84 protein-coding genes and 6 pseudogenes (2 of these 90 cut by a window edge) are annotated in these 115343 nt (G+C 72.8%); 37 read left to right on the top strand and 53 right to left on the bottom strand.

All coding sequences use genetic code 11. The features are described from left to right. Positions 1–578, bottom strand: partial view of a LysR family transcriptional regulator gene (locus LRS07_RS20185; protein ID WP_260499706.1) — the 5' portion only. It extends 388 nt beyond the left edge of the window; only the first 578 of its 966 coding nucleotides appear in the window; its start codon is at positions 576–578; its stop codon lies off the left edge, out of view. Between the two features lie 126 nt (positions 579–704). Between LRS07_RS20185 and LRS07_RS20180 the strand changes: the two genes are divergently transcribed. Genes LRS07_RS20180 through LRS07_RS20170 form a run of 3 tightly spaced genes read left to right on the top strand, consistent with a single transcriptional unit; the run spans position 705 to position 3732 of the window. Continuing rightward, positions 705–1658, top strand: coding sequence for an amidohydrolase family protein (locus LRS07_RS20180; RefSeq protein ID WP_260499705.1), 954 nt, complete (start codon positions 705–707; stop codon positions 1656–1658). A gap of 32 nt (positions 1659–1690) precedes the next feature. Further along, a complete protein-coding gene (locus LRS07_RS20175; protein ID WP_260499704.1) occupies positions 1691–2716 on the top strand; it encodes an aromatic ring-hydroxylating dioxygenase subunit alpha in 1026 nt (341 codons plus the stop codon). A 50-nt stretch (positions 2717–2766) separates the two neighbouring features. Continuing rightward, positions 2767–3732, top strand: a complete 966-nt coding sequence (locus LRS07_RS20170; RefSeq protein WP_260499703.1) for a Bug family tripartite tricarboxylate transporter substrate binding protein — start codon at positions 2767–2769, stop codon at positions 3730–3732. An 11-nt stretch (positions 3733–3743) separates the two neighbouring features. Here the strand turns inward: LRS07_RS20170 and LRS07_RS20165 are convergent, their stop codons facing one another. The 7 genes and pseudogenes from LRS07_RS20165 to prpB form a co-directional block, all read right to left on the bottom strand. Then, a complete protein-coding gene (locus tag LRS07_RS20165) occupies positions 3744–5588 on the bottom strand; it encodes a sensor histidine kinase (RefSeq protein ID WP_260499702.1) in 1845 nt (614 codons plus the stop codon). A gap of 7 nt (positions 5589–5595) precedes the next feature. Further along, positions 5596–6456 (bottom strand): carboxylating nicotinate-nucleotide diphosphorylase, encoded by an 861-nt coding sequence (gene nadC, locus LRS07_RS20160; RefSeq protein WP_260499701.1) that lies wholly within the window; start codon positions 6454–6456, stop codon positions 5596–5598. Between the two features lie 122 nt (positions 6457–6578). After that, positions 6579–7631: a choice-of-anchor A family protein gene (locus tag LRS07_RS20155; RefSeq protein WP_260499700.1), complete on the bottom strand. Its 1053-nt coding sequence runs from the start codon at positions 7629–7631 to the stop codon at positions 6579–6581. 117 nt (positions 7632–7748) lie between these two features. Then, complete coding sequence (prpF, locus tag LRS07_RS20150) at positions 7749–8939, bottom strand: 2-methylaconitate cis-trans isomerase PrpF (protein ID WP_260499699.1); 1191 nt, start codon at positions 8937–8939, stop codon at positions 7749–7751. 1 nt (position 8940) lies between these two features. Then, positions 8941–11563: pseudogene (acnD, locus tag LRS07_RS20145) on the bottom strand (Fe/S-dependent 2-methylisocitrate dehydratase AcnD). Beyond that, positions 11560–12720 carry a bifunctional 2-methylcitrate synthase/citrate synthase gene (gene prpC, locus LRS07_RS20140; RefSeq protein ID WP_260499698.1) on the bottom strand — a complete coding sequence of 387 codons (1161 nt, stop codon included), beginning with the start codon at positions 12718–12720 and terminating at the stop codon, positions 11560–11562. Before prpC ends, acnD begins: the two are co-directional and overlap by 4 nt. A 9-nt stretch (positions 12721–12729) precedes the next feature. Next, positions 12730–13611, bottom strand: a complete 882-nt coding sequence (prpB, locus tag LRS07_RS20135) for a methylisocitrate lyase (RefSeq protein ID WP_260499697.1) — start codon at positions 13609–13611, stop codon at positions 12730–12732. Positions 13612–13748: 137 nt separating this feature from the next. Here prpB and LRS07_RS22115 point away from each other — a divergent pair. Together LRS07_RS22115 and LRS07_RS22110 are read left to right on the top strand one after the other, a co-directional pair. Continuing rightward, a pseudogene (locus LRS07_RS22115) lies at positions 13749–14882 on the top strand (PrpR N-terminal domain-containing protein); the annotation flags it as partial. Further along, positions 14782–15714, top strand: a complete 933-nt coding sequence (locus tag LRS07_RS22110) for a sigma 54-interacting transcriptional regulator (RefSeq protein ID WP_312028331.1) — start codon at positions 14782–14784, stop codon at positions 15712–15714. The pseudogene LRS07_RS22115 and the gene LRS07_RS22110, both read left to right, overlap by 101 nt. A 76-nt stretch (positions 15715–15790) precedes the next feature. Here LRS07_RS22110 and fdhA read toward each other — a convergent pair whose 3' ends face one another. The 3 genes from fdhA to LRS07_RS20115 all read right to left on the bottom strand — a co-directional run bounded on the left by fdhA (position 15791) and on the right by LRS07_RS20115 (position 19393). Next, positions 15791–16999, bottom strand: a complete 1209-nt coding sequence (gene fdhA / locus LRS07_RS20125) for a formaldehyde dehydrogenase, glutathione-independent (protein WP_260499696.1) — start codon at positions 16997–16999, stop codon at positions 15791–15793. Between the two features lie 135 nt (positions 17000–17134). Continuing rightward, complete coding sequence (locus tag LRS07_RS20120) at positions 17135–18139, bottom strand: Rieske 2Fe-2S domain-containing protein (RefSeq protein ID WP_260499695.1); 1005 nt, start codon at positions 18137–18139, stop codon at positions 17135–17137. 84 nt (positions 18140–18223) lie between these two features. Then, positions 18224–19393, bottom strand: coding sequence for an ABC transporter substrate-binding protein (locus LRS07_RS20115; protein WP_260499694.1), 1170 nt, complete (start codon positions 19391–19393; stop codon positions 18224–18226). 186 nt (positions 19394–19579) lie between these two features. On the opposite strand from LRS07_RS20115, the gene LRS07_RS20110 reads away from it, so the two are divergent. Further along, the gene (locus LRS07_RS20110; protein WP_260499693.1) at positions 19580–20155 is read left to right on the top strand and encodes a MarR family winged helix-turn-helix transcriptional regulator; all 576 of its coding nucleotides are present in this window, start codon (positions 19580–19582) and stop codon (positions 20153–20155) included. 44 nt (positions 20156–20199) lie between these two features. Continuing rightward, the gene (locus LRS07_RS20105) at positions 20200–21549 is read left to right on the top strand and encodes a tetratricopeptide repeat protein (RefSeq protein WP_260499692.1); all 1350 of its coding nucleotides are present in this window, start codon (positions 20200–20202) and stop codon (positions 21547–21549) included. A 222-nt stretch (positions 21550–21771) separates the two neighbouring features. Here LRS07_RS20105 and LRS07_RS20100 read toward each other — a convergent pair whose 3' ends face one another. From LRS07_RS20100 to LRS07_RS20085, 4 genes are all read right to left on the bottom strand, one after another. Next, a complete protein-coding gene (locus LRS07_RS20100; RefSeq protein WP_260499691.1) occupies positions 21772–22197 on the bottom strand; it encodes a hypothetical protein in 426 nt (141 codons plus the stop codon). A 129-nt stretch (positions 22198–22326) separates the two neighbouring features. Continuing rightward, positions 22327–22674 carry a DUF3606 domain-containing protein gene (locus LRS07_RS20095; RefSeq protein ID WP_260499690.1) on the bottom strand — a complete coding sequence of 116 codons (348 nt, stop codon included), beginning with the start codon at positions 22672–22674 and terminating at the stop codon, positions 22327–22329. A gap of 54 nt (positions 22675–22728) precedes the next feature. Further along, the gene (locus tag LRS07_RS20090; protein ID WP_260499689.1) at positions 22729–23181 is read right to left on the bottom strand and encodes a MaoC family dehydratase; all 453 of its coding nucleotides are present in this window, start codon (positions 23179–23181) and stop codon (positions 22729–22731) included. Next, on the bottom strand, positions 23178–23810 hold the full coding sequence (locus tag LRS07_RS20085) for a nucleotide-binding protein (protein ID WP_260499688.1): 633 nt from the start codon (positions 23808–23810) through the stop codon (positions 23178–23180). The genes LRS07_RS20090 and LRS07_RS20085 overlap by 4 nt, the downstream gene beginning before the upstream one ends. Positions 23811–23852: 42 nt before the next feature. On the opposite strand from LRS07_RS20085, the gene kefF reads away from it, so the two are divergent. Beyond that, positions 23853–24422 carry a glutathione-regulated potassium-efflux system oxidoreductase KefF gene (gene kefF, locus LRS07_RS20080; RefSeq protein ID WP_260499687.1) on the top strand — a complete coding sequence of 190 codons (570 nt, stop codon included), beginning with the start codon at positions 23853–23855 and terminating at the stop codon, positions 24420–24422. Continuing rightward, a pseudogene (kefC, locus tag LRS07_RS20075) lies at positions 24422–26257 on the top strand (glutathione-regulated potassium-efflux system protein KefC); the annotation flags it as partial. The gene kefF and the pseudogene kefC, both read left to right, overlap by 1 nt. Positions 26258–26378: 121 nt before the next feature. On the opposite strand, the gene LRS07_RS22380 reads toward kefC, so the two are convergent. The 13 genes and pseudogenes from LRS07_RS22380 to LRS07_RS20010 form a co-directional block, all read right to left on the bottom strand. Continuing rightward, the gene (locus LRS07_RS22380; RefSeq protein ID WP_260499686.1) at positions 26379–27929 is read right to left on the bottom strand and encodes a hypothetical protein; all 1551 of its coding nucleotides are present in this window, start codon (positions 27927–27929) and stop codon (positions 26379–26381) included. A gap of 124 nt (positions 27930–28053) precedes the next feature. Next, complete coding sequence (locus tag LRS07_RS20065) at positions 28054–28803, bottom strand: SDR family oxidoreductase (protein ID WP_260499685.1); 750 nt, start codon at positions 28801–28803, stop codon at positions 28054–28056. Between the two features lie 31 nt (positions 28804–28834). Next, a complete protein-coding gene (locus LRS07_RS20060) occupies positions 28835–29182 on the bottom strand; it encodes a hypothetical protein (protein ID WP_260499684.1) in 348 nt (115 codons plus the stop codon). Beyond that, positions 29179–30117, bottom strand: coding sequence for an FAD-binding oxidoreductase (locus LRS07_RS20055; protein ID WP_260499683.1), 939 nt, complete (start codon positions 30115–30117; stop codon positions 29179–29181). Before LRS07_RS20055 ends, LRS07_RS20060 begins: the two co-directional genes overlap by 4 nt. After that, positions 30114–31091 (bottom strand): lysylphosphatidylglycerol synthase transmembrane domain-containing protein, encoded by a 978-nt coding sequence (locus LRS07_RS20050; protein ID WP_260499682.1) that lies wholly within the window; start codon positions 31089–31091, stop codon positions 30114–30116. The genes LRS07_RS20055 and LRS07_RS20050 overlap by 4 nt, the downstream gene beginning before the upstream one ends. A 224-nt stretch (positions 31092–31315) precedes the next feature. Further along, positions 31316–32632, bottom strand: coding sequence for a citrate/2-methylcitrate synthase (locus tag LRS07_RS20045; RefSeq protein WP_260499681.1), 1317 nt, complete (start codon positions 32630–32632; stop codon positions 31316–31318). Positions 32633–32674: 42 nt separating this feature from the next. After that, a complete protein-coding gene (locus LRS07_RS20040; RefSeq protein ID WP_260499680.1) occupies positions 32675–33649 on the bottom strand; it encodes a Bug family tripartite tricarboxylate transporter substrate binding protein in 975 nt (324 codons plus the stop codon). An 11-nt stretch (positions 33650–33660) separates the two neighbouring features. Further along, positions 33661–34644, bottom strand: a complete 984-nt coding sequence (locus LRS07_RS20035; protein WP_260499679.1) for a Bug family tripartite tricarboxylate transporter substrate binding protein — start codon at positions 34642–34644, stop codon at positions 33661–33663. A gap of 53 nt (positions 34645–34697) precedes the next feature. Further along, the gene (locus LRS07_RS20030) at positions 34698–36152 is read right to left on the bottom strand and encodes an aldehyde dehydrogenase family protein (RefSeq protein WP_260499678.1); all 1455 of its coding nucleotides are present in this window, start codon (positions 36150–36152) and stop codon (positions 34698–34700) included. A 43-nt stretch (positions 36153–36195) separates the two neighbouring features. Further along, the gene (locus tag LRS07_RS20025) at positions 36196–37974 is read right to left on the bottom strand and encodes a thiamine pyrophosphate-binding protein (RefSeq protein WP_260499677.1); all 1779 of its coding nucleotides are present in this window, start codon (positions 37972–37974) and stop codon (positions 36196–36198) included. A gap of 64 nt (positions 37975–38038) precedes the next feature. After that, a complete protein-coding gene (locus tag LRS07_RS20020; protein WP_260499676.1) occupies positions 38039–39040 on the bottom strand; it encodes a Bug family tripartite tricarboxylate transporter substrate binding protein in 1002 nt (333 codons plus the stop codon). A gap of 2 nt (positions 39041–39042) precedes the next feature. Next, positions 39043–40173 (bottom strand): porin, encoded by a 1131-nt coding sequence (locus tag LRS07_RS20015; protein WP_260499675.1) that lies wholly within the window; start codon positions 40171–40173, stop codon positions 39043–39045. Positions 40174–40273: 100 nt separating this feature from the next. Then, a pseudogene (locus LRS07_RS20010) lies at positions 40274–41261 on the bottom strand (ABC transporter substrate-binding protein). Between the two features lie 142 nt (positions 41262–41403). Here LRS07_RS20010 and LRS07_RS20005 point away from each other — a divergent pair. The 3 genes from LRS07_RS20005 to LRS07_RS19995 are packed head-to-tail and all read left to right on the top strand — an operon-like array spanning position 41404 to position 43633. Beyond that, on the top strand, positions 41404–42129 hold the full coding sequence (locus LRS07_RS20005) for a class II aldolase/adducin family protein (protein ID WP_260499674.1): 726 nt from the start codon (positions 41404–41406) through the stop codon (positions 42127–42129). Positions 42130–42164: 35 nt separating this feature from the next. Further along, a complete protein-coding gene (locus tag LRS07_RS20000; RefSeq protein ID WP_260499673.1) occupies positions 42165–43160 on the top strand; it encodes a Bug family tripartite tricarboxylate transporter substrate binding protein in 996 nt (331 codons plus the stop codon). A 38-nt stretch (positions 43161–43198) separates the two neighbouring features. Then, the gene (locus LRS07_RS19995; RefSeq protein WP_260499672.1) at positions 43199–43633 is read left to right on the top strand and encodes a DUF1841 family protein; all 435 of its coding nucleotides are present in this window, start codon (positions 43199–43201) and stop codon (positions 43631–43633) included. 4 nt (positions 43634–43637) lie between these two features. Here LRS07_RS19995 and panC read toward each other — a convergent pair whose 3' ends face one another. The 4 genes from panC to LRS07_RS19975 form a co-directional block, all read right to left on the bottom strand. Continuing rightward, positions 43638–44468 (bottom strand): pantoate--beta-alanine ligase, encoded by an 831-nt coding sequence (gene panC, locus LRS07_RS19990; RefSeq protein ID WP_260499671.1) that lies wholly within the window; start codon positions 44466–44468, stop codon positions 43638–43640. A gap of 16 nt (positions 44469–44484) precedes the next feature. Next, positions 44485–45324: a 3-methyl-2-oxobutanoate hydroxymethyltransferase gene (gene panB / locus LRS07_RS19985; RefSeq protein WP_260499670.1), complete on the bottom strand. Its 840-nt coding sequence runs from the start codon at positions 45322–45324 to the stop codon at positions 44485–44487. Positions 45325–45387: 63 nt separating this feature from the next. After that, positions 45388–46224, bottom strand: a complete 837-nt coding sequence (locus LRS07_RS19980) for a segregation and condensation protein A (RefSeq protein ID WP_260499669.1) — start codon at positions 46222–46224, stop codon at positions 45388–45390. After that, positions 46221–46427, bottom strand: coding sequence for a DUF3460 family protein (locus LRS07_RS19975; RefSeq protein ID WP_260499668.1), 207 nt, complete (start codon positions 46425–46427; stop codon positions 46221–46223). The genes LRS07_RS19980 and LRS07_RS19975 overlap by 4 nt, the downstream gene beginning before the upstream one ends. A gap of 158 nt (positions 46428–46585) precedes the next feature. Between LRS07_RS19975 and bamE the strand changes: the two genes are divergently transcribed. Next, a complete protein-coding gene (gene bamE, locus LRS07_RS19970) occupies positions 46586–47092 on the top strand; it encodes an outer membrane protein assembly factor BamE domain-containing protein (RefSeq protein ID WP_260499667.1) in 507 nt (168 codons plus the stop codon). Positions 47093–47108: 16 nt separating this feature from the next. Here bamE and LRS07_RS19965 read toward each other — a convergent pair whose 3' ends face one another. The 5 genes from LRS07_RS19965 to LRS07_RS19945 all read right to left on the bottom strand — a co-directional run bounded on the left by LRS07_RS19965 (position 47109) and on the right by LRS07_RS19945 (position 54168). Beyond that, a complete protein-coding gene (locus LRS07_RS19965; RefSeq protein WP_260499666.1) occupies positions 47109–48779 on the bottom strand; it encodes a SulP family inorganic anion transporter in 1671 nt (556 codons plus the stop codon). A 76-nt stretch (positions 48780–48855) separates the two neighbouring features. Next, positions 48856–49710: a dienelactone hydrolase family protein gene (locus tag LRS07_RS19960; RefSeq protein WP_260499665.1), complete on the bottom strand. Its 855-nt coding sequence runs from the start codon at positions 49708–49710 to the stop codon at positions 48856–48858. A gap of 79 nt (positions 49711–49789) precedes the next feature. Next, entirely contained in the window at positions 49790–51853 is a 2064-nt protein-coding gene (gene metG, locus LRS07_RS19955) for a methionine--tRNA ligase (RefSeq protein WP_260499664.1), read from the bottom strand. A 69-nt stretch (positions 51854–51922) separates the two neighbouring features. Continuing rightward, positions 51923–53509: an OpgD/OpgG family glucan biosynthesis protein gene (locus LRS07_RS19950; RefSeq protein WP_260502184.1), complete on the bottom strand. Its 1587-nt coding sequence runs from the start codon at positions 53507–53509 to the stop codon at positions 51923–51925. A 116-nt stretch (positions 53510–53625) separates the two neighbouring features. Then, the gene (locus tag LRS07_RS19945) at positions 53626–54168 is read right to left on the bottom strand and encodes an Mpo1 family 2-hydroxy fatty acid dioxygenase (protein ID WP_260499663.1); all 543 of its coding nucleotides are present in this window, start codon (positions 54166–54168) and stop codon (positions 53626–53628) included. Positions 54169–54305: 137 nt separating this feature from the next. Here LRS07_RS19945 and dcd point away from each other — a divergent pair, with 137 nt between their 5' ends. From dcd to chrA, 14 genes are all read left to right on the top strand, one after another. After that, on the top strand, positions 54306–54875 hold the full coding sequence (gene dcd / locus LRS07_RS19940) for a dCTP deaminase (protein WP_260499662.1): 570 nt from the start codon (positions 54306–54308) through the stop codon (positions 54873–54875). Positions 54876–55067: 192 nt separating this feature from the next. Then, positions 55068–55652 (top strand): PEP-CTERM sorting domain-containing protein, encoded by a 585-nt coding sequence (locus LRS07_RS19935; RefSeq protein ID WP_260499661.1) that lies wholly within the window; start codon positions 55068–55070, stop codon positions 55650–55652. A gap of 125 nt (positions 55653–55777) precedes the next feature. Beyond that, on the top strand, positions 55778–67771 hold the full coding sequence (locus LRS07_RS19930) for a CARDB domain-containing protein (protein WP_260499660.1): 11994 nt from the start codon (positions 55778–55780) through the stop codon (positions 67769–67771). After that, on the top strand, positions 67695–75152 hold the full coding sequence (locus tag LRS07_RS19925; protein WP_312028384.1) for an SdrD B-like domain-containing protein: 7458 nt from the start codon (positions 67695–67697) through the stop codon (positions 75150–75152). Before LRS07_RS19930 ends, LRS07_RS19925 begins: the two co-directional genes overlap by 77 nt. A gap of 153 nt (positions 75153–75305) precedes the next feature. Further along, positions 75306–77135 carry a GAF domain-containing protein gene (locus tag LRS07_RS19920; RefSeq protein WP_260499659.1) on the top strand — a complete coding sequence of 610 codons (1830 nt, stop codon included), beginning with the start codon at positions 75306–75308 and terminating at the stop codon, positions 77133–77135. A 157-nt stretch (positions 77136–77292) separates the two neighbouring features. Beyond that, a complete protein-coding gene (locus LRS07_RS19915) occupies positions 77293–79440 on the top strand; it encodes a PqqD family peptide modification chaperone (RefSeq protein WP_260499658.1) in 2148 nt (715 codons plus the stop codon). Positions 79441–79460: 20 nt separating this feature from the next. Further along, positions 79461–81485 carry a preprotein translocase subunit SecA gene (locus LRS07_RS19910; protein ID WP_260499657.1) on the top strand — a complete coding sequence of 675 codons (2025 nt, stop codon included), beginning with the start codon at positions 79461–79463 and terminating at the stop codon, positions 81483–81485. Between the two features lie 17 nt (positions 81486–81502). Continuing rightward, positions 81503–82444, top strand: coding sequence for an efflux RND transporter periplasmic adaptor subunit (locus LRS07_RS19905; RefSeq protein ID WP_260499656.1), 942 nt, complete (start codon positions 81503–81505; stop codon positions 82442–82444). Positions 82445–82478: 34 nt separating this feature from the next. After that, the gene (locus LRS07_RS19900) at positions 82479–83204 is read left to right on the top strand and encodes a DUF3592 domain-containing protein (protein ID WP_260499655.1); all 726 of its coding nucleotides are present in this window, start codon (positions 82479–82481) and stop codon (positions 83202–83204) included. Beyond that, positions 83201–83935 (top strand): SapC family protein, encoded by a 735-nt coding sequence (locus LRS07_RS19895; RefSeq protein ID WP_260499654.1) that lies wholly within the window; start codon positions 83201–83203, stop codon positions 83933–83935. The genes LRS07_RS19900 and LRS07_RS19895 overlap by 4 nt, the downstream gene beginning before the upstream one ends. 110 nt (positions 83936–84045) lie before the next feature. Then, entirely contained in the window at positions 84046–84384 is a 339-nt protein-coding gene (locus LRS07_RS19890; protein WP_260499653.1) for a hypothetical protein, read from the top strand. 69 nt (positions 84385–84453) lie between these two features. Continuing rightward, positions 84454–85335: a KPN_02809 family neutral zinc metallopeptidase gene (ypfJ, locus tag LRS07_RS19885; RefSeq protein WP_260499652.1), complete on the top strand. Its 882-nt coding sequence runs from the start codon at positions 84454–84456 to the stop codon at positions 85333–85335. A 61-nt stretch (positions 85336–85396) separates the two neighbouring features. Next, positions 85397–85795, top strand: a complete 399-nt coding sequence (locus LRS07_RS19880) for a DUF1801 domain-containing protein (RefSeq protein ID WP_260499651.1) — start codon at positions 85397–85399, stop codon at positions 85793–85795. Positions 85796–85970: 175 nt separating this feature from the next. Continuing rightward, positions 85971–87335, top strand: a complete 1365-nt coding sequence (gene chrA, locus LRS07_RS19875) for a chromate efflux transporter (RefSeq protein ID WP_409450569.1) — start codon at positions 85971–85973, stop codon at positions 87333–87335. Positions 87336–87339: 4 nt separating this feature from the next. Here the strand turns inward: chrA and LRS07_RS19870 are convergent. Then, positions 87340–88510, bottom strand: a pseudogene (locus tag LRS07_RS19870) (Y-family DNA polymerase). Between the two features lie 105 nt (positions 88511–88615). Here LRS07_RS19870 and LRS07_RS19865 point away from each other — a divergent pair. After that, entirely contained in the window at positions 88616–89455 is an 840-nt protein-coding gene (locus LRS07_RS19865; protein ID WP_260499650.1) for an SAM-dependent methyltransferase, read from the top strand. Between the two features lie 32 nt (positions 89456–89487). On the opposite strand, the gene LRS07_RS19860 is transcribed toward LRS07_RS19865, so the two are convergent. Both LRS07_RS19860 and LRS07_RS19855 read right to left on the bottom strand, forming a co-directional pair. Continuing rightward, on the bottom strand, positions 89488–90111 hold the full coding sequence (locus LRS07_RS19860; protein ID WP_260499649.1) for a 2-hydroxychromene-2-carboxylate isomerase: 624 nt from the start codon (positions 90109–90111) through the stop codon (positions 89488–89490). A 46-nt stretch (positions 90112–90157) separates the two neighbouring features. Beyond that, positions 90158–90886: an SDR family oxidoreductase gene (locus LRS07_RS19855; protein WP_260499648.1), complete on the bottom strand. Its 729-nt coding sequence runs from the start codon at positions 90884–90886 to the stop codon at positions 90158–90160. A gap of 112 nt (positions 90887–90998) precedes the next feature. Between LRS07_RS19855 and LRS07_RS19850 the strand changes: the two genes are divergently transcribed. Continuing rightward, positions 90999–92684: an isovaleryl-CoA dehydrogenase gene (locus LRS07_RS19850; protein WP_260499647.1), complete on the top strand. Its 1686-nt coding sequence runs from the start codon at positions 90999–91001 to the stop codon at positions 92682–92684. Here LRS07_RS19850 and LRS07_RS19845 read toward each other — a convergent pair. The 11 genes from LRS07_RS19845 to LRS07_RS19795 all read right to left on the bottom strand — a co-directional run bounded on the left by LRS07_RS19845 (position 92681) and on the right by LRS07_RS19795 (position 103677). Next, the gene (locus LRS07_RS19845) at positions 92681–93910 is read right to left on the bottom strand and encodes an FAD-dependent oxidoreductase (RefSeq protein WP_260499646.1); all 1230 of its coding nucleotides are present in this window, start codon (positions 93908–93910) and stop codon (positions 92681–92683) included. The two genes, LRS07_RS19850 and LRS07_RS19845, sit on opposite strands and share 4 nt — an antisense overlap. Continuing rightward, positions 93907–94410: an ureidoglycolate lyase gene (locus LRS07_RS19840; protein WP_260499645.1), complete on the bottom strand. Its 504-nt coding sequence runs from the start codon at positions 94408–94410 to the stop codon at positions 93907–93909. Before LRS07_RS19840 ends, LRS07_RS19845 begins: the two co-directional genes overlap by 4 nt. A 40-nt stretch (positions 94411–94450) precedes the next feature. Further along, positions 94451–95497 (bottom strand): ABC transporter substrate-binding protein, encoded by a 1047-nt coding sequence (locus LRS07_RS19835; protein ID WP_260499644.1) that lies wholly within the window; start codon positions 95495–95497, stop codon positions 94451–94453. A 174-nt stretch (positions 95498–95671) separates the two neighbouring features. Beyond that, entirely contained in the window at positions 95672–96568 is an 897-nt protein-coding gene (locus tag LRS07_RS19830; protein ID WP_260499643.1) for a polysaccharide deacetylase family protein, read from the bottom strand. After that, entirely contained in the window at positions 96565–97599 is a 1035-nt protein-coding gene (locus LRS07_RS19825) for a ring-opening amidohydrolase (RefSeq protein WP_260499642.1), read from the bottom strand. Before LRS07_RS19825 ends, LRS07_RS19830 begins: the two co-directional genes overlap by 4 nt. Beyond that, entirely contained in the window at positions 97596–99113 is a 1518-nt protein-coding gene (locus LRS07_RS19820; protein WP_260499641.1) for an FAD/NAD(P)-binding protein, read from the bottom strand. Before LRS07_RS19820 ends, LRS07_RS19825 begins: the two co-directional genes overlap by 4 nt. Further along, complete coding sequence (locus tag LRS07_RS19815) at positions 99103–100008, bottom strand: LysR family transcriptional regulator (protein WP_260499640.1); 906 nt, start codon at positions 100006–100008, stop codon at positions 99103–99105. The genes LRS07_RS19820 and LRS07_RS19815 overlap by 11 nt, the downstream gene beginning before the upstream one ends. A 21-nt stretch (positions 100009–100029) precedes the next feature. Next, a complete protein-coding gene (locus LRS07_RS19810; RefSeq protein WP_260499639.1) occupies positions 100030–100857 on the bottom strand; it encodes an NAD(P)-dependent oxidoreductase in 828 nt (275 codons plus the stop codon). Beyond that, complete coding sequence (locus tag LRS07_RS19805; protein ID WP_260499638.1) at positions 100854–101840, bottom strand: nitrilase-related carbon-nitrogen hydrolase; 987 nt, start codon at positions 101838–101840, stop codon at positions 100854–100856. Before LRS07_RS19805 ends, LRS07_RS19810 begins: the two co-directional genes overlap by 4 nt. Continuing rightward, positions 101837–102526, bottom strand: a complete 690-nt coding sequence (locus LRS07_RS19800) for an isochorismatase family protein (protein WP_260499637.1) — start codon at positions 102524–102526, stop codon at positions 101837–101839. Before LRS07_RS19800 ends, LRS07_RS19805 begins: the two co-directional genes overlap by 4 nt. After that, positions 102523–103677: an aromatic ring-hydroxylating oxygenase subunit alpha gene (locus LRS07_RS19795; RefSeq protein WP_260499636.1), complete on the bottom strand. Its 1155-nt coding sequence runs from the start codon at positions 103675–103677 to the stop codon at positions 102523–102525. The genes LRS07_RS19800 and LRS07_RS19795 overlap by 4 nt, the downstream gene beginning before the upstream one ends. 203 nt (positions 103678–103880) lie before the next feature. Between LRS07_RS19795 and LRS07_RS19790 the strand changes: the two genes are divergently transcribed. From LRS07_RS19790 to LRS07_RS19775, 4 genes and pseudogenes are all read left to right on the top strand, one after another. Beyond that, on the top strand, positions 103881–104789 hold the full coding sequence (locus LRS07_RS19790) for an alpha/beta hydrolase (protein WP_260499635.1): 909 nt from the start codon (positions 103881–103883) through the stop codon (positions 104787–104789). Continuing rightward, on the top strand, positions 104786–106285 hold the full coding sequence (locus tag LRS07_RS19785; protein ID WP_260499634.1) for an FAD/NAD(P)-binding protein: 1500 nt from the start codon (positions 104786–104788) through the stop codon (positions 106283–106285). The genes LRS07_RS19790 and LRS07_RS19785 overlap by 4 nt, the downstream gene beginning before the upstream one ends. A gap of 87 nt (positions 106286–106372) precedes the next feature. Next, positions 106373–106771: pseudogene (locus LRS07_RS19780) on the top strand (NAD(P)-binding domain-containing protein); the annotation flags it as partial. A gap of 51 nt (positions 106772–106822) precedes the next feature. Next, complete coding sequence (locus LRS07_RS19775) at positions 106823–107221, top strand: NAD-binding protein (protein WP_312028383.1); 399 nt, start codon at positions 106823–106825, stop codon at positions 107219–107221. A gap of 85 nt (positions 107222–107306) precedes the next feature. Here LRS07_RS19775 and LRS07_RS19770 read toward each other — a convergent pair whose 3' ends face one another. Then, positions 107307–107537: a hypothetical protein gene (locus LRS07_RS19770; RefSeq protein ID WP_260499633.1), complete on the bottom strand. Its 231-nt coding sequence runs from the start codon at positions 107535–107537 to the stop codon at positions 107307–107309. A 189-nt stretch (positions 107538–107726) separates the two neighbouring features. Between LRS07_RS19770 and LRS07_RS19765 the strand changes: the two genes are divergently transcribed. The 3 genes from LRS07_RS19765 to LRS07_RS19755 all read left to right on the top strand — a co-directional run bounded on the left by LRS07_RS19765 (position 107727) and on the right by LRS07_RS19755 (position 112850). Continuing rightward, entirely contained in the window at positions 107727–111479 is a 3753-nt protein-coding gene (locus tag LRS07_RS19765; RefSeq protein ID WP_260499632.1) for an ATP-binding protein, read from the top strand. A gap of 77 nt (positions 111480–111556) precedes the next feature. Then, complete coding sequence (locus tag LRS07_RS19760; protein ID WP_260499631.1) at positions 111557–111874, top strand: hypothetical protein; 318 nt, start codon at positions 111557–111559, stop codon at positions 111872–111874. A gap of 277 nt (positions 111875–112151) precedes the next feature. After that, the gene (locus LRS07_RS19755; RefSeq protein ID WP_260499630.1) at positions 112152–112850 is read left to right on the top strand and encodes a hypothetical protein; all 699 of its coding nucleotides are present in this window, start codon (positions 112152–112154) and stop codon (positions 112848–112850) included. Positions 112851–112899: 49 nt separating this feature from the next. Here the strand turns inward: LRS07_RS19755 and LRS07_RS19750 are convergent, their stop codons facing one another. After that, positions 112900–114222 (bottom strand): NtaA/DmoA family FMN-dependent monooxygenase, encoded by a 1323-nt coding sequence (locus tag LRS07_RS19750; RefSeq protein WP_260499629.1) that lies wholly within the window; start codon positions 114220–114222, stop codon positions 112900–112902. A 657-nt stretch (positions 114223–114879) separates the two neighbouring features. Here LRS07_RS19750 and radC point away from each other — a divergent pair. Continuing rightward, positions 114880–115343, top strand: the 5' portion of a protein-coding gene (gene radC, locus LRS07_RS19745; protein WP_260499628.1) for a RadC family protein. The gene runs 58 nt beyond the window's last position; the window shows 464 of its 522 coding nt (coding positions 1–464); it begins with the start codon at positions 114880–114882; its stop codon lies beyond the right edge, outside the window.

The raw sequence follows: 115343 nt of genomic DNA, 5'->3' as shown, positions 1-115343 counted from the left end.
TGGGCTTCGGCGCGCAGCTGGTCCAGCGTCGGCGCGCCGCGGACGCGCGGGTGCCCGGTGCGCACCAGGCAGGCGAACCGCTCGTCGAAGAGCGCCTGCTGGAAGAAGCCCGCCGGCAGCTCGGGCAGGAAGCCGATCGCCAGGTCCACCTCGCCGGCTTCCAGCAGGTCTGGGGTCTGCAGCGTCAGGTTGACGATCTCCAGGTCGGCGCTCGGCGCCTGCCGCCCCAGCGCGCCGAGCAGGCGCGGCAGCAGCACGATCTGGCCGACGTCGGTCATCGCCAGGCGGAAGGTGCGCCGGGTGGTCGCCGGCTCGAAGTCCAGCCGGCTGGTGAGCGTGTGCTCGATGGCGCGGATGGCGGCGCGCACGCTGTCGACCATCGCCTCGGCCTGCGGCGTCGGCTTCATGGCATGGCCCACCCGCACGAACAGCGCGTCGTCGAAGCTGCGCCGCAGCTTGGCCAGCGAGATGCTGATGGCCGGCTGGCTGAGGCCCAGCCGTTCCGCCGTGCGCGACAGGCTGCCGGTGCGCACGATCTCGTCGAACACCTTCAGCGTGTGCAGGTCGATGTTCTGCATCCGGCGATGGTGGCATAAGCGCTCCTTAGCCGGCCCATAAGGCGCGCCGTCTCGACGCCGCGGGGGCCGCTGCCTACGCTCGGTGGCGGTGCCGGCCGAGGCCGTCGCCCCGACCGAACCAGACCCATGAAGATCGACGTCCATTTCCACGCGGTGCCGCCGGCGTTCAAGGCGGCGGCGCTGCGCGCCGGCCGCGGCGCCACCATCGCCAGCGGCTTCCCCGACTGGTCGGTGCCGGGCGCGCTGGCGGTGATGGACCGCCACGGCATCGCCACCGCCATCACCTCCATCTCGCAGCCCGGCGTGCACTTCGGCGACGACGCCGCCGCCCGCGCGCTGGCCCGGCGGTGCAACGAGGAGGCGGCCGAGGCCATCGCGCAGCACCCGGCGCGCTTCGGCGCCTTCGCCACGCTGCCGCTGCCCGACGTCGACGGCGCCTGCGCCGAGGTCGCCCATGCGCTGGACGTGCTGAAGCTCGACGGCGTCTGCCTGCTTGCCAGCTACGGCGAACGTTTCCTCGGCGACCCGTCGTTCGACCCGGTGCTGCGCGAGCTGGACGCGCGCGCGGCGGTGGTCTTCGTCCACCCCAACTTCCACCCGTCGAGCCGGGCGCTGGACACGCCGCTGCCGGCCTTCCTCACCGAGTTCCCGTTCGACACCACGCGCGGCGTCACCCGCCTGATCTTCTCCGGCGCCACACGGCGCTTCGCGCGCATCCGCTTCATCCTGGCCCATGCCGGCGGCACCTTGCCCTACCTGGCCTGGCGGCTGTCGCTGGCGCCGGCCATCGACGCCCGCTTCGCCGCCGAGACCGGCGCCGGCATCCTGGAGGAGATCGGCCGCTTCTGGTTCGACACCGCGCAGGCCGCCGGGCCGGCCGTGCTGGCCGCGCTGCGCCAAGTGGCGCCGGCCGACCGGGTGCTGTTCGGCAGCGACTGGCCGTACTGCCCGGAGACCGTGCTGCAGATGACCGGCGAGGCGGTGCAGGCCGCCGCGGCCAGCGATCCCGCCGCCACCGGCATCGCCCGGCGCCATGCGCTGGCGCTGTTCCCCCGGCTGCGCACCCAAGACGACCGCTGACGCCGGTCGGCAGGACCACAGGAGACAACCGCTTGGCCTTCCTTCGCAACGCCTGGTACGCCGCGGCCTGGGCCGACGAGGTCGGCGACGGGCTCTTCACCCGCCGCATCCTCGACGAGCCGGTGCTGCTGTACCGCAACGACGCCGGCACGCCGGTGGCCTTGGCCGACCGCTGCCCGCACCGCTTCGTGCCGCTGCACCGCGGCCGCAAGCTCGGGGACCGCATCGAGTGCGGCTACCACGGCCTGCAGTTCGACCCCGACGGCCGTTGCGTGGCCAACCCCTTCGACGGCCACCTGCCGGCCGCCGCGCGCGTGAAGACCTACCCGGTGGTCGAGCGCCACGGGCTGCTGTGGCTGTGGATGGGCGAGCCCGCCCGGGCCGCGACCACCGCGGTGCCCGACTTCGGCTACCTGGACGAACCGGGCTGGGCCAAGGTGCCGGGCTACAAGCAGGTGCAGGCGCACTACGAGCTGCTGGTCGACAACCTGGCCGACCTCAGCCACACCCATGTCCTGCACCGCAGCAACATGGGCGCCGAGTCGCCGCGCGGCGAGCACGCGGTGCAGCAGGACGGCGACACGGTGCGCAGCCGCTTCTGGTACCCGGCCATCCGCATCCCGCCGATGTACGCCCGCTACTGGGACCGCGGCGGCGACGAGGTGGTCGACCGCTGGACCGAGATCACCTGGAACGCGCCGGGCTGCGTGCGGCTGGACGCCGGCGTCACGCCCGCCGGCCGTCCGCGCGAGGAGGGGCTCGCCGGCATCGGCACCCACCTTTTCACGCCGGAGACCGGCACCTCCACCCACTACTTCTACTGCCAGGTGCGCAACTACAAGGTCGGCGACGCGGCCACCGACGCCGCCGTGCGTCAGTGGCAGCAGACCGCCTTCCACGGCGAGGACGCACCGATGATCGAGGCGCAGCAGCGCAGCATGGGCGCGCAGACCGACCTGCTGGCGATGAAGCCGGTGCTGCTGGCCGCCGATGCCGGCGCCATCCGCATCCGCCGCGTGCTGGCCGCGATGATCGCCCGCGAGGCGGCCGCCGGCTGAGCCCGGCGCCCGCCCGACGCACGACACCGAGAAGACCACCAGGAGACAACGTGAACCTTCGCTCCCTGCTCGCCGGCGTCCTGCTGCTGGCCACCACCGCGTTCGCCCAGGCGGCCGACTGGCCGACCCGGCCGGTGAAGCTGGTGGTGCCCAGCGGCCCCGGCTCGTCGCCGGACATCTTCGCCCGGCTGCTGGCGGCGTCGCTGCAGCAGCGCACCGGGCAGACCTTCGTCGTCGAGAACAGGGGCGGCGCCAGCGGCAACCTGGGCATGGACGCGGTGGCCAAGTCGCCGTCCGACGGCGCCACGCTGGGCATCGCCTTCCCGGCGCCGCTGACCACCAACACGGTGATGATGAAGAAGATGCCCTTCGACGTGCGCCGCGACCTGCAGCTGGTGACCAACGCCGTGCTGCAGCCCACGGTGCTGGTGGTGGGCAAGCACCTGGAGGTGAACAACTTCGCCGAGTTCGCGGCGCTGATGCGCAAGAACCCGGGCAAGTACAACAGCGCCTCCACCGGCGCCGCCTCGCTCGGCCGGCTGCTGGCCGAGGCGCTGGCCAGCGCCGTGGGCACCAAGGTCGAGAACGTGGTCTACAACGGCGCGGCGCCGACCATGGTCGCGCTCACCCGCGGCGACGTCGACTTCGCCTTCCTGCCCGCCGCCGGCTCGATGAGCTTCGCCCAGTCGGGCCGGGTGACGCTGCTGGCCATCGCCGGCGACAAGCGCTCGTCGCTGCTGCCCAACGTGCCGACACTGAAGGAGCTGGGCCATGGCGAGGTCGATGGCTCGAACTGGCTGGGCATCGTCGCGCCGGGCGGGCTGCCGGCCGACGTGGCCGCCCGCGTGCGCCAGGAGGTCCTGGCCGCGCTGAACACCGCCGACACCCGCAAGCTGCTGGCCGAGAGCTACATGGAGGTCATCGGCAGCACCCCCGCCGAGTTCGCCCAGACGGTGGCCGACGACACCCGGCGCTGGAAGCCGCTGATCGAGCGCCTGGCGCTGACGATCGACTGACGGCGTGCCGGTCAGCCCGGCGCACCGTCCAGCGGCAGCCAGACCCTGAACTCGCTGCCCCGGCCCGGCCCGTCGCTGTGGGCGGTGACGCGGCCGCCGTGCATCTGCACCAGGCTGCGCACGATGGCCAGGCCGATGCCCAGGCCGCCCTGCGCGCGCGGCGACTGGCCGTCGACCTGCGAGAACAGCGTGAACACCTGGTCCAGCATGTCCGACGGGATGCCGGTGCCGTTGTCGGCCACGGTGACGAGCACCTGCGCGTCGCCGGTCACCTGCGCGCCGAGCCGCAGCCGGCCGCCGGACGGCGTGTACTTGGCCGCGTTGTTGACGAGGTTGGTGAAGACCTGCTCCAGACGCTGCCGGTCGCCGTCGACCCACAGCGGCTCGCCGGGCAGGGCCAGCGCCAGCTCGTGGCCGGCCGGCTCCCACAGCGGCCGGCTGGTCTCGACCGCCGCCAGCAGCACCACGGTCAGGTCCAGCCGCTCGCGCTTCAGGCCGATCTTGCCGCTCTTGATGCGCGCGCCGTCGAGCAGGTCCTCGACCAGGCGGCCGAGCTGGTCGACCTGGCGGCCCATCAGCGCCAGCGCCTTGGGCAGCAGCTCGGCGTCCTGCCGCCGTTCGAGCAGGGCCAGCATGTTGCGCAGCGGCGCCAGCGGGTTGCGCAGCTCGTGCGCCAGCATGGCCATGAACTCGTCCTTGCTGTGGTCGGCCTGGCGCAGTGCGGCCTCGGTCTCGCGGCCGCGCGTGACGTCGGTGTGGGTGCCGAACCAGCGCACGATGGCGCCGTGCTCGTCGCGGATGGGCAGCGCCCGCGACAGGAACCAGCGGTCCACGCCGTCGGCGCGTCGCATCGGGAAGGTGTGCTCCCACGGCTCGCCGCGCTCGCGGGCCGCCGCCCAGTGCGCCAGCACCGGCGCCAGGTGGTCGGGGTGCACCACGCTGCGCCGCTGCACCGGGTCGAGCAGCGCCTCGGTGTCCAGGCCGGTGAACTGGCTCCAGCGCTGGTTCACCCAGGTCAGCCGGCCGTCGGGCTCCGCCATCCAGGCCAGCTGGTCCATGTTGTCGGCCAGGGTGCGAAAGCGCGCCTCGCTTTCGCGCAGCGCGCGCTCGGCCGCCGCCTGGTCGGTGATGTCGACGGCCACCTCGCCGGCGCCGACGATGCGGCCGTCGGCATCGCGCAGCGGGTAGAAGCGCTGGTCGAAGAGGCGGCGCGCATGGGCGGTGTCGCCGAACTCGCACTGCACGTGCACCGTCTCGCCGGCGAGCGCGCGCGAAAACAGCGCCACCGCCATCGCCTGGTCCTCGGGCAGCGCGGCCAGCGCCTCGACCATGCTGTCGCCGACGTCGATGGTGCGGCCGAACAGGCGCATGAAATTGCGCCGGTAGGCCGCGTTGCAGACGGTGTATCGCAGGTCGGGGTCGAGCGCGGCGATCAGGTCCTCGGTGCCCTCGGTCACCCCTTCGAGCAGCTGCAGCGCCTGGTGCAGCCGCTCGCCCTGTTCACGCACCGCCTGGTCGGCCTTGAGGCGCTCGGTGACGTCGCGGAAGTACAGGGTGATGCCGGGCGCGGCGGGGTAGACGTGCACCTCGTACCAGCGGTCGTGGTCGGGGTAGAAGTCGGTGACGGTCTCGGTGGCGCCGCCCGCCGCCACGCGGCGGTAGACCGACTCGAAGCGGCTGCCGACGAGGCCGGGGTAGGCCTCCCACAGCGACCGTCCGAGCAGCTCGTCGCGCCCGCGGCCGAGCACCACCTCGGCCTGCCGGTTGACGTAGGTGAAGCGCCAGTCGCCGTCGATCGCGAAGAAGGCATCGGTGATGCTTTCCAGCACCGATTGCGCCTGCGGGTCGGCGTGCACCGGCGCCTCAGCCCTGCAGCCGCATCGACAGGTCGACGGCGCGCACGTCCTTGGTCAGCTTGCCGGTGGAGATGCGGTCGACGCCGGTGGCCGCGATGGCGCGGATGCCGTCCAGGTCGACGCCACCGGACACCTCCAGCACCGCACGGCCGGCGGTCAGGCGCCAGGCGGCGTGCATGTCGGCCAGCGAGAAGTCGTCGAGCAGCACGCTGGTGGCGCCGGCGTCCAGCGCCTGGCGCAGCTCGTCCAGGCTCTCGACCTCGATCTGCACCGTCACGCCGGCGTTCAGCGCCTGGGCGGCGGCCAGCGCCGCGGCGATGCCGCCGGCGGTGGCGATGTGGTTCTCCTTGATGAGGATGCCGTCCCACAGCGCCATGCGGTGGTTGTGGCCGCCGCCCACCCGCACCGCGTACTTCTGCGCCTGGCGCAGGCCGGGCAGGGTCTTGCGGGTGTCCAGCACCACGCAGCCCTTGGGGTTGGGCGACACGCCGGCGATGGCATCGGCGAAGCGCCGGGTGCTGGTGGCCACCGCCGACAGCGTCTGCAGGAAGTTGAGCGCGGCCCGCTCGGCGCTGAGCAGTGCGCGGGCGCGGCCCTCGAGATGACAGAGCACCGTGCCCGGCTCGACGGCCTGGCCCTCGGCCACCGCCCAGTCGATGCGCACGTCGGCGTCGAGCACCAGCAGGCAGGCGTCGAACCAGGGACGCCCGGCGATGACGGCGCCTTCCTTGGCCAGCACATGGCCATGGGCGCCCCGGTCGGCGGGCACCAGCTGCGCGGTCCAGTCGCCGCGGCCGATGTCCTCCATCAGCGCGTCGCGCACGTTGCGCGCCAGCGCCTGTTCCAGGGTCTCGTTGTGATCGAACATGGGCAAGCGGCTCCTCGGGTGCGACCGGCGGTCTGGCCGTGTACGGCAACCGGATTGTCGTGCCTCGAGGCCGGCGCCGCGTCGGGCGAGGGCCGCGGCGCCGCGGTCGACGAGGGGCCGGGTCAGCGCCGGCAGCGGCGCCGGGCGTTCAGCCCGACCAGGCCCAGGCCCAGCGCCAGCAGCGCATAGGTCGACGGCTCCGGGATGGCGGCCACCGGCAGGTCGCCGGTGAAGTTGTAGACGTGCAGCTGCCCGCGCTGGGTGAGGCTGGCGGCGACGAGCGTGCCTTCGATGTTGTTGGCGTTGGTCACCGCGGCGAAGGGCGCGAGGATGGAGCCGCCCCATTCGCGGCCCAGCGACAGGGTGGTGGCGTCGGTGAAGTTCCAGATCACCTTGGTGGCGATGCCCTGCGCGCTGCCGCCGAGGAAGTTGACGTTGATGGCGCCGCCGGCGAAGTCGCTGTTGATGAACACCGAGGTGGCGCTGCCGAGGTTGAACTCGAACTCGTTGATGGACGCGAAGAAGGCGGCGTCGTCGCCGATCTCGAACACCGCGCGGCCGCTGGCGTCGGGCGCGGCGGTGAAGACGGCCTTGCTGCCGAGGGTGACGATGCTGCTGTTCGCGCCGAGGGCGCCGAGGGTGGCCGAGGCGGCCGTCATCACCGCCTGCAGGTCGGTGCCGTTCATCGCGTCGACGTACTGCTGCACCTTGGCGTTGCCGGCGCCGACCAGGCCGCCGTTGGCCTGGCCGCCGGTGCGGGTCCCGGCCACGTAGGACGGCACGTTGAAGTTGGTGTTCGTGCTGTTGCCCAGCACCGCGCCGACCGCGCCGTCGTTGTTGTTGTTGTTGGCCTGGCCGCCGCTGGTGTTGCCCTTGACCATCAGGCCGCTGCCCAGCACGCTGGCCTGGGTGGCGTTGCCCAGCACCGTCAGCCCGGCGTACTGCGAGGCCGGCAGGGCCCGGTGCACGTAGTCGCCGCCGGTCACGTTGCCGCCGACGAAGCTGCGGCCATGGGTGTTGCTGGACGATTGCACGTCGCCGAACACCACCAGGTTGAACTGCTCGAACACCTGCTCCGCGGTGAGCGGCACCGCGCCGGCCTGGGCGGACAGGGCCAGCAGGCCGAGGGCGGCGAGGCGCCGGAGCGGGCGCGGGAAGCAGGCGGTGCGGGTCATGGGCTGAGCTGGGGCGCTGTACGTGTGCTCATTTAATGTAACGAATGGCTGCACCCGCCGGCCCCCGTGAACGCGGGTGCGCGGTCGCCGACCGCGACATCGTTCACCGCCGGTGCCTCAGACGCTGTCGCCCGGCACCCGCACCACGCCTTCCATCAGCACCCGCGCGCTGCGGCTCATCAGGGCCTTGGTCACGGTCCACTCGCCGTTCACCTGCCGGGCTTCCGCGCCGACGCGCAGGGTGCCGGACGGGTGGCCGAAGCGCACCACCGTGCGCTCGCCGCCGCCGGCCGCGCGGTTGACCAGCGTGCCGGGCACCGCCGCCGCCGCGGCGATGGCCACCGCGGCGGTGCCCATCATCGCGTGGTGCAGCTTGCCCATGGACAGGGCGCGAACGAGCAGGTCGACGTCCCCGGCGGCGATGCGCTTGCCGCTGGAGGCCACGTAGTCGGCGGGCGGGGCGACGAAGGCGATCTTCGGCGTGTGCTGGCGCTTCAGCGCTTCGTCGAGCTGGCGGATCAGGCCCATGCGGATGGCGCCCTGGGCCCGGATGGTCTCCAGCCTGGCGAGCGCCTTCGCATCGCCGTTGAGGGCGTCCTGCAGCTCGCGCCCGGTGTACCCCAGGTCGCCGGCGTTGAGGAAGATCGTCGGGATGCCGGCGTTGATCATCGTCGCGGCGAAGGTACCGACGCCGGGCACCGCCAGGTCGTCGACCAGGTTCCCGGTGGGGAACATCGCACCGCCGGCGCCGTCTTCCTCGGCCGCCGGGTCCATGAACTCGAGCTGCACCTCGGCGGCCGGGAAGGTCACGCCGTCGAGCTCGAAGTCGCCGGTCTCCTGCACCTCGCCGTTGCGCATGGGCACATGGGCGACGATGGTCTTGCCGATGTTGGCCTGCCAGACGCGCACGGTGCACAGGCCGTCGCGCGGGATGCGCTCGGCCGGCACGAATCCGCCGGCGATGGCGAACGGCCCGATGGCCGCCGACAGGTTGCCGCAGTTGCCGCTCCAGTCGACGAACGGCTGGTCGATGGAGACCTGACCGAACAGGTAGTCCACGTCGTGGCCGGGCTGCGTGCTCGGGCTGGCGATGACCGCCTTGCTGGTGCTGGAGGTGGCGCCGCCCATGCCGTCGATCTGCTTGCCGTAGGGGTCGGGGCTGCCGATCACCCGCATGAGGAAGGCGTCGCGCGCGGGGCCCGGCTCGCGGCAGCGTTCGGGCAGGTCCTGCAGGCGGAAGAACACGCCCTTGCTGGTGCCGCCGCGCATGTAGACGGCGGGGACTTTGACTTGGGGTGCGTGGGGCATGTCAGGCCGCCTGGGCAGTGGGGTTGTGTTCGGCCAGGAAGTCCTGTGCGAAGCGCTGCAGCACGCCGCCGGCGTCGTAGATGGCCACTTCTTCAGCGGTGTCGAGCCGGCAGGTCACCGGCACCTCGACGCGTTCGCCGTTGCGGCGGTGGACCACCAGCGTCAGCGTCGTCCGTGGCGTGCGCTCGCCGACCACGTCGTAGGTCTCGCTGCCGTCGAGTGCGAGCGTCAGCCGCGTCGTGCCGGGCTGGAACTCCAGCGGCAGCACGCCCATGCCGATCAGGTTGGTGCGGTGGATGCGCTCGAAGCCCTCGGCCACGATGGCCTCCACCCCCCGCCAGCCGCACGCCCTTGGCCGCCCAGTCGCGCGAACTGCCCTGGCCGTAGTCGGCGCCGGCGATGACGATCAGCGGCTGGCGGCGCGCCATGTAGGCCTCGATCGCCTCCCACATGCGCACCACCTGCCCTTCGGGTTCCAGGCGCGTCAGCGAGCCCCGCTTCACCTGTCCCCCCACCACCGCCATCTCGTTGAACAGCGTCGGGTTGGCGAAGGTGGCGCGCTGCGCGGTGAGGTGGTCGCCGCGGTGGGTGGCGTAGGAGTTGAAGTCCTCCTCCGGCAGGCCCATCCGGGCCAGGTACTCGCCGGCCGCGCTGTCCGGCAGGATGGCGTTGGAGGGCGACAGGTGGTCGGTGGTGATGTTGTCGCCCAGCACCGCCAGCGGCCGCATGCCGGTGAGCGTGCGCGGGTTGGCGGCCAGCGCGCCCTGGCCTTCGCGGTCCCAGTACGGCGGGCGGCGGATGTAGGTGCTCTGCGGCCGCCAGTCGTACAGGGGCTTCACCGCCTCCACCGCGCCGGCCTTCTTCTCGAACATCGGGATGTAGACGCGGCGGAACTGCTCGGGCTTCACGCTGGCGGCGACGATGGCGTCGATCTCCTCGTCGCTGGGCCACAGGTCCTTCAGCGTGATGGGGTGGCCCTGGGCGTCGGTGCCGAAGGCGTCGCGCTCGATGTCGAAGCGGATGGTGCCGGCGATGGCGTAGGCGACCACCAGCGGCGGCGAGGCCAGGAAGGCCTGCTGGGCGTACGGGTGGATGCGGCCGTCGAAGTTGCGGTTGCCGGACAGCACCGCGGTGGCGTAGAGGTCGCGGTCCACGATCTCCTGCTGGATGGCGGGGTCCAGCGCGCCGCTCATGCCGTTGCAGGTGGTGCAGGCGAAGGCGACGATGCCGAAGCCGAGCCGCTCCAGCTCGGTCTTCAGGCCCGCCTCGTCCAGGTACAGCTCGACCGCCTTCGAACCCGGCGCCAGCGAGGTCTTGACCCACGGCTTGCGCTGCAGGCCGCGCCGGTTGGCGTTGCGCGCCAGCAGGCCGGCGGCGATGACGTTGCGCGGGTTGCTGGTGTTGGTGCAGCTGGTGATGGCGGCGATGATCACCGCGCCGTCGGGCATGCGGCCCGGGGTCTCCTGCCAGGGCTTGGCGATGCCCTTGGCCGCGAGGTCGGTCGTCGAGACCCGGGCATGCGGGTTCGACGGGCCGGCCATGGTGCGCACCACGCTCGACAGGTCGAAGCGCAGCGTGCGGTCGTACTGCGCCTGCTTCAGGCTGTCCGACCACAGGCCGGTGTGCCTGGCATAGGCCTCGACCAACCGGACGTTCTCCTCCGGCCGGCCGGTGAGCTGGAGGTAGTCGATCGTCTGCTGGTCGATGCTGAACATCGCCGCGGTGGCGCCGTACTCCGGCGCCATGTTGGAGATGGTGGCGCGGTCGCCCAGCGTGAGCTTGGCGGCGCCGTCGCCGAAGAACTCGAGGTAGGCGCCCACCACCTTCTGCTTGCGCAGGAACTCGGTCAGCGCCAGCACCAGGTCGGTGGCGGTGATGCCCGGCTGGCGCTGGCCGGTCAGCTCGACGCCGACGATCTCCGGCAGCCGCATCCACGAGGCGCGGCCCAGCATCACGCTCTCGGCCTCCAGCCCGCCGACGCCCACGGCGACGACGCCGAGCGCATCGACGTGCGGCGTGTGGCTGTCGGTGCCCACCAGCGTGTCGGGGAAGGCGACGCCGTCGAGCGCGTGCACGACCGGCGACATCTTCTCCAGGTTGATCTGGTGCATGATCCCGTTGCCCGCGGGGATCACGTCGACGTTCTTGAACGCGAGCTTGGTCCACTCGATGAAGTGGAAGCGGTCCTCGTTGCGGCGGTCCTCGATGGCGCGGTTCTTCGCGAACGCGTCGGGGTCGAAGCCGCCGCACTCCACCGCCAGCGAGTGGTCGACGATCAGCTGCACCGGCACCACCGGGTTCACCTGCGCCGGGTCGCCGCCTTCCTTCGCGATCGCGTCGCGCAGGCCGGCCAGGTCCACCAGCGCCGTCTGGCCCAGGATGTCGTGGCAGACCACGCGGGCCGGGAACCAGGGGAAGTCGCGGTCGCGCCGGCGCTCGATGAGCTGCTTCAGCGACTCGGTGAGGATGGCCGGGTCGCAGCGGCGGACCAGGTTCTCGGCCAGCACGCGCGAGGTGTAGGGCAGGGTGTGGTAGGCGCCGGGCCGGATCGCCTCGACGGCGGCGCGCGCGTCGAAGTGGTCGAGCTCGGTGCCCGGCAGGCGCTTTCGGAAGGCCGAATTCACGCCCGTTCCTTCAGCGGCACGAAGGCCAGGTCCTCGGGCCCGACGTAGTTCGCGCTCGGCCGGATGATCTTGCCGTCCTGCCGCTGCTCGATGATGTGCGCCGCCCAGCCGCTGGTGCGGCTGATGACGAACAGCGGCGTGAACATCGCCGTCGGCACGCCCATCATGTGGTAGCTGACGGCCGAGAACCAGTCGAGGTTGGGAAACATCTTCTTGATGTCCCACATGACGCTTTCCAGCCGCTCGGCGATGTCGAACATCTTCAGGCTGCCGGCGGCGGTGGACAGCTCGCGGGCCACTTCCTTGATCACCTGGTTGCGCGGGTCGCTCACGGTGTAGACCGGGTGGCCGAAGCCGATGACCACTTCCTTGCGCTCGACGCGGGCGCGGATGTCGGCCTCGGCTTCGTCGGGCGTGTCGTAGCGCTTCTGCACCTCGAAGGCCACCTCGTTGGCGCCGCCGTGCTTGGGCCCGCGCAAGGCGCCGATGGCGCCGGCGATGGCCGAGTGCATGTCGCTGCCGGTGCCGGCGATCACCCGGCCGGCGAAGGTGGAGGCGTTGAACTCATGCTCGGCGTAGAGGATGAGCGAGGTGTGCATGCTGCGCACCCACAGCTCGGCGGGCGGCTTGCCGTGCAGCAGGTGCAGGAAGTGGCCGCCGATCGAGTCGTCGTCGGTCTCCACCTCGATGCGTCGGCCGTTGTGGCTGAAGTGGTACCAGTACAGCAGCATCGAACCGAGGCTGGCCATCAGCTTGTCGGCGATGTCGCGCGCGCCGGGGGTGTTGTGGTCGTCCTTCTCGGGGGCCAGGCAGCCGAGCGCGGAGACGGCGGTGCGCATCACGTCCATCGGGTGGGCCGACGGCGGCAGTTGCTCCAGCACGGCCTTCACGCCGGCCGGCACGCCGCGCAGCATCTTCAGCTTGGCCTTGTAGCCGCGCAGTTCGGCCTCGGTGGGCAGCTTGCCGTGCACCAGCAGGTGGGCGATCTCCTCGAACTCGCAGGCGGTGGCCACGTCCAGGATGTCGTAGCCGCGGTAGTGCAGGTCGTTGCCGGTGCGGCCGACCGTGCACAGCGCGGTGTTGCCGGCGGCGGTGCCGGACAGGGCGACCGACTTCTTCGGCTTGAAGCCCGGCGCTTGGGAGGTGGTCTCGCTCATCGTGTCTCCTCAGGACTTCTTGGCCGCGAACAGCGCGTCCAGGTGTTGCTCGAAGGCGTGGTAGCCGATGCGGTCGTACAGCTCGGCGCGGGTCTGCATGCTGTCCAGCACGTGCTTCTGCGTGCCGTCGCGGCGGATGGCCTCGTAGACGTTCTCGGCCGCCTTGTTGGCCGCGCGGAAGGCCGACAGCGGGTACAGCACCATGCCGACGCCGGCCGATTTCAGCTCCTGCACCGTGAACAGCGGCGTCTGGCCGAACTCGGTGATGTTGGCCAGCACCGGCACCGGCACCGCGTCGACGAAGCGGCGGTAGGTCGGGAGGTCGTAGGCGGCCTCGGCGAAGATGCCGTCGGCGCCGGCCTCGACACAGGCCACCGCGCGTTCGATGGCGGCGTCCACGCCGTGCGAGGCGATGGCGTCGGTGCGGGCGATGAGGAAGAAGTCCTTGTCGGTCTTCGCGTCCGCCGCGGCCTTGACCCGGTCCACCATCTCGTCGGTGGGCACGATCTCCTTGCCCGGCCGGTGGCCGCAGCGCTTGGCGCCGACCTGGTCCTCGATGTGGCAGGCGGCGGCGCCGAACCTGATCAGGCTCTTCACCGTGCGGGCGATGTTGAAGGCACTGGGGCCGAAGCCGGTGTCGATGTCCACCATCAGCGGCAGCGGACAGACGTCGGTGATGCGGCGCACGTCGGTCAGCACGTCGTCCATGGTGTTGATGCCCAAGTCGGGCAGCCCCAGCGAGCCGGCGGCCACGCCGCCGCCGGAGAGGTAGACGCAGCGGTAGCCGGCCCGCTGCGCCAGCAGCGCATGGTGGGCGGTGGTCGCGCCGACGATCTGCAGCGGGGATTCGGCGGCAAGGGCCGCGCGGAACGCGGCGCCGGGTGAAGTCATGGCGGCTCCTTGGAGGCTCGGGAAGGCGGTCGGGGCGCAAGGGGTGTGCCACGGCGCTCGCCAGCCGCCGCCCACGGCAGTTTCCCTCGTGGCGCGGGCTCGCGGCACACCGGCACGGTGGAAGCCACGTTTCAAGCATGGAACGATCGTGTTTCAATGATGTTCCATGTCGTTCCCCCGACCGCCGTCCTCGCATCCTCACCGTCGGCTTCCATCGGCTGAAGGGCCTGCTGCGCGAACTGGCCCCGGAGTATGGCGACCGCGCCGAGGTGGAGGTGCTGGAAAGCGGCTACGACCAGGCGGTGGCGGAGATCGCCCAGCGCCGGCGCGAGCATCGCATCGACGTGCTGGTGGCGGCCGGCTCCAACGGCGCCTACCTGCGGCAGCGGGTCGACCTGCCGGTGGTGCAGGTGCGCGTCGGCGGGCTGGACGTGCTGCGGGCGCTCACCCGCGCCCGCGGCCTGTCCGACCGCATCGGGCTGGTCACCCATGCCGATGTGCCGCCGGAGCTGGCGCAGTTCGAGTCGCTGTTCGGCCTCGGCGTGGCGTTGCGGCGCTACCGCACCGAGGCCGAGGCGGCGGACGTGGTGCGCGAGCTCAAGGGCCTGGGCGTGCAGGTGGTGGTGGCACCGGGCCTGGTCACCGACCTGGCGGAGGCCGCCGGCCTGCACGGGGTCTTCCTCTACTCGCACGACGCGGTGCGCGAGGCGCTGGACGATGCGGTGGAGGTCGCGCGCGCGGCCCGGCTGGAGGCGGCCAAGCGCGATCGGCTGAACACCATCCTCGCCCAGCTGCGGGACGGCGTGGTGGCGGTCGACCTGCAGGAGCGCATCGAGACGCTGAACCCCGCCATGGCGCAGCTGCTGGGCCGCCAGGCGTCCGAGCTGGTCGGCCGCCGGCTCGGCGAGGTGGCTCAGGACCTGAGCCTGGCGCGCACGTTGCGAGAGGCGCGGCCACAGCTGGACGAGATCCAGCGCTTCGGCGGTGCCACGCTGGTGGCCAGCCGGCTGCCCATCGTGGAGCAGGGTGTCATGACCGGCGCCGTGCTGACCTGCCAGGACACCGACGCCATCCGCCGCGTCGAGCGATCGCTGCGCGGCCGTCGGCCACAGGCGGGCACGGCCCGCCACACGCTGGCCGCGCTGGTCGGCGACGGCGAGGCGATGCGCCGTGCCATCGAACGGGCGGAGCAGTTCGCCCGCAGCGACGCCACCGTGCTCATCGTCGGCGAGAGCGGCACCGGCAAGGAGCTGGTCGCCCAGGGACTGCACGCGGCCAGCCGGCGGGCGAGGCGCCCGTTCGTCGCGGTCAACTGCGCCGCGCTGCCCGAACCCCCTGCTGGAGAGCGAGCTCTTCGGCTACGAGGACGGCGCCTTCACCGGCGCGCGCAAGGGCGGCAAGCCGGGGCTGTTCGAGGCGGCGCACGGCGGCACGCTGTTCCTCGACGAGGTCGGCGAGATGCCGGTGCCGCTGCAGACCCGGCTGCTGCGCGTGCTGCAGGAGCGCGAGGTGCTGCGCCTGGGCGCCACCGAGGCGACGCCGGTGGACGTGCGCGTCGTCGCCGCCACCCACCGCGACCTGGCCGGGCGCATCGACGCCGGCGCCTTCCGCCGTGACCTGTACTACCGGCTCAACATCCTGCGGCTGCCGTTGCCGGCGCTGCGCGAACGGCCGCAGGACCTGCCCGCGCTGGCCGAGCACCTGCTGCAGCGCGTGGCCGCGCGGCTGCGCCTGGACCCCGGGCCGGCGCGGTCCCTGGTGCAGGCGTTGGCACGCCATGGCGCGGGCTACACCTGGCCGGGCAACGTGCGCGAGCTGGAGAACCTGGTCGAGCGCCTGGTGAGCTGCGCCCCGGGCGAGCCGGTCGACCCCTCGACGGCGGGGTCGCTGCTGCGCTCGCTGGCACCGGAGGTCTTCGGCACCGAGGAAGCCGAGTCGACGCCGGTCTCCCACGGTCACCGCATCGCCGGCATCGGCCGCGATGCCGAACGGCGTCGCATCGAGCAGGTGCTGGCCGACTGCGGCGGCAACCGCCAACGGGCCTGTGAACGCCTCGGCATCGGGCGGACGACCTTGTGGCGCCGGCTCAAGGCCGGGGCTTGACGCCGCCGACCGCCGACCTGAGGCCGCCAAGAAAAACGCCGCCCCGAGGGGCGGCGTTCGCTGGCCGGCGGACCGCTCAGGCCGCCTTCTTCATCACCAGCTGGTGCGGGTCGATGACGTACTTCTTCGGCGCGCCCTGGTCGAAGGCTTCATAGCCCTTGGGCGCGTCGTCGAGGGTGATGACCTCGACGCCCACCGTGTCGGCGATCTGGATGCGGTCCCACAGGATGGCCTGCATCAGCGCGCGGTTGTACTTCAGCACCGGCGTCTGGCCGGTGAAGAAGCTGTGCGACTTGGCCCAGCCGAGGCCGAAGCGGATGCTCAAGGAACCCTTCTTGGCCGCGTTGTCCACCGCGCCCGGGTCCTCGGTGACGTACAGGCCGGGGATGCCGATCTTGCCGGCCTCGCGCGTGACTTCCATCAGCGAGTTCAGCACCGTGGCCGGCGCCTCGTGCTGGGCCCCGGTGTGGCCGTGGCCGCGGGCCTCGAAGCCGACCGCATCCACCGCGCAGTCGACCTCCGGCACGCCGAGGATCTGGGCGATCTGCTCGCCCAGCGTGGCGTCCTTCGACAGGTCCACCACCTGGTAGCCCAGCGCCTTCGGATGCTCCAGGCGCACCGGGTTGACGTCGCCGATGATGACCACCGCCGCGCCCAGCAGCTTGGCCGAGGCGGCGGCCGCCAGGCCCACCGGGCCGGCACCGGCCACGTACACCGTGCTGCCCGGCCCCACGCCCGCCGTGACCGCGCCGTGGAAGCCGGTGGGCAGGATGTCGGACAGGCAGGTCAGGTCGCGGATCTTCTCCATCGCCTGGGCGCGGTCGGGGAACTTCAGCAGGTTGAAGTCGGCGTACGGCACCATGACGTACTCGGCCTGGCCGCCGATCCAGCCGCCCATGTCGACGTAGCCGTAGGCGCCGCCGGCACGCGCCGGGTTCACCGTCAGGCACACGCCGGTGTTCTGCTCCTTGCAGGTGCGGCAGCGGCCGCAGGCCACGTTGAAGGGCACGCTGACGATGTCGCCGACCTTCAGCGTCTCGACGTCGCGGCCGGCCTCGATCACCTCGCCGGTGATCTCGTGACCCAGCACCAGGCCCGCCGGGGCGGTGGTGCGGCCGCGCACCATGTGCTGGTCGCTGCCGCAGATGTTGGTCGACACCACCCGCAGGATGACGCCGTGCTCGGCCTTGCGGCCGCGCGGGTCCACCAGCTTCGGGTAGTCGATGGACTGGACCTCCACCTTGCCGGGGCCGACGTAGACGACGCCGCGGTTGCCTGCACTCATGATCGATGTCTCCTGGTTGAGTCGGGATGGATCCCTCGGAAGGGGAAACTACGGGTTAACCACAGACCTTTGACATTTCGGGATCCCGTTAAAGGTCATTCTGGCGCAAGACGCGCCGGCGTGCGATGCGTTTTTCTAAGCCTTCAGCAACCCGGCGATGACGCGCCGCGCCCGGTTCGGGCCGATGTCGACGTGGATGTCGATCTGCTCGCGCACCGGGAAGCGCTGCTGGTTGCGCCACTGCGCCTCGATCACGTCCTTGTCTTCGTAGAAGGTGGCCGCGGTCTGGTCGACCACCAGCTGCGTCACGTTGTCCTTGTCGGGGTGCGGGTTGGTGGCGATGGTCCAGAAGTAGTGCGCGCTGCCCTCGGTCTCCGGCGTCACGCCGTGGAAGCCGCGCATGTGGAAGCCCTCGCGCTCGGGATCGTCGAAGCGGCCGGTGCCCACGTCCATCGCGCCGGTCCAGATGAGCAGGTGCGAGACGCGGAACTCCACCTCCTGCCAGCGGTCGATGCGGCCCGTGAAGGGCCAGGCCGCGCTGTAGGTGGGCGGCGGTTCCGAGTTGGGCATCAGCCGCACCACCCGCACCACCTCGCCCTGGCCGTCGACGGTGAGCTTGGCGTTCATGTGCACGGTCGGGTTGCCGCCGATGGTCTTGGTGTGCACGTAGCCCAGGTGGCTCAGGTCGAGCAGGTTGTCGTGGATGAGCTGCCACGGCGCGTCGTAGTGGAAGCTGTCGCCGCCGTACTGGTAGCGCGGGTCGCTGTGCACCGGGTAGGCGGGCGGCTGGTCGGCCGGCTGCGCGTCCGGTGTGTCGCCGATCCAGACCCAGAGGATCTTGTCGCGCTCCACCAGCGGGTAGGACCGCACCTTGGCCTTCGCGGGGATGCGGTCCTGGCCCGGGATCTCGATGCAGCGGCCGCCGGTGTCGAACAGCAGGCCGTGGTAGCCGCATCGCAGGCCCGCGTCCTCGACCGCGCCGCAGGACAGCGGCAGCTCCTTGTGGCAGCAGCGGTCCTCCAGCGCGCCGACGCGGCCGTCCGGCGTGCGGAACAGCACCATCGCGCGGCCGAGGAAGGTGCGGGCCAGCGGCTTGTCCTTGAGCTCCCAGGAGAAGCCGGCCACCCACCAGCGGTTCATCGGGAAGGGCTGGCGCGCGGTCGCGGCGGGGGGGCGACGGACTGCAGTACGGCGTTCATGGTGACGGCTCCTGGCTCACACGGCTCACTTGGCCCGTGGGTCCTTGACGTTGGGAAAGGTCTCGATCTCGGTGTTCCACAGCTGGCCGCCCTTGCGTTCGACGCGGCGGATGTAGACGTTCTGCACGATGTCGCGCGTCTGCGCGTCGACCGTGATCGGGCCGCGGGGGCTCTCGAAGGTCTGGCCCTTCATGGCGGCGATCAGCGCGTCGCCGTCGGTCTTGCCCTTGGTCGACTCCAGCGCCTTGTAGATGACGCGCATGCCGTCGTAGCCGCCCACCGCCATGAAGTTGGGCCGGAACTTGGCCTGGGCCTGGAAGGCCTCGACGAACTTCTTGTTCAACGGGCTGTCGTGGGCGGCGGAGTAGTGGAAGGAGGTGACGGTGCCGAGGGCCGCGTCGCCCATCTCGCCCAGCGTGTCGTCGTCGGTCACGCCGCCGTCGCCGATGAGCTTGATGTTGGCCTTGTCCAGCCCGCGCTCCGAGAACTGCTTCATCAGGCTGGCCGCGGGGCCGGAGGGGATGAAGACGAACACCGCGTCCGGCTGCAGGTCGCGCACCCGCTGCAGGAAGGGGGCGAAGTCGGGGTTGCGCATCGGGATGCGGATCTCGCCGATCACCTGCCCGCCGTTGAGCAGCACGCGCTCCTTGAAGCTCTTCTCGGCGTCGATGCCGGGGCCGTAGTCGGAGACCATGGTCACCAGCTTCTTCATGTTGTTCTTGTTCGCCCACTCGGCCATGGTCACCGAGGTCTGCGGCAGCGTGTAGCTGGTGCGCACGAAGTAGGGCGAGCCGGCGACGATGCCGGAGGTGGCCGCCGCCATGATCACCGCCGGCACCTTGGCCTGCGTGGCCACCGGCCCCACCGCCAGGGCGGCCGGCGTGATGCCGAAGCCGGCCAGCACCGCCACCTTGTCGTTGACCACCAGCTCCTGCGCCAGGCGGCGCGTCTGGTCGGGGGTGCCCGCATCGTCCTTCAGGATCACCTCGACCTTGCGGCCGGCGACGGTGGTGCCGTTCTGCGCCATGTACAGCTTGACCGCGGCCTCGATCTGCCGCCCGGTGGAGGCGAACGGGCCGGTCATCGGCAGGATGAGGCCGATCTTGACCGGCTCGCCCTGGGCCAGGGCCGCAGGCGCGAGCAGCGGCAGGGCGAGGGCGGTGACAAGGGTGAGGACGTGGCGCTTGCTCGGCATGGGCGGCTCGTGGGAGTGGCTGGAAATTCTTCAGTTTGCTGAAGAATCACAATGGTAGGCCGCTCGCCGGTCCACCGCAACGCCACCCATCCCGGTGCAAACCCGGTGTCCCGCGCGACCGGCGGCGTCCGGGCCGCCCCGGGCGCCGTGACAATCCCGGCCGCACAGCGCCCCGCCACCGTCCGCATGAACGCCCCCTCCCCGCCGGCCACGCCGCGACGAAAGCCGTCGTCCCGCAGCAAGACGGTCCACGAGGACCTGTACGACCAGCCGGGGCACCTCATCCGCCGGGCGCACCAGATCGCGGTCGGGCTGTTCGCCGAGCTGGTGGGGCCGGACATCACGCCCATCCAGTACGCCATCCTGCGCATGGTCCACGAGAGCCCGGGCATCGACCAGGTCAGCCTGGCGCGCTGCATCGCGCTGGACACCTCCACCACCGCGCTCACCGCCGCCCGGCTGCAGGGCAAGGGGCTGCTCGACCGCGCGGTGAGCACCGTCGACCGTCGCCAGCTCGCCCTCACGCTGACCCCCGACGGCGAGGCGCTGATCCGCCGCCTGGTCGACCGGGTGCACACCATGCGCGAGCGCCTGCTCAGCCCGCTGGACGGCCACGAGCAGGACCTGCTGATGGGCCTGCTGGCCAAGTTCGTGCGGCTGAACAACGAGCAGAGCCGGGCGCCGCTGCGGGAGCAGGAGCACCGCTCCGCCGACGGCACGCCCGCCCCGCGCCGGCGCAAGCCGAGGACCGCCGCCGACTGAGCGTCGCAACGCGACGGAGCGTTCTTGCGGCAAGGAGTGCCAACATGGGCCATCCACGCAACCCCGACCCGCCCGTGTCCCACGCCGACGAAGACGACTTCAGCGCCGCCCGCCGGCACTTCCTGGACGGGGTCGGCCATTTCGAGGCCGGCCGCCTGGACGAGGCGCACGCCGCGTTCCAGGCCTCGCTGCAGCGGCTGCCGGGCCGGCCGTCCACGCTGGTCAACTTGGCGGCGACGCGGCTTCGGCTGGGGGAGCCGCAGGCGGCCCTGGCGCCGCTGGACGAGGCGCTGGCCGCCTCGCCGCACGACGCCGACGCCTGGGCCCACCGCGCGCGGGCGCTGGGCCGGCTCGGCCGGCACGGGGAGGCCGTGGACAGCGCCGACCGCGCGCTGGGCATCGAGCCGTCGCACGCCGCCGCCGGCTACGAGCGGGCGATGAACCTGATGGCGCTGCAGCGGCACGACCAGGCGCTGCCGGCACTGGAGGCCCTGCTGGCGCGCGAGCCCGACCTGGCGGAGGCCTGGATGCGCCGCGGCCAGGCGCTGCAGGCGTTGAACCGCCACGACGAGGCGCTGCCCTGCTACGACCGCGCGGTGGCCGCCGACCCGCAGCTCTCCCAGGCGTGGACGCTGCGCGGCGGCCTGCTCAAGGACATGGGCCGCACCGACGAGGCGGTCGACGCGTTCCGCCGGGCGCTGGCCCTCGGCGGCGATCCGGGCATCAACGGCTACTTCCTGGCCGGCCTGACCGGCGAGGACGTGCCGCGGCAGGCGCCGGTGGCCTACGTGGAGCAGCTCTTCGACGGCTACGCCGGCGACTTCGACCACCACCTGGTGGAAGTGCTGCGCTACGGCGGCCCGCGCATTCTGGTCGACGGGCTGCTGGCGCTGCAGCCCGGTGGCGCCGAGGCCGCGCTGGACCTGGGCTGCGGCACCGGGCTGTGCGGGCCGCTGCTGCGGCCGCACGTGCGCCGGCTCGCCGGGGTGGACCTGTCGGCCGCCATGCTCGACAAGGCGCGTGCCAGCGGTGCCTACGACGCGCTGGCCAAGGGCGAGCTGGTGGCGCACCTGCGCGGCGTCGGCTCACCGCAGCAGTGGCTGCTGGCGGCGGACGTCTTCGTCTACGTCGGCGCGCTGGAGGCGGTGTTCGAGGCCGCCGCCGCGGTGCTGGCGCCGGGCGGGCTGTTCGCCTTCTCGGTGGAGGAGGCACAGCCCGGCGAGCCGCCGCTGGCCCTGCGGCCCAGCCTGCGTTATGCGCATTCGCAGGCGTACCTGGAGGGCCTGGCGCAGGCGCACGGCCTGTCGGTGCTGCGCTGGCAACGGGCGCCGCTTCGGGAGGACCAGCGGCGGGCGATTCCGGGGCTCTTCGGCTGGCTGCAGCGGCCGGCCTAGCCGGGCCGAGCGCCGGGCCGCTCCCAAGCCGGCCCGCATCCCCTCGGGGAACGCCCGGCGCACCCGCCGGGCGAGGGACTCCATTGAACCCGGCCAGAGCGCACGCGACACGGGCAGTCAGGCGTGCGGTCAGGCGTGCGGGCCGAGCGCCGGGCCGCTCCCAAGCCGGCCCGCATCCCCTCGGGGGATCGCCCGGAGTACCCGCCGGGCGAGGGGCTCCATTCAACCCGGCCAGAGCGCCCGCGCGACGCGGGCGGTGTCGCCCTCGGGGTCGGTGCGCACGGCCTGCTCGGCGACGTCGCACATGTCGGGCGCCACCTTCGGGCACTTCTGGCGGGCGGCCAGGCAGGACGGGCCGGACGGGTTCTGCGCGCACACCGGCCTGGCGGCGGCGCACAGCTCGCGCCCGTCACCCACGTCGCGCAGCGCGCTGTAGGCGCTCAGCGGCACCGGCCCATAGCCGGCGATGAAGATCTTCTCGTGCTTCTTCGGCGCCTTGGCGGTGGTGCCGGCAGCCGCGGGGGCGCCGCTCATCTGGAGACCGCAACGGCCGGCGGCCATGTCGCGGCGGCAGAGCTCGAGGTTCTGGGCGGCGCTGGCCGCGGCGGCCGTCAACAGGCCGAGGGTGAACAACAGGGTCAGGCGCATGGGGGTACTGCGGGGGGCGCGTCGGAACGACATGGCCCCAGTGTGGGAAGCGGCACGGGGCGGGTCAATGGCCTTCACCCGCGGTCGCCCCCCGGCTGGAGGGGGCGCGCGGCGTGCATCCTTGGCAGGTCAGGCGTTGCCCTTCCCGCCGCCGGTGGCGGTGCTGCCGGTGCGTTCGCTGTTGGTGGTGCTGCGGCTGCCCTTGAGGTCGAGTTCCACCTCGTCGGCGCGCGGCCCGACCCGGCCCACCGCCTCGCGGATCTGCTCCGGCGTCGCGTCGAGTTTCTTCGCCCAGGTCGTCACGCTGCCCTCGTCCTCGGGGTCGATGCGCGGCGCGCCGGCGGCTTGCACATGCCCTTCGGCGCCGGCCAGCCCTTGCGAGCCGGCGAGGCCACCGCGCGCTTCGGGGTCGGGGCGGTGGCGGCCGGCGTCGGCGGCTTCCTGGTTGGCGTGCGGCGTCGTGCGTTGTTCGGGCATGGGTGGGCGGAGGGAGTGGCACGCCGTTTTCGGCAAGCCCGGTGCCCGCCACGGTCAGGCGTAGCGCCGGCCAATCCACTCCGCCACGCACACCGGCTTGTCGGCACCTTCGCGCTCGATCGTCACCTCGGTGGTCACCTGCTGCCCGCCGGCGATGGGCTCCACCGCCAGCAGCCTGAAGTGCGCCCGCACCCGGCTGCCCACCGGCACCGGCGCGGTGAAGCGCACGCGGTTGAAGCCGTAGTTCACGCCCATGCGGGTGCCGGCGACCTGGTAGGCCTGCGCCACCATGGCCGACAGCAGCGACAGCGTGAGGAAACCGTGCGCGATGGTGGTCCCGAAGGGGCTGGCCCTGGCGCGCTCGGGGTCGACGTGGATCCACTGCCGGTCCTCGGTGCACTCCGCGAAGGCGTCGATGCGCGCCTGGTCGACGGTGAACCAGTCGCTGCTGCCGATGGGCTGGCCGACGCGGGCCTGCAGGTCGTCCAGGGAATCGAAGCGGTTCATCGGGACGGGGCTTCCAGCCAGTCGATCAGGGGCTGCCATTGCAGCAGGTCGCGTTCCACGCGGTGCGGCGCCACGTCCCACAGGGTCAGGCCGCGGGCGGCCAGCTGCACGTAGTTCTGCGTGTCGCGCAGGTGGGTGACCACCGGCAGCCCGAGCGTGTCGAGGAAGCGGTCGAGCTGCTCGCGCGCCAGCGTGTGCTCGCGCACCCGCATGCCCACCACGCCCAGGCGCAGGCGCTCGCGCCGCGGCGGCTTCAGCGCCTTCAGCTCGGCGACGAAGGCGTGCGTGGCCTGCATGTCGAACAGGCTGGGCTGCAGCGGCAGCAGCACCGTGTCGGCGATCTTCAGCGCCGCCTCCAGCCGCTTGCCGTGCAGGCCCGCGGGCGTGTCCAGCACGACGTGGGTGGTGCCCTTCGGCGGCTTGACCACCTCGCGCTGCACGAGCTCCCAGCCGCGGATGGCGGGCAGGCCTTCCGGCCGCAGCGCCAGCCACTGGCGCGAGGACTGCTGGCGGTCGATGTCGCCCAGCATCACCGCATGCCCGGCGTGCGCGAAGGCGCCGGCGAGGTTGGTGGCCAGGGTGCTCTTGCCGACCCCGCCCTTGGGGTTGGCGATCACGGTGACGGGCATGGCGCGAGGCTCCGGGGCGAACCGGGTTATGGTAACGACGCGATGCACGACGTCCTGGTCCTCGCCGCCCACCCCGCCATCCACCAGTCGCGCGCCGGCCGGCGGCTGCGCCGCGCCCTGCGCGAGGCGGCGGTGCCCGGGGTGCTGGTGCGCGACCTGTACGAGGCCTGGCCCGATTTCTTCATCGACGTGGCCACCGAGCAGGCGCTGCTGGCGCCCGCCCGGCTGGTGGTCTGGCTGCACCCCATCCAGTGGTACTCGATGCCGGCGCTGATGAAGCTTTGGGTCGACGAGGTGCTGCAGGCCGGCTGGGCCCACGGCCCGGGCGGCCGGGCCCTGCAGGGCAAGGCCCTGTGGCTGGTCGCCACCACCGGCGCCAGCGAGGGCGCCTACACGCCCGAAGGCCACCACGGCCACGCCTTCGACGCCTTCCTGCCGCCCTACCGGCAGACGGCGGCGCTGTGCGGCATGCAGTTCCTGCGGCCGCTGCTGCTGCACGACGCCCACCGGCTGAGCGACGAGGCGCTGGACGTCAGGGCCGCGCAGTTCGTCGCCACGCTGCAGCGCCACCGCCAGGCGATGGCCGCCGATACCGTCACGGGCGCCGCCTGATGGACGGCTGGCTGCACGGGCTGCTGGTCTACCTGGCCGCCGCGGTGCTGGCGGTGCCGCTGGCGCGCCTGCTCGGGCTGGGTTCGATCATCGGCTACCTCGCGGCCGGCATCGTCATCGGGCCCTTCGGCCTCGGCCTCGTCAAGGAGCCCGAGGCGATCCTGCACTTCGCCGAGTTCGGCGTCGTGCTGATGCTGTTCCTCGTCGGCCTGGAGCTGCAGCCGCAGCGGCTGTGGGCCATGCGCATCCCGATCTTCGGCTGGGGCAGCATGCAGTTGGTCGGCTGCGCGGTGCTGATCGCCGGCGCGGCCTGGCTGGCCGGCCTGCCGCCGGCCTGGGCGGTGGTGGTCGGCGCCGGGCTGGCGATGTCGTCCACCGCCATCGGGCTGGGCGTGCTCGGCGAGCGGCGGCTGATGGGCTCGCGCGCCGGCCAGGGCGTGCTGGGCGTGGCGCTGCTGCAGGACGTGGCGGCCATCCCCATCCTGGCGCTGCTGCCGCTGCTGGCGCTGCAGGCCGACACCGGCGACGGCGGCTCGCGCTGGCTTAACGGCCTGTTCGCCGTCGGCGTGGTGCTCGCCATCGTGCTGGGCGGGCGGCTGCTGCTGCGCCCGGCGCTGCGCTGGATCGCGAGCAGCCGCACGCCCGAGGTCTTCACCGCCGCCGCGTTGCTGCTGGTGGTGGCCACCGCCGCGGCGATGCAGGCCATCGGGCTGTCGATGGCGCTGGGCGCCTTCCTCGCCGGCGTGCTGCTGGCCGAGAGCGAGTACCGCCGCGAGCTGGAGACCGACCTCGAGCCCTTCGAGGGCCTGCTGCTCGGCCTGTTCTTCATCGCGGTGGGCATGAGCATCGACTTCGACGTCGTGCTCGGCCAGCCGGGGGTGATCGCCGCCGCGGTGGTGGGCCTGCTGCTGCTCAAGGCGGCGGTGCTGGTGCCGATGGCGCGCGCGATGAAGCTGCCGGCCGGCGAGCGCCATGTCTTCGTGCTGCTGCTGGCACAGGGCGGCGAGTTCGGCTTCGTCGTCTTCCAGACGGCACTGCAGGCGGGGGCCATCCCGAGCGCGCTGGCGTCGCAGGGCGTGGCGGCGGTGGCCATCTCGATGCTGCTGACGCCGCTGCTGCTGGTCGTCGCCGACCGCTGGCCGCGCTCCGGCAAGGCTGCGGCACCGCTGGCGGTGCCCGCCGACCTGCCCGAGCCCGGCCAGTCGCCGGTGATCATCGCCGGCTTCGGCCGCTACGGCCAGATCGTCGGCCGGCTGCTCAACGCCAACGGGCTGCAGGCCACCGTGCTGGAGCACGACGCCGAACAGGTGGAAGCGGTGCGCCGCTTCGGCTGGCGGGTGTTCTACGGCGACGCGACGCGGCTCGACCTGCTGCGCAACGCCGGCGCGGCCGACGCCCGGGTGCTGGTGGTGGCGGTGGACGACATGGACGCCAGCGTGTCGCTGGTGAAGCTGGCGCGCGAGCATTTCCCGCAGCTCGCCCTGGTGGCGCGAGCGCGCAACGTGAGGCACTACTACCAGCTGCGCGAGCTGGGCGTCACCCTGCTCGAACGCGAGACGCTGGACGCCGCGCTGATGAGCGGCCGCAGCGTGCTGCAGGCCCTCGGCTGGCCGGCGGCGAAGGCGCGCCAGCAGGCGCTGCGCTTCCGCCGCCACTCGGTCGACCAGCTGGAGCAGATGGCGCCGCACTTCCGCGACGAACAGCGCCTCATCGCCATGAGCAAGCAGGCCCGTGCGCAGCTGGAGACGCTGTGGGCGCAGGAACGCGAAGAGGCCCGCCAGCGCGGCCGCGGCGAGGGCTGGATGTCGTCGGACGACGACAGCGACGCCTCGGCCACCGCGTCCCCGGGGGCCAGGTCGCCGAAGGCGACGAGGGGCAGCGATCATCGCGGCGGCCGAGCCCGACCGCATCCGGGTCCCCCGGACCGGTCGGGTAGCCCCCCGCGCGGGGCGCCGCCTACGGCCGGGGGCCCCCAGCACACGCGCTGCGGTAGACGAACCAGGGCGGCTGCACCGCCACCGGCTGCAGCGGGCAGCGGCGGCCGGCCAGCATGTCGGCGGTCGGGGCCTCGCGGCTGCGCAGCACCAGGTAGTCGTGGCCGCCGGCCTCGTGGTCCGCCCAACGGAAGTCCTTCTCGGCGAACCAGCCGAACATCGGGTCGACATGGCCCTGCAGCTCGCGGAAGCGCACCACCTGCGGCAGCAGCGTGGCGAAATTGAATTCGACCAGCCCGCCGTGCTGCGCCTGGTACCACAGCGGGTAGTGCAGGAAGGCGTCGCGCAGCGGCGTGCGCTCGCTGCGGCGGTCCACCGGCGCGTACAGCACCCGTCGCTGCGGCGGCACGGCCGACAGCGCCTGGTCGGCGGCGCGCGACTCGGGCGTGAAGGCCAGCTGCTGCCAGGTCTCGCGGGCGAAGATGACGGCGGCCGCGAGGGCCAGGCACACCAGCCCCGCCTGCGCGCGCCACGCCGGCGCCGCGGGCCTCACCGCGGCCGGCGCGGCGCCGAACATCAGCGCGTAGGTCACCGGCAGCAGCATGGCGAAGCGCTCGTAGAAGTGCGTCGCGCCGAAGAGGAAGGTGGGCAGCACCAGCATCATCGCCGCGGTGCAGAGGAAGGGCAGCTTGCGCGCGAGGCCCGGCTGCGGCCTCAGGCCGAGCAGCCAGGGTGCGGCCCAGCCGGCGATCGCCACCAGCGGGGCGATCGGGAACTCGCGCGGCTGCGCCGAGTTGGGGTAGACGAGGAAGGCGTACAGCCGCTCGCGCAGGCCGCCGAAGTACCAGATGTCGCTGCCGATCGCGCTCTGCATCTCGCGGTCGATGACCAGCTTCTTGTAGAGCACGAAGGCCAGCAGCAGCAGCAGCGCCGGCGCCGCCGCGCGCAGCCGCTGGCCCCAGGACTGGCCGCTGGCGGTCATCGCGATGAGCAGCGCCAGCCCGACGGCATAGAGGAACACCAGCCCGTGCGCGAAGAGCAGCGCCGCGCCCAGCAGCAGCACCGCCACCGCGTCGCGCAGCCGCCGTCCTTCGCTCAGGCGGTAGGCCTCGCGGATCAGCCACAGCCCGATCGGCATCGCCACCAGGAAGGTGAGGAAGCCCCAGCGCCAGGGCAGGGCGAAGAAGGCCGGCAGGAACAGCCAGTCCAGCCGCGGGTCGCCGCCCGCCTGCCGGCGCAGGCTGATGCAGGCGCCGACGAAGGCGAGGAAGGCCACCGAGTAGAGCAGCGCGATGGCGGTCTCGATCGGCATGGCCAGCGACAGGCCGTACAGCGACAGGTAGCCGATGAGGTAGGGCGTGAGCAGGTTGACGCGCAGCACCTCCGCCCAGGGGCTGGTGCCCGCCAGCAGGTCGCGCAGCAGCGCCACCTGGCCGGCGTGCTGCGGCAGGTCGACCTGCGGCAGGTGCGGGGTCAGCCAGATGGTGCCGACCGCCCAGGCGCAGGCCAGCCAGAAGGCGAGCCGGGCGAGCGAGACGCGGCTGGCCGGCAAGGCGGTGGAGACGGTGTTCACGTGAGCCCCTCGGCCGTCGGGTACGCCGGCCGATCCCCCGAGGGGATGGCGGGCCGGCTTGGGAGCGGCCCGGCGCTCGGCCCGCGGAAGTCGGTTGACACAGGGTTTCTCATGTTGGGAGGCCCTACAGCTTCAGCCGCTTGAACACCGGCTCGGGGATGAGCCGGATGATGGTCATGATCAGCCGCCAGAAGCCGGGCAGGTAGACCACGTCCTTCTTGCGGTCGACGGCCTTGACGATGCCGGCGGCGATCTGCTGCGGGCTGGCCCACAGCGGGCCGCCTTTTTTGATGTGCGCGGTCATCGGCGTGTCGACGAAGCCGGGCTTGATCGTCAGCACCTGGATGCCCTTCGGCTGCAGACGGTTGCGCAGGCCCTGCAGGAACAGGCTGACCATGCCCTTGGCCGCGCCGTAGGTGTGGTTCGACTGCCGCCCGCGGTCGCCGGCCACCGAGGTGATGACGGCCAGGCTGCCGTGGCCCTGCGCCTCGAAGCGCTGCGCGGCCAGGGTCGACAGCGACACCGCCGACAGGCCGTTGGTCACCATCTCCCGCAGCGTCAGGTTCACGTCCTGCGCGCAGCGTTCGTTGTCGGGCAGCGTGCCGTGGGCGATCAGCACCAGGTCGAGCCCGCCGAGCGCCTGCACGGCGGCGTCCATCAAGGCCGGGTGCGCGGCCACGTCGTCCAGGTCGGCGCGGATGGCCACCACCCGGCCCGCGCTGCCGGCGCGCACCTGCAGGTCGGCAAGCACGCCGTCCAGCTTGTCCTGGCTGCGGCCGACCAGGCACAGCGCGTGGCCGCGTTCGGCCCACAGGCGGGCGGTGGCATGGGCGATGGCGGAGGTCGCTCCGAAGACGAGGGTTCGACTGGACATGCAAAGGCCTCGGTGGTCGTTGTGCGTCGCTTCATGGCATCACCCGGCGCCAGAAGCTGGAAGAGAAATGCGGGTCGAGGAAGGCGGTGAAGCGCTGCAGCGCCGGGAAGCCGCGCTCGAACATCTGCGGCGACATGCGCGCGTCCTTGGCCGGGTAGAGCGCGCCGCCGGCCTCGGCCACCACGGCGTCGAGTTCGCGGAACAGCTTGAGCGTGTCCTCGCCGCGGTTGGGGAAGTCCAGCGCCAGCGTCGCCCCCGGCCGCGGGAAGGACAGCAGCCCGCGCGAAGGCTGCGCGCCGAAGGTCTTGAACACCGCCAGGAAGGAGCCCTGGCCGCCCTTCTTCAGCCGGTCGAAGAGCGCCTGCGCGGCCTCCTTCATCGTCTGGGGGGCAGCACGCACTGGTACTGGAAGAAGCCGCGCCGGCCGTACATGCGGTTCCACTGCAGCAGCCCGTCGAGCGGGTAGAAGAAGGGCAGCAGGTGCGACAGCCCCTGCGCCGCGACCGGCCGCCGGTAGTACAGCTGGTTGAAGGCGCGCAGCGTCAGGCCGTTGACCAGCGAGAACGGCGGGTCGGTGCGGAACTGCCGCGCGGACGGCGGCGGCGGCGGCATCTTCTTCATCGGCGCGGCATGGTCGGCCGCGGTGTAGATGCCGCGGCCGCCGCCCAGGCAGTCGACCCAGGCGACGGCGTACTCGTGGCGCGCGCCGAGCTCGGCATCGATCTGCCAGTACTCCTCCAGGTTGCGGAAGCGCCGGTTCACCGTCCACAGCGCCGGCGTGCGCACCCGCACCAGCTGCAGCTCGACCCAGGTGATGAGGCCGGTCAGGCCCAGGCCGCCCAGCGTGGCGGCCAGCCAGTCGGGGTGGTCGGTCGCGCTGCAGTGCAGGCGCTGGCCGTCGGAGCGCAGCAGCTCCAGCGCGCGCACGTGGTGGCCGAAGGTGCCGGCGCGGTGGTGGTTCTTGCCGTGCACGTCGTTGGCCACCGCGCCGCCGAGCGTGACGAAGCGGGTGCCCGGCGTCACCGGCAGGAACCAGCCCTGCGGCAGGGCCAGGGCGATGATGTCGTCCAGGCTGACGCCGGCCTCGGCGCGCAGCACGCCGGTGCCCGGGTCGAAGGCGATGAAACGGTCGAGGTGCCGGGTGCGCAGCAGCAGGCCGCCCTCGTTGAGCGCCACGTCGCCGTAGCTGCGGCCCAGGCCGTGCGCCAGCAGCGGCTCGTTGGCCGGCGGCAGCGGCTGGAAGCGGTCGGCCACCCAGCATTCGCGGGCCGACTCGACCCGCGGCGTGCGGCCCCAGGACAGAGCACTGGTCATGCCGCCGGCACTCCGGGACTTCGACGCTGGGCCTGCGGCCGCCGCAGCATCGGCAGCAGCGCCAGCAGGCCGAGCACGACGGCGAACCACAGCGTGGTGATGCGGATGACCACCGTGGCGGCCACCGCCTGCGCCCGCGGGTGGCCGGCGGCCATCATCAGGGCCAGCATGGCGGCCTCGGTGCCGCCCAGCCCGCCGGGCAGGAAGCTCAACGCGCCGGCCAGCATGCCCACCGCGTAGACGAGGAAGGAGAAGCCGAACGTGGTCGGCAGCTCCAGCCACTGCAGCAGCAGGTGCAGCGCATAGGCCTCGGCGGTCCAGGCGACGACGCTCAAGCCCATCGCCTGCAGCAGCACCGGGCCGCGGTGGCAGGCCGCCGCGCCCTGCAGCAGTTCCAGCGTGCGGCGGGTGACGCGCGCCAGCCGTGCGTCGCCCAGCCCCGACTGCCAGCGCTGCAGCAGCGGCGCACTGCGCACCAGCGCCAGCACCAGGACGCAGAGCACCGCCGCGCCGACCAGCAGCGGCCACACCTCGGGATGCCCGGACAGGCCGATGCAGGTCAGCAGCAGCACCGCCACCAGGTCGGCCAGCCGCTCGCTGACGAAGGCCGCCACGGTGTGCACGCCGGGCACGCCGCGCTGGCGCAGGAACACCCCGCGGATCAGTTCGCCGGCCTTGCCAGGGGTGGTGGTCAGTGCGAAGCCGGCCAGGTAGATGCGCAGGCTGGGCCGCCAGGGCTGCGGTGAACCCAGGCAGCGCAGGTAGATCTGCCAGCGCCAGAAACGCAGGCCGTAATTGACCAGCGATAGCCCCAGCAGCGCCAGCCAGCCGAGCGCGCCGACGTGCACCACCGCCGCCGACACCTCGTGCCAGCCCCCCCACAGCGCGAACGCCAGGTAGCCGACGCTGGCCAGCACCACGGACACGATCAGTCCGCGCCAGCGCCGCTGCAGGCTCTCCTCGTGGTGGGGCAAGTGGTGACTCCGAAACTGAATGGCCACGGGCGATGGGCCCGCCGCCCGGCCGCCGTCCCTCGTGGCAGCGGACGGGTGGGGGCAAGCCACGCGCCCAGCCAAGGGATCACCCTAGGATGAGGGGGAAACCCGAAGGGCGCCCTCAGCGGCCGCGCACCGGTCGTTCTTGCGGCAAAGGTGGCAGGGGCGGCCGCCGCGCGGCCGCGTGGCAAAGGTGGCGGCCCTCAGCCGGCCAGGCCGACGAACATCGCGCGGGCGCGCAGCACCTGCGGGGAGAGCCGCTGCTCCTGCACGTGCGCGACCCAGCCGGCGATGCGCGCGATGGCGAACAGCGCACCGGGCGCCTGCGCCGGCAGGCCCATGGCGCGGGTGAGCGCGACCATCGGCAGCTCGTGGCGCGGCCGCAGGCCGCTGTCCTGCTGCAGCGCCTCGGCGAAGCGGCGCACCGCGTCGAGCTCGCGCGAGGCGGGTCGCCGCCCGATCAGCTCGAACAGCAGGTGCGCGCGCGGGTCGCCGCGGGGGTAGAGCGGGTGCATGAAGCCCGGCACGCTCTGCCCGCGTGCCTGCAAGGCCTGGGCGCGCCGCAGCAGCGCGGGCGCGGTCTGCGCCGACTGCAGGAAGTCGTGCACCCGGTCGAACACCCGCGCCACCTGCAGCCCGGCGCTGGAGCACAGGCCGGCGGCGATGCAGCTGTGCAGCGTGCTGCCGGTGGAGGCGGCCACGCGCACCGACAGCGTGCCGGGCGACAGCTCGTGGTCGGCCAGCAGCACCAGCATGGCCTCGATGGCCTCCAGGTTCTCGTCCCGCGCCGGAACGCCGAAGGCATGCAGCAGGCCCTCGGCCACGCCACTGCCGCGCGGCGGCGTCACCACCCGGCCCTGTGGCGAGGCCAGGCCACAGCAGCCGACCAGCGTCGTGATCACCTGGCGCGCGGCCGGCAGCGTCTGGCCGCCGTGCACCCGGTCGGCCACGGTGCCGCGTGCCAGGCCGAGGTGCAGCGAGACCAGGGCGAAGGTCTCCAGCAGGTTGTGGCCCAGCGTGGGCGCGGACAGCGCGGCCAGCAGGCGGCGCAGCGCCGCCGCGGGCGCCGCCGTCGGCCACGGCCGGTGCTCGTCGCGCCACAGGCCCGTCCACAGCAGCTCGGCCACCGATTCGAAGGGCGCGCGCTGGCGGGCCAGGTCGAGCGCCAGGCGGCCGCGGTAGCGCGGACCCTGCGGGGTGATCTCGGTGACCGAGGTGGTGACGACCGGCTCGCCGTGGTTCAGCGCCGAGGCGGCCACGGCCGCGTGGCCGGCCCGCGCGCGCGAGCGGCTGCGCATGCGCTCGATGTCCTCGCGCAGGTAGAGCCGGTCCTTGCGCCCGGGCTGACGGATGCTGCGGATCCAGCCGCGGCTGACGTAGGCGTACAGCGTCTGCGCTCGCACGCCCAGCAGCTGCATGGCCTGGCGGGCACCGACGCAGTCGGCCGCGTCGGCGGCGGCCAGCGCCGGGGGCGCCGCCGACGCCCCGACGTCGGGGGTGGGTGCCGGTCGTTCGGGCATGGCGGCATCATGCCGGGCGTCGGGGCCGGCGCCGGCCATCGATCACTCGCCCTTGATGCCGAACTGCTTGACCACCCGGCCGTAGCGCGCGTACTCCTCTCGCACCTCGCGCTCAGCCTCGGCGCTGCTGCCGCCCAGCGGTTCGACCCCCATCGCCAGCAGCCGCTCGCGCACCTCCGGCAGCTGCAGGATGGCGTTGACCTCGCGGTTGAGGCGGGCGATCACGGCCGGCGGCGTGCCCGCCGGGGCCAGCAGCGGGAACCACGGGCCCTTCAGGTCGATGCCGGTGATGCCCTGCTCGGCCAGCGTCTTCACGTCCGGCAGCAGGGCGCTGCGCGCGCCGACGATGCCCAGCGGCACCACCTTGCCGGACTGGATGAACGGCGTGACCCCGCCCAGCGCGCTGATGGCCAGCTTGACCTGGCCGGCGACGGTGTCCTGCACCGCCGGCATCACGCCCTTGTAGGGCACGTGGTTCAGCTCGATGCCGGTGCTGTGCTGGAGCACCTCGCCGGCGATGTGCATCGGCGAGCCGTTGCCGGAGGTGGCGTAGGCCAGGCCCGGCGCCCGCTTCACCGCGGCCACCAGTTCGGGGACCGTCTTCACGCCCAGCGAGGGATGGGCGAGCAGCAGCATCGGGCTGGAAGCCGTCTTGACGATGGGCGCGAAGTCCGTCACCACGTCCAGCCCGCCCGGTGCGCCGCGCGGCAGCACGTGCGGCGCGATGAACAGCGTGCTGGGCACCAGCGCCAGGGTGTGGCCGTCCGGCGCCGCCCGCGCCACCTGGCCGGCGCCCACCAGCCCGCTGGCGCCCGGCCGGTTCTCGACGATGGCGGTCTGGCCCAGGCGCGGCCCGAGGCGCTCGGCGATCAGCCGGGCCAGGATGTCGGTGCTCGAGCCCGGCGCCACCGGCACGACGATGGTGAGCGTGCGGCTCGGAAAGCCCTCCTGCGCGCGGGCGGGGCCGGCGGCGGCGAGCGCCGCCGCCAGGGCGAGCAGGGCGTGGCGTCGTTGCATGGTCGGTCTCCTCATTCGGACTTCAGGTCCGCGCGCTGGGCGACCCGCTGCATGCGGGCGATCTCGGCGTCCAGCGCTTGCGCCAGCTCGGCCGGGCCGCCACCCACCATCTCGATGCCGGCCCCCTGCGCCTGCTCGCCCGCGTCGGGGCGGCGCGCGATGCGGGCGATGGCCTCGCTCATGCGCTGCATCGCCTCGGGCGGCGTGCCGTGCTGCGCCATCAGGATGACGATGGGCGCGAAGTCGAAGCCGGGCCGCTTCTCGGCGATGGCGGGCACCTGCGGCGCCAGCGGCGAGCGATGCGAGGCGTTGGTGGCCAGCAGCCGCACCTGGCCGCTGCGCACGAAGCCGGCGAGCGACGGATAGGCCGAGAACACCATGTCGACCTGGCCGCCGAGCAGCGCCGGCACCGAGGCGGCGCTGCCGCGGAAGGGGATGTGGGTGATGAACAGGCCGTACTCCGCCTTCAGCGCCTCCATCGTCAGGTGGTGGGTGCTGCCGATGCCCGACGAGCCGTAGTTCAGGCGCCCCGGCTGGGCCTTGGCCAGCGCCACCAGCTCCTCCAGCGTCTGCGCCTTGACGTTGGCGTTGACCGCGAGGAACAGCGGGGCCCGCGCCACCAGCGACACCGGGACCAGGTCCTTCTTCGGGTCGTAGGCCAGCTTGCGGGACGTCAGCGGGTTGACGCTGAGCAGCGAGCCGTCGGCCAGCAGGAAGCTGGTGCCGTCGGCCGGCGAGGCGGCCAGGCTGGCCGCGCCCACGCCGCCGTTGGCCCCCGGCTTGTTGTCGATGACGATGGTGGTGCCCAAGGCCTCCTGCAGGCGCGGCGCGAGCAGCCGGGCGACGGTGTCGGTGAGGCCGCCCGGCGGGTTGACGACGACCAGGCGGATGGGGCGGGCGGTGCCGCCGGCCTGCGCGAGGGCGGCGGCCGGCAGGGCCGCGGCGGCCAGGACCGCCGCGGCGGCCAGGGCGCGGCGGCGCTTCGGTGCGTGCATGAGGGACGTCTCCTTGTCGTTGTGGGGGCCGGTGTCGCGTTGGACCGGTGGGGCTACAGCACGATGTGCACGTTCTTGCCCTGGGTGAAGCTGTAGAGCTCGTCGAGGCCTTCCTCGCGGCCGATGCCCGACTGCTTGACGCCGCCGAACGAGGCGCCGAGGAAGTGCGAGCTGACGTGGTTGACCCAGACGAAGCCGGCCTGCATGCGCGCGGACGCGCGGTGGGCGGCGGCCAGGCTCGTGGTCCAGATCGAGCCGGTGAGGCCGTACTCGACGCGGTTGACCGCGTCCCACAGCGCGTCCTCGTCGTGCCAGCGCAGCACCGACAGCACCGGGCCGAACACCTCCTCGTTGGCGATGCGCATCTGCGGCGTCACGTCGGTGAAGATGGTCGGCTCGACGAAGAAGCCGCGGGCCAGCCGCGGGTCGTCGGGGCGCTTGCCGCCCCACGCCAGCGTCGCGCCCTCGTTCTTCGCGATCTCGATGTAGCCGAGGATCTTGTCGAGCTGTTCGCGCGAGACGATGGCGCCCATCGTGGTGTCCGGCTCGGTGGGCAGGCCGGGGCGGTAGTGCTTCACCCGCTCGAGCACCCGCGCCAGGACCTGGTCGTAGACCGCCTCGTGCACGAACAGCCGCGAGGTCGAGCCGCAGCTCTGGCCGCACCAGGTGAAGTTCATGCCGTCGACCGCGGCCTTGGCGGCCTTCTCGAGGTCGGCGTCGGGGTAGATCACGCAGGCGTTCTTGCCGCCGAGCTCCAGCGTGACGTGCTTCAGCCGCTCGGCCGCGGCGCGCGCGATCGCCCGGCCGGTGGGCACGCTGCCGATCAGCGACAGCCGCGGCACGTCGGGGTGGTGGACCAGCGCCTCGCTGCCGGCACGGCCGCAGCTCAGCACGTTGACCACGCCCGGCGGCAGGAGGCCGTCGATCAGCTCCATGAAGCGGTAGGCCGACAGCGGCGCCTGGTGCGGCGGCTTCATGATCACGCTGTTGCCCACCGCGATCGCCGGCGCGATCTTGCCGGCGACGAACATCAGCGGGTGGTTGTAGGCCACGATGCGGCCGACCACGCCGTAGGGCTCGCGCAGCGACAGGTTGAGCACGCCCTCGCCCATCGGGATGGTCTCGCCCTTGACCTCGGTGACGAGGCCGGCGCAGTAGTCGAAGGCGGCGGCGGCGACCACCGCGTCGCTGCGCATCTCCTTGACCGGGTTGCCGCAGTTCAGCGCGTCGATCATCGCCAGCTCGTCGGCGTGCCGGCGCAGCACGGCGCCGACCTCGCGCATCAGCCGCGCACGCTCCAGCGGCTTGGTGCGGCGCCAGGTCTCGAAGCCGGCCCGGGCCGCCTGCACCGCCGCGTCGACGTCGGTGGCATCGGCGTCGGCACAGCGCCCCAGGCTCTCGCCGGTGGCGGGGTTAATCGTCTCGGCGTGGCCGCCGTGCGGGCGGTGCCAGCCGCCGCCGTAGTAGAGGTCGCGCTGCCGGGGCAGCACGGATTCGGGTGTCGTCATCGCAAGCCTTCGGGTGATCGGGGGAGAGGGCCGGCGCAGCTCGCTAGCGCTTCTGCGAAGCCGGGCCGCTGGGGTTGGCGTCGTAGCCCGGCTGCACGCGCACGTCGACCACCACCACGCGGCCGTCGCGCACCGCCTGCAGGCCTTCGGCCACCGCCTGGCGCAGCTGCGCCACGTCGGTGACCGGGCCGATGCCGTGGGCGCCCTGGGCGCGCGCCATGGCGGCCAGGTCGATGTCGGGCTCGTCGATGCGCTGGCCGATCCACTTGTTCTCCACCGGGCGGCCGCGTTCCTTGGCGACGCGTTCCTGGTGCATCTCGTCGTTGAAGAACGAGCGGTTGTTGGCCACCAGCATCAGGCAGGGGATGCCGTAGTGGCAGGCGGTCCACAACGCGGTGACACCCATGAGGAAGTCGCCGTCGCCCATGATGGCCACCGGCAGCCGGCCGCTGTCGCGCAGCGCGAGCGCCGCACCGATCGTCAGCCCCGGGCCGGCGCCGACGCCGCCCCCGCCTTCGAGGCCGAGGTAGTCCAGCGGGTCGCGGAAGTGGCGGTAGCTGCCGTGCCAGCCCAGCGGGACGCGGGTCAGGCACACCGGCTGGCCGGCTGCGGCCTCGTTGAAGGCCACCGCCAGCGCGCGCAGGGACACCACGTCGCCGAGCGCCTGCGGCTCCTGGTAAGGCGCCCGGTGCGGCGGCGGCCGGGTCGGGGCGGGCAGCCGCGGCAGCAGCAGCGGCACCACCGCATCGGGCTCGCACAGCAGGTAGACGTCGGCCGGCGGCAGCGCCTGGTAGTCGTGGCTCCAGCCGCGGTGCAGGTGCGCGTCGGGCGAGACGTGGATCACCTTCGCGTCGACCGGCGCGTCGCCCCAGGCCTGACGCAGCGTGCCCGCGGTGTCGGTCCAGTCGAGCGCCAGCACGACGTCGGCCTCGCGCAGCGCGGCGGTGCTCTCGGGCGACAGGAAGTTGCCCGGCGGGCCGGCGTGCAGCGGGTGGTCGGTCGGGAAGGCGGCGGCCATCTTCTGGTCCGTCAGCACGCGCGCGTTCAGCGCCTCCGCCAGGGCGACGCGCTCACGCCAGCCCTGTGCACTGCGCGAGCAGCGCCCGGCGAGCAGCACCGGCCGTTGCGCACCGCGCAGCAGCGCGAGCGCGGCCTCCAGCGCCTCGGCCGCCGGTGCGACCGCGGGCGGCGGCGCGTGGCGGGCCGGGTCCGGCAGGGCCGGCACCGCGTCGAGGCGTGCCTCCTGCAGCGCGGCGTCGAGGTTGACGTAGGTGGGCGCGCGCGGCGCGGTCTGCGTCAGCTGCATCGCGCGCATCAGCGCCTCGCAGGCCGCGGGCACCGAAGCCGGCTGGTTGTCCCACTTGGTGTAGTCGCGCACCAGCGCGCCCTGGTCGGAGCAGGTGTGGATCCAGTCGATCCAGGGCCGCCGCTTGGCGGCGTCCCACGGCCCCGTCGCACCGAGCAGCAGCATCGGCACGCGGTCGCACCAGGCGTTGAACACCGACATGCTGGCGTGCATCAGCCCGACGTTGGAATGCAGCACCGCGCCCATCGGCCGGTCGCTGGCCTTGGCGTAGCCGTGCGCCAGCGCCACCGCGCTTTCCTCGTGCAGGCACAGCAGCATCTGCGGCGCCGCGTTGCCCAGGTGGTTGACCAGGCTGTCGTGCAGGCCGCGGTAGCTGGCCCCGGGGTTGAGCGCGAGGTAGGGCAGGCCGAGGCGGCGCAGCATCTCGGCCAGCACGTCGCTGCCCCAGCCGGCACCGGCGGAGGCCGGTCCGGTCGGTTCGTCGCGCCGCAGGGGCGCGCGCTCATCGGTGCTCAAGCAGTCTCCTTCATGGGCCGGCGGCCCGCGTCGATGGGGTGAGGGGTGCACCGCCGCCGCGCCGTCAGTCCGCTTTCATGCGGGCGTCGCGGGCGATGCGCGTGAACTTGTCGAGGTCGGCCTGCATGGCCGCGGCCAGCCGCTCGGGGCCGCCGGTCCAGGGGTCGAGGCCGGCCGCGCGCAGCCGCTCGGCCGCCGGCTCGCCCTCGCGCAGCAGTTGCGCGACCTCGGTGGACAGGCGCTCCACCACCGGGCGCGGCAGGCCGGCGGGGCCGACCAGGCCGACCCACACGTCCATGGCGTAGCCGGGCAGCGGGCCGGCTTCGGCCAGCGTCGGCACCTCCGGCAGCGCGGCGGTGCGGGCGCTGCCCGCCACGGCCAGCGCCTTCAGGCGGCCGCCCGCCAGGTGCGGCAGCAGCGAGTTGACGCCGCCGACGACGAAGGCGATCTCGCCGGACAGCAGCGCCGGCACCATGGCCGCCGAGCCCTTGTAGGGCACGTGCACGACGTCGATGCCGGTCAGGCTGCGCAGCATCTCGACGGCGAAATGGTGGGGCGCGCCGGTGCCCGAGCTGCCGTAGTTGAGCTGCCCCGGCCGCGCGCGCGCCAACGCGATCAGCTCGGCCACGCTGTTCACGCCCAATGCCGGCGTCACCGCCAGCACGAAGGGCGTGCGCGCCACCGGCGCGATCGGCGTGAAGTCCCGGATCGCGTCGTACGACAGCCGGCTGAACGAGGCCGTCATGACATGCGCGCTCTCGGTCATCAGCAGCGTGTGGCCGTCGGCCGGCTGGCGGGCGACGAACTCGCGCGCGATGCCGCCGTTGGCGCCCACCCGGTTCTCGACCACGATCGGCTGGCCGAGCAGCGGCTGCAGGCGTTCGCCGAGCACGCGGGCGCACAGGTCCGGCGAGCCGCCGGGCGGCAGCGGCACCACCAGCCGCACCGCGCGCGAGGGCCAGGCCGTCTGGGCCCCGCCGGGCGCCGCGGCCGCACCGACCAGCGGCCCGGCCAGGGCCGCGATCGCCCGCCGGCGGGTGATCGGGGGCAGCGGTCGGGCGCGCATGGTCAGAACACGTGGCGCACGCCGACCTGCGCGGTGGTGGCGCGCGGGTTGTTGGGGCCGATCGCGCCGACCGGCTGCTGCGCGGTGCCGCTGCCCAGCACGTAGTTCGAGCCGTTGCGGTTGTCGACGGTGCCCATCGAGCCGTACACCATGGTGCGGCGAGACAGCGTGTACTCGGCACCGAGCGCGAACCAGTTGGCGTCGCGGCTGGGCGTGGCCGCGGTGTAGCGCGAGCGGTCGTCGATGCGGGTGTACTGCGCCATGGCCGTCAGGCCCGCCATCACCGGCACCCGCACGCCCAGGTTCATCAAGCGGAACTGGGTGGCGGCGGCCCCCGGCACTTGGTTGAAGCCGCAGGCCGGGATGCAGTCGATGCGCTCGTCGGTGACACCGGCGAACAGCCGGGCCACCCGCAGGTCGACGCTGCCGCCGGCCACCCACGCCCGTGCGTCGCCGCTGGCCGAGGCGTTGTTCACGCCCTGGGTGCGCACGTAGCCCAGCACGCCGGTGACCGGCCCGCTGGCATAGCGGCCGGAGGCACCGTAGGTGCGGCCCTGGCTTGCCGATCCCTCGCCGGCGGCGAGCAGCGCGCGGGCCTCGAAGCCGCCGAACGAGGGCGACAGGTAGCTCACCGCGTTGTCGGCCCGTGCCGCCACCTGCACCGGCAGGAGGGTGCGGTGGACGGTGCCGCTGCGGCCGATGGCCGGCAGGCCGCCCGACCCCATCCAGCCGAAGGCGTCGACCGCGTTGTGCACCAGGTAGTACGGCGTGGGCAGGCGGCCGAGCAGCACGGTGCCGGCCTGCCGCGACTGCAGTCCCACCGAGGCCTCGCGTCCCCAGGCGCGGCCGCCCTGGCCGAGGGTGCCGTCGTCGGCGTTGATCCCCTGCTCGATGCGGAACAGGGCGGTGAGGCCGCCGCCGAGCTCTTCCTGGCCGCGGAAGCCGAGCCGGCTGCCGAGGTTGCCGCCGCTGATGACGCGGTAGGCGCCGCCGCGGCCCTGGCTGCTCCATTCGGTGGCCAGGTCGAGCACGCCGTAGACGGTCACCGACGACGGGGCCGGGGCGCCGCCCTGACCGAAGGCCGGCAGGCAGGCGCAGGCGGCGAGGGCGATGACGGTGCGGGCGGTCTTCATGTCTCCATCCATCGGGTCGTTCTGAGGGAGCCGCAATCTACGAGTGGATCGCAGGCTGTTCAAGATTGATTGAACGATGCATGGACGGCACGCCACGCCGTCAGATCTTGGCCAGCTCGTAGGTCGAGGGATGGAAGAGCTCGTCCACGGCCACCCGGCGCGCCGACAGGCCCTGCGCGTGGTGGTGGGCGACGAAGGTCTCCAGCGTGCGGCGGTTGGCCTGCACGCCGTAGGGCCAGGGGTCGGTGCCGAGCAGGTCCACCGACTCGCGGACCTGCTCCTCCAGGAAGGGCAGGGTGACCTTGGGCGCCGACGGGTCGGCCAGCCGCTGCTGCGCCAGCCGCTTGGCCGCATCGAAGGCCTTGTACGCGGCCACCGGCAGCCAGGGGGTGGCGCTCGACCAGCGGCTTGCGGATGCCCAGCAGGTGCATGATGGGGAAGACGCCGGTGCGGCGGTGGTAGTCGCGTGCCGCGGCCGTGGTGTCAGGGTACAGCCAGCCCACCTGCGGGTGGACACCGAAGCCGCTGGGCGGACGCGGCGCGATCACCGCGTCGATCTCGCCCTCGTCGAGCATCGAGGAGATGGTGCGGCCCTCGGGCGCCGACTCGATGGTCACGCCGGGCGGCAGGTCGAAGCCGATCTTCTCCGGGCGGCCCGGGTCCTCCAGGCCGCCGCGCACCCAGCGCACCTCCGACGGGTCGATGCCGTGCTCGTCCTTGAGCAGCGCGCGCGCCCAGACGTTCGCGGTGAGCTGGTACTCGGGCACGCCGATGCGCTTGCCGCGCAGGTCCTCGGGCCGCTGGATGCGGTCCTTGCGAACGTAGATGGCGGTGTGGCGGAAGGCGCGCGACAGGAACACCGGCACCGCCACGAACGGGCTCTCGCCGCGCGAGTGCTTGACCAGGAAGCTGGAGAACGAGATCTCGCAGAGGTCGAACTCCAGGTTGCGGAAGGCGCGGAAGAAGATCTCTTCCGGTTCGAGCAGCATGAACACCGGGTCGACGCCGTCGATCTGCACCTGGCCGTCCTGCAGCGCACGGGTGCGGTCGTAGTCGCCCATGGCGACGGAGAGTTGAAGCTTGGACAAGAAGGTTCTCCGAAAGGGGGGTGCGATTCTTCGTCCTCGGCCGCGGCATGGTCAAGATTGCGCGTTGATGGAACGAGCAATCAATGTTGAGGATCGGCGCCGCGGTGCTTATGCTGCGGCGCTTCGCCACGGCACGAACTCGATGTCCCCGCTGTCCTCCGCCGACCCGGCGCTGATCGACGACCTCGTCGACGCCAACCACATCCTGGGCATGCAGGGCGTGCTCGACGCCTTCGGCCACGTCAGCGTGCGCCACGACCGCAGCCCCGCGCACTTCCTGCTGGCGCGCAACATGGCCCCGGCCCAGGTGTGCCGCGAGGACATCGTGAGCTTCGAGCTCGACGGCACGCCGGTGGACGCCGGCGACCGCCGCGTCTACCTCGAACGCTTCATCCACGGTGCGATCTACCGCGCCCGCCCGGACGTGATGGCGGTGGTGCACAGCCATTCGCCGGCGGTGGTGCCCTTCACGGTGTCGCGGCGCGAGCGGCTGCGCCCGGTCTGCCACATGAGCGGCTTCCTCGGCGGCGGCGCGCCGGTGTTCGAGATCCGCGACGTGGCCGGCGACGGGACCGACCTGCTGGTGCGCGACGACCGGCTCGGCCGGGCGCTGGCGCAGGTGCTCGGCCCCAGCCACTGCGTGCTGATGCGCGGGCACGGCTCGACGACGGTGGGACCGTCGTTGAAGCTGGCCGTCTACCGGGCGGTCTACGCCGAGGTGAACGCGCGCATCCAGTCGCAGGCCCTCCAGCTCGGCGACCCGCAGTACCTGAGCGCCGAGGAGGCGCAGGCCGCCATGGCCAGCACCGAGGGCCAGGTCGACCGGCCCTGGGCGCTGTGGAAGGCCGCCGCGCGCGCCATCCGCTGACCCGTTGTGCTCCTTTCCTTCGAGACCCCCAGACGATGACCACCTGCGCATCCCCGGCCCGCCGCCGCCTGTCGTTCGCCGCGCTCGCGGCCCTGGGCCTGCCGGCCCCTTCGGTGTTCGCCCAGCAGGCCGCCTGGCCGAGCAAGCCGGTGCGCATCGTCGTGCCGTCGTCGCCCGGCGGCGGCACCGATGTCTTCGGCCGCATCCTGGCCCAGGCGCTGACCGAACAGCTCAAGCAGACCTTCCTGGTGGAGAACAAGCCGGGCGCCAGCGGCAACATCGGCGCCGACCTGGTGGCCAAGGCGGAGCCCGACGGCTACACGCTGCTGGTGGCGTCCAACTCGTCGCTGGGCATCAACCCGTCGCTGTACCGCACGCTGCCGTTCGACCCCGAGAAGGACCTGGCGGCGGTCAGCCGCGGCGTCATGGCACCGATGGTGGTGGTGGCCAACCCGGCCACCGGCTTCAAGACCTTCAAGGACCTGCTGGAGTTCGGCAAGAAGCGTCCGGGCGAAGGCTTCTACGGGTCGGCCGGCGTGGGCAGCCCGCCCTACATCGGCGTGCGCATGATCGAGGAGTCCACCGGCACGCGCTTCATGCACGTGCCCTACAAGGGCGTGGCCCCGGCCTACCAGGACCTGCTCAGCGGACGCCTGCAGTTCATGTTCACCGACCTGGCGACCATCGAGCAGCACATCCGCGCGGGCAAGGTGACCGCGCTGGCGGTCAACCAGAAGACGCCGCTGCTGCCGGGCGTGCCGACGCTGGCCGAGGCCGGCCATGGCGACATCCACGCCTGGACCTCCTTCAGCGTGATGGCGCCGGGCCGCACGCCGCCCGCGCTGGTCGGCCGCATCGCCGGCGAGATCGGCCGCGCCATGCGCACGCCGGCGGTGGCGCAGCGGCTGGAGCAGCAGGCGCTGATCCCGGTGTTCGACACGCCGAAGGATTTCGCCGCCGAGCTGCAGAAGGAGCGCGAGCACTGGGGCAGCTTCATCCGCCGCCACGACATCCGGCCCGAGCAGTCCTGAGGCCGGCAGGGGCGGGCGCGGCGGCGACAATCGGCGCGATGTTCGCTCCCTCCCAGCACGACGTCCGCCGCTTCTTCTGCGACACCTGGCGCAAGCGCCACGAGGGCCTGCCGCTGACGCCGATGGAGGCCATCGCCGCCGACTGGATCGCCGAGCACCCCGAATACGACGCCGACCTGGCGGACCTGCAGGCGGCGCTGGACCGCGGCTACGCGGTGGAGGACGGCCGCACCAACCCCTTCCTGCACCTGGCCATGCACCTGTCGATCACCGAGCAGCTGGCCATCGACCAGCCGCGCGGCATCAAGCAGGCGGTGGACCTGCTGGCCGTCCGCCTGGGCTCGCTGCACGAGGCGCAGCACCAGGCGATGGAATGCCTGGGCGAGATGGTGTGGGCCTCGCAGCGCAGCGGCCTGCCGCCGGACGGCGAGGCCTACCTGGAATGCGTGCGGCGGCGGGCCACCGCGGGTTGAGGCGTCAGAACTCGAGGTTGTCGATCAGCCGCGTGCGGCCCAGCCGCGCGGCGCCCAGCGCCACCAGCGGCTCGGCCGGCGAGGTGGGCGGCTGCAGGTCGGCGCGGCGGCGCACGGTCAGGTAGTCGGGCTGCCAGCCGCGGGCGGTGAGCGACTGCTGGGCCTCGGCCTCGAGCGCGCTCAGGTCCTGCAGGCCACCGGCGCGCACGGCGGCGGCCAGCCCCTGCAGCGCACGGGCCAGGGCCGGCGCCTCGGCGCGTTCGTCGGCCGAGAGGTAGCCGTTGCGCGACGACAGGGCCAGGCCGTCGTCGGCGCGGGCGGTCGGGCCGGCCTCGATGCGGATGGGCAGCGCCAGCTGCGCCGTCATCTGCCGGATCACCATCAGCTGCTGGTAGTCCTTCTGGCCGAACACCGCCACCGCCGGCTGCACGATGGCGAACAGCTTGGCCACCACCGTGCACACGCCGGTGAAGAAGCCGGGGCGGAAGGCCCCTTCCAGGATGTCGGCCAGCTCGGGCGGGGGCACCACCTTCACGCCCTGCGGCTGGGGGTACAGCTCGCGCTCGCTGGGCGCGAAGACGAGGTCGCAGCCGGCCGGTGCCAGCCGCGCGCAGTCCTGGGCCAGCGTGCGCGGGTAGGTGTCGAAGTCCTCGTGCGGCGCGAACTGCAGGCGGTTGACGAAGATGCTGGCGACCACCGGGCCGCTGAAGCCCTTGGCCTGCCGCACCAGCGACAGGTGGCCGTCGTGCAGGTTGCCCATCGTGGGCACGAAGGTGGTGGTGCGCTCGCCCTGCAGGGCCTGGCGCAGCTCGGCGACGGTGTGGATGACGCGCATGGCGAGGCAGACGGGGTCAGTAGCCGTGGATGGCGTTGTCCGGGAAGCTGCGGTCCTTCACCGCGGCGACGTAGGCCTTGAGCGCGGCGTCCAGGCTGCCGGCGCCTTCCATGAAGTTGCGCACGAAGCGCGGCAGCCGGCCGCGCGTCAGGCCGAGCAGGTCCTGCAGCACCAGCACCTGGCCGGCGGTGACGTTGCCGGCGCCGATGCCGATGGTGATGACCTCCGGCACCGCCGCCTGCACCTGCTGCGCCACCGCGGTGGGCATCAGCTCCAGCACCACCATGGCGGCGCCGGCGTCGCGCAGCTCGCGGGCGTGGCGCACCAGCGTGGCGGCGCCGTCCTCGGTCCTGCCCTGGATGCGGTAGCCGCCCAGCGCGTGCACGCTCTGCGGCGTCAGGCCCAGGTGGCCGCAGACGGGGATGCCGCGCTCGACCAGCGCGCGCACCAGCTCGGGCGTCCAGCCGCCGCCTTCCAGCTTGACCATCTGCGCGCCGGCCTGCATCAGCGCCACGCTGGAGCGCACCGCCTGGGCGGTGCCCTCCTGGTAGCTGCCGAAGGGCAGGTCGGCGATCAGCCAGGCGGCGGGCTTGACCCGGGCCACGCAGGCGGTGTGGTAGGCCACCTGCTCCAGCGTCACCGGCAGCGTGCTGGCGTGGCCCTGCACCACCATGCCCAGTGAATCGCCGACCAGCAGGCTGTCGGCGCCCGCCTCGTCGCAGGCCACGGCGAAGCTGGCGTCGTAGCAGGTGACCATGGCCACCGGCTCGCCGCGGGCGTGCAGCTCGCGCAGGGCGTTCAGGGTCACGGGCTTGCGCCCGGTGCCGCCGGTGCCGGGGGAGGTGTGTGAACTCATGACGGGGACCTCGGGGCGCGGGAGCGCGATTGTGGGGCGCCGCCCGATCGACGTCTCGAAGCGTCAGGCCGCCGGCGTGTAGGCCAGCCGGACGTAGATCGGAGCGAACGCTTCGGCCTGGGTGATTTCCAGCAGCCGCTCGCGCGCCAGCTCCAGCAGCGCGATGAAGGTGACCACCATCACCTGCGGGCCGCGCTGCACGTCGAACAGCTCGTCGAACTCGACGTAGCGCCGGCCCTGCAGCCGCTTGAGCACCAGGCTCATGTGCTCGCGCACCGACAGCTGCTCGCGGCTGATGCGGTGGTGCTGGTGCAGCCGGGCGCGCTTGAGCACGTCGGCCCAAGCCCCGCGCAGGTCGTCCACCGTGACGTCGGGAAAACGGGGCTGCAGCGCCTGCTCGATGGTGACCTGCGCACGCAGAAAGTCGCGGCCCAGCAGCGGCAGCGCGTCCAGCCGGGCGGCGGCCAGCTTCATCTGCTCGTACTCCAGCAGCCGCCGCACCAGCTCGGCCCGCGGGTCCTCGGGTTCGGCGCCGTCGTCGGCCTTGCGCTGCGGCAGCAGCATGCGGCTCTTGATCTCGATCAGCATGGCCGCCATCAGCAGGTACTCGCTGGCCAGCTCGAGGTTGTGTTGGCGGATCTGGTCGACGTAGTCCAGGTACTGGCGGGTGACGCTGGCCAGCGGGATGTCGAGGATGTTGAAGTTCTGCCGCCGGATCAGGTAGAGCAGCAGGTCCAGCGGGCCCTCGAAGGCCTCGAGGAAGACCTCCAGTGCGTCCGGCGGGATGTACAGGTCCTGCGGCAGCGCGAACAGCGGCTCGCCGTAGAGGCGGGCGACGGCAACCTGGTCCACGACTTCCGGAATACCGTGGTCGTCCGCGGCCACGGCGGTGGCGGTCACTTGCTCGGACGGGGCTGGTAGACGTAAGGCGCCTGCGACACCTTGCCGGCCTTGAACTGGGCCTGCCACTCGGGGTCGAGTTCCTTGTCCCAGAGCAGCGCGCGGCCGGCCTGCTGCTCGCGCTCCAGCGTGGGCTTGGCCGACTTCAGCTCGTCGAGGAACTGGGTGATCTCGCTCTTGTACGGCTTCCAGAACAGCGGCATGGCGATGGCTAATGCAGACAAGAGGCCGGTGCACCACCGGCGGGACAATGACCGGGATTCTACTGAGGGGCCCCCAGGGCCGGGCTGAAGCCCAGCCCGCCCCCCACGGGGGCAAGGAAACTTGGGGCGGCCCGGCCTTTCCTTGAGAGGAGCCCTGCATGCCATCTGCCACCGTCACCGCCTGGCTCGCCGCCGGCCTCGGCGCATTGCTCGCCCTCGTCGGCTGCGACCAGAAGCGCATCGACCGGCTGGAGGAGGGCCTGTCCACCGAGGCCGACGTGCGGCGCGAGTTCGGCGAGCCCGCCGCGGTGTTCGCCGAGCCGGACGGCTCGCGCACGCTCGAATACCCGCGCCAGCCCGAAGGCCAGGTCAACTACCTGATCACCATCGCGCCCGACGGCAAGATGAGCGCGCTGCGCCAGGTGCTGCAGCCGGCCACCTTCGCCCAGGTGCGGCCCGGCCTGGACAAGGCGCAGGTGCGGCGGCTGCTCGGCCGGCCGGCGCGCACCACGGCCTACCCGCTGAAGCGGGAGGAGGAGTGGGACTGGCGCTGGCGCGACGGCATGGCGTCGCGCTGGTTCACCGTGGTCTTCGACGCCGACGGCCGGGTGGTGCGCAGCGCCGAGTCGGACGACCGCAGCCGCGAGGGCGACGGCCAGCGGTAGCGCAGGCCGCGGCGGCTCAGGCCGCCAGCGCCGCCAGCGCGCTGCCGACGTCCGGCGCCAGCCGGGCGCCGCCCAGCCCCTCGGTCAGCCCCGCGCGCTGCACCTTGTCGGCCGGCTGGCCGCGCAGGCCGGTCAGCCACAGTTCGCGTCCCTGTCGCTGGAGGTCGCGCTGCAGCTGGACGAGGGCGTCCAGGCCCGAGGCGTCCATCCAGAACAGCCGGTCGGCGTCGAGCACCAGCGCCCGCGTGCCGGCGGGGGCGCCCGGTGCGGCGGACGGGTCGGCCAGCGCCTCGATGCGGCCGACGGCGCCGAAGAACAGGGCGCCCTCCAGCCGCACCACGCCCACGCCGTCCGGTGCCCGGTCGGGCCACGGCGTGGCGGTGAACAGCGTGGCCATGCGCCAGAGGAAGAAGGCGCAGGCGGCCACCAGTCCGGCCTGCACCGCCACCGTCAGGTCGAACACCACCGTCAGCACGAAGGTGCCCAGCAGCACCCAGCGGTAGTCGGCGCCGTGGCGGCGCAGGTGGCGGCGCGAGAGCGTCCGCCACTCGCCCATGTTCCAGGCCACGTGCAGGAGGATGGCCGCCAGCGCCGGCAGCGGCACCCGGTCGGCCAGCGGCGCGGCCAGCAGCACCACGGCCAGCAGCGTCAGCGCGTGCACCATGCCGGCGATGGGGCTGGTGGCGCCCGCCCGGGCGTTGGTCAGCGTGCGCGCGATGGTGCCGGTGGCCGGGATGCCGCCGAACAGCGGTGCCGCGACGTTGGCGATGCCCTGCGCCATCAGCTCCTGGTTGGGGTCGTGGCGCGGCAGGCCGCTGGCCTGGTCGGCCACCCGGGCGCACAGCAGCGACTCGACCGCCCCCAGCAGCGCGAGCGTGACCGTCGGCACGACGAGCGCCTGCGCCGAGGCCCAGCTGAACGCCGGCAGTTCCAGCGCCGGCAGGGCGCGCGGGATGCCGCCGAAGCGCGAGCCGATGGTGTCCACCGGCAGGCCGAGCAGCGCCACCGCGGCACCGCCGAGGACCAGCACCACCAGCGGCGCCGGCAGCCGGGCGGCCCAGGCCGCGGCGGCGCGGGTCGACGCGGCGTCACCGACGCGGCCGAGCCGCGACCAGCCGAGCAGCACCGCCAGGCTGGCCAGGGTCACCGCCAGCGCCCAGGGGTTGAAGGTGTGCAGGTGGGCGCCGAGCGCGGCCAGCTGCGAGAACGCGTCGGCCGGCACCTTGGGCACTTGCAGGCCCAGCCCGTCCTTCAACTGCGACAAGGCGATCAGCACCGCGATGCCGTTGGTGAAGCCGACGATGATGGGCACCGGCACGTAGCGCACCAGCGTGCCCAGCCTGAGCAGCCCGAGCAGGAACAGCAGCACGCCGGCCAGCGCGGTCGAGATGAGCAGGTTGGTCAGGCCGTAGCGTTCGACGATGCCGTAGACGATCACGATGAAGGCGCCGGCCGGCCCGCCGATCTGCACGTTCGAGCCGCCGAACGCCGAGATGAGGAAGCCGGCGACGATGGCGGTGACCAGGCCCTGCTCGGGCTTGACGCCGGATGCGATGGCGAAGGCCATGGCCAGCGGCAGCGCCACCACGCCGACGGTGACGCCGGCGCCGATGTCGGCGGCGAGGCGCCGACGGTCGTAGCCGCGCAGCGCGTCGAGCAGGCGGGGCCGGAAGCGGTGAACGGTCATGGCACCCTTTTGCTTCGCTCTGTCCCTCCAAGAGGGAGGCAGCGCTCCCTTCGGAGCGGCCGTGCGGGAGCGCGGCTCAAGGTTTCAGCACCGCCTCGACGAAGGCCGCCACCCGCTCGCGCGCCTTGTCGCGCGAGGCGGCGTGCTCGCCGACGTAGTACTTGCGCAGCGCCAGCGCGTAGGGCACCGGGTTGTCGAAAGAGTGACGGGCGCCGGGGTAGACGATGAGGTCCAGGTGCTCGGGCTGCTTCTGCGCCGCGTGCAGCGTCTGGCAGGCGGCGGCGGGGGTCCAGTTGTCCTCGTCGCCGACCATGATCACCGTCGGCTTGCCGAACTGCAGCCGGCCGGCGCCGACCTGGCAGGCGGGGTACAGCGCCACGCCGCCGACGAACAGCGGCGAGGTGCGCACGCCGGCCATGGCCAGCAGGGTCACGGCGCCGCCATGCGACTGGCCCATCAGCGCGATGCGGTCGGTGCGCACGAAGGGCTGCTGCACCAGCCAGGCATGCGCCGCCCGCACGTCGTCGACCCGGCGGCCGAACCAGGGGCCGCCTTCGCCGCACACGTCGGAGATGCCGCGCGCGGTGAAGCTGTCGACCATCAGCACACCGACGCCCTGGCGGTTGAGCCGGCTGCTCCAGTGCTCGACCAGCTGCGGCCTCAGCCCGCTGCAGCCGTGCAGGAAGACGATGAAGGGCAGCGGCCCGCTGGCGCCGTCGGGCAGGTGGAGCCGGGCGGTCAGGTCGCCGGTGGGCGCGGCGTCGGAGAAGCGGTCGTGCACGCCCGGCTGCCAGGGGAAGCTGACCTCGCGCGTCTCGGCCTGGCCGGCGCCGGCCCCCAGCAGCAGCGCGGCCGGGACCAGCGCACGCGCCAGCCAGCGGCGGACGACGGCGTCGGCCTGCCGGGCCGGCCGGATGGGCATCGCGTTCATGGCGGCTCCTGTCCTCCTGTCCTCCTGTGGACGGGCCGAAGCCTAGCCGAGCGCCGCCCGGCTTCCAATCACCGCCGGCTCAGCGCACCCGCAACCCGGGCGTCGCGCCCTCGTGCGGCTCGAGCAGGTACAGGCCCGGGTGGGCCTTCTCGTCGCCGTGGCTGGCGGCCAGCACCATGCCCTGGCTGAGCCCGAACTTCATCTTGCGGGTGGCCAGGTTGGCCACCATGACGGTGAGCCTGCCGACCAGGTCCTCCGGTGCATAGGCCGACTGGATGCCGCTGAACACCTGCCGCGGCTGCGCCTCGCCGACGTCGAGCATGAGCTTCAGCAGCTTGGTCGAGCCTTCGACCCGTTCGGCGGAGACGATCCGGGCGATGCGCAGGTCGAGCTTGGCGAAGTCGTCGAGGCCGATGGTCTCGGCGATGGCCTCGCCGCCGGGCGGCGGCAGCTCGATCGGCGCGGCCTCGGCCGGGGCGAGCAGGGCGTCCAGCCGTTTTTCGTCCACCCGCTGCAGCAGGTGCTGGTAGCGGCCGATGGTGTGCGCGCCGAGGTCGCGGTCCAGATCGTCCAGCCGCAGCGGCGGCACCTGGAGGAAGGCCTCGACCTTGGCGGCCAGCGCCGGCAGCACCGGTTTCAGGTAGACCGTCAGCAGCCGGAAGGCCTCGATGCAGGTGCTGCAGACGTCGTGCAGCACGGCGGACTGCTCGGCGTGCTTGGCCAGTTCCCACGGCTTGTGGCGGTCGACGAACTCGTTGACGCGGTCGGCCAGCAGCATCACCTCGCGCAGGGCGCGGCCGTACTCGCGGTCCTCGTAGGCCTGCACGATGCCGTCGCGGCCGGCGCGCAGGTGGTCCAGCAGCGTGCGGCCCTCGACGCCCAGGTCGCCGGACAACCGGCCGTCGAAGCGCTTGGCGATGAAACCGGCCGCGCGGCTGGCGATGTTGATGTACTTCCCGACCAGGTCCGCGTTGACGCGGGCGACGAAGTCGTCGGGGTTGAAGTCGATGTCCTCCACCCGGCCGTTGAGCTTGGCCGCCAGGTAGTAGCGCAGCCACTCCGGGTCGAGCCCCAGCTCCAGGTACTTCAGCGGCGAGATGCCGGTGCCTCGGCTCTTGCTCATCTTCTCGCCGCTGACGGTGATGAAGCCGTGGACGAAGATGTGGTCCGGCGTCTTGCGGCCGGAGAAGTGCAGCATCGCCGGCCAGAACAGCGTGTGGAAGTACGTGATGTCCTTGCCGATGAAGTGCACCTGCTCGGTCGGGCCGTCGGGGTCGAGCAGCCGGTCGAAGTCGACGCCGGCCTTGTCGCAGTGGGCCTTGAGCGCCGCCAGGTAACCGATCGGGGCGTCCAGCCAGACGTAGAAGTACTTGCCCGGTGCATCGGGGATCTGGATGCCGAAGTAGGGCGCGTCGCGGCTGATGTCCCAGTCGGCCAGGCGGGTGCCCTCGGCCTCGGAGCCCTCGGGCGCGAACCACTCGCGGATCTTGTTCAGCACCTCCGGCTGCAGCCGGCCGGGGGTGGTCGTCCACGCCTGCAGGAAGTCGATGCAGCGCTGCGAGGAGAGCTGGAAGAAGTGGTGCTCGCTGCTCTTCAGCACCGGGGTGGCCCCGGTCAGCGTCGAGTACGGGTTCTTCAGCTCGGTGGGCGCGTACACCGCGCCGCAGACCTCGCAGGAATCGCCGTACTGGTCCTTGGCCCCACAGCGCGGGCACTCGCCCTTGATGTAGCGGTCGGGCAGGAACATGCCCTTGACCGGGTCGAAGAACTGCTCGATCTCGCGGGTGAAGATCAGGCCGTTGCGGCGCAGCGCCAGGTACACGTCCTTCGCCAGGGCATGGTTCTCCGGCGCGTCGGTGGAGTGCCAGTGGTCGAAGGCGATGTGGAAGCCGTCGAGGTACTGCTTCCGCCCGGCGGCGATCTCGGCGACGAAGGCCTGCGGCGTCTTCCCCGCCTTCTCGGCCGCGATCATGATCGGCGCGCCGTGCGCGTCGTCGGCGCCGACGAAGTGCACCGTGTGGCCCTGCATCCGCTGGAACCGCACCCAGATGTCGGCCTGGATGTACTCCATCATGTGGCCGATGTGGAAGGGCGCGTTGGCGTAGGGCAGCGCGGTGGTGACGAAGAGCTGGCGGGTGGTCATGGATCACGGTCCAAAGCAGCCGGCCATTGTAGGAACGGCCCGTCGAGCGGGCCGTTCGGCATGCGAGGCTCAGGGCCGCAGCTGGTAGAGCCAGGTCTCGCTCAGCGTCTGGTCGCCGTTTTTCAGGTACAGCCGCAGGTCCACCGGCTCGTTGTCCTGGGGCGTGAAGTCGAACTGCGCGCGCCAGTGGCCGGGCACGTTGTTCGGCACCGCCTCGGTGAAGACGTAGGAGAAGCTGCCCCGCGCGGCCGACAGCACCGCCTCCGGCTTGACGCCGAAGGGCAGCTTGTCGAGCGGACCGCCGAGGAACTCGACCATGAACTTGCGCACGCCCGCCGGCCGCGGCTGGCCGGGCACGCCGCCGCGGCCCAGCCGGGTGGCCACGCACTGCGCCAGCGGGGTGGGGTAGGGCTCGCGGTCGGTCCAGTGCAGCCGGTAGCGCAGGTCGACGCGGCTGCCGGCGGTGGCGGGCGCCTTCGGCACCCAGGCGGCGACGGTGTTGTCGTGGATCTCGTCGTCGGTGGGGATCTCGATCAGCTGCACGCTGCCCTCGCCCCAGTCGCCCAGCGGCTCGACCCAGAGGCTGGGCCGGCGGTCGTAGGCCACGCCGTCCTGGTAGTGGTCGAAGTTGCGGTCGCGCTGCAGCAGGCCGAAGCCGCGCGGGGTCTTGTCGACGAAGGCCGACGCCACCGTGGCCGCCGGGTTCAGCAGCGGCCGCCACAGCCGCTCGCCGGCGCCGGTCCAGATCGCCAGGCCGTCGGAGTCGTGCACTTCGGGGCGCCAGTCGATGGCGGTGGGCTTGGTGGTCTCGGAGTACCAGTACATCGATGTCAGGGGCGCCAGGCCGAGGCGCGCCACGTCCTTGCGCAGGAAGAGGTGCGCCTCAATGTCCATCACCACCGCCCTGTCGCGCTTCATCACGAAGCGGTAGGCGCCGGTGAGGCTGGGGCCGTCGAGCAGCGCGTGCACGACGACGGTGTCGTTGCCGGTGGGCGGCTCGAACCAGAAGCGGGTGAAGGCGGGAAATTCCTCGTCGCGGCCCGGCACCGCGGCATCGACCAGCACGCCGCGCGCCGACAGGCCGTACTGGTACAGCTCGCCGATGGCGCGGAAGTACGACGCGCCGAGGAAGGCCACCCAGTCGTTGCGCTGCCAGGGCAGCTTGGCCGGGTCGCCGAGCCGGCTTTCCTGGAAGCGGAAGCCGGCGAAGCCGGCGCCCTGCGGCAGCTGCCGGGCCGGACTGTCGGCCGGCATGTCGAAGTAGCTCGGCGAGTAGAGGATCTCGCGGGCGTCGAAGCCGCTGGCGGCCTTCTCCAGCACATGCATCTGCACCGGCGTCTGGAAGAAGCGGCCGAGGTGGAAGAAGGTCACCGGGAAGGCGCCGGGACCGTCCTTGAACAGCGCCACCTCCGGGTTGAAGCGGATCTTGCCGTGGGCGTCGTAGTCGATGCGCTCCAGCACGTCCTTCGGCAGGTTGGCCGCCGCGGCAAAGGGGCGCGACGCCAGGCTGCGCGCCTGTTCCACCAGCGCCGCGGCGCTGAAGGGTCGTGCGGGACCCAGCCGCAATCCGGCCTGGGCGAGGGCCTGTTCCGACAGGCCGAGCGACGTGAGCGCCGCGGACGCGCTGCCCGCGGCGATGAAGGTGCGGCGTTGAATGGCGGTTCCTCCTGAGGTCTGGACGGGGTCGTCGGCCCGTTGGCGAAGTTTGTGCCAGCCACCGTGACCAAATGAAAAGGGCCTGCGATGCAGGCCCTGCGGTGGGTGGCGCCCGGTCAGCGCCCGACCGCCGCCGCGTAGTGCAGGTCGCGGTAGCCGGTGGGGCCGGCCCGGCGCTCGATCTCCTGCGCCAGGGGCCGGTTCCAGCCGAGGGCGAACAGCGCCTCGGCGGTGACGAACATCGGGCCGACCAGCAGGCCGACGAGGTCGTCGACGAAGGCGGGCTTGCGACCTTCATAGTAATGGCCGACGAACTGGATCAGCCAGCCGACGACAAAACCGCCGACGCCCCAGGCCAGCCAGCCGGCGGTGCCGTGGTGAGCGCTGACCCAGTGGCCGAGCAGCACCAGCAGCGCCGTGGCGGCGGTGGTCGCGACGCCCAGGCTGGCGAGGCCGCGCGTCAGGTACCAGGCCGCCGCCAGCCCGAGCGCCAGCCCGGCAGGCGTGACCGGCCAGGCGCCCAGCGGCGACACCGGCCGCGCCAGCAGCACCCCCACCGCGAAGACGATCAGCGGCACGCCGATGAAATGGGTGGCGATGTTGCGCCGGTCGCGGTGGTACGTGGCGTACTGGACGAGCAACTCGGTGGCGTTGCGCATGCGGGGTGTCTCCTCGGAGGCGGCGGCGTTCGGCGGCGGCGGGGTCGATGCTAGTGCGTGCGCAAAGCCCGTGCCAGGCGCTTTCCTACAATCGATGCGACTTCTGACCCGGTCCCCCGGGACGCCGAAAGCAGCCGATGAGCATCAAGAGCGACAAGTGGATCCGCCGCATGGCCGAGGCGCACGGGATGATCGAGCCCTTCGAGCCGGGGCAGGTCCGCCATGCGGCCGACGGTCACCGCATCGTCAGCTACGGCACCAGCAGCTACGGCTACGACATCCGCTGCGCGCCGGAATTCAAGATCTTCACCAACATCCACTCGACGGTGGTGGACCCGAAGAACTTCGACGAGAAGAGCTTCGTCGACTTCCAGGGCGACGTCTGCATCATCCCGCCCAACAGCTTCGCGCTGGCGCGCACGGTCGAGTACTTCCGCATCCCGCGCAACGTGCTGACCATCTGCCTGGGCAAGAGCACCTACGCCCGCTGCGGGATCATCGTCAACGTCACGCCCTTCGAGCCCGAGTGGGAGGGTTTCGTGACGCTGGAGTTCAGCAACACCACCCCGCTGCCGGCCAAGATCTACGCCGGAGAAGGCTGCGCCCAGGTGCTGTTCTTCGAGAGCGACGAGGTCTGCGAGACCTCCTACAAGGACCGCGGCGGCAAGTACCAGGGCCAGCGCGGCGTCACCCTGCCGAAGACCTGAATCACCCACCATCTCCCTAGTTCTAGGGAGGCGACGCCCGGCGGGGGCTCGCTTTCTCTACCCCGTGAAGCAGGGGGCCCCCGGGGCCACGGGCACCGCCTGCCGCCCGTCGTCTTGTGACCGCCATGCCCGTGTGCCAGCATGCTTGCAAACGGATACGTCTTGAGACGGTGGAGGGGTGAAATGAATTGGATGTCCTGGGTTCAGGCACGCCTGCTGGCGGCCGTGGCGGCCACCGTGCTGGCATTGCCGGCGCATGCGGCGCTGCAGGTCTTCACGTCGGCCAACCCGGTGTCGCCGGGTGACACCTTCCTGCTGCAATGGGAGGAGTCGGCGGCGGACTCGGCGGGCTACACCGATGCCGACTTCTTCTTCAACTGGGACCCGGCGGTCCTCGACCTGACCGGCGCCGGCGCCGGCACGGCGTTCGGCACCTCGACCCTGACCCAGTACGACCCGGGTTTCGGCGCCGGCTGGACCTGGTTCAACATCCTGCGCGACACCAGCGTCAACGTGCCCACCGACGGCGTGCTGATCACGCTGCAGTTCCAGGTGCTGGCCGGCGCGACGCTGGGCCCGACGTTCGTCGACATCCATACCGACCCCTTTGGCCTCGGCACCGCGCCGTCGGGGTACTACATCGGAAGCCCGTCGTCGCTGCGTGCCGAACTGGACGTCACCGCCGCCGTGACGCCCATACCCGAGCCGGCCACCGTCGCCCTGACCCTCGCCGGTCTGGGTCTGGTCGGTCTCACCGCCCGCCGCCGTCGCGGTTGAGGCGCTGCGCCCTTCTTTCCGCCCGCGCCCCTTCTGCGGCGCCGCACCATCGCCGACCCTGACCCGGTCGGCGTTTTCACGTCCAACACCAAGTAACGCGCGGTTACGCGCTTCGGAGACTGACCATGGACCAGGTTGTCGCGCTGTCGAAGGGCCTCGGCAAGGCGGTGTCGTCGCTGCTCCATCCCGCGCGGCTGAAGCGGGTGAAGCGCGCCGAACCGGCGTCCCCGACGCCGGCCGGGACGGTGAAGCGCCGCAGCGCCGAGCAGCCGCCCTTCCGCCGCACCGTGCTCTTCGAGGCGCTGGAGCCGAGGCTGCTGCTGTCGGCCGACCTGCTGCCCACCGCCGCGCCGGCGGTGGTGCAGACCCAGGCGGAGGACAAGGGTCCGACGGTCGACCTCAGCCTGCAGCCTCAGTCGGTGTCGCAGGTGCTCGCGCTCAGCGCCGTCGGCCCGGCCGAAGCCGGCGTGCGCACCGGCAGCGCCAACGTGCTCTTCGACGTCTCGACCGGTGAGGAACACGATTTCCTGGTCGACCTGGCGCCTGGGCAACTGCTCAGCGTGTCGGCGGTCTCGCAGAGCGGCGACGGCTTCGATGTCGAGGTGTTCGACGCTGACGGCGACCTGGTGTGGGACGCCTATGGCAACGCCGACGTTCAGCTGCAGGGTTTCGTCGCCGAAGAGGCCGGGCAGCACACCGTGCGGCTCATTCCGCAGGGCGCGGAGGCCGACTACCAGGTCACGCTCGACGTGGCGGTCGACGCCCTCATCGAGGCGGAGCGCCTGGAATCCGACGGCACGAACGATGGCACCTGGGGCGCCGAGGGCCTGGGCGACCACTGGCGCCAGCTGCCGCTGTCCGACACCGCGCGGACGGCCGTCGTCGGGCGCTTGCAGCACGAGCAGTACGGCAGCCGCGACACCTACCGGGTGGACCTGCTGCAGGGCGAGTCGCTCGCCGTCGAGTGGTCGTTGAGCAGCAACGACGGCAGCCTGCGCCTGATGGACCAGTACGGCAACCTGGTCACGGCCGGCGAGCCGCTGGGCAGTGGCCTGCCGTGGGAGGGGCCGCAGGGGCTGCGTCACTTCGTGGCCGACGACGACGGCACCTACTACCTGGAGGTGCAGCTGTACGGCCGGTCGGACCTGGCCGGCCAGCAGGTCGACTACACGCTCGTCGCGGCCCGCAACGCCAGCCTCGACCCGGACCTGACCGAGGCCCTGGGCCTGGGCCTGTCGCAACTCGGCTTCGCCCCCGCCCAGCCGGTGGAAGTGGCGGGCCTGCAGACGCTGAACAGCGGCACCAGCGGCAGCGTGTTCACGGCGGTGGCCAGCGGCGGCACGGTGACGATCGACCTCTACCTGGTGGCCGACCGCTCGCTGTCCGATGAGCAGCCCACCTTGCTGCCCAGCGTCTTCGACGACGACGGCCTGCCGTTGGCGCTGACCGAACAGGCGCCGCCCGGCGGCCCGGGCAGCCGCCGCTTCACCACCACCGCGGTGGCTGGCGCCGAGCTGAGCATCAGCGTGGCAGCCACTGCCAATGCGCAGTACCTGCTGCAGGTCACCGGCGCGGCGTCCGCCGACAGCGCCCCGCAGCTGGTGAGCAGCGGCTTCGACGATGGCCTCGTCGGTGCGTTCTCGGGGTGGCAGTACGTGCAGTTCAACGAGCCGATCCGGCAGGACCAGCTCGGCTACCTCGAACTGCGCAGGGAGAACGGCGACTATGTCGACACCGTCTACCCGATCGCCAACTACGGCGACGGACGCGGGTTCTGGGTCCAATTGCCGAGCGGCCTGAATGGCGGCCTGTACACGCTGCAGAGCCCGGACCCGTCCGTGCGCGACCTCACCGGTCAGTTCGCCGATCCGTTGCAGTTCAGCTTCCTGGTCGACGACGACCGGCCGACGCTCGAATCCTCCCAGCCGCAGGACGGCGGTGAGCTGGGCGCGGGCCAGACCTTCACGCTGAACTTCAGCGAGGCGATGAACACCGCCTACTGGCCCGACCCGAGCTTCTACGACGACGAGGACCAGCAGGTCTTTCCGCAGTGGTCGCACCAGTGGAGCGCCGATGGGCGGTCGCTGACCATCACCCTGGAGAGCGCACTGGCCGAAGGCCAGTACGAGATGCGTCTGCCGCCATGGGCGCTGCAGGACGAGGCCGGCAACGAAGTGGACACGAACGCCGGCACACCGGAGGTCGACCCCCTGGTGCTGAGCTTCACGACCGACCTGACCGAGTACGCGCTGCCGGCGTTCATCGCGCGCGAACCCTTCGGCTCGCTGGTGTACAGCACGGGCCGCGATGCGACGCTCGGCGCGCCGGACGACCAGGACGAGCTGACCTTCGAACTGACGGCGGGCACCGTGTTCTCCGCGGTGGTCTCCAGCCAGCTGGGGCAGCCGGCAAGCGCCCTGCCGCAGCTGCGCCTGGCCGTGGTCGATCCCAATGGCGACGAGGTCGCCGTGGTCGAGGCCCAGCAGGCGGGCCGGGTGCTGCTGATCCCGGACCTCGAAGCCACCCTGGACGGCACCTGGCGGCTGCGCATCAGCTCGCTCGACGGCGGCACCGGGCTGTACAACGCGTCGGTGATTCGCGGCGCGATGGTGCAGCGCGAAGGTGTGCAGGTTGCCGACGTCGTCCAGCCCAGCAACCACACGCGTGCGAACGCGGAGGATCTGGAGTTGGGCCGCCTTCAGCTGGCCCCCGGCATCGACCGGCTGGCCAGCGTGGGGCGCTTCGTGCCGGGCTTCGACAGCGGCACCGGCACGGTCACGCCGGACTTCGACTTCTTCCGCTTCACGCTCGAGGCCGGCCAGAGCGCCAGCATCGTGCTGGCGGTGCAAGGCGAGCAGGCCGTCAACAACCTTCGCATCGGCCTGTACGACGACAGTGGCAACTTGGCGGCCGGCACGGGCCAGTTGCTGGCGGCGTCCATCGCATCGCCGAACGCCGACCGAGTGATCCTCGACTTCACCAACACCACCGGCCAGGTGATGACGTTGTATGCGCGGGCGCGAGGGGAAACCGGCGCCCGCTACACGATGCTCGTCACCCGCGGTGCCACCTTCGACGTCGGCCCGCTGGACAACCAGGCGCAGCCGCTCGGGCCCAGCGGCGCTGTGCTGGGCGGGCTGGCGGGGCAGCCCAGCGGCAGCATCGGCACCGACCTGCCGACGACCACGTCCGTCAGCTTCACCCAGTACCTGTACGACGGCGACGGTTTCCAGTGGGACATCGGGGAAGACGGCTCCATCAGCGACGGCACCGACGACGCCTACGACGGCGGCCTCTACCTGTACGTGGACGACACCGCGGACGGCCAGGGCGCCCAGTACTTCTACCGCGATGGCGATGCGCTGGAGCTGAACGGCCGCCAGGTGGTGGTGGCCGACACCCCGCTGACCGACATCCGGGTGGGCCGCAAGATCTTCGTGCCCACCGACGCCGGCTTTGCCCGCTTCCTCGAGACCTTCACCAACAACAGCGACCAGGTCCGCGAGATCTCCGTCGAGCTGCGGACCAACCTGGGGTCGGACAGCGGCACCCAGCTCATCGCCACCTTCTCCGGCGACCAGTTCTACGACGCCGGCGACCAATGGCTGGTCACCGACGACGGCTCCAACGGTGGCGGCGATCCGTCGATGGCCCACGTGCTGTGGGGCGCCGGGGGCGAGCCGCCCAGCCTGGCCTCGCGCTCGGGCGACAACCTGACCCAGCGGTGGACGCTCACCCTGCAGCCGGGCGAAACCAAGGCGCTGCTGCACTTCGCGGTGCAGGCGATCAACCGGGCCGATGCGCAGGCGACGGCCGTCCAGCTGGCCGGAGCGCCGGAGGACGCGCTGGAAGGCCTCAGCTCCGCCGAGCGCCGCGCCGTCGTCAACTTCTCCGGCATCGCGCCGGAGGGCTTCTCCTTCTACGCCACCGCCGGTGACACCGTCGACTTCAGCGTGCAGGCGCTGAACGACGGCGGGTTGCCGCTGCGGCTGATCGTGCTCGACCCCAACGGCCAGCAGGTGTTCGACACCGGCGCCGCGCCCTTCCCGTTCGGCGGCCTGTCCACCGGCGCCACGCTCGGCCTGACCGGCGCCTACACCGTCGAGGTCGACGGTGGCGGCGCGGTGGGCGAGTACCTGCTGCAGGTGAACGGCAACACCGGCACGCCGTCGGCGCCGCAGATCGTGCTCAGCACGCCGGAAGACGGCGACACCACCCCTGGCCTGCCGGGCTACATCGACCTGCAGTTCGACACCTTCCTGCGCCAGGACTCGGTGCAGGCAAGCGACCTGCAGCTCGATGCCACCACGCTGGCCGCGGGCGGCGGCGTGACGTCGGTGGAGATCGTCAACGGCCGCCGCCTGCGCTTTCACCTGGCGCCGCTGACCGGTGACCGCACGGTGAACTGGAACGTCGCGGCCGGGGCCTTCACCGGCTTGGACGGCCAGCTCAGCCAGGCGGGCAGCGGCGGTTTCGACGTCGACGGTTCGGCGCCCTTCGTGGCGGCGCAGTTGCCCAACACCAGCGTGCCGGCGCCGCTCTCCCGCGCCGAGTTCATCTTCTCCGAGCCGCTGGACAGCACCACCGTCTCGATCGACGACGTCATCGCCTTCACCGGCCCGGACGGGACGGACCTGCGCAACCAGGTCTACCAGGTCAGCCTGATCAACGGCGACACGGTGCGGGTGGACTTCTATTCGCAGTACGCCGCCGGCGACTACACGCTGGTGCTGGGTCCGCAGATCCGCGACCTGGCCGGCAACCTGATGGACGAGGACCTCGACGGCATCGCCGGCGAGGCCAACGACGCCTACTTCGCCACCATCACGCTGCGGCACTTCGACCTGGTGCCGCAGACGGTGGGCACGCCCACCTCGGTGCTGCTCGGTCAGTACATCGAAACGACCTTCCAGGTGGTGAACGGCGGCGACGAGGCCCTGCCGGCCGGCCGCTGGTGGTACGACCGCGTCCAGCTCGTGCGCGAAAGCGACAACGTGGTGGTGCGCACGCAGGACTACTACCGCTACCAGAACGAGGCACTGCAGCCGCAGCAGAACTACACCGTCAACACCTCGTTCTACGTCCCCATCGACGCCAACATCACCGAGGGTGGCTACCGGCTGCGCCTGGTGACGGACGCCTACGGCTACCAGGCCGAAGGCAACGAGGCCAACAACACGCTGTCGTCGGACGTGTTCCAGGTCACCGCACCCGACCTGCCCGACCTGGTGCCGAGCAACGTGCACGCCCCCGCCAGCGCCGCCGGGAACACCCGCATCACCATCCACTGGACGTCGACCAACAGCGGCGAGGCAGCAACGCCGTCGGGCTTCTACGACCGCATCGAGCTGGTCAACAGCTTCGGCAACGTCCAGCAGAGCGTGGACGTGTGGTACCCCAACACGCTGGCCGTGGGCGAGTCCGTCTCGCGCAGCCATGAGTGGGTGCTGAGCCCCGACCTGCCGGCGGGCAACTACACCGTGCGCGTGCGCGCCGACGTCTACAACTACCTGCAGGAGCACGTCGGCGAGAACAACAACACCGCCACGTCGCCGACGACGCTGGTGCTCGGGGCGCCGCAATTGTCCGACCTGGCCAACGTGCGCCTGGACAACGCCCTGCCCGCCAACATCACCCTGGGCGACACGCTGACCCTCAACTACCGGGTGGACAACGTCGGCACCGGCCGCACGCAGAACGTCGGCTGGTACGACCGCATCTACCTGGTGCGGGCCGACCAGCCCAACACCATCCTGCGTTCCCAGGACGTGTTCGCCGGCGACGGCGAGTTCGGCGTGGCCGCCGGCGGCGAGTACTTCCGCAGCGTCAGCTTCCCGCTGCCCATCGACGGCTCGCTGCCGGCCGGCAACTACCTGATCCGCATCGACGCGGACTACTACAACTACCTCACCGAGGCGAGCAACACGAACAACCGCCTCGAGATCCCGATCACGGTGACCGTGCCGCCGCTGGGCAACATCACCGTCACCGAGGTCAGCGGGCCGGCGACGGCCTTCGCCGGCACCGAGGTCGACGTCACCTGGCGCCTGAACAACACCGGCAACGGCGACCTGCTGTACCGCTACGGCAGTTCCTACCACTACCTGCACGACCGGCTGTACCTGGCCAACGGCGCGGGCAGCCTGCTGTACTACCTGGGCGACTTCCAGTTCTCCAGCCAGATCGCCGCGGGCGGCGACGTGCTGCGCACGCAGCGGGTGACGCTGCCGGAGAACGTCACCGCCGGCAGCTACTACCTGGTGGTGCTGAGCGACATCTTCGACTACGTCAACGAGCACACCGGCGAGAGCGACAACCGCGGCACGGCCGTCGCGTCGATCGCCATCAGCCAGCCGCCGCGGGTGGACCTGCAGGTGCCCAGCGTCACCGTGCCGGCCACCGGCACCACGGGTGGCCCGATCACCGTGCAGTGGCAGACGCGCAACGCCGGCCAGGCCGCCTTCAGCGGCGCCTTCAACGAGCGCATCGAGTTCTCCACCTCGTCGAACTTCAGCAGCAATGTCCGCCATGTCGGCACCAGCCGCTTCACCGGCGACATCGCCACCGGCCAGACCGTCGACCGCTCGGCCCAGGTCGACCTGCCGATCGACATGCCCGGCACCTGGTACGTGCGGGTGACCTCGGACATCAACAACGAGGTCTACGAGTACCAGCTGGAGAACAACAACAGCGCGGTGGCGCCGACCACCGTCGTGCTGTCGCTGCCGGCGCTGCCGGACCTGCAGGTCACCGACATCTCGGCGCCGGCCACCGCCACCGCCGGCGGCACGGTGACCGTCACCTACACGGTGACGAACAACGGCACCGCCCCGTCCGGTCCGCGGCGCGACTACGTGCAGCTGCAAAGCCTCGCCGGCAGCCTGTGGACCCTGGGCCTCATCGTCGAGGCCAGCGACCCGATCGCCGCCGGCGCCAGCCAGGTGCGCCAGGCCATCTTCAACCTGCCGCTCAACTCCGGCAACACCGAGTACACCGGCACGCTGCGCGCCCGGGTGGACAGCGACTACTACGGCGAGGTCGCCGAGTACCCGAACGAGAACAACAACGGCGCCAACGACAACGCCGTCATCACCGTCGGCCTGCCGCCGCTGCCCGACCTGCGGGTGACCGACATCGTGGCGCCGGCCTCGGCCTTCACCGGCGCGGAAGTCCCGTTGCGCTGGACGGTGACGAACGAAGGCACCGCCGCGCTCACGGGCAGCTGGACCGATTCGATCTACCTGTCCGCCGACGGCACCATCGACGGCAGCGACCGCTTCCTCGGCAGCTTCTCCATCGAGGCGTCGCTGGCCGCGGGCGGCTCGCTGGAGCGGGTGCAGAACCTCGTCCTGCCGATCGACCTCACCGGACCCTACCGCCTGCTGATCCGCACCGACGCCAGCGGCCAGACCTTCGAAGGCACGGCCGGCGAAGCGGACAACGACGCCGCCGACGGGCAGACGCTGATCCTGCTGCAGAGCCCCATCCCGAACCTGGTGGTGACGGCGGTCAACCCGCCGCAGGACGCGTTCTCCGGCCAGCCCGCCACCATCGGCTGGACGGTGCGCAACACCGGCACGGGCTCGACCAGCGCGCCCTACTGGTACGACCGCGTCTACCTGTCGCTGGACGACACGCTGAGCGCCAACGACACCTTCCTGGGCGATGTCGTCAACCCCAGCTACCTGGACGTCAACGGCGAGTACAGCAGCCAGCTCACGGTCACCCTGCCGCAGGGCATCGACGCCAACTACCGCTTCATCGTCGTCACCGACGTCTACAACCAGGTCTTCGAAGGCACGCTCGCCACGCCGGCCGAGCAGGACAACAGCCGCGTCTCGGCGGCGACGCGCGTGCGGCTGACGCCTCCGCCCGACCTGCGGGTCGAGCAGATCAGTGCCCCTCCGCAGGCCTTCTCCGGCCAGCCGGTCAACATCCAGTGGACGGTGCGCAACGACGTGCTGGCGCCGGACGGCGGGCCGACCCGAACCGCCGCCTGGTGGGACCGCGTGTGGATGTCCACGGACGCCACGCTGGACGGCGGCGACCGCCACCTCGGCGACTTCTTCCGCAGCGGCGCGCTCAACCCGCAGGAGACCTACACCGGCTCGCTGAACGTGCAGCTGCCGATCGGCGTGTCCGGCCCGTTCTACTTCATCGTCGCCAGCGACATCCACAACAACGTCTACGAGCACGTCGCCGAAGGCAACAACACCACGGTGGACAACGTGCCCACCGAGATCCTGCTGACGCCGCCGCCCGACCTCGAGATCGTCGACACCGACTTCGCGGCCAGCGTGCGCGCGGGCACCACCTTCAGCGTGCAGTACCGGGTGGAGAACCTCGGCGCCACCGCCACCCCGTCCGCGCAGAGCTGGTGGTACGACCAGGCCTGGCTGTCGCTGGACGGCGTGATCGACGGCTCCGACATCGCGCTCGGCGCGTTCTACCGCTACGGCGGGCTGGCCGTCGAAGGCGGCTACGACGCCGTCATGAGCGTGGTGCTGCCCAACACCGCGCTCGGCACCTACCGGCTGCTGATGCGGACCGACGGCGGCGACGCGGTGTTCGAGACCGACAACGCCAACAACGTCATCGACGCCGGCCAGGTCACGGTCTTCCAGCAGCGGCCCGACCTGGTGGTCAGCGCCTTCACCGCGCCGTCGCAGGCCGAGGCCGGCCGCAGCGCCAGCTTCTCCTGGACGGTGGCCAACAACGGCACCGGCGACACCATCGCCCAGGGCTGGACCGACAGCCTGTGGGGCAGCGTCGACGCCATCATCGGCAACAACGACGACTTCCTCATCGGCAACGTGGCGCATGCCGGCGTGCTGGCACCGGGCGGCAGCTACGACGTCGCCATCGCGCCGGTGCTGCCGTTCTCGATCAAGGGACCGGTCAACTTCTACCTGCGCACCGACGGCGGCGGCCAGGTCTTCGAGTCCGACGAGGCCAACAACGTCAGCAGCCTGCTGACGACGCAGGTGCTGCGGGTCGAGCCCGACCTGCAGGTGATCGAAGCGACGGCCACGCCGGTGGACGGCAACCCGCGTGCGTTCGACGTGCGCTACGTGGTGCGCAACAACGGCGCCAACGCCACCAACGTCAACTACTGGTACGACGGCATCTGGCTGTCCACCGATGCGACGCTCGGCGCCGGTGACACCCGGCTGTCCGCACCGCGGCGCGGCAACCCGTTGCCGGCGGGCGGCCAGTACACCGTCGAGACCCGCGTCGTGATTCCGCCCTCGGTGCCGGCCGGCAACTACCAGCTGCTGGTGCGCGCCGACGAGGACAACGTCGTCATCGAAGGGGCCGGCGAGTCCGACAACGTGGCGGTCGTGCAACTGCAGCTGCCCGACGGCAGCACCGCGGTGCAGCTGCCGCTGGTGCAGGCCCCGGTGCTGCGGCCCGACCTCACGGTGACCTCGGTGTCGGCGCCGGACGCGGCCTTCAGCGGCCAGCAGGTGACGATCAACTGGACGGTGCTCAACCAGCGCGACGCCTCCGGCGGCGGCTACGACCAGGTCTACCTGTCCAAGGACCTGTTCCTCGACAACGGCGACCTCTCGCTCGGCTACGTCGGCTTCGGCGCCATGGCCGCCGGCGCCGAGCGCCAGTCCAGCCTGCTGGCCAACCTGCCGGTGGGCCGCAGCGGGCCCTACTACGTCCTGGTCAAGACCGACGCCGGCAACTACATCGCCGAGCCGGACGCGGAGCTGAACAACATCGGCTACGACCCCGACCTGCTCAACATCACGCTGGCGCCGCCGGCCGACCTGGTGGCCGGCGAGATCACCCCTGCCGGCCAACGCCACGCCGGGCCAGGCGATGTCGGTCACCTACACCGTCCACAACGCCAGCAGCAACCCGGCGGTGGGCGGCTGGCGCGACACGCTGTACCTGTCGCTGGACGACACGCTGGACGCCGGCGACGTGGTCTTCGGCGGCCTCGACGTCTGGGGGCCGGTGGCCGCCAACGGCAGCTACACCCGCACGCTCAACGCCACCGTGCCCGGCATCACGCCGGGCACCTAAAGCATCATCGTGCGCAGCGACGTGCGCAACGTGCTGCCCGAGGCCAACGAGGCCAACAACCTCTCCGCCTCGCTGAACAACGTCGTCATGGACGTGCCGGCGCTGCAGATCGGCGTGCCGCTCGCCGGCACGCTGCAGGCCGGTCAGGCGCTGTTCTTCAAGGTGCAGGTGGGCTCCGGCGAGGCGCTGCGCTTCATCCTCGACGGCCCCGGCGACGACGTCGGCCACGAGCTGTTCGCCCGCTTCGGCGCCATGCCGACGCGGTCGATCAACGACGCCAACACCGGCGAGCAGTTCTCGCCCGACCCGGCCATCACCGTGGCCGAAACGCAGGCCGGCACGTACTACGTGCGCCTCGACGCCTCGCCCTTCCAGGGCGGCAACTACTCGATCCGCGCGGTGCTGGTGCCGTTCTCGATCGAGAACGTCGGCGCCCGCACGGTGGGCAATTCGGGCGAGGCCACGCTGCGCATCGACGGCGCCCGCTTCACCCCGACCACCCGCTTCGAGATGGTCGGCCCCGACGGCGAACGCCACGTCGCGCACCAGGTGGTGCTGGCCGACGCCGGCCGCGCCTACGTCACCTTCGACCTGTTCGGCGCGGTGGCCGGCGACTACGACCTCTACGCCACCCGCACGCTGGCCGACGGCAGCACGCTGGAGGCCGAGCTGGCCGACAGCGTCAAGGTGGTCACCGGCGTCGGCGCCGACGCCTTCCTGACCATCACCGGCCCGACGGCGGTGCAGGTCAACCGCGACGCCAGCTTCTACCTCAACTACAGCAACGACGGCGACGCCGACACGATGGCGCCGCTGATGATCGTGACGCCCTCGGCCGGCACCACGGTGGGCATCAACTCCGCGTCGCTGTCGTCGACGCCGCTGTTCCTGCTCGGCGCCAGCCTGGACGGCCCGATGGACCTGCTGCGCCCGGGCGCCAAGTACACCATCCCGGTGGCGTACAAGGCGCCGGGCCAGTCGGGCTTCCTCAGCATCGAGGCCCGGCCGGTGCAGGCCGACAGCACCGAGCTGGTCGGCGACTGGTCGGTGATCGAGGCGTCGCTGCGTCCGGTGGGCGTGGACGCCAACGACTGGCAGTACTTCTGGGGCCGGGTGCAGCCGGCCATCGGCAACACGCTGGGCAACCTGGTGCAGGTGCTCAACGACATGGTCAAGCGCCTGTCGCCCGCGGGCGACCCGATCCGCGACGTGCGGTCGTTGTTCGCCGCGCAGATGGCGGCCGACCTCGACTGGATGCCGGCGCAGCAGGTCACCGGCCAGTTGCTGGCCGCCGGCGACGGCGCCGCGCAGGCCGGTGTGCAGGTGCAGCTGATCCAGCAGCGCGGCGAAGGCTGGCGCATCGTCGGCTCGGCGGTCACCAACGCCGACGGCAGCTTCGCCTTCAGCGGCGTCAAGGCCGGCAGCTACTACTTCACCGTCGCATCCGGCCAGCTCGACATGGACCGCGACGGCACCGCCGACAGCGCGCTGCCGCAGCTCGTGGTGCCGGCCAACGCCGCGCCGGGCGCCACCACGCTCTACGCCATCGCGCCGGCGCCGGAAGCGCCGGTGGTGCGGCAGGACAGCGACCCCGAGCTGGTGGTCGACAGCCAGGGCGTGGTGCACATGTTCTGGCGCCGCGGCGACCACTTCTTCCACGCCTTCCAGCAGGACGGGCAGTGGGTGGAAGCGCGGCCGATCTCCGAGGAGACCAGCGCCGCCAACCTGGCGGTGGTGGCGGGCGCCACCGTCATCGGCGGCCAGCCGGGCCTGGTGGCCGTCTGGGAGCAGGGCAACGGCAACGACACCGAGCTGTGGGCGGCGGCGGGCATGAAGGACCCGTCGGGCAGCGGCTACATCTGGTCCCGGCCGGTGCAGATCACCAACGGGTCGGTGGCCAGCTACTCGCCGGACATCGAGATCGACGAGAACGGCAACGCGCTGCTGGTCTTCCAGCGCCGCGACTTCGCGGTGCAGGACGACGCCGACCTCTACGCCTTCACCATGATGGTGGACCCGGTGGCGCTGCAGTGGAGCGAGGTGGCCGCGGCCACCGACGCCACCACCGCCGCCGCCGGTGAGCTGGAGCCGCAGGCCACCCAGCAGGTGAGCGTGGGCTACGGCAAGGAGTTCGGCCCCTACGAGTTCGCCGGTTTCAGCTTCAAGACCGGCATCGAGGGCACGGCGGTGGCCACCCTCGACGACGCCGCCTGCCAGACCACGGTGGGCCTCAATGCCAAGGGCTCGATCGCGGTGCGCGTGCCCGGCTGGGGCCGCGCGGTGGGCGAGGGCCAGGCCCGCGGCAGCGGTGTCTGGAACGTCGACCCGGCCACGCAGGACTGGAAGTGGGCCGGCGGCCAGATCGACATCAACGCGTCGATCAAGTTCGAGATCAAGGACGGCCTCTTCCGCCTGCTGCAGGCGGTGCCGCCGGTGGCCCCGCTGGCCACCGCGCTGCGCTCGGCGATGAACTTCGTCTCCAGCAAGACCGGCGGCGCCATCCGGCTGGAGAACGGCATCATCGCCGGCCCGATCAGCTTCGAGGCCAAGGACCTGCGCTGGAGCACCCAGTCGCCGTTCCCCAACTTCGTGTGGCCCGATTCGGTGGGCGAGATGTCCATCGGCGGCGAGGTCGGCCTGTACGGCAAGGCCCTCGTCAAGGCCTGGGACGCCGAGCTGAGCCTGGAGGGCCGCGTCGGCCTCAAGGCTAAGGTCTACCCGAGCTTCCAGCTCGACGCCGGCTACACCGCCAGCATCACCGGCAAGGTGATGGGCTGGACGCTGATCAACGGCGAGTGGAGCGACTCCACCACCCTGATCCAGGGCCTGGGCACCGCGGCCGACGGCCCGCAGGGCCCGATCGACGCCAGCGAGCTGATCTTCGTCTGGGACCCGGCGGCGACGCTGGGCACCACCAACGTTTACGGCAGCGGCGCCATCGACGACGACGTGGCCACCAACCGCGTCAGCGACTCGCCGATGCGGCTGGCCCGCGCCAGCGACGGCAGCGTGGTCGGTGTCTTCGCCCGCGACGGCGACGCGGTGGCCGGCGAGATCGGCAACCGGGTGATGGTCAGCACCCACACGGCGTCGGGCTGGAGCGACGAAGTCGCGATCGCCGACACCCTCGGCTTCAACGGCGAGGGCGTGGTCACCGTGCTGTCCAACGGCGACCGGCTGGTGGTGTGGTCCCACGCCTCGGCCGCGGGCCTGACCACCGCGTCGGACATCGACGACGTGATGGAGGCGCGCCGCCACTCCGACATCTACTACGCGCTGGACACCGGCAGCGGCTTCGGCAGCCCGGTGCGGCTGGCCAGCCTGGCCGGCAGCGACACCGACCTGTCGATCGCGCGCGGCGCCGACGGCAGCGTCGCCATCGCCTGGGTCAACGACAGCGGCACCGAGCAGGTGCTGTACGCCGCCCAGTGGACCGGCAGCGGCTTCGCCGCGCCGACCGAGGTCACCCGCAGCACCGGCGTGCTGTCCGACGTCAGCCTGGTCATCACCAACGGCGACCTGCTGCTGGCGTGGAACCTCGACACCGACAAGGCGGACGACACCAACGACCTGGCGCTGCACACCGCGCTGGTGGACGGGCTGGCCATCACCACCGGCGAGTTCGAGACCAGCGCGCTGGCGGAGGAGTACGAGAAGGTGCTCGCGCCGCCGCCGGCGGACCCGGTGGGCCTGGGCGACGCCGGCTTCTTCGGCACGCTGTCCGGCTGGCCGCCGTTCGCCGTGCCGGAGGAGTGCAAGACCTGCACGCCCGAGAAGCTGAAGAAGATCACCGAGGCGGCGCCCGACTGCCGGCCCGGTGGCGGCTCGGAGACCACCCTCGACAGCAAGAAGTGCGAGGAGAAGACGATCACCTACGCACCCTGCGTGGTGCAGCCGCGCGACCCCAACGACATCATCGGCCCCGACGGGTTCGGCGAGGAACGCTGGGTGGCGGCGTCGGACACGCTGTCCTACATGATCCGCTTCGAGAACGCGGCGGACGCGACGGCACCGGCCCAGGTGGTCACCGTGACCCAGGTGCTCGACGAGGACCTGGACCCGCGCACCTTCCGCGTCGACGACTTCGGCTTCGCCGACTTCCGCAGCGAGCAGCCGGCCAACGCCTCCTTCTTCCAGACCCGCATCGACCGCACCGAGGAGCAGGGCATCTTCATCGACGTGTCGGCCCGCATCGACACGACGACGCGCACCATCACCTGGGTCTTCACCTCCATCGACCCGGAGACCGGCGAGGTGCCGGTGGACGCCACCAAGGGCTTCCTGCAGCCCAACGACGAGACCGGCCGCGGCGACGGTTTCATCTCCTACACCATCAAGGCCAGGCGCACGGTGGAGACGGGCACCGTCATCGACGCCGAGGCGCGCATCGTCTTCGACACCCAGGGCCCGATCGACACCCCGCCGATCTTCAACACCCTGGACGCCGGCAAGCCCAGCAGCGCCGTGCAGGCGCTGCCCGCGACCAGCGAGAGCACCCAGTTCACCGTGAGCTGGTCGGGCACCGACGACGAGGGCGGCTCGTCGATCCGCGACTACGACGTCTACGTCAAGACCAACGACGGCGCCTGGACGCTGTGGCTGTTCAACACCACCGACACCGAAGGCGTGTTCGAGGGCGAGGGCGGCAACAGCTACGCCTTCTACAGCGTGGCGCGCGACAACGCCGGCAACGTCGAGGCCGCGCCCGCGGTGGCCGACGCCAGCACCCTGGTGCTGGGGCAGACGGGCAGCATCTCGGGCATCGTCTTCAACGACATCGACGCCGACGGCACGCGCGATGCCGACGAAGCCGGCCTGGCGGGCTGGACGGTGTTCCTCGACGGCGACGCCGACGGCGTGCTCGACAACACCGAGAGCAGCACCGTCACCGACGCGCTGGGCAACTGGCGCTTCGACGGCCTGCAGCCGGGCAGCTACCCGGTCACGCTGGTGAAACAGGCCGACTTCGACGTCACGGCGCCGGCCACCGGCGTGCACAGCGTGACGCTGGTCGGCGGCGACACCGCCGACGACCGAGCCTTCGGCGTGCTGCCGCTGGGCAGCATCTCCGGCACGCAGTTCGAGGACACCGACGGCGACGGTGTGTTCGACGCCGGCGAACAGGGCGTGGCCGGCTGGACCATGTTCCTCGACGATGACGGCGACGGCCAGCTCGACGCCGGCGAACGCAGCACCGTCACCGCGGCCGACGGCACCTACACCTTCACCGGCCTGCGTGCCGGCAGCTACCGGGTGGCGCAGGTCATCCCCGAGGGGTGGATCCAGACGCTGCCGGGCACCGCGTCGGCCAACACCAGCGTGGTCACGCTGTCCGGCTCGCTGGCGTCCATCAGCCTGCCGGCCTGCGCCTGCGGCGGCACCATCACCACGGTGGCGGCGCAGCAGGCCGGCTGGGACGAGCAGCTCACCGAGCTGGACAGCCTGCGCGCCGACCCGGTGTTCGCCGACCTCGACGGCCGCGGCGTGCGCGTGGTCGTCATCGACACCGGCATCGACCGCAGCCACGAGTTCTTCGACGGCCGCATCGTCTACCAGTACGACTTCGCCGACAACGACGCCGATGCGACCGACGTCAACGGCCACGGCACCCACGTCGCCGGCGTCATCGGCGGCGAGGACGCGCTGTTCGGCGGCGTGGCCCCGGGGGTCGAGCTGATCGTGCTGAAGGTCTTCGGCGACGACGGCAGCGGCTCCTTCCGCCACCTCGAGCGCGCGCTGCAGTGGGTGGTGGCCAATGCCGACGCCTACAACATCGGCGTGGTCAACCTGTCGCTGGGCGACGGCGGCAACTGGGGCGATGCGGTGTCGCGCTACGGCCTCGGCGACGAGTTCGCCGCGCTGCAGGCGCAGAGCATCATCTCGGTGGCGGCGGCGGGCAACAACTACGCGCAGGTCAACGCGCTCGGCGTGGCCTACCCGGCCGCCGACCCGGCGGTGCTGGCGGTGGGCGCGGTGTGGAGCGGCGACTTCGGCGGCCCCTGGCGCTTCGGCAACGGCGGCGTGGACGAGGCCACCGGCGCCGACCACATTGCGAGCTTCAGCCAGCGCGACGACGAACTGCTCGACGCCTTCGCCCCCGGCGCCCGCCTCACGTCGGCCGCCATCGGCGGCGGCGTGCGCAGCATGCAGGGCACCAGCCAGTCGGCGGCCTACGTGTCCGGCGTGGCGGCGCTGGCCCAGCAAGCGGCGCGCGAGCACCTCGGCCGCAGCCTGACGGTGGAGGAGTTCCGCACGCTGCTGGTGTCCACCGCCACCTGGATCCACGACGGCGACGACGAGCGCGACAACGTGGTCAACAGCGAACTGGACTTCCCGCGGCTGGATGCCAAGGGCCTGATCCAGGCGCTGATGGCGCTGGCCCCGGCCAACGGCGGCGGCACCGGCGGCGATGGCGGCGGCGGCACCGGCGACGACGGCGAGCCGCCGGCGCTGCCCAGCACCGACGGCGGCGCCATCGACGTGGTGCTGGCCGTGGACGAGGACCGCGGCGACGTCAACTTCGGCGCCTTCGAGCTGGCCAGCCTCGGCGGCACGGTGTTCGACGACCTGGACGGCGACGGCGTGCAGGACGCCGGCGAGGCCGGCATCGTCGGCGCCACCGTCTTCGTCGACCTGGACGGCGACGGCGTGCTCGACGCCGGCGAAGCCGGCACGACCACCGGCGCCGGCGGCGCCTGGTCGCTGACCAACCTCGGGCCGGGCACCCTGACGGTGGCGGAGACCCTGCCCGCCGGCTGGGCGCGCACGACGGTGGCCTCGCATGCGGTGGCCATCACCAGCGGCCTGGTCGCGACCGGCCTCGACTTCGGCCGCCGCGACATCGCCCCGGTGGCGGTGGACGACACCGCCAACGTGGTCGAGGGCCAGACGGTCACCGGCAACGTGCTGGACAACGACAGCGACCCGGGCCGGGTGGACAACGCGCTGCTCAGCGTGTCGCTGATCGAAGGCCCGGCCATGGGCAGCCTCATCCTCAACGCCGACGGCAGCTTCAGCTACACGGCGGCCAAGCCGTTCACCGGCGTGGTCAGCTTCCGCTACCTGGTCAGCGACGGTGTGAGCACCGATGAAGGCCGTGCCGACATCACCGTGCTGCCCGATGGCAGCTTCGTGCCGGGCACGGTCAGCGGCAAGGTGTTCGACGACCTCGACGGCGACGGCGTGCAGGACGCCGGCGAGGCCGGCATCGCGGGGGCCACCGTGTTCCTCGACGCCGACACCGACGGCGTGCTGGACGCGGGCGAGACCAGCACCACCACCAGCACCGGCGGCGCCTGGAGCTTCGGCGGCCTGGCGGCCGGCACGGTCACCGTCGCCGACGTGCTGCCGGCCGGCTGGCAGCGCACGACGGTGGCCTCGCACGCGGTGGTCATCACCAGCGGCGTCGTCGCCACCGGCCTCGACTTCGGCCGCCGCGACATTGCCCCGGTGGCGGTGGACGACGGCGCCAGCGTGGTGGAAGGCCAGACGGTCACCGGCAACGTGCTGGACAACGACAGCGACCCGGGCCGTGCCGACAACGGCCTGCTGAGCGTCTCGCTGCTCGAAGGCCCGGCCACCGGCAGCCTGACGCTGAACGCCGACGGCAGCTTCAGCTACACGGCGGCCAAGCCGTTCACCGGCGTGGTCAGCTTCCGCTACCTGGTCAGCGACGGCGTCAGCACCGACGAAGGCCAGGCCGACATCACCGTGCTGCCGGACGACAGCTTCGTCCCCGGCACGGTGAGCGGCGCGGTGTTCGACGACCTCGACGGCGACGGCGTGCAGGACGCCGGCGAGGCCGGCATCGCCGGGGCCACCGTGTTCCTCGACGCCGACACGGACGGCGTGCTCGACGCGGGCGAGACCAGCACCACCACCGGTGCCGGCGGCACGTGGACCTTCGGCGGCCTGGCCGCCGGCACGGTCACCGTGGCCGACGTGCTGCCGGCCGGCTGGCAGCGCACGACGGTGGCCTCGCACGCGGTCGTCATCACCAGCGGCGTCGTCGCCACCGGCCTCGACTTCGGCCGCCGCGACATCGCCCCGGTGGCGGTGGACGACGGCGCCAGCGTGGTCGAGGGCCAGACGGTCACCGGCAACGTGCTGGACAACGACAGCGACCCCGGCCGCGCCGACAAGGCGCTGCTCACCGTGTCGCTGATCGAAGGCCCGGCGACCGGCAGCCTGACCCTCAACGCCGATGGCAGCTTTAGCTACACCGCGGCCGCCGGCTTCGTCGGCAACGCCAGCTTCCGCTACGCGGTGAGCGACGGCGTGAGCAGCGACGAAGGGCTGGTCCAGATCACGGTGCTGCACGACATGCTGCGCGTGCAGCAGTTCAGCGGCCGCCACGACGGCTTCGAGGTGGTGTTCTCGCGGCCCTTCGCCAGCGCCGGCCTCGACGTCGGCGGCCTGAGCGGCGACGTGGTGGTGACCAACGAAGGCGGCCAGGTCGTGCCCGGTTCGCTGTTCCTGGCGGCCGATGGCCTGAGCGCACGCTTCCTGGCCACCGGGGCCGGCCTGGCCGACGGCGTCTACCAGGTCAAGCTGGTGTCCGGCGCGCAGGCCTGGCGCGACCTCACCGGCAGCACGCTGGACGGCAACGCCGACGGCACGCCGGGCGACCACTGGCTGGGCAGCTTCACCGTCGCCAAGGGCGGCGCGGTCACCGTCGGCCTGGCCGACGTGGCGCGCGGCCCGGGCCAGGCCCTCGGCCTGGCGCCGGCCGACACCGGCCTGCAGCTGCGCCTGAGCAACGGCAGCGGCGTCACCGCGGTCAGCTTCGTGCTGGCCTACGACCCGGCGCTGCTGGGCGTGGCCACCCTGCAGCGCGGCAGCGGCCTGCCGGCCGGCGCCACCTTCAGCGCGACGGAGCTGACGGCCGGCCGCATCTCGGTGCAGATCGCCAGCGCCACCGCGCTGGCGGCCGGCAGCGTCAACCTGGCGATGCTGGTGGCCACCGTGCCGGCCGGTGCGGCCTACGGTGCGGCGCAGGTGCTGGACGTGCAGAACCTGCAGGTCAACGCGGGGGCCATCGCCGCGCTGGACAACGACGCCACGCACGTGGCGGCGTTCCCCGGCGACCTGAACGGCGACCGCGCGCACACCAACGCCGACCTGGTGCTGATGGACGCGCTGCTGGCCGGCAGCCTGTCGCGGCTGGACGCCTACCCGCGCATCGACGCCGCCCTGCTGGGCGACGCCAACGGCAGCGGCAGCTTCGACGGCATCGACTCGCTGCGCTTCGGCCAGGCGCTGGCCGGCACCGGCTCCGCCATCGTGCGGCTGCCGGGCAGCCCGCCGCCGCCGCCGCCGGTGGTCACGCCGCCGGCACCGCCGGTGGTCAAGGTGCCGCCGGTGGTCAAGCCGATCACGCCGCCGTCGTCGTCCTGGGTCACGCCGCTGGTGTCGCTGTCGGCCACCGTCAGCGCCAACACCAGCATCCGCGTGACCGTCTGAACGCGGGCTTGAGGCCCGGAGGGATCGCTGACAAGCTGCGCGCAGGAGACGTCGAGAGCGCCGGCGGGCGGGGTTTCTTCAGGCCCCGCCCGCCCCCTTCGAGGGGCCGCAACAAGCGGCGCGCCAGGCGTTTGCGCCGAGGAGGAGGATGTCGTGATCAGCCATGGCGGCGAGGCCCGGCCGGACGCCTGGGCGGCCTTCACCCAGGCGCGCTCGGTCGGTGAGTTCTGCCAGTCGTGGCTGGCCATCCTGGTCGAGTCCGTGGGCCAGGTGCACCGCGGCCTGGTGCTGCTGCAGGCCGAGGACGGAAGCTACGGCCCGGCCGGCTTCTGGCCGGACGTGCGCACCGACCTCACCGACCTGGCCGACCCCGCCAAGCGGGCCCTGGCCGCACGCGAAGCGGTGATCGAACCCGCCGACGACGGCCGCCGGCTGACGCTGGCCTACCCGGTGGAACTGCGCGGCGCGCTGGTCGCCGCGGTGGTGCTGGACCTCGCGCCGCGCACCGACGCGCCGCTGCAGCAGGCCTTCCGCGCGCTGCACTGGGGCGTGGGCTGGCTCGACGCCATGCTGCGCGGCCAGGAGGTCGAGCGCCTCGGCGACGAGCGCCGGCGCGCGCAGCAGGTGGTCGACGCGCTGCTGCGCGTCGGCGAGGCCACCGACCTCGACGAGGCCGCCCACCGCGCGGTCGACCTGCTGGCCGAGCGCCTGGGCCTGGAGCGGGTGTCGCTGGGCCTGCTGTCGCCGGGCCGCGCCGGCCGGCTGCGGCTGCAGGCCCTGTCGTCCACCGCCTGGTTCGACCGCCGCAGCGCGCTGGTGCGCCGCATCGAGAACGCGATGGAAGAGGCGTGGGACCAGCGCGCCAGCCAGGCCGTGCCGCCGGTGCCCGGCTGGCCGGTGGGCGTGGCCGTCGCCCATGCCGACCTGGCGGGCGAGGGACCGTCGGCCAGCGCGGTGCTGTCGGTGCTGGTCACGCTGCGCGGGGAGGCGATCGGCGTCGTCACCGTCGAACGCGGCATCGCCCGGCCCTTCGACGCGGCCGAGGCCGGCTGGATCGAGGCCTGGGCGCGCTCGCTGGGCCCGGCGCTCGCGCTGCACCGCGACGCTGACCGCTGGATCGCCGGCCGCCTGCGCCGCAAGACCGCGGCGGTGGGCGAGGCGCTGGTCGACCCCCGCCGGCCCGCCTGGCGCATCGGCCTCGTCGCCGCGGTGCTGCTGGTCGGTGCGCTGGTCTTCGTCGAGGCCGACCACCGGGTCACCGCCACCGCCGCGCTGGAAGGCGTGGTGCAGCGGGCGCAGGTGGCGCCCTTCGACGGCTACGTGCGCGAGGCGCGGGTCAAGGCCGGCCAGTCGGTGAAGGCCGGCGACGTGCTGGCGGTGCTCGACGACCGCGACCTCAAGCTGGAGCAGGAACGCTGGCGCAGCGCGGCCCAGCAGCACGAGCGCCGCTACCGCGACGCGCTGTCGCGCCATGAACGCGCGGCCGCCCGCATCGCCGCCGCCGAACGTGCCGAGGCCGAGGCCCAGCTCGCGCTGGCCGAGGAGAAGCTGGCGCGCACCGAGGTGACGGCGCCCTTCGACGGCGTGGTCGTTTCCGGCGACCTGTCGCAGCGCCTGGGCAGTCCGGTGGAAAAGGGGGAGACGCTGTTCGAGGTGGCGCCGCTCGACGGCTTCCGCGTCGTGCTGAAGGTCGACGACGTCGACATCCGCAGCGTGCAGGTGGGTCAGCGCGGCCGGCTGGTGCTGGCCGGCCTGCCCGGCGAGCCGATCGGCTTTGCCGTGCGCAACATCGCCGCCGCCGGCCCGCACGAGGGCCGCAACGCCTTCGACGTCGAGGCGGTGCTCGACCGCAGCCTGCCGACACTGCGCCCCGGCATGGAAGGCGTCGGCAAGATCGAGGCGGGCGAGCGCAACCTGCTCTGGATCTGGACCCACCACGGCCTCGACTGGCTGCGCCTCAAATGGTGGCAGTGGACACCTTGAGCTTGCTGCGCTGGTCCGTGAACCCGTCCCCGTGGGGACCGGTCGCCGCAGGCGACCAGGGGCAGCGGTGTCGGCTGATGAGCCCAAGCCGATCCGGGTCTCCCGGTCGGCTTGGGGGCCCCCGTGGGGGGCGGCCGTCCGACGGCCGGGGGCTCACGTGACCACTGCGTTCTACAGCGACGCCTGGTTCCGCGTCGAGAAGCTGAAGCCGCGGCTGCAGCCGCAGGCCCGCATCCACCGCCAGCGCTACCGCGGCCGGGCCTGGTACGTGGTGCACGACCCGGCCAGCGGCCGGCTGCACCGCTTCACGCCGGCGGCCTACCTGGTGCTGGGGCTGATGGACGGCCAGCGCAGCGTCGACCAGGTGTGGAAGCTGGCGGTGCAGCGCCTGGGCGACGACGCGCCCTCGCAGGACGAGGTGCTGCAGCTGCTCAGCCAGCTGCACGAGGCCGACCTGCTGCTGGCCGACGTGTCGCCCGACGTCGAGCACGTGCTGGCACGCGAGCGCAAGCAGCGGCGCTCGGTCTGGGTGCGCAACCTCGTCAGCCCGACCTCGCTGCGCCTGCCGCTGTGGGACCCCGATGCCTTCCTCACCCGCACGCTGCCGCTGCTGCGGCCGCTGTTCGGCCCCATGGGGGCGGTGCTGTGGCTGGCGCTGGTGCTGCCGGCGCTGGCGCTGGCCGGCCTGCACTGGCGCGAGTTGACCGGCAACCTGAGCGACCGGGTGCTGGCCTTCGACAACCTGCTGCTGCTGCTCTTCGTCTTCCCGCTGGTCAAGGCGGTGCACGAGATGGCGCACGGCTGGGCGGTCAAGGCCGGCGGCGGCGAGGTGCACGAGATGGGGCTGATGTTCCTCGTCTTCGCGCCGGTGCCGTACGTCGACGCCTCGGCCTCCACCGCCTTCCGCAGCAAGGCGGCGCGGGCCGGCGTGGCGGCGGCCGGCATGGCCGCCGAGCTGGTGCTGGCGGCGCTGGCGATGTTCGTCTGGCAGGCGGTGGAGCCGGGGCTGGTGCGCAGCCTGGCCTTCAACGTGATGCTGGTGGCCGGCGTCTCCACGCTGGTCTTCAACGCCAACCCGCTGCTGCGCTACGACGGCTACTTCATCCTCTGCGACCTGGCCGAGCTGCCCAACCTGGCGCAGCGGTCCACCCGCTGGTGGGGCTGGTGGGTGCAGCACCACCTGTTCGGCGCGCACGAGATGGAGCCGCCCGAGGCCACGCCCGGCGAGCGGCGCTGGTTCGTCTTCTACGGCGCGGCGTCGTGGGTCTACCGCATGGCGGTGGCGCTCGGCATCGCGCTCTTCATCGCCGAGCAGTTCTTCTTCGTCGGCGTGGTGCTGGGCCTGTGGAGCGTGGCCAGCGGCGTGGTCTGGCCGCTGCTGAAGGCGCTGCGCCACGTGGCGGTGGCGCCGGCGCTGGCGCGGCATCGGCGGCGCGCGGTGGGGCTCACCGGCGGGGTGCTGGCGGCCACGCTGCTGTTCGCGGTGGCGGTGCCGCTGCCGGTGTCGACGCTGGCCGAGGGCGTGGTCTGGGCGCCGGAGCAGGCCGAGCTGCGGGCCGGTGCCGACGGCGTGGTGCGCCGCCTGCTGCGCCAGCCCGGCGACGCGGTGGTCCGCGGCGACCTGCTGGCCGAGCTGGACGATCCCTCGCTGTGGGCCGAGCACGACGTGCAGGTGGCCCGCGTCGAGCGCATGCAGGCCCAGCTGGCCGCCCACCTGGCCGAGGACCGCGCCCAGGCCGCCGCCACCTGGGAGGCGCTGGCCAAGGAGGAGGCCGGGCTGCGCCGCCTGCAGGAGCGCATCGACCACCTCGCGGTGGTGGCGCGCACCAACGGCCGCCTGGTGATGCCGCGCGCCGCCGACCTGCCCGGCCGCCACCTGCGCCAGGGCGAGGCCTTCGGCCATGTGCTCGACGGCGAGCTGCGCACCGTGCGCGTCGTCGTCGCCCAGGACGACGTCGGCCTGCTGCGCCGGGGCGTCGAGCGCATCGAGGTGCGGGTGGCCGACCGGCTGGGCCAGGTGCTGCCCGCCCGCCTGGTGCGCGAGGTGCCCGGCGGCCAGCAGCGGCTGCCCAGCAAGGCGCTGACGATGGACGGCGGCGGCCCGCACGCGGTGGACCCGCGCGACGAGCAGGGCACGCTGGCGCTGAACCGGGTCTTCCAGTTCGACCTGCAGCTGCCCGACGAGGTGACCGGCCTGCGCATGGGCGGCCGGGTGTACGTCCGTTTCGAACACGCGGCCGAGCCGCTGGCCGCGCAGGTCTGGCGCCGCCTGCGCCAGCTGCTGCTGTCGCGCTTCGACGTCTAGCACCATGTCCAGGGTGCCGCATGTCTAGGGTGCTGTTGCAGCAATGGCGTGTCGCCCACCTGGCCGGCGAGGGCGTGGTCGAGCGCGAGGATGGGCGCGAGACCGCCGTCGACCGCTGGCTGGCCGCGCTGCCCGGGCGCTTCGCCCGCTGGCGCTCGCGCTGGACGGTGCGGCGGCTCAAGCGCGAGGCCGCCGCCATCGTGCGCGCCGGCCAGGCGCTGCAGGCGCTGGACGAGGCCGCGCTGCAGGCGGTGGTGGCCGAGGCCCGCGACCGCCTGCGCCGCGAGGGGCTGACCCCCGCGGCGGTGCGCCAGGCCTTCGCCCTCGTGCGCGAGGCGTCGCGCCGCACGCTGGGCAAGGCCCACCACCCGTCGCAGCTCATGGGCGGGCTGACGCTGCTGGCCGGCCGGCTGGCCGAGATGCAGACCGGCGAGGGCAAGACGCTGACCGCGCTGCTGCCGGTGGTCACGGTGGCGCTGGCCGGCGCGCCGGCCCATGTGGTCACGGTCAACGACTACCTGGCCGCCCGCGACGCCGAGACGCTGGGCCCGGTCTACCGCTTCTTCGGGCTCGACGTCGGCGTGGTGGTGCAGGACCAGCCGCAGCCCGAGCGGCTGGCCGCCTGGTGCTGCCCGGTGGTCTACACCACCAACAAGGACCTGGTGTTCGACTACCTGCGCGACCGCCTGCCCGCCCCCGGCGGCGGCCCGGCGCTGCACACCGCCGCGCGCACGCTGCTCGACGGCCGCGCCGGCGCCGCGCCGCGCCGCGTGCGCGCGCTGTATTTCGCGCTGGTCGACGAGGCCGACAGCGTGCTCGTCGACGAGGCCCGCACGCCGCTCATCCTCTCCGCCCAGCGCGACGACGTGGAGGAGGTGCGCACCTACGCCCGCGCGCTGGCCGTGGCCGCCGAGCTGCAGGCCGACACCCACTACCGGGTGCGCGCCCGCGAACGCGCCATCCAGCTGCTGCCCGCCGCCGAGGCCCGCATCACCGAGCTGTGCGCCGGCGACCAGGGCCTGCTCACCGCCCGCCGCGCCCGGCTCGCGCTGGTGCAGCAGGCGCTGTCGGCGCTGCACCTGTACCGGCGCGACGAGCACTACATCGTGCGCGCGGGCGACGACGGGCAGGACAAGGTGGAGATCGTCGACGAGAACACCGGCCGCGTCATGCCCGACCGCGCCTGGGAGGCCGGCCTGCACCAGATGATCGAGCTGAAGGAAGGCGTGCCCACCACCGCCCGCCGCGAGACGCTGTCGCGCATCACCTACCAGCGCTTCTTCCGCCGCTACCTGCGGCTGGCCGGCATGAGCGGCACGGTGATGGAGGTGGCGCCCGAGCTGCGTGCGGTCTACGGGCTGGAGGTGGTGCGCATCCCCACCCACCGCACGGTGCTGCGACGGGACCTCGGCGTGCGGCTGCTGGCCGATGCGGACGCGCGCTGGGCCGCGGTGGCCGCGCGGGCGCGTGAACTGGCCGACGCCGGCCGGCCGGTGCTGATCGGCACGCGCTCGGTGGCGGCGTCGGAGGCGGCGGGCCGGGCGCTGGCGGCGCTGGGCCTGCCGCACACCGTGCTCAACGCCCGCCACGACGCCGAGGAGGCGGCCATCGTGGCCGACGCCGGCCAGACCGGCCGCATCACCGTGGCCACCAACATGGCCGGCCGCGGCACCGACATCCACCTCGACGACACGGTGCGCGCGGCCGGCGGGCTGCACGTCATCCTCACCGAGTTCCACGACTCCGGCCGCGTCGACCGGCAGCTCTTCGGCCGCGCCGGCCGGCAGGGCGACCCGGGCAGCTTCGAGGCCATCGTCAGCCTCGACGACGAGCTCTTCCGCGCCCATGGCGGCCTGCTGTGGCGCTGGCTGCGGCGACGGGCCGCGACATCCGCCACGGCCGAGCGGCCGTCCTGGCAGGGATGGCTGTTGCGCCGGGTGGCGCAATCGCGCGCGGCAGGTCACGATTCGGCCGTTCGCCGGCAGACGCTGGCCAACGACCGGCAACAGGACCGGCGCCTGGCCTTCTCCGGCCGGGCCACATGAGACCAGAGAAGGACCCCATGAGCAGAGCAGGGCAGGGACACCGGGCCATCGCCGCCGCCGCGTTGGCCGCATGGGCCGGGCTGAGCGGCACGGCGTCGGCCGGCGAGTTCGACTGCGTCATCGAGCCGCGCATGACGGTGGACGTGCGACCGGCCAGCGAAGGCCTGGTCGAGCAGGTGCTGGTCGACCGCGGCGACCGCATCCGCGCCGGGCAGGTGCTGGTGGTGCTCGATTCCGGCGTCGAGCGCGCGACGCTGGAGCAGTCGCGCTACCGGGCGTCGATGGTCGGTGCCGTGCGCTCCGGCGAGAGCCGGGTCGAATACGCGGCGCTCAAGCTGGGCCGGCGCGAGACGCTGGCCAAGGACGACTTCGTCTCGCCGCAGGACCGCGACGAGGCCGCCGCCGAGAAGCGGCTGGCCGAGGCCGAGCTGCTGCAGGCGCGCGAGAACAAGCGCGCCGCCGAGCTGGAGCAGCAGCGCAACGCCGAACAGCTGCGCCTGCGCACGCTGAAGAGCCCGTTCAACGGCGTGGTCGTCGAGCGCCAGGTCCACCCCGGCGACTTCGCCGACAGCCGCGACACCAAGAAGCCGCTGCTGCGCATCGCCGACATCTCGCTGCTGCACGTCGAGGTGCTGCTGCCCGTCGCCGCCTACGGCAAGGTGCAGCCCGGCGCCACCATCGCGGTGATGCCGGAAGCGCCCATCGGCGGCCGCCACACCGCCCGGGTGAAGACGCTGGACCCGGTGGCCGACGTGGCCAGCGGCACGGTGCGCGCCCGGCTCGAACTGCCCAACCCCGACCTGAAGCTGCCGGCCGGCATCACCTGCAAGGCCGACTTCCCGGGGCTGGAGCGCGGCGCGGCCGGCCTGGCCGCGCGACGCAGCGGCCCGGCAGCGGCCCCGTCCTCTGCCGCACGGCCCGAGGCGGCACCCGCCGTGCAAGGTGCCGCGGCCCGCTGACCGCCGGCCGCCTCGGCGCACCGCCTGGGTCGTCGTGTCCGTGCTGGTGCTCGTGCCGCTGTGCGTGGCCTTCGGCGTCGTCGGCCGCGACCTGGTGCTGCTGCTGGCCGGCACCGCCGACGCCCGCGCCTGGGTGCCCGTGAGCGCCCGCCTGCTGCACTGGGAGCGGCGCAGCGGCACGCACCAGACGGTGCGCGGCTTCGCCATCCGCACCCCGACGCACGAGCTGGTGGCCCGCTACGACTACACCTTCGACGGCAGCCGCCACACCGGCGAGCAGGTGAGCCTGCGGCCGGTGCGCGACAACTTCTCGAATGGCTGGCGCAACCGCGTGGCCCAGCGGCTGGCCGCCGCCGAACGTGGCGCGACGCTCACCGTCTGGGTCGACCCGCGGCGGCCCGACCGGTCGGTGATCGAACGCCGGCTGCCGCTGGCCAGCGCCGTCTTCGCCGCGGTCTTCCTGCTCTTTCCCTGCGGCGTGGCCAGCGCGCTGGTGCTGGGCGCGCTGCTGCGCTGGACGGGCCCCGGCGGCGCCGCCGCCCGGCACTCGCGGCAGCGGCGCTGGCTGCTGCCGCTGTGGGCGCTGCTGCACGGCCTGCCGGTGCCCTTCATCGTCGCCCTGGCCGAGCCGGGGGACGTCGGCTGGCGCAGCGGCGCGCTGCTCTGCGGCCTGACCGCCATCGGCCTGTCCGGCCTGCTCGGCGTGGCCCGCGCGCTGTCCACCCCTTCCACCCCTTCCCCACGAGCCACCCGACCATGAGCCCTCTGCAACTGGTTTACGAATCCGCCATTCCGCTGAGCAACGAGCGCCACCGCGACTGCTTCGTCGAGGCCCAGGGCCACTACGGCTTCAGCCGCAAGGTGAACTCGGTGCCGCTGACCGCAGTGGAATTCCGCGAAGCCGCCAGCGAGTACCCCATCGTCTTCGCCAAGACCGGCGACGGCGTGCTGCCGGTGGTGGTGCTGGGCGTGCGCGCGCAGGAGAACCTCTACCTCAAGCCCGACGACGCCTGGGACGCGCAGTACGTGCCGGCCTTCCTGCGCCGCTATCCCTTCATCTTCGGCACGCCGGACGAGGGCAAGTCGTTCACGCTGTGCGTCGACGAGTCCTTCCCCGGCCTCAACCGCGAGGGCCGCGGCCAGCGCCTGTTCACCGAGGACGGCGACCACAAGGCCACGCCCTATGTCGAGGGCGTGCTCAAGTTCCTGCAGGAGTACCGCGCCCACTTCCTGCGCACCGAGGCCTTCTGCAAGCGGCTGATCGAGCTGGGGTTGCTCGAATCGATGCTGGCGCAGTTCCAGTTCGGCGAGGAGAAGACCTCGCTGGGCGGCTTCATGGTGGTCGACCGCAAGAAGCTCAAGGCGCTGGACGGCGCGACGCTGGCGCAGCTGATGCAGAACGACGAGCTGGAACTGTTGTTCCTGCACCAGCAGTCGCTGCGCAATTTCGGCCGGTTGAAGGACCGCCTGGCCGCCCGCCCCGCGGGCTGAGGGGAAAAGGGCGGCTGTAACAGAAATGTGACAGAAGCCGGGGCCTCATCCGGCGATCGATGCTGCACCGGGCGTCCGAAGATGCCCGGATCCCATTCGTCGCCGATGCCATGACGCCCCTGCCCCAGGTGATCGAACTGACCGACCTGCCGCCCGAGTTCGTCCTCGCCACCTGGGGCGACGGACCGGTGCCCGGTCCGCGGCTGCGTGCGCTGCCCACCGCCGCGCACGTCGACTTCCCGCTGCTGGTGACGTTCAAGCAGCAGATGGAGGCCGAGGGCTGGCCGGTGTCGCTGGCGCGCATGTGCTACGACCGGCTCTACGCCTACGAGCGCATCGCGCAGGCGCACGCCAGCGCCGCCGACGACCTGCGTCGCAGCGCGCTGCAGCTGTTCCAGCTCATCCACCGGCTGGAGCAGGCCGGCCGTCCGCCGGCGCCGCACGACTGAACGGCCCACCCGCCGGCCTGCGCCGCCCGCCCAAAGGGGGCCACGCACGCCGGTTGCCCCCAAACGCCCATGCGCTGGGAAGGGGAACGTCAGAGCGACAACGTCGAGGACCGCCGAGGCGGTGGTGGCGGCGGCATGCTGCCCATCGGCATCGGCCGTGGCGGCGGCGTCGGCCTGGGCGGGGTGGTGCTGGCGCTGGTGCTCGGCTGGGTCTTCGGCATCAACCCGCTGGCGCTGCTCGGCCTGATGGAGGGCAGCGGCGGCGCCCCGGTGGCGGTCACCGCGCCGGCGACCGCGCCGCCGGCCGGCGACAAGCGCGCGGCGTTCGTCTCCACGGTGCTCGCCAATACCGAGGACGTCTGGCGTTCGCTGCTGAGCCAGGAGCGGGTGACCTACCCTGCGCCGCGGCTGGTGCTGTTCCGCGGCGCCACGCCCACCGCCTGCGGCCGCGGCCAGTCGGCGATGGGCCCGTTCTACTGCCCGGCCGACCAGCGCGTCTACATCGACCTCGACTTCTTCGACCTGCTGGCCCGCCGCATGGGCGCGCCGGGCGACTTCGCCCAGGCCTACGTCATCGCCCACGAGGTGGGCCACCACGTGCAGCAGGTGCTCGGCGTGCACGAGCAGGCCGCACGCGCCGCCCAGGGCCGGTCGCAGGCCGATGCCAACGCCATCTCGGTGCGGGTGGAACTGCAGGCCGACTGCCTGGCGGGCGTGTGGGCGCACCACTCGCAGGCCACCAAGGGCTGGCTGGAGCCGGGCGACGTGGAGGAGGCGCTGAACGCCGCCTCGCGCATCGGCGACGACGTGCTGGCCCGCCAGCAGGGCGGGGCCATCGTCCCCGAAAGCTTCACCCACGGCAGCAGCGCGCAGCGGGTGCGCTGGTTCCGCCGTGGCTTCGACGCCGGCCAATGGCGCCAGTGCGACACCCTGACCGCGAGGGCGCCATGACCGGTGCCCCGGTCGCCTCACGCTCGGTCCCCTCACGTTTGTTTGGAACTGCGCCAGCATCATGCGAACCCTCATCCGCCCCGGCGCCCTGGTCGAAAGCTGGTTCGACCTGCTGCAGGAGGAGCCGCGCGAGATCGCGCGCTCGCTGCACCGCGCCGTCCAGCGCAGCGGCCTGCCGCTGCAACCCACGGTCCGCTGGGGCAACCTGGTCTTCACCCACAACGGCCTGAACACCGTGGCGCTGGTGCCGCACCGGCACCACGTCGACCTGCAGGTCTTCGCCGGCGCCGAACTGGCCGCCGCCTTCCCTGAACTGGAGGGCGGCAGCAAGGGCACGCGCAGCCTGCGCTGCCGGCACCCGGTCGACGAGCACGACCCGCTGCTGCCGCAACTGCTGCAGGCGGCGGTGGCCGCGCTGCCCGCGGTTGCCGGCCGGCGGGCCGAGGGCGCGGCTGGCTGAGCCCGCGGCGCTCTGCCGGCCGCGCCTTCGGCGTCACCACCGCTCCCCCGAGCCCCCTCCGGGAGGGGGCTCCAGCGTGTTTGACGGCACCCTCCAACCTCTCTCCAGGAGGGAGGCTCGAGTCGGTGTCGGCTCGCCGCGCTGCAGCGTCGTCGTGCCTCGGCGATCATGCGCCATGACCGCCGAAGCCACCCTGCCGCCCGCCGTGAGAGAGGCTCCGCCGCCCCTGTCCTGCGCCGCCGCGTTTGCCTTCTGGCTCAAGCTCGGCTTCGTCAGCTTCGGTGGTCCGGCCGGACAGATCGCCCTCATGCACGAGGAACTGGTCGAGCGGCGGCGCTGGATCTCCGAGCGTCGGTTCCTGCACGCGCTGAACTACTGCATGCTGCTGCCCGGGCCGGAGGCCCAGCAGCTGGCCACCTACATCGGCTGGCTGATGCACCGCGCCTGGGGCGGCATCGTCGCCGGGGTGCTGTTCGTGCTGCCGTCGCTGGCGCTGCTGATCGGGCTGTCCTGGCTGTACATGGCGCATGGCAACGTGCCGGTCGTCGCCGGCCTCTTCTACGGCATCAAGCCCGCGGTGACGGCGCTGGTCGCGCAGGCGGCGTGGCGCATCGGCGGCCGGACGCTGAAGAACGGCTGGCTGTGGGGCATCGCGATCGCGGCCTTCGTCGCCACCTTCGCGCTCGGTGCGCCGTTTCCCCTCATCGTGCTCGCCGCCGCGTGCATCGGCGCCGTCGGCGGCCGCTGGGCGCCCGACCGCTTCCAGGCCGGCGGCGGCCACGGGTCGGCGCGCGCCGGCGCCGGCCCCGCGCTGATCGACGACCGGACGCCACCGCCGCCGCATGCGCGCTTCTCCTGGCGCCGTGCGGGCGGGGTGCTGGCGGTGTGCCTCGGCCTGTGGGCGCTGGCCCTCGGCGCGCTGGCGGCCCGCTTCGGCTGGGACGCCGTGCTGACGCAGATGGCCTGGTTCTTCACCAAGGCGGCCCTGCTGACCTTCGGCGGTGCCTATGCCGTGCTGCCCTATGTCTACCAGGGCGCGGTGGACCAGCACCAGTGGCTGACCGGCCCGCAGATGATCGACGGCCTGGCACTCGGCGAGACCACGCCCGGCCCGCTGATCATGGTGGTGGCCTTCGTCGCCTTCGTCGGCGGCTGGAGCCATGCGCTGTTCGGGCCCGACGCGCTGTTCCTGGCCGGCGCGACGGCCGCCGTGGTGGTGACCTTCTTCACCTTCCTGCCGTCGTTCTTCTTCATCCTGGTCGGCGGCCCGTTCATCGAGAGCACGCACGGCCAGCTGCGCTTCACCGCGCCGCTGACCGGCATCACCGCCGCGGTGGTGGGCGTCATCGTCAACCTGGCGGTGTTCTTCGCCGTCCACGTGCTGTGGCCCGAGGGCCTCGGCGGTCGCTTCGAATGGCCGGCCGCGGTCATCGGCGTGGCGGCGGCGGTGGCGCTGTTCCGGTTCCGGCTCGGCGTCATCCCGGTGATCGCGGGCAGCGCCGTCGCCGGCCTGGCCTGGCGGCTGGCGACCGGGACGTGAACCGTCAGAACAGCGTCGGATCGGGCAGCGGCGTCGGCGAGGGCTGCGGCGTGGGGGCCACCGCCTGCGCCGGCCGCGGCCGAGCGAGCGTGCCCACCCGCACGCCGAGCAGGCGCAGCCGGCGGCGCAGGTCGACCCGCTTCAGGCACTGGCCGACCGCGGCGCGGATGGCCTGCGCCTGGTCCACCGGCTGCGGCAGGGTGAGGTCGCGGGTCACGGTCTTGAAGTCCTCGAAGCGCAGCTTCAGCCCGACCGTGCGGCCGGCGTAGCCCTTGCGCTGCAGGTCGGCGGCCAGGCGCTCGCACAGCCGGGTCAGCGCCGCGCCCAGTTCGGCGCGGTCGTGCACCGCGTGCAGGTCGCGCTCGAAGGTGGTCTCGCGGCTCATCGACACCGGCTCGTGCGACACCACCACCGGCCGGTCGTCGCGGCCGTGCGCGACCTCGTGCAGCCAGCGCGCGGTGCGCTGGCCGAAGCGCTCGGCCAGCGCGGCCAGCGGCTGGGCGGCGAGGTCGCCCACCCGCTGCACCCCCATCTCGCGCAGCCGTGCCTGCGCCTTCGGACCGATGCCGTTGACCACCCCCCACCGGCAGCGGCCACAGCCGCCGCGGCACGTCCTCCAGCGTCAGCAGGGTCAGGCCGTCCGGCTTGTCCAGGTCGCTGGCGATCTTCGACAGCAGCTTGTTCGGCGTCACGCCGATCGAGCAGCTCAGCCGCGTGGCGCGGCGCACGTTGTTCTTGATCTCCTGCGCCACCGCCCGCACGCCGCCGAAGCGGTCGTGGCCGACCGCCTCGTGCACGCCCGGCACCTCGGTCAGGTCGATGTAGATCTCGTCGATGCCGCGGTCCTCGATCACCGGCGCCACCTCGGCCACCGCGGCCTTGAAGGCGCGCGACAGCCGGCGGTATTCGTCGAAGTCGGTGGGCAGCAGGATCGCGTCGGGCGCGCGCAGCGCCGCCTTCATCAGCCCCATGCCCGAATGCACGCCATGGTCGCGCGCGGCGTAGGTGGCGGTGGTGACGACGCCGCGGCCGGCGTAGTCGCGCAGGCGGGCCACCTTGAGGCTGCCGTCGGACAGGCGCTCGGGCTGGTGGCGCCGCCCGCCGCCGATGACCACCGCCTGCCCCTGCAGTTCCGGGTAGCGCAGCAGCTCCACCGACGCGTAGAAGGCGTCCATGTCGAGGTGGGCGATCCAGCGCGGGACGGGCACCCGCGCATGATGCCGCCACCGTCGCCGCCGGGCGCGACGGGCCGCGGGCGGTGCCTTCGATAGCATGCCGGCATGCCGATCCTTCGACCCTTTCGCGCCCCGGCCATCGGTGCGCTGCTCGCCTGCGGCCCGGTCGCCGCCCAGCTGCTGACCCAGCTGCCCGCCCCGGACCTGGACACCCCCTTCGTCATCTCGCCCGACCGGGTGACCCAGGTCATGCTGTCGATGGCCGAACTGCGCCCCGGCGACCGCATGGTCGACCTCGGGTCCGGCGACGGCCGGCTCGTCATCGGCGCGGCGCGCCGTGGCGTCCAGGCCTTCGGCCTGGAGATCGACCCGGTGCTGATCGAGCGCAGCCAGGCCAACGCCCAGCGCGCCGGCGTCGCCGACCGCGCGACCTTCCAGGCCCAGGACATCTTCACCGCCGACCTGGGCGGCTACAGCGTGATCACGATGTACCTGCTGCCCGACGTCAACCTGAAGCTGCGGCCCTCGCTGCTGGCGCTGAAGCCCGGCACCCGCATCGTCAGCCACGACTGGGGCATGGGCGACTGGGCGCCCGACTGGAGCGTGACCGTGCCGGTGCCCGACAAGCCGGTGGGCCGCGAGCGGTCCAGCCGCATCATGCGCTGGACGGTGCCGGCCCCGGTGCAGGGCGACTGGTGCGGGGAGGGTGCGGCCGCCGGCACGCGGCTCAGCCTGCAGCAGCAGTACCAGCAGGTGCAGGCGCGGCTGACGATGGGCGAGGCGGTGCATGCCTTCGACGGCCGGCTCGACGGCGACCGGCTGGCGTCGCCGGTGCTGCAGGCGCAGTGGGCGCCGGGGCGGCTGCAGGTCGAGCAGGCCCGCGGCCCGCTGGCCAACGCGGTGGTCGGCCGGTTCGTGCCGGCACCGGCCAGCGGCTGCCGGTAGCGCCGCTCGGCGGGGCTCGGCCCCTCCGGCGTTCACCTGGCGATGCCGGCCCCGTGCTGGAGGTCCTCCTCCACGTCGCGCAGGCGGTCCTTGCCGAAGTAGATCCGGTCGCCGACGAAGAAGGTCGGCGAGCCGAAGGCGCCGCGGTCGTGGGCCGACTGGGTGTTGGCCATCAGCCGGGCCTTGACCTCGGCGTCCTGCGCGGTGGCCATCAGCCGGGCCGCGTCCAGCCCCGCCGCGCCGAGCACGGCCTCGATCTGCGCCGGGTCGTCCATGTCTAGCCCCTGCTCCCACATCGCGGCGAACACCGCCGCCACATAGGGCTCGAAGCAGCCCAGCCCCTGGGCCGCCACCGCGCCGCGCATGACCTTCAGCGTGTTGACCGGGAAGTGGGGGTTGAACCGGAAACGGGTCAGGCCATGGCGGGCGACGAAGCGCTCGATCTCCAGCCGGTCGTACGCCAGCTTGTTCGGGATGTCGCGGAAGGCCTCGATCGGTGACCGGTTGTTGGCCAGCTTGAACAGGCCGCCGAGCAGGATGGGCAGGTACTCGAACGTGGCGCCGGTGCGGGCCTCGATCGACGGGATGACCTTGTGCACGAGGTAGGCGTTGGGGCTGCCGAAGTCGAAGAGGAACTGGACGGGAACCTGGCTCACGGGGGCATCTCCTGGTCGTGGTGGGGTCGGCGGCGGGCGCGGCGGTTCACCAGGTCTCCCGCCACGGCCGGATCTCCAGCTCGTGCGTCCAGGCGTCTCGCGGCTGTTGGTGCAGCAGCCAGTAGGTCTCGGCGATGTGCTCGGGGTCGACGATGCCGCCCTGCGCCTTGGTGGCGTAGCGGTCGGGGAAGGTGCTGCGGATGAACTCGGTGTCGATGGCGCCGTCGACCACCGGGTGCGCGACGTGGATGCCCTTGGGCCACAGCTCGCGGGCCATGCTCTGCGCCAGCGCGCGCAGCGCCGCCTTGGCGCCGGCGAAGGCGGCGTAGCCGTCGCGCCCGCGCAGGCTGGCGGTGGCGCCGGTGAAGAGGATGGTGCCGCGGCCGCGCGGCACCATGCGCTTGGCGACCTCGCGCCCCATGAGGAAGCCGCCGAAGCAGGCCATCTCCCAGACCTTGAAGTAGACGCGGGCGGTGGTCTCGGTGATCGGAAAGCGCACGTTGGCGCCGATGTTGAAGACCGCCACCTCGATCGGGGCGATCTCCGACTCGACGGTCTCCACCAGCGCGACCATCGCCTCTTCCTTCCGGGCGTCGCTGGCGAAGCCGTGCGCCTCGCCGCCGGCGGCCTGGATCTGGGCGACCAGCGGCGCCAGCTTGTCGGCGTTGCGCCGCGTCATGCAGGCGGTGTAGCCCTCCCGTGCGAAGCGCCTGGCGATGGCGCCGCCGGTGGCGTCGCCGGCGCCGATGACGAGGATGGCCTTCTTGTCCGTCATGTCGGGTCCTTGCGCTCGGGGGTCGTGCCCCGGTGGTGTGCGCCGATGCTAGTGCGCCGGCCGTCGCGGGGTCCAGAATGCAACGTCCGCCACGCCGTGGAAGGGGATGCACATGAACGCCGCGGAGCGATGGCCCGCCGGCCAGGGGGCCCTGGCCGACACCCACGAGGTCTTCAACGTCGGCACCGAGCTGGCCGACCTGGACCTGTACCGGCAGGACGCCGCGCTGGTCGAGGGCGTGCAGCGCGAGGGCGCGGCCTGGGCCGACGAGGCGCTGTCGGCCTTCGGCCGCCGTGCCGGCTCGGCCGAAACGCTGGAGCTCGGCGCGCTGGCCAACCAGCACCCGCCGCAGCTGGAGACGCACGACCGCTTCGGCCGCCGCATCGACCTGGTCAAGTTCCACCCCGCCTACCACCAGCTGATGACGACGGCGATCGGGCAGGGCCTGCACGCCTCGCCCTGGTCCGAGCCGAAGCCGGGCGCGCACGTCGCCCGCGCCGCGCACTTCTACCTGCAGACCCAGGTGGAGGCCGGCCACCTCTGCCCGGTGACGATGACCTTCGCCTCGGTGCCCGCGCTGATGACGACGCCGTCGCTGGCGTCGACCTGGGTGCCGAAAATCCTGTCCCGGCGCTACGACCCGCGCAACGTGGGCGACGGACAGAAGGACGGGCTCACCATCGGCATGGCGATGACCGAGAAGCAGGGCGGCTCCGACGTGCGCGCCAACACCACCCGCGCCCATCCCACGGGCGCCGCCACCGGGCCCGGCGCCGCCTACGAGCTGGTGGGCCACAAGTACTTCGTCTCGGCGCCGATGTGCGACGCCTTCCTGGTGCTGGCCCAGGCCCCCGGCGGCTTGAGCTGCTTCCTGCTGCCGCGCTGGCGGCCCGACGGCACGAAGAACCCGCTGCAGCTGGTGCGGCTGAAGAAGAAGATGGGCAACGCCTCCAACGCCAGCAGCGAGACCGAACTGCGCGGCGCCCTGGCGTGGATGGTGGGCGAGGAGGGCCGCGGCGTGCGCACCATCATCGAGATGGTGTCGATGACCCGCTTCGACTGCATGATCGGCTCCTCCGGCGGCCAGCGCGCCGCCGCCGCGCTGGCGCTGCACCACGGCCGCCACCGCTCGGCCTTCGGCCGGCTGCTGCACGAGCAGCCGCTGATGCGCAACGTGCTGGCCGACCTGGCGATCGAGGGCGAGGCGTCGCTGGCGCTCACCCTGCGCATCGCCCGCGCGCTGGACCAGCGCAGCGACCCGCACGAGGACGCGCTGGTGCGCCTGGTCACCGCGGTCGGCAAGTACTGGATCTGCAAGCGCACGGCGGCGCATGCGGCGGAGGCGATGGAGTGCATCGGCGGCAGCGGCGTGATGGAGGACAGCCCCTTCCCGCGCCTGTACCGCGAGGCGCCGGTGAACGCCATCTGGGAGGGCAGCGGCAACGTGCAGTGCCTGGACGTGCTGCGCGCGCTGCAGAAGTCGCCCGAGGTGCTGGACGTGTTCTTCGCCGAACTGGCGAAGGGCCGCGGCGCCGACAACCGGCTCGACCGCTGGGTGGTCGAGCTGCAGCGCGACCTGCGCGACGGCGACGAGGTGGAGTTCCGCGCCCGGGGCCTGGTCGACCGCATGGCGCTGGCGCTGCAGGCGTCGCTGCTGCGGCAGCACGCCCCGGCCGCGGTGGCCGATGCTTTCAGCGCCTCGCGGCTGGACGGTGGCGGCCACCGCCAGTACGGCACCCTGCCGCGCGGCGTCGACAGCGCCGCCATCGTGCGGCGGGCGACGCCGGTGGTCGACTAAGCGGCCGCGTCCGCGGGCGTCAGCGCCTCGCCGTAGAGCCGCCGCAGCTGGTCGCGGTAGGCGGCGCCGCCCTTGTCGCGCACCCGCTGCAGCGAGAAGCCGTCGGCGGTGATGACGTCGCTGGCCTGCCAGGAGAAGCGGCGGATGAAGTCGATGCGCGATTGGCGCCGCGCGACGTAGCGCTGCACCACCGCGCCGAGATCTTCGGTACCGGTGGCCAGCGCCTGGCGCAGCATGGGCACCAGCACGCCGGCGTCTTCGAGCGCGGAGGTGGCGCCCTGCCCGAGCGTGGGCACCATGGCATGCGCGGCGTCGCCGAGGAAGAGCACGCGGCCGTCCAGCCCGGCGCCGGCCGGTGCCTGCCAGTGCACGTCCTGCTCCTGCAGCCGCGACCAGTGCAGCGCGCCGCGTTCGCCGGCCTCGGCCGCGGCGTCGAGCAGGGCGCGCACCTCGGGCAGCACCGGCCGGTCCGCCGGCAGGTAGACGCGGCGCAGGTGCTCGGCCGAGCGGTCGTCGTCGCCCAGCGGCGCACCCGGGTCCATCGGCAGGTTGCCCGACAGGTAGACCAGGCCGTCGCGCAGCCGGAAGGCGATCAGCCGCGCGGCGCCGTGGTGCCACTGCGCCATGTCGTCGATGGGCAGCCGGCCGCCGTCGTCGAGCAGCAGGCGGAAGTTGGCCACGCCGAGGTGGCGCACCGCCGGCGTGCCGCAGAGCCGGTCGCGCAGGCCGCTGTAGCGGCCGTCGGCGACGAGCAGCAGGTCGACGTCGGGCACCTCGTGCACGGCGCCGCCGTCGCTGGCCTGCACCGTCAGCCGCAGCCGGCCGTCGGCCTGGCGCGCGGCGGCGGTCACCGCGGTGTCGAAGCGGATGCGGCCCTCGGCGCCCTGGCGGCACAGCCGGTACAGCGTGGCCCAGCGCAGGCGCAGGCCGTCCTCGGCAGCCACGTCGCGCAGCGGCACCTCGTACAGCCGTTCGCCGTCGACCGTGCTGGCCCGCCAGCGGCGCCACGGCAGCCCGTGGTCGGTCAGCGCCGCGGCCAGTTCGGGCAGGCCGTCGCGCAGCGCCAGCAGCGCGTTGGGACCGATGTTGAGGCCGGTGCCGGCCAGCGCCTGGTCCTCCGGCTGGGCGCGGTCCCAGGCCAGCAGTTCCACGCCGGGACAGGCGGCCAGGCCGCTGGCCACCACGCCGCCGGCCACGCCGCAGCCGGCGATGGCGATGCGGATCACCAGCCGCCGTCCGACACCGCGAAGCGCACCCGCACGCCGAAGCGGCGGTCGAGCTCGCAGTTGTGGTGGTCGACCTGGTTGGTGTCCGCCAGCTCGAGGTTGAAGAAGCCCTGCGTCGGCTGCTGGAAGAAGGGCCCGGCGTGCCAGACGCTGCGGCCCAGCATCACCGCCTGCGTGCCCTCGATGCGGAAGGCGCGCAGGCGCTGCAGGTCGGGCACGGCGGCCGGGTCGTCCGGCGCGTCCGGCGGGGCCACGGCCAGCAGCCAGGGCGCGCCGCCCACCGAGGCCAGGCACTGCGTCACCGCCAGGTGCCGGGTGATGTGGCGAAAGCCCAGCTCGCGGCGCTTCAGCGTCATGACGTAGAAGCGCGGCGTGCCGCGGTCGAGCACCAGCTGGGCTTCGTCGGGGCCGAACAGCTTGCCGTCGTCCGCCGCGTCGATCAGCGTGCCGTAGGGCGCGAAGGCGGCGGCGGTGACGGGCTCGACCGGCAGGTCGAGCACGCGCACCTCGGTGGCCGGCGGGGGGTCTGCAGGGTGTCCATCAGACCATCATGCGCGTGGTCTTGGCCGGCAGGAAGGCGGGGTTGAACACCGCCTCCGGCTTCGGCGCCGCGGGCAGGTTGAAGGCCTGGGCCACGTCGGTGATCTGCTTGGCCAGCCGGGCGCCGTTGACCTCGCCCAGGCCCTGCGCCTTGGTGGTCGGGGTGAGCACGCACTGCTCGATCAGGCCGCGCAGGCGGCGCATCTCCACCGTGGTGTCGATGATGGGCTCGCGCGCCTTGAGCACCTTGATGGCCTCGTCGTAATTGGCCATCGATTCCTTCAGCCCGCGGTTGTAGGCGCGCAGGAAGCCGGCCACCGCGGCCGGCTGCTCGGCCTGGAAGCGGCTGCCGGTGAGGATGGCGTTGCCGTAGACGTTCACCCCGAAGTCCTTGTAGTGGAAGATGCGCAGCTCCTCCTCCTTGGCGCCGGCGGCGATGGCCGAGATCAGGCCCGAAGGCTGGAAGCCGGTGACCGCGTCGACCTGGCCCTTGACCAGCATCACCTCGCGCAGCGCCGGGTCGATGTTGGTCCACTTCACCGCGTCGGGCGCCAGGCCCTGCAGCTTGGCGAACAGCGGCCACAGCTTGCGGCCGGCGTCGAACGGCGGCGCGCCCAGGGTCTTGCCGGCCAGGTCGGCGGGCTTGTTGATGTTGCTGCGGGTCAGCGACATCACCGCCGCCGGCGTCGACTCCAGCACCATGTACACCGCCTGCGGCATGCTGGGCGCGTTCGGCGTGTTGGTGAGGAACTCGATCAGCGCGTTGACGTCGCCGTACCCCATCTCGTAGACGCCGCTGGCCACGCGGTTGACCGCCATCGCCGAGCCGGAGCCGACGTCGAAGCTGACGTCCAGGCCTTCCTGCGCGAAGTAGCCCTTGGACAGGGTGTAGAAGAAGGGCGCGGCCTGGCCGTCGGCCCGCCAGTCGAGCTGGAAGCGGATCTTCACCGGCGCCGCCTGGGCGCGCAGCAGCGTCGGCACGCCGAGGCCGGCGGCCACGGTGGCGGTGTGGCCGAGCCACCGGCGACGGGAAAGGGACAGGGTCATGGCGAACTCCGGGCGGTGAAGGGCGGTTGGTTTTTCGCAAGGCCTGTGCCACGAGCCGTGTGCGTGATGCAGGGCTCGCCCCGGGGTCCGCGCGGTGCGCCATAGGGCGGCCATCGCGCCCGCCATAGGGCCTGCCGATGCGGCGCCCCGGCCCCGCACCAAGCCGGTTCGGCCTCAGGCCGGCGGCGGTCCGAGGTGGGGCAGCGAGGCGTCGACGATGTCGCCGCAGCGCGCCACCCACACCCGGTCGCCCTGCGCCTCCAGGTGCTCGAAGAAGCGGCGCAGCGGCTTCAGTCGGAAGGCGTGCATCAGGTACGGGTGCAGCGACAGGTTGAACACCAGCGGCTGCGCCGTCGCCTGCCGCAGCATCTCGTCGAGCTGGTCGATCAGCGCGTCGACCCACACCGAGGGCGGCCACTTCGCGCCGTGCAGCATGGCGATGTCGTTGGTCGGCCGGGCGTAGGGCAGCGCCACCAGCGGGCCGTCGTCGGTGCGCAGCCAGATCGGCTGGTCGTCGACCATCCAGTCCATGACGTAGCGGTAGCCGGCGCGGGCCAGCAGCTCGGGCGTGTGCGCGCTCTCGTTGACCCACGGGCCCATCCAGCCGCGGGGCGGCCGGCCTTCCTCGGCGGTGAGGCGGGCCGTCACCGCCTGGATCATCGCCGCCTCGCGATCGGGCCCCATCTCGGCCTGGCGCTCGGCGTTGGTGTGGCCATGGCCGACCACCTCGTCGCCACGCGCGCGCAGCGCCGGCGCGATGCGCGGGTGCAGGTCGTAGACCGCGGTGTTGAGCAGCGCGCTGGCCGGCAGCGCGAAGTCGTCGAGCAGCGCCAGCAGCCGCCAGATCCCGACGCGGTTGCCCCATTCGCGCCAGCCGTGGTTGACCACGTCGGGCTCGGGCTGCTTGGGGTTGAGGTCGGGGCCCATGCCCTCGCCGAAGGGAAAGGCCTCGACGTTGAGGGCGACGTACACCGCCAGCCCGGCGCCGTTGGGCCAGCGCCAGCCGCCGCGGTCGACGATGGGGGAGTCGGCGTAGCGGCCGTGGGTCCTCAGCAAGGGCAAGGCGGTCATGCGGTGTCCTTCACCAGCAGCGCGACCACCGCGCCGCCCGGGGGCGCCTGGTGCACCGGGTCGCCGGAGACGAAGAAGCGGGTGCTGCCGAAGAGCCCGCCGAGCAGGCCCGACTGCGCGGCGCGCATGGCGCTGTCGGGCGAGTAGGCCGAGCTGAAGACCCCGGTGCGCGCGCCGCGCACGCGGCCGTCGGCGGCCAGGCCGGCCTTGCTGAACACGCCCACCAGCCGCTGCGGCTCGCGCAGCGCGCCGTCGTCGTCGAAGGCCAGGCCGAGCGTGCGCGCCAGCCGCCGCACCGCCGGCGCGTCGAGCAGGTCGGCGGGGTGGCACACGCCCAGCCGCAGTCCGCCGGGCGCGGGCCTGCCGCCGAGCACCAGGGCCTCGACCCCTGGCGCCTCGGGCCCGGCGAAGGTCATGGCGCGGCGGCTCCACGGGCCGCTGTCGTGGCCGATGGCATCGACGTCGATGGCCTCGCGCGCCACCTCGCCCAGCGCCACCGCGATGCCGAGCGCCGCCAGCGCGCGGCCGCGGTGCTGGTCGGCGCGCCAGGGTTCGGTGGGCACCGTGCCGGCCAGGCGGGTGGGGCACTTGACGATGGCCAGCGCCACCTCGGGCAGGGCCAGGCCGGCGTCGTCGGCGGCGGCGCGCACGCAGGCCGCCACCGCGTCGATCGCCGCCGGCGTGCCGATCGCGTCGGCCGGCAGCGGCCGCGAGCGGGCCAGGCCCAGCCGCAGCCCGGCGGCGTCGGCGCCCCGGCGGCGGATGAGCGCAACACCGCCCGGCGTGGCCACGCCCTCGCAGCCGTTGGCCAGCACCACCACCGCCCGGCCGTCGGCGGCCAGCGGCGCCAGCCAGGGGTCGAGCGCCTGCCGCGCGAGCTGGCGGGCGAAGTCGTTGGGCGCGGTGTGGCCCTCGGTCTTGGCGACGATGGCCAGCCGGTCGACGGTGGCCGGGTCGCTCACGAGCGACTGCAATCGGGACCAGTCGGCGGGGTGGTCCATGTCGAACCAGCCCGCCTCCAGCCCGCTCATCGCGTCACCTCCGCCAGGCCGCCGACCCGCGCCACCGCGTCGGCTGCCAGCTCGTCGTGGTTGGCCTGTTGGAACCGCACGAAGTGCTCGTCGGCGGCCGACAGGAACAGCGCGCGCGTGACGCCCGAGATCAGCCGCGGCGCGGTGTACTTGATGTTGCTGTTCGACGCCGCGCTCGGGCCCAGCGACAGCGTGGCCGCGCGGGTGATGGTGAACAGCCGCTCCACCCAGGGCGCCGTGCCCGGCACCTTCTCGGTGAACTGGCCGAAGCGGCCGAGGTAGGGAAAGGCGGCGAGTCGCGGTTCGGCCAGCGCCGGCGACGGCGTGAAGCGCTCGCCCCACAGCGCCACGTGCGGCAGCAGGCCGGCGAACTCGGGCCGCGCGGCCAGGTCGACGAAGGCACCGGTGGCGACGAAGACGAAGTCGAAGCGCTCCTCGCCCTGCGGCGTGGTGACCACCGCCTGACCGTGCTCCTCGCGTGTGGCCAGCCACGGCGTGCCCGGCCGCAGCGTGAAGCCGGGCAGCGACACGGCGCGCTCGAAGGTGGGCACCGGCGGCGGCTGGCCGATGCGGAAGAGCGTGTGCATGTAGGCCCAGCGCTGGGCGTCGGGCAGTTCGGGGTAGTGGGCCAGGAAGCCGCAGAACTCCATCCAGCGCCGCGGGTTGGCCAGCGGCAGCGCGGGCCGGCGGAAGCACAGCACGGCCTCGCGCGCGCCCGCTTCGAGCGCGGCGATGGCGGTGTCGAAGGCGGCCGCGCCGCCACCGAGCAGGCCGATGCGCTGGCCGGCGAAACGCGAGAAGTCCACCGGCCAGTCGCTGGTGTGGGCGACCAGCGCCGGCGGCAGGCCGCGCGAGACCACGTCGGGCACCGCATGGCCGCCCGACCCCTCGGCGCCGCTGGCGAAGACCACCGTGCGCGCATAGGCGGTCGCGTCCTTCCCGGCGGCGTCCTGCAGCGTCAGCCGGAACAGCACGGCGTGGGCCGCCGAGGGCCAGGGCTCGACCGCCGTCACCGCCACCTCGTTGCGCACGTCGACGCCGGTGACGTCGCGGTACCAGCCGAGGTAGGCCTGCCAGTCCGGGCGGCTGATGCGGAACAGGCGCTGCCAGCCGTCGGCGCCGTGCTGCGCCTCGTACCAGGCGCGGAAGGTGAGGCTGGCGTTGCCCAGGTCGTGGCCGGTGGGGTCCTTCGGCGTGCGCAGCATCTTCATGCGCGCGAAGGTGCTCCACGGGCCTTCCTGGCCGCGCGGGTTGCGGTCGAACACCCGCACCCGCTGCACGCATTCGCGCTGCAGGCCGTGGGCGATGGTGAGGCCGAACTGGCCGCCGCCGACGATGGCGCAGTCCAGCACTTCCTGGCCCGGCGCCAGCCCGAGGCGGGCCAGCGTCGCCGGCGGCGGCGCATCGACCCAGGGCTTGGCCGGGTAGGCCAGCCGTTCGAGGTCGCGCCGCACCTGCGCGGACAGGGCGGGCAGGCCGATGGCGTCGGCCGGTGTGAGGTCATCAGGCGGCACGCATGGCTCCGGGGTCGGTGTCCAGGGTGGCGGCCAGGTCGACCAGCGCGGCCAGTGCCCGCGCGTCGTCGTCCTGCCGCCAGGAGATGGCCAGTTGCAGCGCCTGCCGGCCTTCGGCCAGCGGGCGGTACACCACGTCGCGCACCTCCAGGTGGCGCAGCTCGTCGCTGACCAGGCCGATGCCCAGCCCGGCGGCCACCAGGCCGACGACGGTGGGCAGGTGCGTGGCCTCGTGGGCGACGTGCAGGTCGAGGTGGGCGCGCGCCAGCAGCGCCATCAGCTGCGAATGGAAGCCCGGCCCCGGCCGGCGCTGCGGCACCACCAGCGGCTGGTTGCGCAGGTCGGCCAGCCGCAGTTCGGCCTGCCGGGCCAGCGGGTGCGAGACGTGCAGCGCGGCGATGACGGCGCGTTGGCCGATGACGCGCGACACCAGCCCCGGCTCGCCGTGCAGCGGCCGGCCGATGGCGGCGTCGATGCGCCGCGAACGCAGCGACTCGATCTGCTTGTCGGTCAGCATCTCCAGCAGCCGCAGGGTGACGCCGGGCAGCGCGACGGCGGCGCGGCGCAGCAGCGGCGGCACCACGTCGAACACGCTGGAGCCGGTGAAGCCCAGCACCAGCTGGCCGCCCGCGCCCTGCGCCGCCAGCCGCGCCGCCTCGAAGGCGCGCGGCACCCGCGACAGGATGTCGGCCGCATGGCGGCTGAACTCGCGGCCGGCCTCGGTGAGCACGCTGCCGCGCGGGCCGCGCACGAAGAGCTGGCGACCGACGTCGGCCTCCAGCTCCTTCATCGCCTGGCTGAGCGAGGGCTGCGAGATGCCCAGCCGCTCGGCCGCGCGGGTGACGTTGCCGCACTCGGCGATGGCCTCGAAGTAGCGCAGGTGGCGCAGTTCCATGGCGGCGGTCCGGTGGCGGGCTCAGACGGGGCGGAAGGCCTCGGCCAGGCGCTGCACCGCCTCGGCCAGGGGGAGCGGCTGCGAAGCGGCGGCCTGCGCCAGGCGCAGGTCCTTGTCGAGCCAGGGGAACAGCGTGGCGGCACCGGCCTCGGGCCGTTCGGCCAGCAGCCCGGCGTGCTGGTCGCGCTGCGCCGAGGCGGCCGAACCGCCGGCCAGCGCCTGCAGCCAGGCCGCGACGTCCAGGCCCTGCGCCTGGGCGAAGGCGGCGGCCGTGGCCAGGCCGAGGTTGGTGCCGGCGATGGCGAGCTGGTTGGCCAGCTTGCCGGCCTGGCCGCAGCCGGCGGGCCCCAGCGGCTGCACCCGCGCGCAGTAGGTGGTCAGCAGGGGCAGCGCGGCGTGCAGGGCCTCGTCGCCGCCGCCGACCAGCGCGAGCAGGCCGCCGGCCTCGGCGGCCGCCACGCCGCCGGACAGCGGCGCGTCCAGCCACCGCACGCCGCGCGCCGCCATGTCGGCGGCCAGCGCCCGCGCCAGCGCGAGGCCGGTGGTGGTGTGGTCGACCACCAGCGTGCCCGCGCGCAGGTGCGCGGCCAGCGGCGCGCCGTCGGCCGCCTCGCCGGCCCACAGCGCGCGCAGCGCCGCCTCGTCGGTGACGCAGGTGATGACGACGTCGGCGGCGTGCACCGCGGCGGGCAGGGCGGTGGCATCGATCGCCTGGCCGCCGTGGTCGGCCCACGCCGCGAGCGCCGCCGGCAGCGGGTCGTGGCCGGCCACCCGGTGCCCGGCCGCCCGCAGCCGTTGCGCAATGGGCCGGCCCATCGTTCCCAGGCCACACACCAGCACCGACGTCATGGGCTGGACCGCGGGTGGTAGTGCAGGCTCAGCACGTCGGGCCGGCCGTAGTGGCCGTTGGTGTCGATGATGGCCTTGGACAGCTTGACCATGTTGGCCGGGCAGTCGGCGAAGACGATGGTGTCGCCGTGCACCGGGCCGACCAGCGGCACGCCGGCGGGCGACACCACCATGCTGCCGCCGCGCGCGTATTCGATGTTCAGCGAGTCGCGCATCGGGAAGTCGGCCGGGATGTCGGACGGGTCCAGGTAGCCCACCGCGCAGAGCACGAAGGCGCCGGCCTCGTTGGCGTGCGCCCGGCACGACGCATGGCCGATGAAGTACTTGCCCTCGGGGTCCTCGACCTGCAGCTTGGGCCCGCTCCAGACGTTGAAGGCGCCGGGGTAGACGGCGATGTGGAAGTCCTCGCCCTGCTCGATCAGCCGGGCGCGGGCCAGCGTCATCACGTGCTCGCCGCAGATGAGGCCGCCCAGCCGTCCCAGCGGCGTGGCGTGGGTGTAGAGGTCGCCGCCGTCGCCGGGGCCCCAGAAGGCGGACTCGACGTACGTCGGCCGCAGCTTGCGGTGCTTGCCGACGAGCCGGCCGTCGGCGCCGATGAACAGCAGCGTGTTGTAGACGGTGTGCACGCCGGGCCGCTCGTCCAGCTCGTTGCAGCCCATGACGACGACGACGCCGTGGGCGGCGGCGGCGTCGGCCAGCCGCTGGTAGGGCGCGCTTGGCACCAGCAGCGCGTTGTCGAAGAAGCGGGTGCGCACCGCCATCCAGGCGTGGGCGTCGCTGTTCCAGCCTTCGTCCCAGTAGGGGTAGCCGGCCAGCCAGCTCTCGCTGAAGACGATGAGCTCGGCGCCACCGGCGGCGGCCTCGGCGATCTTGGCGATGGCCTTGTCGATGGAGCGTTCGAGGTCGAGGTACACCGGGGCGGTCTGCACGATGGCGACGCGCACCGACGTGCGGCCCGCCATCACCTTGTCCACGGCATTCATGCCACGGCCTTCGCGGCGCAGGCCTGCTCGAAGGCGGCGAGCGGCGTGACCCAGCCGAAGAACCGCTCCACGTTCCACAGCGTCGCGTCCAGGAGGTACTGCGGCCCGGCCTGCCGCGTGGCGTCGGACAGCAGCAGCACGAAGTACTCGTGGCCGTAGGCGTCGCGCAGCGAGGTCTCGACGCAGACGTTGGCGGCCACGCCGCAGAACACCAGGTTGCGCAGGCGCCGCGCGCGCAGCCACTGGTCCAGCGAGGTGCCGGCGAAGGCGCTGTAGCGCGACTTGCGGATCACCGGCTCGTCCGGCCGGGGCGCCAGCTCGTCGACGATCTGGTAGTCCCAGGTGCCGTCGGTGATGAGCCGGAAGGCCAGCTCGGGCCGCTCGCGCATCAGCACCTGCGCCTCGGACTTGTGCCACACCGGGGCGGTGTCGCCGCCGACGCACAGGTGCCGGGCGTCGAAGCCGCTCTGGATGAAAACCACCGGCAGCCCGGCCCCGCGGGCCGCGGCCACCGCGGCGCCGACGCGCGCGATGGTGCCGGGCGCGTGCGCCAGGTCGTAGCCGACTTGGTCGAAGTAGCCGCCGGGCTTCAGGAAGCCGTTCTGCATGTCGACCACCACCAGCGCGGTCTCGGCGGCGCGCCAGTCGATGGCGGTCGGCCGCGCGTCGATGTGCAGGGTCGTCATTCGCCCAGCACCCGGTCGAGGATCCAGTTGTCCAGCGCGTGCACGATGCGCTCCTTCGTCGCGAAGCGCCCGGGCCGCGCCATCGGCGAGCGCAGCCCGCGCTGCTGCCAGGCGGCGATGTCGTTGTCCTCCTTCACCACCCGGTCCTGGCGCTTGTAGTAGTTCGCGGCCAGCGCCTCGAAGTCCGGCCGCGCGGTGCGCGACCGGGGGAACAGCGAGGTGTGCACGATGCGCGTGCGCTCCGGCGCCAGCGGCAGGCACTGGAAGCACCACATCGCGTCCACCGTCAGCGCGAACATCGTCGTGGGGTAGACCAGCATGAAGCGGCTGCCGCGCACCGACTCGCCGTCCAGCCCCTCGATGGGCGGGAAGCCGGCATCGCCGGGCAGCAGCGCCAGCGTGCCGTCGTGCTGCTCGAAGATGGCGGTGTACTGGCCGTTGCCGCGCGGTTCCTCGGGGTGGTTCACCGCCTTCAACTTGCTGATGGTGGAGCGGTGCACGGTGGGGATGTGGTACCCCTCCATGAAGTTCTCGACCCAGGTCTTCCAGTTGCACTCGACGTCGTGGGTGACGACGCGGGTGGCGACCATGTCCTGCAGCCGGTAGGGCGCCAGCCGCTCGGGCAGTTCGCCCAGCCAGTCGAGCAGCGGCGGCGCGGCGTCGTCCAGCGACACCCAGACGAAGCCGGCCCAGGTCTCGCAGCGCGCGGCGGCCAGCGGCCAGTCGGCCTTGTCGAAGGCCCGCGTGTCCTCCATGCCGACGCAAGCGCGCAGCGAGCCGTCGAGCGCGAAGCTCCAGGCGTGGTAGGGGCAGACGATGGAGGCCGTGCGGCCGGTGGCGGCACCGGCCGGCACGTCGACCAGCCGCGCGCCGCGGTGGCGGCAGACGTTGTGCAGCGCGCGCACCCGGCCGTCGTGGTCGCGCAGCACGATGAGCGCGGCGCCGGCGTGGTCGACGGTGAAGAAGTCGCCCCGCTCGGGGACCATGTCCTCGCGGCCCAGCATCAGCCAGCCGCGGCCGAAGACCTGCGCCAGCTCGCGCTGGAAGAAGCGCTCGTCGCGGTAGCAGTCGGCCGGCAGGCCGCTGGCGTCGAGCAGCGGGCGCCGCACTGGTGCATAGCGCGCCGGATCGAACAGGGATGGATCGCTCATGTTCACCATGGGGAGGCGCCGGACGGGCCGGCGGGCGGGTGTCATCGGTGGCGGTGGCAGACGTTCATCGGCTTGGCCTATGACGACGCTGGCGTCGCACCAGGGAACCGCAAGGGCTGTGCCATTGCGGTCCCATCCGGAGTGCCTATGTCGGCTGGGCCCGGCGCGGTCTGGCGGCATGGAAGTTGCGGCCGCCGCGGGCTGTGACGATCGCCGCATCCCCCGCCCTCAACCCGCACCTCGCCTGGCCGGCGTTGCCCGCCGGCGAGCTGGCCGCGCGCTACGACAACAACGCGGACGAGCGCAACCGCCGCGACCTGCAGGCGCTGCGCGAGCGGGCGCTGCAGGCGCATGCCACGCGATCGCCCACGCGGCACCGTTTCGGCGTGGCGGGCTGGGCGGTCTTCGACCTGTACCGGCCCCCGCCTTCGGCGTCGCGGGGGAGCGCACCGCCGCCGCTGCTGGTCTTCGTGCATGGCGGGCGCTGGCGGTTGAACACCAGCCGCGAGACCGCTTACTGGGCCGAGGCCGCCCGGGCCGAAGGCTGGGCGCTGGCGGTGCTCAACCAGCCCAAGCTGAACGAGCCCGAGGTCCGGCTGTCGGCCATTGTCGACGCGGTCGAGCATGGCCTGGACGCGGTGTGTGCCCTGGCGCCCACGCTCGAGGTCGACGCCGGCCGGCTGGGGCTGGCGGGCCATTCGTCCGGCGCGCACCTGGCGCTGGCCGCGACGCAGGCGGCGGTGGCGCGCAAGGCCGCCTGGCTGCGTGGCCTGCGGCGCCTGCTGCTGGTCAGCGGCCTGTACGACCTGCGCCCGCTGCTCGCCGCGCACGGCGAGGCCGACGCCGGCTTCACCGCCGCGGAGGCTCAGTCGATGAGCCCGTTGCTGCAGGCCGAGGCGCGGCCGCTGCCGGTGCCGGCGATGGTGGCCGTCGGCGAGCAGGAGACGAGCGAGTTCGTCCGCCAGTCGCGGGCGCTGCACTGGGCGCTGGCGCGCGGGCCGGCGGGGGCGGTGTGGCAGCCGGTGCCGGGGGCGGCGCACTTCGACATCGCCGACGACTTCGACACCCCTGCCTCGCCGCTGCGGGGCTTCCTGCGCGAGGGATTGCGATGAGCATGGACCCATCTGCCGACCACGGGCTGCAGCAGCTCGAAGCCCGCGTGCGCGAGGAACTGGCGCTGCTGGCCTACCCCGGCCGCGACTGGGTGCGGCCGCGCACCCACGCCAGCGGCCAGCATGTGCACGACGTGCTGATCGTCGGCGGCGGCCAGGCCGGCCTGGCCGCCGCCTTCGCGCTGAAGCGCGAAGGCGTGGCCGACGTGCTGGTGGTCGACGCCGCCGCCCCGGGCCAGGAGGGCGTGTGGGAAAGCTTCGCCCGCATGTCGCACCTGCGCACGCCCAAGCGCACCGTCGGCCTGGAGTTCGGCATCCCCAGCCTGTCGGCGCCGGCGTACTACCGCGCCCGCCACGGCGACGCCGCCTGGGACCGGATCGACCGCATCGAGCGCACCCGGTGGATGGCCTTCCTGCGCTGGTTCCGCCGCATGACCGGGGTGCAGGTGCTCAACCACACCGCCTGCAGCGGCCTCGGCCCGGCCGACGGCGTGCCGGCGGGCGAACCGCCGCTGGTGGCGGTGTCGGTGACCACCACGGCCGACGATGGTCGCGTGCTGCCCGAGCGCACGCTGCTCGCCCGCCACGTGGTGCTGGCCACCGGCTACGACGGCTGCGGTGCCTGGCGCATCCCGCCGGCCATCGCGGCGCGGGTGTCGCCCGACCGCATCGTGCATTCCAACCAGCCCGGCATCGACTTCGCCGCGCTGGCCGGCAAGCGGGTGGGCGTGCTCGGCCATGGCGCCTCGGCCTTCGACAACGCCTGCGTGCTGCTGGAGCACGGCGCCGCCTCGGTCGACCTGTGCTTCCGGCGCGAGGTGCTGCCCACGGTGAACCCGCACCGCTGCGTCGAGTTCACCGGCTTCCTCAAGCACTTCTACGAGCTGGACGACGCGCTGCGCTGGCGCATCAACCGCCACTTCGAGGTCCACGACCAGCCGCCGACGCAGAACGGCTTCGACCGCGCCACCGGCTTCGCCAACTTCCGCTGGCATGCCGGCTCGCCCTGGCTGGACGTGGCCGACGAGGGCGACGGCGTGCGCGTGGTGACGCCGCACGCCACCTTCCACTTCGACCACCTGCTGTGCGCCACCGGCTCGGTGGTGGACTACGACGCCCGGGCCGAACTGCGCACGCTCGGCGCCCTGGTGCAGCGCTGGCGCCACCGCCACACCCCGCCGGCCGAGGAGGCCAGCGAGTCGCTGGGCGAATACCCCTACCTGGGGCCGCACTTCGAGTACCGGCCGCTGCGGCCGGACGACGCCGGTCAGGCCTGGGTGTCGCGCGTCAAGGCCTTCAACTTCTCCTCCATCGTCAGCATGGGGCCGCACACCACCTCGTCCAGCGGCCACAAGTACGCCACGCCGCGGCTGGTGGCCGGCATCACCGCCTTGCTGATGGCCGAGCAGGCCGACGCGCTGCTGCCGGCGCTGCAGGCGTACGACGAACTGGAGCTGCGGCTGCCCGACGCGGACGCGTCGCGCAACGCGGCATGACCCGGCCCGGCGGCACGCCGGTGGTGGTGGCCGGGCTGGGCGCGATGGGCCTGGCCCTGGCGGCGCGGCTGCAGGGGGGCCGGCTTCCTCGTCACCGGCTGGGACCCGCGGCCGGCGCGGCGCGGCCTGCTGGCGCAGCAGGTGCCGCGGGCCGCGGTGGTCGACGACGAGGAGGCGCTTCCGGCCGTCGTGGGCGCCACCGGGCTGGTGGTCAGCGCGGTGACCGACGATGCGGCGCTGTCGGCGCTGGTCCATGGGTCGTTGTTGTCGAGCCTGGCACCCGGTGCGGTGCACCTGTGCATCGGCACGCTGGGCGTGGCCACCGCGCGCGACCTGGCCGAGGCCCATGCCGCCCACTGCCAGCGCTTCGTCGCCTGTCCCGTGTTCGGCCGGCCCGACGAGGCCTGGGCCGGCGACCTGACCGCGGTGTGGGGCACCACCGGCGGTGAGGTCGATGCGCTGGCCAACGCCCGCCGCGCCGTCGCGGCCTTCGCGCCGCGGGTGCACGAGGTGGTGTCGCCCGAGGCCGCCGCCGCGATGAAGCTCGCCGGCAACCTGCTCATCGCCAGCGCCATCGCCACGATGACCGAAGCCTTCGGCCTGGCCGCCCGCCACGGCGTGCCGCCCGCGGTGGCGCAGCGCATCGTCACCGGCAAGCTGCTGCGCGGGCCGGTGTACGAAGGGGTGGGCCGGGCGCTGGCCGCGGCGTTCGACGCCCCGGCACGTTCCGGTGCTGAGTTCGAAGAGATCGATGCGACGGCGGTGGGGTTCACGGTGGATCTTGGCTTGAAGGATCTGCGGCTGGCGGCGCAGGCCGCCACCGCTGTCGACTCACCGATGCGCGTGGTGCAGGCGGTGCGATCGACGTTGGAGCAGGCGGCGGCGCAGGGGTTGGGGCCGCGGGATTGGTCGCAGTTGCCCAGACGGACGAACTGACCACGGCTTGTTGCCTTAGATGCTGCCGCCTGGATGCGCAGCAGAGGCGTCGGTCGCACCACAGGCGCGTGCCGTTGCGAGAACGCTAGGACTGCGCTTGCAGTCGCGCGAGCAGGGCCCGGCTGACTTCTACGTCCCTCTGCCACGTCACATTCGTCGGGTCGAGCTTCGCGAGCCGCTCGTCGATGGCCAGGCTGCGGACAGCGAACTCCAGTGCCGATGAGCGTTCGCCGTGCGCGTGGTAAGACTCGGCGAGCAGGGTCAGGCTGTAGGACAGGTCGCGCTGCCATTCGGCGTTGGAGGTGTCGGCACTCACCAGGCTGCCGGATTTGGTCGAGGCCGCCCCGGTGGCACGGGACGCTTCCTCACGCTCGCAGCGTCCCCTGCGGGAGGAACGGGCTGCCGGGCGTGCCCGGGCGCTGCCCGGGCGAGTCCGGCATCATCGCCGCCACCGCCCGTCTGGCGCCGCCCGGCGCCCGCCCGGCCGCGACCAGGGACGACCACGATGGCAGTCGACGCATCGGACAACGAAGGATTTCTCGCCGGCGGCGGCGAGCTGGGCGAGCGCATGCGCTCGCACGACTGGGCGGCCACGCCGCTCGGTCCGCCGTCGCAATGGCCGCGCAGCCTGAAGACGGTGGTGCGCATCATGCTCACCTCGCGGCAGCCGATCTGGATCGGCTGGGGCCCCGAGCTCATCTACCTCTACAACGACCCCTACAAGGCCATCATCGGCGGCAAGCACCCGTGGGCGCTGGGCCGGCCCACCGAGGTGGTGTGGAAGGAGATCTGGAAGGACATCGCGCCACTGCTGTCGTCGGCGATGAGCGGCGACGGCACCTTCGTCGAGAGCCAGCTGCTCATCATGGAGCGCAACGGCTACCCGGAAGAGACGTACTACACCTTCTCCTACAGCCCGATCCCGGGCGACGACGGCGCCCCGGCCGGCATCATCTGCGCCAACGCGGACGAGACGCAGCGGGTGATCAGCGAGCGCCAGCTGGCGCTGCTGCGCGAGGTGGCCGCCCGCGCCGGCGACGCGCGAACCGTGGCCGACGCCTGCCGCCAGTGCCTGCAGGCGCTGCAGAGCGACCCGCGCGACCTGCCCTTCGGCCTGGTCTTCCTGCGGCCGGTGGGCGGTGCGCGGCTGACGCTGGCCGGCGGCACGCTGGGCGTCGCGTCGCTCGGCCGCCTGGGCGCCTGGCTGGACCCGGCCGCCGCGCCCTGGGAGGCCGATGCGGTGATCGCCCACCACGCGCCGCGGCTGGTCGAGGCGTTGCCCGGCGGCGACTGGCCGCGCGGCGGCTGGGACCGGCCGCCCACCGCCGCCATGGTGCTGCCGCTGCCGGCGTCCGGCGACGACGGCGTCGAGGGCGTGCTGGTGGTCGGTCTCAACCCCTACCGCCTGCCCGATGCCCGCTACCGCGACTTCCTGTCGCTGGTGGCCCAGCAGGTCGCCTCGGCGGTGGGCAACGCCCGCGCGTACGAACGCCAGCACGAACGGGCCGAGGAACTGGCCCGGCTCGACCGCGCGAAGACGCAGTTCTTCTCCAACGTCAGCCACGAGTTCCGCACGCCGCTGACGCTGATGCTGGGACCGCTGTCGGACCTGCTGGACCGGACGGACGAGCTGCCGCCGGCGCTGCTGGAGCCGCTGCGCCTGGCCCACCGCAACGCGGCGCGCCTGTCGCGGCTGGTCAACTCGCTGCTCGACTTCTCGCGGCTGGAGGCCGGCCGCCTGCAGGCGCGCTTCCGGCCCACCGACCTGACCGAGCGCACGCGCGAGCTGGCCGGCCTGTTCCGCTCCGCGGTCGAGCGCGCCGGCCTGCGCTTCGAGGTCGACTGCGCGCCGCTGTCGCAGCCGGCCTGGGTCGACCTGGACCTGTGGGAGAAGGTGGTCCTGAACCTGCTGTCCAACGCCTTGAAGTTCACGCTGCAGGGTCGCATCGCGCTGTCCCTGCAGGAGGTCGAAGGCCAGGCGGTGCTCGCGGTGGCCGACACCGGCGTCGGCGTGCCGGCGGACGAGCTGCCGCGGCTGTTCGAGCGCTTCCACCGGGTGGAGGGCAGCCGGGGCCGAACGCACGAGGGCAGCGGCATCGGCCTGGCGCTGGTGCAGGAGCTGGTGCGGCTGCACGGCGGCGAGGTGACCGCGCAGAGCCGGCTGGACGAGGGCACCACCTTCACCGTGCGGCTGCCGCTGGGGCACCGCCATCTGCCGCGCGAGCAGGTGGAGGCGCAGCCGTCGGCGTCGGGACCGGTGCAGGCCTCCGCCTTCGTGCAGGAGGCGCTGCGCTGGCTGCCCGGCACGCCGGGGTCCGCCGACGCCGCCACGCCGGCGACGCCGACGCCGGACGCGCGGGCGGTGGGCCGCCGCTACCACGCCGCGCTCGGCGCGCGCATCGTGCTGGCCGACGACAACGCCGACATGCGCGACTACGTCAGCCAGCTGCTGTCGCCGCTGTTCCGCATCGAGGCGGTGGGCGACGGCGAGGCGGCGCTCGCCGCGGTGCGCCGCGAACGGCCGGCGCTGCTGCTGTCCGACGTGATGATGCCGAGGCTGGACGGCTTCGGCCTGCTGGCGGCGGTGCGGTCGGACGACGCGCTGCGCACGCTGCCGGTGATCCTGCTGTCGGCCCGCGCCGGCGAGGAGTCGCGGGTGGAGGGGCTGGACGCCGGTGCCGACGACTACCTGGTCAAGCCCTTCACCGCGCGCGAGCTGCTGGCCCGCGTCACCGCCATCATCGAGCTCGACCGCCTGCGCCGCAGCGCCGAGGAGCAGATGCGATTGGGGCTGGCCAGCGCGCGGATGATCGTGTGGGAGATCGACCTCGACACCTCGCGCGTGTCGGCCTCGGCCAACGCCAGCGAGATCCTGGGACGCGGCCTGACCAGCCTGGACGAGGGCTATGCCAGCGTGCACCCCGACGACCTGCCGCGGCACCGCGAGCGGCTGGAGGCCGCGGTCGCGGCGCGCGGCGAGCTCAGCGACGAGATCCGCATCCGCCGCCCCGACACCGGCGAGGAGCGCTGGATGCAGGTGCGCGCCCGCGTGCTGTGCGACGAGCAGGACCGCCCGCGCCAGCTGACCGGTGTGTCCTTCGACATCACCGACCGCAAGCGGGTGGAAGCCGAGAGGCAGGTCCTGCTCGACGACCTGCGCGAGCAGGACCGCCGCAAGGACGAGTTCCTCGCCATGCTGGCGCACGAGCTGCGCAACCCGCTGGCGCCCATCCGCAACGGGGTGGAGCTGGTGCAGCGGCTGGCCCCGCCCGACCCGCGGCTGCAGAGCGCCGGCCAGATCATCCGGCGGCAGGTGGAGCAGCTGGGCCGGCTGGTCGACGACCTGCTCGACGTGTCGCGCATCACCCGCGGCCGCATCGAGCTGCAGCACCGGCCGGTCGACCTCGACACGGTGGCCCGCCGCGCCCTGGAGACGGTGGAGCCGCTGGTGCGCGAGCGCCGGCACCGCGTCGCCATGGTGTCGCGGCGCGAGCCGCTGACGGTGATGGGCGACGAGCTGCGGCTGCAGCAGTGCGCCGTCAACCTGCTGACCAACGCCGCCAAGTACACCGACCCGGGCGGCGACATCCGCGTCGAGCTGGCGCGCGAGGACGGCGAGGCGGTGCTGCGGGTGCAGGACAACGGCGTGGGCCTGAGCGCCGAGCTGCTGCCGCGGGTGTTCGAGCTCTTCGTGCAGAGCGACCGCACGCTCGACCGGTCGCAGGGCGGCCTGGGCATCGGGTTGTCGGTGGTCAAGCGGCTGATGGAGATGCAGGGCGGGCGGGTGTGCGCCGACAGCGCCGGGCCGGGGCGGGGCGCGCTGTTCGAGCTGCGCCTGCCGGTCACGCCGCTGCAACCGACGGTCACGGCCGCCCAGCCGTTCCCGGCCGCCGGCGCGATGAAGGTGCTGGTGGTGGACGACAACCGGGACGCCGCCGATTCGCTGGCCACCATGCTGGCGCTGGAGGGCCACGAGGTGACGGTGGCCTACGGCCCGCACGAGGCCCTGCAGGCGGCGCAGGCCGATGCGCCGCAGGCCGTGATGCTCGACATCGGCCTGCCCGGGATGGACGGCTACGAGGTGGCGCGCCGGCTGCGGGCGCTGCGGGGCCGGGCGCCGCTGCGCCTGGTCGCCCTCAGCGGCTACGGCCAGCCGGCGGACCGCGAGCGCTCGAAGGCGGCCGGCTTCGACCTGCACCTGGTCAAGCCGGCATCGCTGGCGGCGGTGCTCGCCGCCGTCGCCGGCGGGGAGGGTTGAGGGCCGACGCTCGGACCGTCGAGCGCGGTGCCGTCCCGTGCGGGCGGCTTCAAGGCCGACCCTAGAATGCGCCGCGCATGCTCCGTGTCCTGACGTTCCTGCTCGCCGTGGTCATCGCGCACAACGGGTTCGCCTCGTTCGAGGCGCTTGTCGCGAAGCCGGCCTCTGTCGTCCCGGCGCTTGCGCTGGACGCGGACGGTGTGGTGGGCAGCGTCGACGACCACCACCTGGACGACCGGCCTGGCGCGCCGGCGGCCAGCGACGCACCCGACGGTGCGCTGCTCGCCAACCTCCCCTGGCAGCCGCAGGGCGGTACGCCCCTGAGCCGTGGGGCGCCGCCGTGCTTCGGGGTCTCGGCAGACCCCGACCCGCTGTTCCGACCTCCGCGCGTCTGACGCGCCGCGCCCGCGGTGGCGTCCGGCCACCCATGGTGCTGCCGGCGCGTTGAGCCCGTGGCCCGCGCCCGTGCGTCCGCTGGACGTGCGGGCCCCGGCCAACGGGCGCCGATGGCGCGCCGGTCTCCGGCGCGCCACCCCGATCCGGTCCGATCCCTCTTGCGGGCTGGCGTGGTCGCGCCGTCCCTTCCTCGACATGACACTTCATCGTCCGGCCGCAATGGCCGTGCATGGCCGTGCCCCACGCGCCCCGGCTTGCCTGCTGGCGGGGATCCTCATGTCCGCCGTGGTTCACGCCGCCGGCACCGACTTGGGCGACGCTGCCTCCGGCAGCGATGCCCTGGGAATCCCGGAACCCCTGGTGTTCGACCTCGTGCGGCCGCTGGGCTCACCCAAGGGTGAACTGGAGGTCAACCTCTATGCCGCTCACGGCCGCGGGCAGGGCTTGGCGTGGTCGCCGGAACTCGAGTACGTCTTCGCGGACGGCCATGCGGTGGAACTGGAGCTGCCGCACAGCAGGGGCACGCTCGACGAGATCAAGGTCGCGGTCCAGGGCACCTTCGGCGGCCTGTGGGGAGGCCGCATGATCCATGGCTGGCAGTTCATCAGCAGGAAGGCCCTGGAGGCGCAACCGACCCATCACGACCTGCTGTACCTGCACGGCGCTCGCTGGAGCGACCAGTGGAGCAGCATGCACATGGTCGGGCTTCGGCATGCCGAGTCGGCGGCGTCGGGGCCGCGCACCTGGCTGGTCAATGCGGCGCTGTTCTGGCGTGCATCGGACCGCTGGACGCTCGGCCTCGAGGCGAACCTGGAACACGCCCGGCCGGGCGGCTGGGGTTATCGGCTGACGCCGCAGTTGCACCTTCCGTTGCGCAGGAACGAGGCGCTGCAGCTGGGCCTCGGTCCGTCGACGCTGAACCATGACCGGAAACGCCGGTGGCTGCTCGTGGCCCGGTTTTCGCGGAACTTCTGAGGACGGCCGGGGACGGCGCGGACCGGCCTGCGGGGGCACCGCAACGTCGTCAGAACTCCAGCACCGTGTCGCGCAGGGTCGCCTGGGTGTACTCGGTCCGCACCAGGCCCCGGCGCTGCAGGGCGGGCACCAGGCCGTCGGTCACCTCGTGCAGGTAGCGGCGGCTGATGTGGCCGAAGGGCGCCTTGATGAGGAAGCCGTCGCCGCCCACGGCCTGCATCGCCTCGGCCATGCGGTCGGCCACCTGCTCGGGCGTGCCGACCAGCGGGATGCTGCCGGTGCTGCCGCCGTCGGCCACCAGCTGGCGCAGCGTCTTGCCGCTGCCCCATTGCTGGAACTTGTCCAGCGATCCCATGCCGCCGTTGGTCTCCAGCTTGCGCGGCAGCGGCTGGTCGAGGTCGAACTCGGCGAAGTCGACGTCGGTGAAGGCGCCGAGGAAGGCCAGGTTGCGGTGCACGTAGTCGTCGCTGTGCACGCCCTCGTGGTGGCGACGCACCGCCTCGGCCTCGGTCTCGGCCATCACCGGCGAGACGAGGAACAGCACCTTGATGCGCTGCGGGTCGCGGCCGGTCTCGGCGGCGCGCCGGCGCACGTCGTCGCGGAAGGCCTTCATGCCGGCGACGCCGTTGGCCACGCCGATCACCGCGTCGGCGTGTTGCGCGGCGAAGGCGCGGCCGCGCGGCGAGGCGCCGGCCTGCAGGTACAGCGGCCGGCCCTGCGGTCCGGGCACGGTGTTCAGCGGCCCGCGGCACCTGAACCAGCGGCCCTCGAAGTTCACCGGCCGCACCTTGGTGGGGTCGGCGTAGGTGCCGGTGGTCCGGTCCAGCACCACCGCGTCGGCGTCCCAGGAGGCGAACAGCCGGTTCACCAGGTCCAGGTACTCGTCGGCCATGTCGTAGCGCAGCTCGCGCTCGGGCAGCTTGTCGAGGCCGAAGTTCTGCGCCGCCGCGTCCTCGCCGCTGGTGACGATGTTCCAGCCGATCCGGCCCTCCGTCAGGTTGTCCAGCGTGGCGCACAGGCGGGCCAGCAGGAAGGGCGGGTACGACAGCGTGGACAGCGTGGGCACGATGCCGAGGTGCCGGGTGGCGCCGCCGATCAGCGCCGCCAGCGGCGCCGGGTCCTGCAGCGGCGTCAGCGCACCGAGCTTGAGCGTCATGCGCGCGTCGCCGCCGTAGATCTCGGAGACGTGAAGCTTGTCCTCCATCACCATGAAGTCGAAGCCGGCGCGCTCCAGCGCCTGCGCCCACTCGATGTGGAAGCGGCCGTTCCACGGCCGGCCGCCGCCGGAGGCGAACGGCGCGTTCCATTCGTCGGGCCCGGCGCTGGCGAACCAGGCCAGGTGGAACTTCTGCGGTGCGGCGGTCGGCGGCATGGCGGGCGGCGGTGGTGGCGGCCCGCCGGCCGCAAGCAAGGCAACGGCCAGCGCGGTTCGCCGTCGTGCCGCCGTGGTGGCGTCATAGGCCGGGCCGATGGGGCGGCCCGGCGGGCGCTATTCCAGGTTCTGCACCTGAAGCTCGATAGGAGCCGCAAGCCCTTGTCGCGCTGGAACTTTTATCTCGACGCGCCCTGCGAACCCCACACGCAACCTCACGCGCTTAATGCGCTTCAGTGGCACGGTGCGGCACTCGCCAAGACATCGCAACGTCAACCAGTTTACGTTCGATGCCCGGACAACAGGTACTCGTGTGGTGATGCGGTGCGCGAGGGCGTGTCCCTGCTACGCCGGGCCGGGCTGTTGCGCTTCGCGTCGAGCCAGCGCGGCCGGTGTCTCGCCCCTGCCGGGCTGCCATCCCTCACGCAAGTCGGTCGGGACCGGCGACGCCGCCCGTCATCACGCAGGTGACCGAGGCGTGCGGCGGGTGGGTTTGCCGTGTCGACCCACGCTACCACGCCGTTCTCGCCGTCAAGGTCGGCGCGCTTGCAGGGCAAGCGCTGGCGGCCTGGCGGCCGTCTTCGAACCCTGACGGCTGCGCTGCGCCGTGGTGCTCCGGTCTCGGGCAATCCCGCCCGACACCGACCGGAGTCCGTCATGTCGCAGTCGATTCTTTCCTCTGTCCAGCCTGCTAGCAGCGTGGACCTGCTCGTTCGCGAGGCGGACGGCCAGTACCGAGCGGCAAGTGCCGACGAGCTGCTGCAGCAAGCTCGCCAGGTGCTGTCGAACAAGGTCTGCCGCGGCACCACGATGAACTCGCCTCAGGTGGTCAAGGACTACCTCCGGTTGGAGATCGGGCTCCTGGAGCACGAGGTGTTCTGCGTGCTCTTCCTGGATGCGCAGCACCGGGTGATCGAGCTCAAGCCGATGTTCCGCGGCACGGTGTCGCAGACGTACGTGTACCCCCGAGAGGTGGTCAAGGAGTCGCTGAGATTGAACGCCGCGGCGGTGATCTTTGCTCACAACCACCCTTCCGGGTCGGCCGAGCAGAGCAGGGCGGATGAGCTGCTCACGCAGACGCTTAAGACGACGCTAACGCTGGTAGACGTGCGGGTGCTCGA

The sequence above is a fragment of the Aquabacterium sp. J223 genome (assembly GCF_024666615.1).
In the GTDB taxonomy this organism is placed as follows: Bacteria; Pseudomonadota; Gammaproteobacteria; order Burkholderiales; family Burkholderiaceae_C; genus J223.
The sequence above is the reverse complement of the archived record's forward strand: the minus strand, read 5'-3'. Positions and strand labels throughout refer to the sequence as shown.

Excerpts from the sequence above, each read along its gene's own strand:
- LRS07_RS20180 (WP_260499705.1), top strand. The coding sequence starts at position 705 with ATGAAGATCGACGTCCATTTCCACGCGGTGCCGCCGGCGTTCAAGGCG.
- nadC (WP_260499701.1), bottom strand. The coding sequence starts at position 6,456 with ATGTTCGATCACAACGAGACCCTGGAACAGGCGCTGGCGCGCAACGTG.
- LRS07_RS20155 (WP_260499700.1), bottom strand. The coding sequence starts at position 7,631 with ATGACCCGCACCGCCTGCTTCCCGCGCCCGCTCCGGCGCCTCGCCGCC.
- prpF (WP_260499699.1), bottom strand. The coding sequence starts at position 8,939 with ATGCCCCACGCACCCCAAGTCAAAGTCCCCGCCGTCTACATGCGCGGC.
- prpC (WP_260499698.1), bottom strand. The coding sequence starts at position 12,720 with ATGAGCGAGACCACCTCCCAAGCGCCGGGCTTCAAGCCGAAGAAGTCG.
- prpB (WP_260499697.1), bottom strand. The coding sequence starts at position 13,611 with ATGACTTCACCCGGCGCCGCGTTCCGCGCGGCCCTTGCCGCCGAATCC.
- fdhA (WP_260499696.1), bottom strand. The coding sequence starts at position 16,999 with ATGAGTGCAGGCAACCGCGGCGTCGTCTACGTCGGCCCCGGCAAGGTG.
- LRS07_RS20120 (WP_260499695.1), bottom strand. The coding sequence starts at position 18,139 with ATGAACCGCTGGTGGGTGGCCGGCTTCTCCTGGGAGCTCAAGGACAAG.
- LRS07_RS20115 (WP_260499694.1), bottom strand. The coding sequence starts at position 19,393 with ATGCCGAGCAAGCGCCACGTCCTCACCCTTGTCACCGCCCTCGCCCTG.
- LRS07_RS20110 (WP_260499693.1), top strand. The coding sequence starts at position 19,580 with ATGAACGCCCCCTCCCCGCCGGCCACGCCGCGACGAAAGCCGTCGTCC.
- LRS07_RS20105 (WP_260499692.1), top strand. The coding sequence starts at position 20,200 with ATGGGCCATCCACGCAACCCCGACCCGCCCGTGTCCCACGCCGACGAA.
- LRS07_RS20100 (WP_260499691.1), bottom strand. The coding sequence starts at position 22,197 with ATGCGCCTGACCCTGTTGTTCACCCTCGGCCTGTTGACGGCCGCCGCG.
- LRS07_RS20095 (WP_260499690.1), bottom strand. The coding sequence starts at position 22,674 with ATGCCCGAACAACGCACGACGCCGCACGCCAACCAGGAAGCCGCCGAC.
- LRS07_RS20090 (WP_260499689.1), bottom strand. The coding sequence starts at position 23,181 with ATGAACCGCTTCGATTCCCTGGACGACCTGCAGGCCCGCGTCGGCCAG.
- LRS07_RS20085 (WP_260499688.1), bottom strand. The coding sequence starts at position 23,810 with ATGCCCGTCACCGTGATCGCCAACCCCAAGGGCGGGGTCGGCAAGAGC.
- kefF (WP_260499687.1), top strand. The coding sequence starts at position 23,853 with ATGCACGACGTCCTGGTCCTCGCCGCCCACCCCGCCATCCACCAGTCG.
- LRS07_RS20065 (WP_260499685.1), bottom strand. The coding sequence starts at position 28,803 with ATGTCCAGTCGAACCCTCGTCTTCGGAGCGACCTCCGCCATCGCCCAT.
- LRS07_RS20060 (WP_260499684.1), bottom strand. The coding sequence starts at position 29,182 with ATGAAGGAGGCCGCGCAGGCGCTCTTCGACCGGCTGAAGAAGGGCGGC.
- LRS07_RS20055 (WP_260499683.1), bottom strand. The coding sequence starts at position 30,117 with ATGACCAGTGCTCTGTCCTGGGGCCGCACGCCGCGGGTCGAGTCGGCC.
- LRS07_RS20045 (WP_260499681.1), bottom strand. The coding sequence starts at position 32,632 with ATGCCCGAACGACCGGCACCCACCCCCGACGTCGGGGCGTCGGCGGCG.
- LRS07_RS20040 (WP_260499680.1), bottom strand. The coding sequence starts at position 33,649 with ATGCAACGACGCCACGCCCTGCTCGCCCTGGCGGCGGCGCTCGCCGCC.
- LRS07_RS20035 (WP_260499679.1), bottom strand. The coding sequence starts at position 34,644 with ATGCACGCACCGAAGCGCCGCCGCGCCCTGGCCGCCGCGGCGGTCCTG.
- LRS07_RS20030 (WP_260499678.1), bottom strand. The coding sequence starts at position 36,152 with ATGACGACACCCGAATCCGTGCTGCCCCGGCAGCGCGACCTCTACTAC.
- LRS07_RS20020 (WP_260499676.1), bottom strand. The coding sequence starts at position 39,040 with ATGCGCGCCCGACCGCTGCCCCCGATCACCCGCCGGCGGGCGATCGCG.
- LRS07_RS20015 (WP_260499675.1), bottom strand. The coding sequence starts at position 40,173 with ATGAAGACCGCCCGCACCGTCATCGCCCTCGCCGCCTGCGCCTGCCTG.
- LRS07_RS20005 (WP_260499674.1), top strand. The coding sequence starts at position 41,404 with ATGTCCCCGCTGTCCTCCGCCGACCCGGCGCTGATCGACGACCTCGTC.
- LRS07_RS20000 (WP_260499673.1), top strand. The coding sequence starts at position 42,165 with ATGACCACCTGCGCATCCCCGGCCCGCCGCCGCCTGTCGTTCGCCGCG.
- LRS07_RS19995 (WP_260499672.1), top strand. The coding sequence starts at position 43,199 with ATGTTCGCTCCCTCCCAGCACGACGTCCGCCGCTTCTTCTGCGACACC.
- panC (WP_260499671.1), bottom strand. The coding sequence starts at position 44,468 with ATGCGCGTCATCCACACCGTCGCCGAGCTGCGCCAGGCCCTGCAGGGC.
- panB (WP_260499670.1), bottom strand. The coding sequence starts at position 45,324 with ATGAGTTCACACACCTCCCCCGGCACCGGCGGCACCGGGCGCAAGCCC.
- LRS07_RS19975 (WP_260499668.1), bottom strand. The coding sequence starts at position 46,427 with ATGCCGCTGTTCTGGAAGCCGTACAAGAGCGAGATCACCCAGTTCCTC.
- bamE (WP_260499667.1), top strand. The coding sequence starts at position 46,586 with ATGCCATCTGCCACCGTCACCGCCTGGCTCGCCGCCGGCCTCGGCGCA.
- LRS07_RS19965 (WP_260499666.1), bottom strand. The coding sequence starts at position 48,779 with ATGACCGTTCACCGCTTCCGGCCCCGCCTGCTCGACGCGCTGCGCGGC.
- LRS07_RS19960 (WP_260499665.1), bottom strand. The coding sequence starts at position 49,710 with ATGAACGCGATGCCCATCCGGCCGGCCCGGCAGGCCGACGCCGTCGTC.
- metG (WP_260499664.1), bottom strand. The coding sequence starts at position 51,853 with ATGACCACCCGCCAGCTCTTCGTCACCACCGCGCTGCCCTACGCCAAC.
- LRS07_RS19945 (WP_260499663.1), bottom strand. The coding sequence starts at position 54,168 with ATGCGCAACGCCACCGAGTTGCTCGTCCAGTACGCCACGTACCACCGC.
- dcd (WP_260499662.1), top strand. The coding sequence starts at position 54,306 with ATGAGCATCAAGAGCGACAAGTGGATCCGCCGCATGGCCGAGGCGCAC.
- LRS07_RS19935 (WP_260499661.1), top strand. The coding sequence starts at position 55,068 with ATGTCCTGGGTTCAGGCACGCCTGCTGGCGGCCGTGGCGGCCACCGTG.
- LRS07_RS19930 (WP_260499660.1), top strand. The coding sequence starts at position 55,778 with ATGGACCAGGTTGTCGCGCTGTCGAAGGGCCTCGGCAAGGCGGTGTCG.
- LRS07_RS19925 (WP_312028384.1), top strand. The coding sequence starts at position 67,695 with ATGATGGTGGACCCGGTGGCGCTGCAGTGGAGCGAGGTGGCCGCGGCC.
- LRS07_RS19910 (WP_260499657.1), top strand. The coding sequence starts at position 79,461 with ATGTCTAGGGTGCTGTTGCAGCAATGGCGTGTCGCCCACCTGGCCGGC.
- LRS07_RS19905 (WP_260499656.1), top strand. The coding sequence starts at position 81,503 with ATGAGCAGAGCAGGGCAGGGACACCGGGCCATCGCCGCCGCCGCGTTG.
- LRS07_RS19895 (WP_260499654.1), top strand. The coding sequence starts at position 83,201 with ATGAGCCCTCTGCAACTGGTTTACGAATCCGCCATTCCGCTGAGCAAC.
- LRS07_RS19890 (WP_260499653.1), top strand. The coding sequence starts at position 84,046 with ATGACGCCCCTGCCCCAGGTGATCGAACTGACCGACCTGCCGCCCGAG.
- ypfJ (WP_260499652.1), top strand. The coding sequence starts at position 84,454 with ATGCGCTGGGAAGGGGAACGTCAGAGCGACAACGTCGAGGACCGCCGA.
- LRS07_RS19880 (WP_260499651.1), top strand. The coding sequence starts at position 85,397 with ATGCGAACCCTCATCCGCCCCGGCGCCCTGGTCGAAAGCTGGTTCGAC.
- chrA (WP_409450569.1), top strand. The coding sequence starts at position 85,971 with ATGACCGCCGAAGCCACCCTGCCGCCCGCCGTGAGAGAGGCTCCGCCG.
- LRS07_RS19865 (WP_260499650.1), top strand. The coding sequence starts at position 88,616 with ATGCCGATCCTTCGACCCTTTCGCGCCCCGGCCATCGGTGCGCTGCTC.
- LRS07_RS19855 (WP_260499648.1), bottom strand. The coding sequence starts at position 90,886 with ATGACGGACAAGAAGGCCATCCTCGTCATCGGCGCCGGCGACGCCACC.
- LRS07_RS19850 (WP_260499647.1), top strand. The coding sequence starts at position 90,999 with ATGAACGCCGCGGAGCGATGGCCCGCCGGCCAGGGGGCCCTGGCCGAC.
- LRS07_RS19835 (WP_260499644.1), bottom strand. The coding sequence starts at position 95,497 with ATGACCCTGTCCCTTTCCCGTCGCCGGTGGCTCGGCCACACCGCCACC.
- LRS07_RS19830 (WP_260499643.1), bottom strand. The coding sequence starts at position 96,568 with ATGACCGCCTTGCCCTTGCTGAGGACCCACGGCCGCTACGCCGACTCC.
- LRS07_RS19825 (WP_260499642.1), bottom strand. The coding sequence starts at position 97,599 with ATGAGCGGGCTGGAGGCGGGCTGGTTCGACATGGACCACCCCGCCGAC.
- LRS07_RS19815 (WP_260499640.1), bottom strand. The coding sequence starts at position 100,008 with ATGGAACTGCGCCACCTGCGCTACTTCGAGGCCATCGCCGAGTGCGGC.
- LRS07_RS19810 (WP_260499639.1), bottom strand. The coding sequence starts at position 100,857 with ATGACGTCGGTGCTGGTGTGTGGCCTGGGAACGATGGGCCGGCCCATT.
- LRS07_RS19805 (WP_260499638.1), bottom strand. The coding sequence starts at position 101,840 with ATGAATGCCGTGGACAAGGTGATGGCGGGCCGCACGTCGGTGCGCGTC.
- LRS07_RS19800 (WP_260499637.1), bottom strand. The coding sequence starts at position 102,526 with ATGACGACCCTGCACATCGACGCGCGGCCGACCGCCATCGACTGGCGC.
- LRS07_RS19795 (WP_260499636.1), bottom strand. The coding sequence starts at position 103,677 with ATGAGCGATCCATCCCTGTTCGATCCGGCGCGCTATGCACCAGTGCGG.
- LRS07_RS19785 (WP_260499634.1), top strand. The coding sequence starts at position 104,786 with ATGAGCATGGACCCATCTGCCGACCACGGGCTGCAGCAGCTCGAAGCC.
- LRS07_RS19775 (WP_312028383.1), top strand. The coding sequence starts at position 106,823 with ATGAAGCTCGCCGGCAACCTGCTCATCGCCAGCGCCATCGCCACGATG.
- LRS07_RS19765 (WP_260499632.1), top strand. The coding sequence starts at position 107,727 with ATGGCAGTCGACGCATCGGACAACGAAGGATTTCTCGCCGGCGGCGGC.
- LRS07_RS19760 (WP_260499631.1), top strand. The coding sequence starts at position 111,557 with ATGCTCCGTGTCCTGACGTTCCTGCTCGCCGTGGTCATCGCGCACAAC.
- LRS07_RS19755 (WP_260499630.1), top strand. The coding sequence starts at position 112,152 with ATGTCCGCCGTGGTTCACGCCGCCGGCACCGACTTGGGCGACGCTGCC.
- LRS07_RS19750 (WP_260499629.1), bottom strand. The coding sequence starts at position 114,222 with ATGCCGCCGACCGCCGCACCGCAGAAGTTCCACCTGGCCTGGTTCGCC.